Source organism: Sulfitobacter sp., assembly GCF_036960155.1.
Classification (GTDB): Bacteria; Pseudomonadota; Alphaproteobacteria; order Rhodobacterales; family Rhodobacteraceae; genus Sulfitobacter.
Genome location: NZ_JBALWB010000002.1, coordinates 344,024 through 455,592, shown reverse-complemented (window position 1 = coordinate 455,592; position 111,569 = coordinate 344,024). Strand labels below are relative to the sequence as shown.

130 protein-coding genes (1 of these 130 cut by a window edge) are annotated in these 111,569 nt (G+C 52.9%); 41 read left to right on the top strand and 89 right to left on the bottom strand.

Annotated elements, in window-relative coordinates; genetic code table 11:
• The first annotated feature begins 254 nt into the window (after positions 1-254).
• The 4 genes from V7775_RS08760 to V7775_RS08745 all read left to right on the top strand — a co-directional run bounded on the left by V7775_RS08760 (position 255) and on the right by V7775_RS08745 (position 3,670).
• Positions 255-593, top strand: coding sequence for a P-II family nitrogen regulator (locus tag V7775_RS08760; RefSeq protein WP_335751507.1), 339 nt, complete (start codon positions 255-257; stop codon positions 591-593).
• A gap of 42 nt (positions 594-635) precedes the next feature.
• Positions 636-2,045 (top strand): type I glutamate--ammonia ligase, encoded by a 1,410-nt coding sequence (gene glnA, locus V7775_RS08755; RefSeq protein ID WP_335751506.1) that lies wholly within the window; start codon positions 636-638, stop codon positions 2,043-2,045.
• A 179-nt stretch (positions 2,046-2,224) separates the two neighbouring features.
• A complete protein-coding gene (locus V7775_RS08750) occupies positions 2,225-3,022 on the top strand; it encodes a lytic murein transglycosylase (RefSeq protein ID WP_443070106.1) in 798 nt (265 codons plus the stop codon).
• 222 nt (positions 3,023-3,244) lie between these two features.
• Positions 3,245-3,670 carry a glyoxalase superfamily protein gene (locus tag V7775_RS08745; protein WP_335751504.1) on the top strand — a complete coding sequence of 142 codons (426 nt, stop codon included), beginning with the start codon at positions 3,245-3,247 and terminating at the stop codon, positions 3,668-3,670.
• A 38-nt stretch (positions 3,671-3,708) separates the two neighbouring features.
• Here the strand turns inward: V7775_RS08745 and V7775_RS08740 are convergent, their stop codons facing one another.
• Positions 3,709-4,437 (bottom strand): heme-dependent oxidative N-demethylase family protein, encoded by a 729-nt coding sequence (locus tag V7775_RS08740; protein WP_335751503.1) that lies wholly within the window; start codon positions 4,435-4,437, stop codon positions 3,709-3,711.
• A 116-nt stretch (positions 4,438-4,553) separates the two neighbouring features.
• Between V7775_RS08740 and dddP the strand changes: the two genes are divergently transcribed.
• Entirely contained in the window at positions 4,554-5,894 is a 1,341-nt protein-coding gene (dddP, locus tag V7775_RS08735; protein ID WP_335751502.1) for a dimethylsulfonioproprionate lyase DddP, read from the top strand.
• Between the two features lie 58 nt (positions 5,895-5,952).
• Here the strand turns inward: dddP and V7775_RS08730 are convergent, their stop codons facing one another.
• From V7775_RS08730 to V7775_RS08720, 3 genes are all read right to left on the bottom strand, one after another.
• Positions 5,953-6,333: a VOC family protein gene (locus V7775_RS08730; protein WP_335751501.1), complete on the bottom strand. Its 381-nt coding sequence runs from the start codon at positions 6,331-6,333 to the stop codon at positions 5,953-5,955.
• Positions 6,334-6,402: 69 nt separating this feature from the next.
• The gene (locus V7775_RS08725; protein WP_335751500.1) at positions 6,403-7,143 is read right to left on the bottom strand and encodes a helix-turn-helix domain-containing protein; all 741 of its coding nucleotides are present in this window, start codon (positions 7,141-7,143) and stop codon (positions 6,403-6,405) included.
• Between the two features lie 30 nt (positions 7,144-7,173).
• Positions 7,174-8,328, bottom strand: a complete 1,155-nt coding sequence (locus tag V7775_RS08720) for a trans-sulfuration enzyme family protein (RefSeq protein ID WP_335751499.1) — start codon at positions 8,326-8,328, stop codon at positions 7,174-7,176.
• A gap of 163 nt (positions 8,329-8,491) precedes the next feature.
• On the opposite strand from V7775_RS08720, the gene V7775_RS08715 reads away from it, so the two are divergent.
• The gene (locus tag V7775_RS08715; RefSeq protein WP_335751498.1) at positions 8,492-9,709 is read left to right on the top strand and encodes a bifunctional alpha/beta hydrolase/OsmC family protein; all 1,218 of its coding nucleotides are present in this window, start codon (positions 8,492-8,494) and stop codon (positions 9,707-9,709) included.
• On the opposite strand, the gene V7775_RS08710 is transcribed toward V7775_RS08715, so the two are convergent.
• Both V7775_RS08710 and V7775_RS08705 read right to left on the bottom strand, forming a co-directional pair.
• Positions 9,698-10,117 carry a DUF6314 family protein gene (locus V7775_RS08710; RefSeq protein WP_335751497.1) on the bottom strand — a complete coding sequence of 140 codons (420 nt, stop codon included), beginning with the start codon at positions 10,115-10,117 and terminating at the stop codon, positions 9,698-9,700. The genes V7775_RS08715 and V7775_RS08710 overlap by 12 nt on opposite strands.
• A gap of 9 nt (positions 10,118-10,126) precedes the next feature.
• The gene (locus tag V7775_RS08705; protein ID WP_335751496.1) at positions 10,127-10,489 is read right to left on the bottom strand and encodes a hypothetical protein; all 363 of its coding nucleotides are present in this window, start codon (positions 10,487-10,489) and stop codon (positions 10,127-10,129) included.
• A 97-nt stretch (positions 10,490-10,586) separates the two neighbouring features.
• On the opposite strand from V7775_RS08705, the gene purB reads away from it, so the two are divergent.
• The 5 genes from purB (at position 10,587) to V7775_RS08680 (ending at position 15,501) form a co-directional block, all read left to right on the top strand.
• The gene (gene purB, locus V7775_RS08700; RefSeq protein WP_335751495.1) at positions 10,587-11,891 is read left to right on the top strand and encodes an adenylosuccinate lyase; all 1,305 of its coding nucleotides are present in this window, start codon (positions 10,587-10,589) and stop codon (positions 11,889-11,891) included.
• A 290-nt stretch (positions 11,892-12,181) separates the two neighbouring features.
• A complete protein-coding gene (locus tag V7775_RS08695) occupies positions 12,182-12,700 on the top strand; it encodes a tetratricopeptide repeat protein (RefSeq protein WP_335751494.1) in 519 nt (172 codons plus the stop codon).
• Between the two features lie 178 nt (positions 12,701-12,878).
• Positions 12,879-13,304 carry a hypothetical protein gene (locus V7775_RS08690; protein ID WP_335751493.1) on the top strand — a complete coding sequence of 142 codons (426 nt, stop codon included), beginning with the start codon at positions 12,879-12,881 and terminating at the stop codon, positions 13,302-13,304.
• Between the two features lie 152 nt (positions 13,305-13,456).
• Positions 13,457-14,533 carry a flagellar motor switch protein FliG gene (locus tag V7775_RS08685; protein WP_335751492.1) on the top strand — a complete coding sequence of 359 codons (1,077 nt, stop codon included), beginning with the start codon at positions 13,457-13,459 and terminating at the stop codon, positions 14,531-14,533.
• Positions 14,534-14,601: 68 nt separating this feature from the next.
• Positions 14,602-15,501, top strand: a complete 900-nt coding sequence (locus V7775_RS08680; protein ID WP_335751758.1) for a lysophospholipid acyltransferase family protein — start codon at positions 14,602-14,604, stop codon at positions 15,499-15,501.
• Here V7775_RS08680 and V7775_RS08675 read toward each other — a convergent pair.
• Positions 15,498-16,208 carry a DUF1223 domain-containing protein gene (locus V7775_RS08675; protein ID WP_335751491.1) on the bottom strand — a complete coding sequence of 237 codons (711 nt, stop codon included), beginning with the start codon at positions 16,206-16,208 and terminating at the stop codon, positions 15,498-15,500. The genes V7775_RS08680 and V7775_RS08675 overlap by 4 nt on opposite strands.
• A 227-nt stretch (positions 16,209-16,435) precedes the next feature.
• Between V7775_RS08675 and acnA the strand changes: the two genes are divergently transcribed.
• Entirely contained in the window at positions 16,436-19,135 is a 2,700-nt protein-coding gene (gene acnA / locus V7775_RS08670; protein WP_335751490.1) for an aconitate hydratase AcnA, read from the top strand.
• Between the two features lie 93 nt (positions 19,136-19,228).
• On the opposite strand, the gene V7775_RS08665 is transcribed toward acnA, so the two are convergent.
• The 12 genes from V7775_RS08665 to yajC all read right to left on the bottom strand — a co-directional run bounded on the left by V7775_RS08665 (position 19,229) and on the right by yajC (position 27,166).
• Positions 19,229-19,930, bottom strand: a complete 702-nt coding sequence (locus tag V7775_RS08665; protein ID WP_335751489.1) for a helix-turn-helix transcriptional regulator — start codon at positions 19,928-19,930, stop codon at positions 19,229-19,231.
• A gap of 8 nt (positions 19,931-19,938) precedes the next feature.
• Positions 19,939-20,244, bottom strand: a complete 306-nt coding sequence (locus V7775_RS08660; RefSeq protein ID WP_335751488.1) for an antibiotic biosynthesis monooxygenase family protein — start codon at positions 20,242-20,244, stop codon at positions 19,939-19,941.
• Between the two features lie 139 nt (positions 20,245-20,383).
• Positions 20,384-20,923: a DsbE family thiol:disulfide interchange protein gene (locus V7775_RS08655; RefSeq protein WP_335751487.1), complete on the bottom strand. Its 540-nt coding sequence runs from the start codon at positions 20,921-20,923 to the stop codon at positions 20,384-20,386.
• Entirely contained in the window at positions 20,910-21,071 is a 162-nt protein-coding gene (gene ccmD, locus V7775_RS08650; RefSeq protein WP_335751486.1) for a heme exporter protein CcmD, read from the bottom strand. Before ccmD ends, V7775_RS08655 begins: the two co-directional genes overlap by 14 nt.
• Positions 21,071-21,802: a heme ABC transporter permease gene (locus tag V7775_RS08645; protein ID WP_335751485.1), complete on the bottom strand. Its 732-nt coding sequence runs from the start codon at positions 21,800-21,802 to the stop codon at positions 21,071-21,073. Before V7775_RS08645 ends, ccmD begins: the two co-directional genes overlap by 1 nt.
• 50 nt (positions 21,803-21,852) lie before the next feature.
• A complete protein-coding gene (gene ccmB / locus V7775_RS08640) occupies positions 21,853-22,509 on the bottom strand; it encodes a heme exporter protein CcmB (RefSeq protein ID WP_335751484.1) in 657 nt (218 codons plus the stop codon).
• Positions 22,506-23,123 carry a heme ABC exporter ATP-binding protein CcmA gene (gene ccmA / locus V7775_RS08635; protein WP_335751483.1) on the bottom strand — a complete coding sequence of 206 codons (618 nt, stop codon included), beginning with the start codon at positions 23,121-23,123 and terminating at the stop codon, positions 22,506-22,508. Before ccmA ends, ccmB begins: the two co-directional genes overlap by 4 nt.
• A gap of 3 nt (positions 23,124-23,126) precedes the next feature.
• Complete coding sequence (locus V7775_RS08630; RefSeq protein ID WP_335751482.1) at positions 23,127-23,480, bottom strand: Mth938-like domain-containing protein; 354 nt, start codon at positions 23,478-23,480, stop codon at positions 23,127-23,129.
• 3 nt (positions 23,481-23,483) lie between these two features.
• Complete coding sequence (locus V7775_RS08625; RefSeq protein WP_335751481.1) at positions 23,484-24,239, bottom strand: sulfite exporter TauE/SafE family protein; 756 nt, start codon at positions 24,237-24,239, stop codon at positions 23,484-23,486.
• Positions 24,232-25,200, bottom strand: a complete 969-nt coding sequence (secF, locus tag V7775_RS08620; RefSeq protein ID WP_335751480.1) for a protein translocase subunit SecF — start codon at positions 25,198-25,200, stop codon at positions 24,232-24,234. Before secF ends, V7775_RS08625 begins: the two co-directional genes overlap by 8 nt.
• 1 nt (position 25,201) lies before the next feature.
• Positions 25,202-26,851 (bottom strand): protein translocase subunit SecD, encoded by a 1,650-nt coding sequence (gene secD / locus V7775_RS08615; RefSeq protein ID WP_335751479.1) that lies wholly within the window; start codon positions 26,849-26,851, stop codon positions 25,202-25,204.
• A gap of 36 nt (positions 26,852-26,887) precedes the next feature.
• Positions 26,888-27,166 (bottom strand): preprotein translocase subunit YajC, encoded by a 279-nt coding sequence (gene yajC / locus V7775_RS08610; RefSeq protein ID WP_335751478.1) that lies wholly within the window; start codon positions 27,164-27,166, stop codon positions 26,888-26,890.
• 216 nt (positions 27,167-27,382) lie between these two features.
• Between yajC and serS the strand changes: the two genes are divergently transcribed.
• Positions 27,383-28,675, top strand: a complete 1,293-nt coding sequence (gene serS, locus V7775_RS08605; RefSeq protein WP_335751477.1) for a serine--tRNA ligase — start codon at positions 27,383-27,385, stop codon at positions 28,673-28,675.
• A gap of 13 nt (positions 28,676-28,688) precedes the next feature.
• Here serS and V7775_RS08600 read toward each other — a convergent pair whose 3' ends face one another.
• Positions 28,689-29,885 carry a DUF2235 domain-containing protein gene (locus V7775_RS08600; RefSeq protein ID WP_335751476.1) on the bottom strand — a complete coding sequence of 399 codons (1,197 nt, stop codon included), beginning with the start codon at positions 29,883-29,885 and terminating at the stop codon, positions 28,689-28,691.
• A 63-nt stretch (positions 29,886-29,948) separates the two neighbouring features.
• Between V7775_RS08600 and V7775_RS08595 the strand changes: the two genes are divergently transcribed.
• Positions 29,949-30,659, top strand: a complete 711-nt coding sequence (locus tag V7775_RS08595; RefSeq protein ID WP_335751475.1) for a hypothetical protein — start codon at positions 29,949-29,951, stop codon at positions 30,657-30,659.
• 14 nt (positions 30,660-30,673) lie between these two features.
• Here the strand turns inward: V7775_RS08595 and der are convergent, their stop codons facing one another.
• The 3 genes from der to V7775_RS08580 all read right to left on the bottom strand — a co-directional run bounded on the left by der (position 30,674) and on the right by V7775_RS08580 (position 34,358).
• Complete coding sequence (gene der, locus V7775_RS08590) at positions 30,674-32,155, bottom strand: ribosome biogenesis GTPase Der (protein WP_335751474.1); 1,482 nt, start codon at positions 32,153-32,155, stop codon at positions 30,674-30,676.
• A 79-nt stretch (positions 32,156-32,234) separates the two neighbouring features.
• Positions 32,235-33,608, bottom strand: a complete 1,374-nt coding sequence (locus V7775_RS08585; RefSeq protein ID WP_335751473.1) for a PQQ-like beta-propeller repeat protein — start codon at positions 33,606-33,608, stop codon at positions 32,235-32,237.
• A 66-nt stretch (positions 33,609-33,674) separates the two neighbouring features.
• On the bottom strand, positions 33,675-34,358 hold the full coding sequence (locus V7775_RS08580) for a hypothetical protein (protein ID WP_335751472.1): 684 nt from the start codon (positions 34,356-34,358) through the stop codon (positions 33,675-33,677).
• A 247-nt stretch (positions 34,359-34,605) separates the two neighbouring features.
• Between V7775_RS08580 and V7775_RS08575 the strand changes: the two genes are divergently transcribed.
• The 3 genes from V7775_RS08575 (at position 34,606) to V7775_RS08565 (ending at position 40,244) form a co-directional block, all read left to right on the top strand.
• Positions 34,606-35,847: an efflux RND transporter periplasmic adaptor subunit gene (locus V7775_RS08575; RefSeq protein ID WP_335751471.1), complete on the top strand. Its 1,242-nt coding sequence runs from the start codon at positions 34,606-34,608 to the stop codon at positions 35,845-35,847.
• Positions 35,844-39,686, top strand: a complete 3,843-nt coding sequence (locus V7775_RS08570; protein ID WP_335751470.1) for an efflux RND transporter permease subunit — start codon at positions 35,844-35,846, stop codon at positions 39,684-39,686. Before V7775_RS08575 ends, V7775_RS08570 begins: the two co-directional genes overlap by 4 nt.
• Before the next feature lie 93 nt (positions 39,687-39,779).
• Positions 39,780-40,244 carry a DUF302 domain-containing protein gene (locus V7775_RS08565; RefSeq protein WP_335751469.1) on the top strand — a complete coding sequence of 155 codons (465 nt, stop codon included), beginning with the start codon at positions 39,780-39,782 and terminating at the stop codon, positions 40,242-40,244.
• A 117-nt stretch (positions 40,245-40,361) separates the two neighbouring features.
• On the opposite strand, the gene V7775_RS08560 is transcribed toward V7775_RS08565, so the two are convergent.
• Positions 40,362-42,224 (bottom strand): ABCB family ABC transporter ATP-binding protein/permease, encoded by a 1,863-nt coding sequence (locus V7775_RS08560; RefSeq protein WP_335751468.1) that lies wholly within the window; start codon positions 42,222-42,224, stop codon positions 40,362-40,364.
• 56 nt (positions 42,225-42,280) lie between these two features.
• Complete coding sequence (locus V7775_RS08555) at positions 42,281-43,555, bottom strand: LysM peptidoglycan-binding domain-containing protein (RefSeq protein ID WP_335751467.1); 1,275 nt, start codon at positions 43,553-43,555, stop codon at positions 42,281-42,283.
• 124 nt (positions 43,556-43,679) lie between these two features.
• Between V7775_RS08555 and V7775_RS08550 the strand changes: the two genes are divergently transcribed.
• The gene (locus tag V7775_RS08550) at positions 43,680-44,231 is read left to right on the top strand and encodes a TIGR00730 family Rossman fold protein (RefSeq protein WP_335751466.1); all 552 of its coding nucleotides are present in this window, start codon (positions 43,680-43,682) and stop codon (positions 44,229-44,231) included.
• An 85-nt stretch (positions 44,232-44,316) separates the two neighbouring features.
• Here V7775_RS08550 and V7775_RS08545 read toward each other — a convergent pair whose 3' ends face one another.
• The 8 genes from V7775_RS08545 to V7775_RS08510 form a co-directional block, all read right to left on the bottom strand.
• Positions 44,317-44,916 carry a superoxide dismutase gene (locus V7775_RS08545; RefSeq protein ID WP_335751465.1) on the bottom strand — a complete coding sequence of 200 codons (600 nt, stop codon included), beginning with the start codon at positions 44,914-44,916 and terminating at the stop codon, positions 44,317-44,319.
• Positions 44,917-45,159: 243 nt separating this feature from the next.
• Positions 45,160-45,615 carry a hypothetical protein gene (locus tag V7775_RS08540; RefSeq protein ID WP_335751464.1) on the bottom strand — a complete coding sequence of 152 codons (456 nt, stop codon included), beginning with the start codon at positions 45,613-45,615 and terminating at the stop codon, positions 45,160-45,162.
• Positions 45,615-46,013 (bottom strand): hypothetical protein, encoded by a 399-nt coding sequence (locus tag V7775_RS08535; RefSeq protein WP_335751463.1) that lies wholly within the window; start codon positions 46,011-46,013, stop codon positions 45,615-45,617. Before V7775_RS08535 ends, V7775_RS08540 begins: the two co-directional genes overlap by 1 nt.
• Before the next feature lie 73 nt (positions 46,014-46,086).
• Positions 46,087-46,677 (bottom strand): sarcosine oxidase subunit gamma, encoded by a 591-nt coding sequence (locus V7775_RS08530; protein ID WP_335751462.1) that lies wholly within the window; start codon positions 46,675-46,677, stop codon positions 46,087-46,089.
• Positions 46,670-49,687: a sarcosine oxidase subunit alpha family protein gene (locus V7775_RS08525; RefSeq protein WP_335751461.1), complete on the bottom strand. Its 3,018-nt coding sequence runs from the start codon at positions 49,685-49,687 to the stop codon at positions 46,670-46,672. The genes V7775_RS08530 and V7775_RS08525 overlap by 8 nt, the downstream gene beginning before the upstream one ends.
• 58 nt (positions 49,688-49,745) lie before the next feature.
• Positions 49,746-50,069 (bottom strand): sarcosine oxidase subunit delta, encoded by a 324-nt coding sequence (locus V7775_RS08520; protein ID WP_335751460.1) that lies wholly within the window; start codon positions 50,067-50,069, stop codon positions 49,746-49,748.
• Positions 50,063-50,455, bottom strand: coding sequence for a VOC family protein (locus V7775_RS08515; protein WP_335751459.1), 393 nt, complete (start codon positions 50,453-50,455; stop codon positions 50,063-50,065). The genes V7775_RS08520 and V7775_RS08515 overlap by 7 nt, the downstream gene beginning before the upstream one ends.
• The gene (locus V7775_RS08510) at positions 50,452-51,696 is read right to left on the bottom strand and encodes a sarcosine oxidase subunit beta family protein (protein WP_335751458.1); all 1,245 of its coding nucleotides are present in this window, start codon (positions 51,694-51,696) and stop codon (positions 50,452-50,454) included. The genes V7775_RS08515 and V7775_RS08510 overlap by 4 nt, the downstream gene beginning before the upstream one ends.
• A 237-nt stretch (positions 51,697-51,933) precedes the next feature.
• Between V7775_RS08510 and ccmI the strand changes: the two genes are divergently transcribed.
• From ccmI to V7775_RS08495, 3 genes are read left to right on the top strand one after another with little or no spacing between them, the layout of a single operon-like run.
• Positions 51,934-53,163 carry a c-type cytochrome biogenesis protein CcmI gene (gene ccmI, locus V7775_RS08505; protein WP_335751457.1) on the top strand — a complete coding sequence of 410 codons (1,230 nt, stop codon included), beginning with the start codon at positions 51,934-51,936 and terminating at the stop codon, positions 53,161-53,163.
• A complete protein-coding gene (gene ruvX, locus V7775_RS08500) occupies positions 53,160-53,645 on the top strand; it encodes a Holliday junction resolvase RuvX (RefSeq protein ID WP_335751456.1) in 486 nt (161 codons plus the stop codon). Before ccmI ends, ruvX begins: the two co-directional genes overlap by 4 nt.
• A 3-nt stretch (positions 53,646-53,648) precedes the next feature.
• Positions 53,649-53,885, top strand: coding sequence for a DUF1289 domain-containing protein (locus V7775_RS08495; RefSeq protein WP_335751455.1), 237 nt, complete (start codon positions 53,649-53,651; stop codon positions 53,883-53,885).
• Between the two features lie 4 nt (positions 53,886-53,889).
• Here V7775_RS08495 and V7775_RS08490 read toward each other — a convergent pair whose 3' ends face one another.
• The 4 genes from V7775_RS08490 to dusA form a co-directional block, all read right to left on the bottom strand.
• Positions 53,890-54,120: a hypothetical protein gene (locus V7775_RS08490; protein ID WP_335751454.1), complete on the bottom strand. Its 231-nt coding sequence runs from the start codon at positions 54,118-54,120 to the stop codon at positions 53,890-53,892.
• A 151-nt stretch (positions 54,121-54,271) separates the two neighbouring features.
• Positions 54,272-55,024 (bottom strand): hypothetical protein, encoded by a 753-nt coding sequence (locus V7775_RS08485; protein WP_335751453.1) that lies wholly within the window; start codon positions 55,022-55,024, stop codon positions 54,272-54,274.
• Positions 55,021-55,845 (bottom strand): sulfite exporter TauE/SafE family protein, encoded by an 825-nt coding sequence (locus V7775_RS08480; protein ID WP_335751452.1) that lies wholly within the window; start codon positions 55,843-55,845, stop codon positions 55,021-55,023. Before V7775_RS08480 ends, V7775_RS08485 begins: the two co-directional genes overlap by 4 nt.
• 28 nt (positions 55,846-55,873) lie before the next feature.
• Positions 55,874-56,845 (bottom strand): tRNA dihydrouridine(20/20a) synthase DusA, encoded by a 972-nt coding sequence (dusA, locus tag V7775_RS08475; protein WP_443070101.1) that lies wholly within the window; start codon positions 56,843-56,845, stop codon positions 55,874-55,876.
• Positions 56,846-57,016: 171 nt separating this feature from the next.
• Here dusA and V7775_RS08470 point away from each other — a divergent pair, with 171 nt between their 5' ends.
• The gene (locus V7775_RS08470) at positions 57,017-58,114 is read left to right on the top strand and encodes a tyrosine-type recombinase/integrase (RefSeq protein WP_335751450.1); all 1,098 of its coding nucleotides are present in this window, start codon (positions 57,017-57,019) and stop codon (positions 58,112-58,114) included.
• Complete coding sequence (locus tag V7775_RS08465) at positions 58,107-59,045, top strand: hypothetical protein (protein ID WP_335751449.1); 939 nt, start codon at positions 58,107-58,109, stop codon at positions 59,043-59,045. The genes V7775_RS08470 and V7775_RS08465 overlap by 8 nt, the downstream gene beginning before the upstream one ends.
• A gap of 190 nt (positions 59,046-59,235) precedes the next feature.
• On the opposite strand, the gene V7775_RS08460 is transcribed toward V7775_RS08465, so the two are convergent.
• The 43 genes from V7775_RS08460 to V7775_RS08250 form a co-directional block, all read right to left on the bottom strand.
• Entirely contained in the window at positions 59,236-59,649 is a 414-nt protein-coding gene (locus tag V7775_RS08460) for a hypothetical protein (protein WP_335751448.1), read from the bottom strand.
• Positions 59,646-59,927 carry a hypothetical protein gene (locus V7775_RS08455; RefSeq protein ID WP_335751447.1) on the bottom strand — a complete coding sequence of 94 codons (282 nt, stop codon included), beginning with the start codon at positions 59,925-59,927 and terminating at the stop codon, positions 59,646-59,648. The genes V7775_RS08460 and V7775_RS08455 overlap by 4 nt, the downstream gene beginning before the upstream one ends.
• Complete coding sequence (locus tag V7775_RS08450) at positions 59,893-60,255, bottom strand: hypothetical protein (RefSeq protein ID WP_335751446.1); 363 nt, start codon at positions 60,253-60,255, stop codon at positions 59,893-59,895. Before V7775_RS08450 ends, V7775_RS08455 begins: the two co-directional genes overlap by 35 nt.
• Positions 60,252-60,497 carry a hypothetical protein gene (locus V7775_RS08445; protein ID WP_335751445.1) on the bottom strand — a complete coding sequence of 82 codons (246 nt, stop codon included), beginning with the start codon at positions 60,495-60,497 and terminating at the stop codon, positions 60,252-60,254. Before V7775_RS08445 ends, V7775_RS08450 begins: the two co-directional genes overlap by 4 nt.
• Position 60,498: 1 nt before the next feature.
• Complete coding sequence (locus tag V7775_RS08440) at positions 60,499-61,239, bottom strand: NlpC/P60 family protein (RefSeq protein WP_335751444.1); 741 nt, start codon at positions 61,237-61,239, stop codon at positions 60,499-60,501.
• 73 nt (positions 61,240-61,312) lie between these two features.
• Positions 61,313-61,699 carry a hypothetical protein gene (locus V7775_RS08435; RefSeq protein ID WP_335751443.1) on the bottom strand — a complete coding sequence of 129 codons (387 nt, stop codon included), beginning with the start codon at positions 61,697-61,699 and terminating at the stop codon, positions 61,313-61,315.
• Between the two features lie 19 nt (positions 61,700-61,718).
• Entirely contained in the window at positions 61,719-62,180 is a 462-nt protein-coding gene (locus V7775_RS08430) for a hypothetical protein (protein ID WP_335751442.1), read from the bottom strand.
• Positions 62,177-62,491 carry a hypothetical protein gene (locus V7775_RS08425; protein ID WP_335751441.1) on the bottom strand — a complete coding sequence of 105 codons (315 nt, stop codon included), beginning with the start codon at positions 62,489-62,491 and terminating at the stop codon, positions 62,177-62,179. Before V7775_RS08425 ends, V7775_RS08430 begins: the two co-directional genes overlap by 4 nt.
• Positions 62,492-62,552: 61 nt before the next feature.
• Positions 62,553-63,545, bottom strand: a complete 993-nt coding sequence (locus V7775_RS08420) for a phage late control D family protein (protein WP_335751440.1) — start codon at positions 63,543-63,545, stop codon at positions 62,553-62,555.
• Complete coding sequence (locus tag V7775_RS08415) at positions 63,545-63,757, bottom strand: tail protein X (protein ID WP_335751439.1); 213 nt, start codon at positions 63,755-63,757, stop codon at positions 63,545-63,547. The genes V7775_RS08420 and V7775_RS08415 overlap by 1 nt, the downstream gene beginning before the upstream one ends.
• Positions 63,757-64,179 carry a phage tail protein gene (locus V7775_RS08410; protein ID WP_335751438.1) on the bottom strand — a complete coding sequence of 141 codons (423 nt, stop codon included), beginning with the start codon at positions 64,177-64,179 and terminating at the stop codon, positions 63,757-63,759. The genes V7775_RS08415 and V7775_RS08410 overlap by 1 nt, the downstream gene beginning before the upstream one ends.
• A gap of 11 nt (positions 64,180-64,190) precedes the next feature.
• The gene (locus V7775_RS08405; RefSeq protein WP_335751437.1) at positions 64,191-67,181 is read right to left on the bottom strand and encodes a phage tail tape measure protein; all 2,991 of its coding nucleotides are present in this window, start codon (positions 67,179-67,181) and stop codon (positions 64,191-64,193) included.
• A 416-nt stretch (positions 67,182-67,597) separates the two neighbouring features.
• Entirely contained in the window at positions 67,598-67,972 is a 375-nt protein-coding gene (locus V7775_RS08400) for a hypothetical protein (protein WP_335751436.1), read from the bottom strand.
• 12 nt (positions 67,973-67,984) lie between these two features.
• Positions 67,985-68,494, bottom strand: a complete 510-nt coding sequence (locus V7775_RS08395; protein ID WP_335751435.1) for a phage major tail tube protein — start codon at positions 68,492-68,494, stop codon at positions 67,985-67,987.
• A gap of 90 nt (positions 68,495-68,584) precedes the next feature.
• A complete protein-coding gene (locus tag V7775_RS08390) occupies positions 68,585-69,769 on the bottom strand; it encodes a phage tail sheath subtilisin-like domain-containing protein (protein WP_335751434.1) in 1,185 nt (394 codons plus the stop codon).
• Between the two features lie 168 nt (positions 69,770-69,937).
• Positions 69,938-70,420 carry a hypothetical protein gene (locus V7775_RS08385; RefSeq protein ID WP_335751433.1) on the bottom strand — a complete coding sequence of 161 codons (483 nt, stop codon included), beginning with the start codon at positions 70,418-70,420 and terminating at the stop codon, positions 69,938-69,940.
• Positions 70,421-70,432: 12 nt separating this feature from the next.
• Complete coding sequence (locus V7775_RS08380) at positions 70,433-71,155, bottom strand: hypothetical protein (RefSeq protein WP_335751432.1); 723 nt, start codon at positions 71,153-71,155, stop codon at positions 70,433-70,435.
• Between the two features lie 12 nt (positions 71,156-71,167).
• Positions 71,168-71,680, bottom strand: coding sequence for a phage tail-collar fiber domain-containing protein (locus tag V7775_RS08375; RefSeq protein WP_335751431.1), 513 nt, complete (start codon positions 71,678-71,680; stop codon positions 71,168-71,170).
• Positions 71,680-72,441, bottom strand: coding sequence for a phage tail protein I (locus tag V7775_RS08370; protein ID WP_335751430.1), 762 nt, complete (start codon positions 72,439-72,441; stop codon positions 71,680-71,682). The genes V7775_RS08375 and V7775_RS08370 overlap by 1 nt, the downstream gene beginning before the upstream one ends.
• On the bottom strand, positions 72,434-73,390 hold the full coding sequence (locus V7775_RS08365) for a baseplate assembly protein (RefSeq protein ID WP_335751429.1): 957 nt from the start codon (positions 73,388-73,390) through the stop codon (positions 72,434-72,436). The genes V7775_RS08370 and V7775_RS08365 overlap by 8 nt, the downstream gene beginning before the upstream one ends.
• On the bottom strand, positions 73,387-73,776 hold the full coding sequence (locus V7775_RS08360) for a GPW/gp25 family protein (protein ID WP_335751428.1): 390 nt from the start codon (positions 73,774-73,776) through the stop codon (positions 73,387-73,389). The genes V7775_RS08365 and V7775_RS08360 overlap by 4 nt, the downstream gene beginning before the upstream one ends.
• Positions 73,777-73,783: 7 nt before the next feature.
• The gene (locus V7775_RS08355; protein ID WP_335751427.1) at positions 73,784-74,011 is read right to left on the bottom strand and encodes a hypothetical protein; all 228 of its coding nucleotides are present in this window, start codon (positions 74,009-74,011) and stop codon (positions 73,784-73,786) included.
• Between the two features lie 11 nt (positions 74,012-74,022).
• Positions 74,023-74,565 (bottom strand): phage baseplate assembly protein V, encoded by a 543-nt coding sequence (locus V7775_RS08350; protein WP_335751426.1) that lies wholly within the window; start codon positions 74,563-74,565, stop codon positions 74,023-74,025.
• Positions 74,565-75,338 carry a hypothetical protein gene (locus V7775_RS08345; RefSeq protein WP_335751425.1) on the bottom strand — a complete coding sequence of 258 codons (774 nt, stop codon included), beginning with the start codon at positions 75,336-75,338 and terminating at the stop codon, positions 74,565-74,567. Before V7775_RS08345 ends, V7775_RS08350 begins: the two co-directional genes overlap by 1 nt.
• The gene (locus V7775_RS08340; RefSeq protein ID WP_335751424.1) at positions 75,338-75,694 is read right to left on the bottom strand and encodes a hypothetical protein; all 357 of its coding nucleotides are present in this window, start codon (positions 75,692-75,694) and stop codon (positions 75,338-75,340) included. The genes V7775_RS08345 and V7775_RS08340 overlap by 1 nt, the downstream gene beginning before the upstream one ends.
• 11 nt (positions 75,695-75,705) lie before the next feature.
• Positions 75,706-76,323 (bottom strand): hypothetical protein, encoded by a 618-nt coding sequence (locus V7775_RS08335; protein WP_335751423.1) that lies wholly within the window; start codon positions 76,321-76,323, stop codon positions 75,706-75,708.
• Between the two features lie 35 nt (positions 76,324-76,358).
• Positions 76,359-77,366 (bottom strand): major capsid protein, encoded by a 1,008-nt coding sequence (locus V7775_RS08330; protein ID WP_335751422.1) that lies wholly within the window; start codon positions 77,364-77,366, stop codon positions 76,359-76,361.
• Positions 77,367-77,380: 14 nt separating this feature from the next.
• On the bottom strand, positions 77,381-77,767 hold the full coding sequence (locus V7775_RS08325; protein WP_335751421.1) for a head decoration protein: 387 nt from the start codon (positions 77,765-77,767) through the stop codon (positions 77,381-77,383).
• Between the two features lie 3 nt (positions 77,768-77,770).
• Positions 77,771-78,826, bottom strand: a complete 1,056-nt coding sequence (locus tag V7775_RS08320) for a head maturation protease, ClpP-related (protein WP_335751420.1) — start codon at positions 78,824-78,826, stop codon at positions 77,771-77,773.
• Positions 78,827-78,841: 15 nt separating this feature from the next.
• Entirely contained in the window at positions 78,842-79,111 is a 270-nt protein-coding gene (locus tag V7775_RS08315; RefSeq protein ID WP_335751419.1) for a hypothetical protein, read from the bottom strand.
• Complete coding sequence (locus V7775_RS08310; RefSeq protein ID WP_335751418.1) at positions 79,108-80,688, bottom strand: phage portal protein; 1,581 nt, start codon at positions 80,686-80,688, stop codon at positions 79,108-79,110. The genes V7775_RS08315 and V7775_RS08310 overlap by 4 nt, the downstream gene beginning before the upstream one ends.
• A gap of 2 nt (positions 80,689-80,690) precedes the next feature.
• Positions 80,691-82,613 carry a phage terminase large subunit family protein gene (locus V7775_RS08305; protein ID WP_335751757.1) on the bottom strand — a complete coding sequence of 641 codons (1,923 nt, stop codon included), beginning with the start codon at positions 82,611-82,613 and terminating at the stop codon, positions 80,691-80,693.
• 35 nt (positions 82,614-82,648) lie between these two features.
• Positions 82,649-83,332, bottom strand: a complete 684-nt coding sequence (locus tag V7775_RS08300) for a hypothetical protein (protein ID WP_335751417.1) — start codon at positions 83,330-83,332, stop codon at positions 82,649-82,651.
• Positions 83,333-83,476: 144 nt separating this feature from the next.
• On the bottom strand, positions 83,477-84,043 hold the full coding sequence (locus V7775_RS08295) for a phage tail protein (RefSeq protein ID WP_335751416.1): 567 nt from the start codon (positions 84,041-84,043) through the stop codon (positions 83,477-83,479).
• Positions 84,044-84,295: 252 nt separating this feature from the next.
• A complete protein-coding gene (locus V7775_RS08290; RefSeq protein ID WP_335751415.1) occupies positions 84,296-84,664 on the bottom strand; it encodes a hypothetical protein in 369 nt (122 codons plus the stop codon).
• Positions 84,665-85,087: 423 nt separating this feature from the next.
• A complete protein-coding gene (gene nusG / locus V7775_RS08285; RefSeq protein ID WP_335751414.1) occupies positions 85,088-85,777 on the bottom strand; it encodes a transcription termination/antitermination protein NusG in 690 nt (229 codons plus the stop codon).
• A complete protein-coding gene (locus V7775_RS08280) occupies positions 85,774-86,355 on the bottom strand; it encodes a hypothetical protein (RefSeq protein WP_335751413.1) in 582 nt (193 codons plus the stop codon). Before V7775_RS08280 ends, nusG begins: the two co-directional genes overlap by 4 nt.
• 238 nt (positions 86,356-86,593) lie before the next feature.
• A complete protein-coding gene (locus tag V7775_RS08275; protein ID WP_335751412.1) occupies positions 86,594-87,232 on the bottom strand; it encodes a hypothetical protein in 639 nt (212 codons plus the stop codon).
• Entirely contained in the window at positions 87,229-87,618 is a 390-nt protein-coding gene (locus V7775_RS08270) for a hypothetical protein (protein ID WP_335751411.1), read from the bottom strand. The genes V7775_RS08275 and V7775_RS08270 overlap by 4 nt, the downstream gene beginning before the upstream one ends.
• Positions 87,615-87,899: a hypothetical protein gene (locus V7775_RS08265; protein WP_335751410.1), complete on the bottom strand. Its 285-nt coding sequence runs from the start codon at positions 87,897-87,899 to the stop codon at positions 87,615-87,617. The genes V7775_RS08270 and V7775_RS08265 overlap by 4 nt, the downstream gene beginning before the upstream one ends.
• Positions 87,896-88,648 carry a DNA-methyltransferase gene (locus V7775_RS08260; RefSeq protein ID WP_335751409.1) on the bottom strand — a complete coding sequence of 251 codons (753 nt, stop codon included), beginning with the start codon at positions 88,646-88,648 and terminating at the stop codon, positions 87,896-87,898. The genes V7775_RS08265 and V7775_RS08260 overlap by 4 nt, the downstream gene beginning before the upstream one ends.
• Positions 88,645-88,908, bottom strand: a complete 264-nt coding sequence (locus V7775_RS08255; protein ID WP_335751408.1) for a hypothetical protein — start codon at positions 88,906-88,908, stop codon at positions 88,645-88,647. Before V7775_RS08255 ends, V7775_RS08260 begins: the two co-directional genes overlap by 4 nt.
• Positions 88,905-89,384 (bottom strand): hypothetical protein, encoded by a 480-nt coding sequence (locus V7775_RS08250; RefSeq protein WP_335751407.1) that lies wholly within the window; start codon positions 89,382-89,384, stop codon positions 88,905-88,907. Before V7775_RS08250 ends, V7775_RS08255 begins: the two co-directional genes overlap by 4 nt.
• A gap of 69 nt (positions 89,385-89,453) precedes the next feature.
• Between V7775_RS08250 and V7775_RS08245 the strand changes: the two genes are divergently transcribed.
• The 3 genes from V7775_RS08245 (at position 89,454) to V7775_RS08235 (ending at position 91,347) form a co-directional block, all read left to right on the top strand.
• Positions 89,454-89,714 carry a hypothetical protein gene (locus V7775_RS08245; RefSeq protein WP_335751406.1) on the top strand — a complete coding sequence of 87 codons (261 nt, stop codon included), beginning with the start codon at positions 89,454-89,456 and terminating at the stop codon, positions 89,712-89,714.
• 452 nt (positions 89,715-90,166) lie between these two features.
• Entirely contained in the window at positions 90,167-90,451 is a 285-nt protein-coding gene (locus tag V7775_RS08240; protein WP_335751405.1) for a hypothetical protein, read from the top strand.
• Positions 90,452-90,573: 122 nt separating this feature from the next.
• Entirely contained in the window at positions 90,574-91,347 is a 774-nt protein-coding gene (locus V7775_RS08235; RefSeq protein WP_335751404.1) for a hypothetical protein, read from the top strand.
• On the opposite strand, the gene V7775_RS08230 is transcribed toward V7775_RS08235, so the two are convergent.
• On the bottom strand, positions 91,328-92,008 hold the full coding sequence (locus V7775_RS08230; protein ID WP_335751403.1) for a hypothetical protein: 681 nt from the start codon (positions 92,006-92,008) through the stop codon (positions 91,328-91,330). The genes V7775_RS08235 and V7775_RS08230 overlap by 20 nt on opposite strands.
• Positions 92,009-92,291: 283 nt before the next feature.
• On the opposite strand from V7775_RS08230, the gene V7775_RS08225 reads away from it, so the two are divergent.
• The 9 genes from V7775_RS08225 to V7775_RS08185 all read left to right on the top strand — a co-directional run bounded on the left by V7775_RS08225 (position 92,292) and on the right by V7775_RS08185 (position 98,182).
• Positions 92,292-92,636 carry a hypothetical protein gene (locus V7775_RS08225; protein ID WP_335751402.1) on the top strand — a complete coding sequence of 115 codons (345 nt, stop codon included), beginning with the start codon at positions 92,292-92,294 and terminating at the stop codon, positions 92,634-92,636.
• Positions 92,633-93,052, top strand: a complete 420-nt coding sequence (locus tag V7775_RS08220; protein ID WP_335751401.1) for a hypothetical protein — start codon at positions 92,633-92,635, stop codon at positions 93,050-93,052. The genes V7775_RS08225 and V7775_RS08220 overlap by 4 nt, the downstream gene beginning before the upstream one ends.
• On the top strand, positions 93,052-93,345 hold the full coding sequence (locus V7775_RS08215) for a hypothetical protein (RefSeq protein ID WP_335751400.1): 294 nt from the start codon (positions 93,052-93,054) through the stop codon (positions 93,343-93,345). Before V7775_RS08220 ends, V7775_RS08215 begins: the two co-directional genes overlap by 1 nt.
• An 11-nt stretch (positions 93,346-93,356) precedes the next feature.
• Positions 93,357-93,902 (top strand): LabA-like NYN domain-containing protein, encoded by a 546-nt coding sequence (locus V7775_RS08210; RefSeq protein WP_335751399.1) that lies wholly within the window; start codon positions 93,357-93,359, stop codon positions 93,900-93,902.
• Positions 93,903-93,933: 31 nt separating this feature from the next.
• On the top strand, positions 93,934-94,356 hold the full coding sequence (locus tag V7775_RS08205; protein ID WP_335751398.1) for a hypothetical protein: 423 nt from the start codon (positions 93,934-93,936) through the stop codon (positions 94,354-94,356).
• Between the two features lie 38 nt (positions 94,357-94,394).
• Positions 94,395-95,414, top strand: a complete 1,020-nt coding sequence (locus V7775_RS08200) for a DUF2303 family protein (protein ID WP_335751397.1) — start codon at positions 94,395-94,397, stop codon at positions 95,412-95,414.
• A 57-nt stretch (positions 95,415-95,471) separates the two neighbouring features.
• A complete protein-coding gene (locus V7775_RS08195; RefSeq protein WP_335751396.1) occupies positions 95,472-95,732 on the top strand; it encodes a pyocin activator PrtN family protein in 261 nt (86 codons plus the stop codon).
• 209 nt (positions 95,733-95,941) lie between these two features.
• Positions 95,942-97,078: a helix-turn-helix transcriptional regulator gene (locus V7775_RS08190; protein ID WP_335751395.1), complete on the top strand. Its 1,137-nt coding sequence runs from the start codon at positions 95,942-95,944 to the stop codon at positions 97,076-97,078.
• Positions 97,079-97,198: 120 nt separating this feature from the next.
• Positions 97,199-98,182 (top strand): MBL fold metallo-hydrolase, encoded by a 984-nt coding sequence (locus tag V7775_RS08185; RefSeq protein ID WP_335751394.1) that lies wholly within the window; start codon positions 97,199-97,201, stop codon positions 98,180-98,182.
• Positions 98,183-98,653: 471 nt separating this feature from the next.
• On the opposite strand, the gene V7775_RS08180 is transcribed toward V7775_RS08185, so the two are convergent.
• From V7775_RS08180 to V7775_RS08165, 4 genes are all read right to left on the bottom strand, one after another.
• Positions 98,654-100,132 (bottom strand): reverse transcriptase domain-containing protein, encoded by a 1,479-nt coding sequence (locus V7775_RS08180; RefSeq protein WP_335751393.1) that lies wholly within the window; start codon positions 100,130-100,132, stop codon positions 98,654-98,656.
• Positions 100,133-100,694: 562 nt separating this feature from the next.
• Positions 100,695-101,480, bottom strand: a complete 786-nt coding sequence (locus tag V7775_RS08175; RefSeq protein ID WP_335751392.1) for a hypothetical protein — start codon at positions 101,478-101,480, stop codon at positions 100,695-100,697.
• A gap of 433 nt (positions 101,481-101,913) precedes the next feature.
• Positions 101,914-103,413, bottom strand: a complete 1,500-nt coding sequence (locus tag V7775_RS08170; protein WP_335751391.1) for a hypothetical protein — start codon at positions 103,411-103,413, stop codon at positions 101,914-101,916.
• A gap of 147 nt (positions 103,414-103,560) precedes the next feature.
• A complete protein-coding gene (locus V7775_RS08165; RefSeq protein ID WP_335751390.1) occupies positions 103,561-104,256 on the bottom strand; it encodes an HNH endonuclease in 696 nt (231 codons plus the stop codon).
• Positions 104,257-104,897: 641 nt separating this feature from the next.
• Between V7775_RS08165 and V7775_RS08160 the strand changes: the two genes are divergently transcribed.
• The 3 genes from V7775_RS08160 to V7775_RS08150 all read left to right on the top strand — a co-directional run bounded on the left by V7775_RS08160 (position 104,898) and on the right by V7775_RS08150 (position 107,037).
• A complete protein-coding gene (locus V7775_RS08160) occupies positions 104,898-105,230 on the top strand; it encodes a hypothetical protein (protein ID WP_335751389.1) in 333 nt (110 codons plus the stop codon).
• Positions 105,231-105,435: 205 nt separating this feature from the next.
• Positions 105,436-106,005 carry a tyrosine-type recombinase/integrase gene (locus V7775_RS08155; protein WP_335751388.1) on the top strand — a complete coding sequence of 190 codons (570 nt, stop codon included), beginning with the start codon at positions 105,436-105,438 and terminating at the stop codon, positions 106,003-106,005.
• Positions 106,006-106,233: 228 nt separating this feature from the next.
• Entirely contained in the window at positions 106,234-107,037 is an 804-nt protein-coding gene (locus V7775_RS08150; protein ID WP_335751387.1) for an AAA family ATPase, read from the top strand.
• 876 nt (positions 107,038-107,913) lie between these two features.
• Here V7775_RS08150 and V7775_RS08145 read toward each other — a convergent pair.
• From V7775_RS08145 to V7775_RS08130, 4 genes are all read right to left on the bottom strand, one after another.
• Positions 107,914-108,528 carry a transmembrane anchor protein gene (locus V7775_RS08145; protein ID WP_335751386.1) on the bottom strand — a complete coding sequence of 205 codons (615 nt, stop codon included), beginning with the start codon at positions 108,526-108,528 and terminating at the stop codon, positions 107,914-107,916.
• 15 nt (positions 108,529-108,543) lie between these two features.
• Positions 108,544-109,236, bottom strand: a complete 693-nt coding sequence (locus V7775_RS08140; protein ID WP_335751756.1) for a HupE/UreJ family protein — start codon at positions 109,234-109,236, stop codon at positions 108,544-108,546.
• A gap of 101 nt (positions 109,237-109,337) precedes the next feature.
• Positions 109,338-109,697, bottom strand: a complete 360-nt coding sequence (locus V7775_RS08135; protein ID WP_335751385.1) for a hypothetical protein — start codon at positions 109,695-109,697, stop codon at positions 109,338-109,340.
• 155 nt (positions 109,698-109,852) lie between these two features.
• A complete protein-coding gene (locus V7775_RS08130; protein WP_335751384.1) occupies positions 109,853-110,263 on the bottom strand; it encodes a MerR family transcriptional regulator in 411 nt (136 codons plus the stop codon).
• A 72-nt stretch (positions 110,264-110,335) separates the two neighbouring features.
• Between V7775_RS08130 and V7775_RS08125 the strand changes: the two genes are divergently transcribed.
• The 3 genes in view from V7775_RS08125 to V7775_RS08115 are tightly spaced (each overlapping or abutting the next) and all read left to right on the top strand, a layout consistent with a single transcriptional unit that may run on beyond the window.
• Positions 110,336-110,809: a methyltransferase family protein gene (locus V7775_RS08125; protein WP_335751383.1), complete on the top strand. Its 474-nt coding sequence runs from the start codon at positions 110,336-110,338 to the stop codon at positions 110,807-110,809.
• A complete protein-coding gene (locus tag V7775_RS08120; RefSeq protein WP_335751382.1) occupies positions 110,802-111,485 on the top strand; it encodes a cation transporter in 684 nt (227 codons plus the stop codon). The genes V7775_RS08125 and V7775_RS08120 overlap by 8 nt, the downstream gene beginning before the upstream one ends.
• Positions 111,475-111,569, top strand: the start of a protein-coding gene (locus tag V7775_RS08115) for a methyltransferase family protein (RefSeq protein ID WP_335751381.1). 466 nt of this gene lie beyond the right edge of the window; only the first 95 of its 561 coding nucleotides appear in the window; the start codon lies at positions 111,475-111,477; its stop codon lies off the right edge, out of view. The genes V7775_RS08120 and V7775_RS08115 overlap by 11 nt, the downstream gene beginning before the upstream one ends.

Here is a 111,569-nt window from a genome sequence, read left to right as displayed (position 1 = left end):
GACGCGTTTATAGACGACAAAACATGCAATTTGACGCACAACTACACCCATAAGCATTAGCATCCAGTAATGAGCCGATTCACTTCACTTTTCTGAGATTCACTTTCGATGCTTTTTTGTGCAATGTGATTAATATCTAATCACCCATCCAGCAATCTCCTCCACAAACGTACCCCTAGTGCCGCAGTGTCTGGATTCCCTCCGGTCTCAATGAAATGAGTTCTTTCGAAACCAGCCATTAGGGAGGCCCAGCGGTGAAAAAGATCGAAGCGATCATCAAACCATTCAAGCTCGACGAGGTGAAGGAAGCCCTTCAAGAAGTCGGTGTTCAGGGTCTCTCTGTTATCGAGGTAAAGGGCTTTGGCCGTCAAAAGGGCCACACCGAGCTTTACCGCGGCGCTGAATACGTCGTCGACTTTCTGCCAAAGGTGAAAGTCGAGATCGTCTTGGACGACGATCAAGTTGACGAAGCCATCGAAGCGATCGTGAACGCAGCCAAAACCGAGAAAATCGGCGACGGCAAAATCTTCGTTTCGCCTGTCGAACAAACAATTCGCATCCGTACCGGAGAAACCGGTTCAGACGCGCTGTAAAACATCACACGTGACAACACGAAAAACTAAAAGGACTTTGCCATGAGCGCGAATGCAGACCTGATCAAACGGATCAAAGACGAAGAAATCGACTATGTCGACATCCGCTTTACCGACCCACGCGGTAAATTGCAGCACGTAACCATCGTAAACGATCTGGTAGATGAAGACTTCCTCGAAGAAGGTTTCATGTTTGACGGCTCCTCCATCGCGGGCTGGAAATCAATTGAATCCTCCGACATGAAGCTGATGCCCGATGTATCTACTGCATACGTCGACCCCTTCTATGCTGAAAAAACGATCTGCATCCACTGCTCGGTTGTTGAGCCCGATACAAACGAAGCCTATGATCGCGACCCGCGCGGCACAGCGCAGAAAGCCGAAGCTTACCTCAAGTCTTCCGGCATCGGCGATGTGGCCTACATGGGCCCCGAAGCTGAGTTCTTCCTGTTTGACAACGTCAAGTTCTCCAACAGCATCAACAAAGTGTCCTACGAAGTAGATGCGTCTGACGCGTCATGGAATACCGACACTGACTACGAAATGGGCAACATGGGCCACCGCCCGGGCCTTAAGGGGGGCTACTTCCCGGTCAACCCAACTGACGAAGCGCACGATCTGCGTGCCGAAATGCTTTCCACGATGAAGCGTTTGGGTATGAAAGTGGACAAGCACCACCACGAAGTTGCGTCCTGCCAGCACGAATTGGGCCTGATCTTTGGTTCCTTGACCGAGCAAGCAGACGAGCTGCAGAAGTACAAATACGTGGTTCACAACGTTGCACACGCCTACGGCAAATCCGCAACCTTCATGCCAAAGCCAATCTACGGCGACAACGGTTCCGGTATGCACGTGAACATGTCCATCTGGAAAGATGGCAAGCCATTGTTTGCAGGCGACAAATACGCGGATCTTTCACAAGAAGCGCTGTATTTCATCGGCGGCATCTTGTCCCACGCAAAAGCACTCAACGCGTTCACCAACCCGACCACAAACAGCTACAAGCGTTTGATCCCTGGTTTTGAAGCACCTGTTCTGCGCGCCTACTCTGCACGTAACCGTTCGGGCTGTGTACGGATCCCGTGGACAGAATCTCCAAAAGCCAAACGCGTAGAGGCGCGCTTCCCTGATCCGGCAGCAAACCCTTACCTGTGCTTTGCAGCACTGTTGATGGCCGGCCTTGATGGCATCAAAAACAAAATCGATCCGGGCGAAGCCATGGACAAAAACCTGTATGATCTGCCCGCAGAAGAGCTGGCTGGCATCCCAACGGTTTGTGGTTCCCTGCGCGAAGCACTGGACGAACTTGGCAAAGACATGGACTTCCTGCTGGCCGGTGACGTGTTCACCAAAGGTCAGATTGAAGGCTACGTTGAGCTGAAGATGGAAGAAGTGCACACATATGAGCACACTCCCCACCCTGTTGAATTCGGCATGTACTACAGCTGCTAATTCGACCTACGGGTTTCTAGATCAGGGCGTCCCATCACGGGGCGCCCTTTTTTGTTGTCCTGCCAGCGCAGCGGAACTTTGCCGATCACAATTGCGTCGCCTTATCTGCATCGCTTGCATGTTCGGCCTTCAAAGCTAAAATAGGTCAAATTTTGCCCACAAAGGTTCCTGTTATGCGTATGATTAAAACTATTGTTGTTTCACTTGCACTTTCTGCCACGCTTGTCGCACCTGCGATTGCCGCCCAATGCGGAAACAACGTTGGCGGATTTGGCGCGTGGAAAACGGCATTTGCCGCTGAGGCCAAAAAGGCTGGCGTCCAGCAACGGGGCCTTGAGGCGCTTGCAAGCGCTACTTATGCAACGGGAACCATCAAGGCAGACCGAAACCAAAAATCCTTCAAATACACGCTTGATAAATTCATGCAGGTGCGCGGTGCTAATACAATTGTAAGCCAAGGCCGCAAACGCAGAGGTCAGAACGCCGGCCTGTACAACTCACTTGAGCAAACATACGGCGTGCCGGCTGGTGTACTTTTGGCGATCCACGGCATGGAAACAGGATTTGGCGGGTTCATGGGCAGCTCAAAAGTTGTCTCCGCGATCACCACACTGGCCTATGATTGCCGCCGCTCTGATTTCTTTGTGCCACACGCCATTGGCGCTCTGATCTTGGTCGACCGCGGTTCGATCACCAGCAACACTAAGGGTGCCAAACACGGCGAACTGGGTCACACACAGTTCCTTCCGGGAAATGCGCTGCGGTACGGCGTTGATGGCAACGGTGATGGCCGTGTTGATCTTTATAACCACACCGACGCCATGGCCTCTACTGCCAACTTCCTGCGCAAAAAGGGCTGGAAGCCGGGCCAAGGCTTTCAAGAAGGTCAGCCAAATTTCAAAGTAATCAAACAGTGGAATGCCGCGACTGTGTATCAGCAGGCCATCGCGATCATGGGCGCCAAGATCGACGGTTAAACCTACACACCAAAATTCCAAAAAATGTCACAGCCCCCGGCCCTTTGCGGTCGGGGGTCTTGCGTTGTGGGGGCGCCCCCCCTATCTGGGGATCAAGGGTCAGGCCCCTGCCGTTCGCAATTTGGTGAAGCCCTGTTAAAAACTCTGAAGTCCTCAACCACACCGATACGTGGTCCTTAGGCAACGCGAACACCTCTGACGCACGCAATTGGAATGATGGACATGACACAAATACCTTCCCGCGATGTGCTTAAGGCACAGGCAAAACGTCTGCGCGCGGATATGAAAACCAACGGCACTGAAATGACCCATGCGGCTGCACTGGAGACAGTGGCCCATCAATGGGGCATGCGCGATTGGAACACTTTAGTTGCCAAGGCTGGTGCGAATGAAATCCACTGGCACCCCGGGCAACGGGCTACAGGCCGCTATCTGGGGCATCCGTTTACCGGTGTCATCAAAGCTGCGCGGCTGGCCTCATCGGGATTTTGGTCACTGACAGTTCGCCTTGACGAAGCGGTTGATGTGGTCGAATCTGAGCTGTTCACCTCGCTTCGCCAGCAAATCAACACCACCGTGAATGCGGATGGTAGGTCTCCGCAAAAGACATCAAACGGGCAACCGCATATGATGATCGCCCCTGCATAGGGGCAACGCGTCCGACGGCACATGCTGTTGGGCGCGTATTATGTCCGCACCACATAGGTGTGAATTGAAAACACCACGATATCGGTCTTTGGCATCCGCACAACGCACTGTCGTTCCGACCGGATATAGGGTGCTGCCTGTTGATCTGGCGATATCCTGCGCGGCTCACGGGCCGAGCGGGGCTGGTGCAATTCAGGGTCATCATACCAGAGGCGATTGAACCGCCAAAGCGGCCGCCCCGCCCGCACCCCATCAAACAAGCGCTGTACGCGTTTGGCGAGCTGGCCATCATATTCGAGAACAGGTTCATGTATGCCTATCAATGGCTTACCCGTCTTTTCTGCTAACCGCCAACTGGCAGGAAAACACAGAACTGCGCCGACCAACACGTGTTCCTCCCCTTCCTTGCGCAGCAGACAAATGTCTTCTTGCACTAGCTGGCCCAATGTAAGCAGTGGCGCATCGCGCATGATCTGAACGACCCGCCCGTCGGGGCACGTCACCTGCTCGTGTTCAGACAAAAACCCGAGGCTTGGAAGAATCTCAAGCACGGCGTCCAAAATTTCTTGTGCGGCCTCCAGCGCTGAGGGGTCCATCCAAAGCACATCATCGCTCTGATGCGCCAACAGCTCCAAACGCCGCTTCATCTGCGCGCCGTACGCCTCATCCACGCGTAGCCATCCATCTGGTTCCGCGGGGGCCATGCCCGGCAGCTTCGTCTCTGCTTGCATTTCAGACGGGAGAGTATTTTGTAAAATTTCGCTCATATGATTTTGATACCCCGCTGCGAACCCACAAGCAAAAGCGACATTCAAACCTGTCGCATATTGCCAAGCAGGGGGGCATTTTTGCGTCACGCTAGAGCGATAGAGAGGATGCAACAATGAACAGCCACTACCGCGAAACCCGCAAGATTGACCCGACCAAAGGCGCATATCTGCCCGATGGCTCCCCCAATGACGCCGACCGCGTTGAGATCGGACCAACACAACTGGCGTTTCGTGAATGGGAGGCCGCTGGGCTGATCTTACCCAATCTATTGAATATGCGCCGTTACCGGTGGGAACGCCTAACCCAACACATCGTTGATCGTGGCTATGGTGGCTTACTGATGTTTGATCCGCTCAACATCCGCTACGCGACCGACAGCACAAATATGCAGCTGTGGAACACCCACAATCCCTTCCGCGCCGTTTTGCTGTGTGCCGATGGGTATATGGTCATGTGGGATTACAAAAACTCACCCTTCCTTAGCGAATTCAATCCATTGGTACGTGAACAACGCTCGGGTGCGGATTTGTTTTACTTTGATCGCGGGGACAAAGTAGGCGATGCCGCTGACGTGTTGGCTGGTGAAATTAGTACATTGATAGATGAACACGGAGGTGGTGAAAAACGACTGGCCGTGGATAAGATCATGCTGCATGGCCTGCGTTCACTTGAGCGTGCAGGGTTTGAAGTGATGGACGGCGAAGAGGTCACCGAAAAATCGCGCAGCATCAAAGGGCCTGATGAAATCCTTGCGATGCGCTGTGCCAGCCATGCTTGCGAAACCTCGGTACGGGTGATGGAGGATTTCGCGCGGAAAAATGTGCCGCTTGGGCAAACATCCGAAGATGACATCTGGGCCGTGATGCACGCCGAAAACATCCGCCGCGGTGGCGAGTGGATCGAGACGCGGCTGCTCACGTCGGGTCCACGGACCAATCCATGGTTTCAAGAATGTGGCCCCCGCATCACGCAGAACAACGAGATCATCAGCTTTGATACGGATCTGGTCGGCAGTTACGGTATTTGTGTTGATATTTCACGCAGTTGGTGGATCGGTGACCAAGCGCCCCCGCCCGATATGGTCTATGCGATGCAACACGGCGTGGAGCATATTATGCAGAACATGCAGATGCTTAAGCCGGGTGTGATGATCCCCGAACTCTCTGCTGGCACCCATGTTTTAGATAGCCAGTTTCAAGCTCTCAAATACGGCTGCTTGATGCACGGTGTGGGTCTTTGTGATGAATGGCCATTGGTGGCCTATCCAGATCACGCTGTTGCGGGCGCATACGATTACCCGCTTGAAGCGGGAATGGTCCTGTGTGTCGAGGCGTTGGTTAGCCCTGAAGGTGGTGATTTTTCGATTAAACTGGAGGATCAAGTGCTGATCACTGAAGACGGATTTGAGAACTTGACGCAGTATCCGTTTGATCCGGCCTTGATGGGGCATTGATGGAGCGGGCACCTTGATCAAAGGTGCCCGCTGTGGGTACTCGAACCCTATGAGGGTTTTACTTCATTGAGTTGAAGCCAAACATGTTGCCCTCACTGTCTTGGCACAGGCAAATCCATCCAAATTCGCCGATGGAGAATTTTGGCCTGATCACCTGCCCGCCCGCTTTGGCGACACGTGCTTGCTCAATCGCGCAATCCTGAGCCGAGAAATACACAATTGTCCCGCCAACGCCCGGTCCTGCATGTGGTGACTTGGTCAAAGCACCCCCCGCACCATAGGCACCCATGTCAGCGGGAAAGCTCATCATTTGGGAGTCTCCGGTGGGGTCGCCCATCGCTTCCAGTTTGGTTGCCAGCACGGTTTCGTAAAATGCTACTGCGCGGTCCAGATCGTCTACGTAGATGTCAAACCAGCTTACTGCGTTCATCTTGGTCATTGTTTTAATCCCTTATTTTGTCGCTATGACAAACAATTACCAAGGGGGTATTCACCTGTATTGTAGATTTCAGACATCGTATTTTTTGGCATATTTTCCGGGGGTGTATCCTGTTGCGTTGCGAAACGAATGAATGAAATGTGACTGATCCGCATAAGACCACGTGTCCTTTCCGTTCAACCCCTGTTGCAACCTAAGCACCTTGAGGAAATCATGTGGTGTAAATCCGGTGGTGCGCTTTAAAATACGCTGAAGCTGGCGTGCGGACAGGTTTGCAGCCGATGCCATATCCGCAACCGATTGGATATCATCAAGGTTTTGGAAAATCGTGTCAGTGACCGGATTTGGCGCAACCAGTTCCTTTTCAATCAAAAGCTCAACCAATTCGCACAGCAACGCCTGCCCCGTCGCAAAATCACCTTTTGACAGCGTGTGATTCATGTCGATCAGCGGCAGCGCGCCTTCATAGGCTGTGTTCAACATTCCATAAGAAACTTGTTCGCTTTCACCCTGCCAAACACCCGGCAGAAACCGGATATTGATAAAGTGAAACTTGCGCCCAAGGTTGAATTCCTCGGCCTGCGCCCGCAGTTTTGAAACGCCAGTTATCTGCTTATCTAATTGATCAAAGACGATATAGGCGCAGGCATCTGGTAGCGCGTGAAAGCGGTAGTCCGCCTCTAATGTACCATCGGTTTCCAGCTCGAGAAAGCGGTGAACGATCCCGCGCAAATGACGAGGCGGTTCAACCTCGACAAACCGCACGGCATCTACGGCTTTTTCTTTGCTGTTTCCCTTTGGATCATACATGCGTGACAGATCTACCTAATCTTCAGTGCCTCATTGGCCCAGCGCTTGACCCAGATCATCTTTCAGATCCTCGACATTCTCAATCCCAACAGACACGCGCAGCAACCCCTCCGGGATACCTGTGTGCGGTTCAATTGTGTGGCGATGCTCAACAAGGCTCTCGACCCCGCCCAATGACGTGGCGCGGTGGAACAATTGTAGGCGCGCAACCGCGCCCAGCGCTGCTTCTGCTTCGCCTTTCACCACAAACGACAAAAGCGGGCCAAAGCCTCCTTTCATCTGGGTGCAAGCAAGGGCGTGACCCACATGCGAGGGCAAACCGGGGTATAGAACGCTCTCAACCTTGGGATGGTCGCTGAGGTATTCGGCCAGTTTCATTGCGTTGGATGACATCCGTTCAACACGCAGGGGCAATGTGCGCATACCGCGCAGCAGCAGCCACGCTTCAAACGGCCCCAACACAGCACCCGCCATGTTGCGATCATCGCGGATCGCCTGCCAGATCCCGCTATCCGCATCGCTACAGCTGAGCGCGCCCGCCAGCACATCTGAGTGACCATTGAGCGCCTTGGTGGCCGAATGCATCACAATGTCTACACCAAAGGACAGCGCCTGCGTCAAAATAGGAGTGGCGGCTGTAGTGTCCGCAATCAACAGGCCACCTGCTGCATGTACCGCATCTGCGCAGGCTGTCAGATCAACAATCCGCAGCCACGGGTTTGAGGGGGTCTCGACCCATGCAAGGTGCGGTTTGTGTTCGGCGCAGGCCTCGGCAAAAGCATCCGTATCAGCGGCTTCGACTTCGATCAGGGTAATTGCGCGTCGGGTGCAGAACTCACGAATCCACGCTGTTGTTCCCCAGTAAATTTGGGACTGAACCAAAACAGTTGCGCCAGATGGTACTGTACGAAACACCGCTGCAACCGCAGCCATACCCGAGGGGAACACCATCGATTCAGCTCCGCCCTCAAGTTGGGCCAGTACCTTTTCGACCATCCGGCCATTGGGCGCATGCGAGCGCGAATAGACATTGCCATCAACCGATGGAGTATAGGTTTCATCGCGCACAAATGTTGTCGCGGGGTGAATGGGTGGCACTACGCCCCCCGTGCCCGTATCCAATAGCCCGCCCGCCTGTGCTGCAATGGTGGCGGGGTGCAAATTATCTTGGTTTTTAGTGGACATGGTATGAGCTCTACTATATTTTCAGGACGTTCCTTTATCCAGAAGGTGTACGACCAGACGGCAGCGCACGCAAACGTTCCGTCACGCCCGCGTGAGCCCTGTGACAATCCCTTGAACCTACAGCCTCATTGCGCCACGTTAGGTTTCAACCAAGGAGCAGATCATGGTCGCCCAACAAATCACATTTCCCGGTCACGACGGATCGCAGCTGTCTGCACGCCTTGACCTTCCATCTGGTCCGCATGTGGCAACTGCAATATTTGCCCACTGCTTTACTTGCGGCAAAGACATTCCCGCAGCGCGCCGAATAGCTGCACGCCTTGCCGCAATGGGCATTGCGGTACTGCGTTTTGATTTCACCGGCCTGGGCCATTCAGAGGGGGAATTCGAAAACACCTCCTTTACCAGCAACGTCGACGACCTAGTCGCTGCAGCCACTTGGGCTGCACAAAAAGGAATGCCCCCTAGCCTGATGATTGGTCACTCCCTTGGCGGCGCAGCAGTGATCAAGGCAGCAGGCATGTTGGACGGAATCAAAGCTGTCGCCACCATCGGTGCGCCCTTTGACCCAACACATGTGAGGCACCACTTTGCTGATGCCTTGCCAGAGATCGAGCGCAACGGCGCAGCAGAAGTCTCACTAGGCGGGCGACCGTTTTCTATTGGGAAGTCATTTATAGAAGACACTGGTGCCGAAGTATTGACGGGCGTCTTGAAACACCTGAATGCAGCCCTGTTGGTCATGCACGCGCCCCGTGACAACATTGTCAGCATAGACAGCGCAGCGCAGATATTCACAGCTGCGAAACATCCAAAAAGCTTTATTTCTTTGGAAAACGCTGATCACCTGATCACCAGGCCCGAGGATGCCGAGTATGTGGCAGAGGTCATTGCTTCGTGGTCGACGCGCTACATCAACCGCCCGCTCCCTGCTCCGCCTATTGGCACGCCCGAAGGCATTGTGCGCGTTTCCGAGGCCGACCCCGACGGGTTTTTGCAAGACATCACATCAGGCAGCAATGTTCACCTGTTGGCCGACGAACCTTTGGCCTATGGCGGCACTAACATGGGCATGTCGCCCTACGGGTTCCTATCTGCCAGCCTCGGCGCGTGTACATCAATGACAATCCGCATGTACGCACGGCGCAAGGAATGGCCGCTGAAACATGTCCGCGTAGATGTGTGCCACGACAAGGTTCACGCACAGGATGCTGGAACTGGCGCGCAAGAAAAGATCGACAATTTTAATCGCGCTATCACGCTTACGGGTCCTGAACTAACCCAAGAGCAACGCACGCGTTTGTTTGAGATTGCAGATCGCTGTCCCGTGCACCGCACCCTTGAGCGCACATCAAACATCAAGACAACGCTACTCGCCTAAGGGCGTGTCCCACGTGTAATTAGTCGTCATCACATAGTCTTTGGCAGGTCCACGCACCTGCCAAATCGCCTGCCATTGTGGCCACTGTGCAAAATCATACACCACGTGGTAGTCATCGGGTGCGCACCAATGCGCCGCCTCGCCGCCTTGAGGTGGAACGCTATGGAAAAACCGCCCATCCTCAAAATAGACGCGCAAGCCTTTTTGCCAAAGGTAACGCCGCTCAGTGCTCACTGGAGGACCAGAGGGTAGCTGCATTTTGCCACGCTCCAAGTAATCCAAGGAATCACCCTGCCAGTCAAACTGAGCGGTCCCTGTGATCTGCATGGCGCTGCCATCCGCATGACGCACCTCGCGTTCAAAACGCCAGTGCCCTGCGAAGTCGCTCAACTCTTTGCCAATGTGCATTGTAGTTCTTTACTCAGTTGCCTGCTGGTCGACGACTCCAACCAACACTCCGTCGGCAACATCACCCGCAGCGCCAATAAAGCGCAGCCTGTCGCCTTGTTGCTGCAGGCCATAACAGGCCCAAAGATCTTGGGGTGGCCAAAGGCTGCAGTATTGTGATCCGCGCACGGCCCAATACCCCCAACTGTCACGGCCCGCATTGTATAGCGTTCGACCAGACACCCGAAAGTCTTGCGTTGCAGATGCGTATTGAACGATCCGCCCTGTCAGAGTGTCGCTAATCTCATCACCGCTCAGTGCCGTCCATTGTTCGCCATCGGCAAATGCTGCTGGTGCACAAAACGCCAGCCAGAACACAATTAATAAGCGCATATGTCCCCTCCCCACCTTGTTCTTCGACCCTTCACAGTCTATTGCGCCCCTGTCCCTTGTATAGACGCCCCACGCATAGTCACAAAAAGGTGTTCCAATGATCCCCCGTTATTCCCGCCCCGAGATGGTCTCAATCTGGTCCCCCGAGACCAAGTTCCGCATTTGGTATGAGATCGAGGCGCACGCCTGTGACGCAATGGCCGATATCGGTGTTATCCCGCGTGCAAACGCAGATGCCGTCTGGAAAGCCAAAGACGTCAAGTTTGACGTGGCCCGCATTGACGAAATCGAAGCCGTCACCAAACACGACGTTATTGCATTTCTGACCCACCTTGCCGAACATGTTGGCAGCGACGAGGCCCGCTTTGTGCACCAAGGCATGACATCCTCTGACGTTCTGGACACCTGCTTCAACGTTCAGCTGACCCGCGCCGCAGACATTCTGATCGCGGATATGGATTTGCTGCTGGCCGCGCTCAAGCGTCGCGCCATTGAGCACAAAGACACCGTTCGTGTGGGCCGCAGCCACGGCATCCACGCTGAACCAACAACAATGGGCCTGACATTCGCGCGTTTCTACGCCGAAATGGACCGCAACCTGACGCGCCTGAAAACCGCCCGCGCAGAAATCGCAACGGGCGCAATTTCCGGCGCAGTTGGCACATTCGCCAACATCGATCCTGCCGTCGAAGAGCATGTCTGTGCAAAGCTGGGCCTGACACCAGAACCGATCAGCACCCAAGTGATCCCGCGCGATCGCCATGCTGCGTTCTTTGCGTGCCTTGGCGTTATCGCCAGCTCGATTGAAAACGTCGCCACCGAAGTACGCCACATGCAACGTACCGAAGTGTTGGAAGGCGCCGAGTTCTTCTCAGCGGGTCAAAAAGGCTCCTCTGCGATGCCGCACAAAAAGAACCCTGTGTTGACTGAAAACCTCACGGGTCTTGCACGCACCATCCGTATGGCCGTGATCCCAGCCATGGAAAACGTCACCATGTGGCACGAGCGCGATATTTCGCACTCTTCTGTTGAGCGTGCGATTGGTCCAGATACAACCATCACCCTTGATTTTGCATTGCACCGCCTGACAGGTGTGATCGACAAAATGTTGGTATATCCTGACAACATGCTGGCCAACATGAACAAATTCAGCGGCCTTGTGATGTCGCAACGCGTATTACTGGCCCTAACCCAAGCAGGCGTTAGCCGCGAAGACAGCTATAAGATGGTCCAGCGCAACGCGATGAAAGTTTGGGATCACGGAATGGATTTCAAAACCGAACTGCTCGGTGATGACGAAGTTCTCGCCGCGCTCAGCAAGGAAGAAATCGAAGAGAAATTCGACATGGGCTACCACACCAAACATGTTGATACGATCTTCAAACGCGTGTTTGGCGACTAACTCAAACACCCGCGACCCAAACAAAGTTGGGCTCGCGAAAACCAGCAGATCAACACACGGCGTGATTTCTTTTGAAATTGCGCCGTTGTGCATTTCGCTATTTCTAAGTTGTCTGAAGAGAGTTCCCGCCTAAGACGCCCATCGCTGCGGAACAGCCAAGGTGGGAAAAGGTTCAATAATAGTTTAAAACTTAAAGTGATGGGGATCGGACGCAAATTGTCTTTACCGAACACGATCTGTCGTTAGATAGTGGGTCATCACGTAGATTTTACAATGTTGGAGTATCGATCATGCGCGTCCTTATTGCCGCCGCCCTTGCCTTTGCACTACCCTTAACTGCGTTTGCCGCTGGTGAGGAAACTGCTCCCCCGAAAAAGCCGAAATGCGAAAGTGGCTTTGTGTATGACAAAAAGACCAAGTCTTGCGTCAGCAGCAATGGCCATACGCTGGATACTGATACGCTCTATCAACATGTCCGCTCGCTCTCATACGATGGTCGCTACACGGATGCGCAGGTACTACTGGCACAAATGCCCGCAGATGATGACCGCACGCTGACCTACATGGGCTTTACCAGCCGGAAGATGGGCAACACCGAAGCAGCCATGACCTATTATGCGCGCGCGCTCGCCCGCAATCCGGGCAACGTGTTGGCGCGCTCCTACATGGGCCAAGGGCTGGTTGAAGAGGGTAACATCTCTGGGGCGATGGAACAGCTGCGCGAAATCCGCGCACATGGCGGCAAAGGCACATGGGCCGAAGCATCCCTGCGCACCGCAATTTCAACAGGCCGTACCTTTAACTGGTAACTGCTGCTGTGACATCTATCTGCGGCGTGGCCCCAAAGGCTGCGCCGTTTTTCGTTTGGCGCTCCGCAATTTTAGCGTCGTCTACTGAAACTCGCGAGAAAGTCGATGTCCGGTTTGAGCCCAAAGCGACCAAAGTCCGGCGTATAAATATCCCAGTAAAGATGCTAATGCTTTGGATATGATCAAAGTTTCAATTTATCAATTCGTCAAAGACAAACTCCTCACCCATGGTGTTGAAAAAACTGAAGATGGCCTGATGACCCTAAACGATCAGAAGTTGTTTTCTCTTTTCGTTGATCTTGAGCGGGCTGCACGAAAAAGCAATTTTGATGAGGTTCAAACGGCTACTATAGCAATAGAAGGTTATTTGATTTCAGTAGGAAAACGGCAATTGATGGCGTTTGCCTACATGTATTTACGGTTCTCTGATTTCACACCAAAGCGAACAATACCGGACGAATATCTTAGCGATGGCCGCGTCAGAAAATCCAAAGAGTTCCTGAGGCAAGTCTCCAATGAGGAGATGCTCATTGGGTTATGGGCAACTGTTAAGTACGAGACGGAGGGAGAGAGATTTCTCCGTCTCGTTTACTCCCAGCCCTGAAAACCGTCTAGAGTTGAACGGCAGCCCAAAGCCGCCATTCGGTGATCGCTACATTTTGTGGCTCCATTTTTCGGATATTCTCATATCGTTTCAGTCCTTTTTTACTTTTGCGCGCCATAACTTGAATATCCCTATTTCAAAGATTGGTGCCGATGAACGTTTTGACCACTTTGCCCGCTACCTCGCCCGCTGGAATGATGCCACGCATCGTGCCCCAGCCCCTCCTTAGTAAACGCGCCAAGGCCGCAATTGTGGTCCGCCTTTTGATCAATGAAGGGGCCGAAATCGCGCTAGAGGAACTGCCGCCAGAGCTACAATCGCTTTTGACCCAGCAAATGGGTTCGATGCGGGTTGTGGACCGTGTGACACTGGCCGCCGTAGTCGAGGAATTCACCGAAGCACTAGAATCAATTGGTCTTTCCTTTCCAGGTGGAATCGCAGGCGCGCTTGACGCGCTTGAGGGCAGCGTTAGTCGCGAGACCGCAGCACGTCTGCGCAAGGAAGCAGGTGTGCGCGCAGCCGGTGATCCATGGAAGCGCTTGTGCGCAATGCCCGCCGAAGACTTGGAAGAAATTATCAAACAAGAATCCACCGAAGTAGCTGCTGTGCTTTTATCCAAACTGGAGATCCCGATTGCGGCTGGTTTGTTGGGGCGCTTATCCGGCCCAGAGGCGCGGCGCATAACCTATGCTGTTTCACTAACCAGTGATGTAACACCTGATGCCATTGACCGTATTGGCCTGTCACTTGTTGCGCAAATGGATGCCAGGAAAATACCCGCGTTTGGGACAGGCGCTGCTGAGCGGTTGGGTGCAATCCTCAACTCTTCCTCAACGCCTACCCGTGACGACGTTCTATCAGGTCTGGAAGAAACCGATCTCGTCTTGGCGACTGCCGTGCGCAAGGCCATCTTTACCTTCGCCAACATTCCTGCACGTGTTACAGCGCGCGATATCCCACGCATTCTGCGTGAGGTAGAGGCAGATGCGCTGCTGATTGCAATGGCAGGAGCCGAAGCTGCTGGGTTTGCTGATGCGCGCGACTTTGTCCTTGAAAACATGTCCAGCCGCATGGCCGATCAGCTGCGCGAAGACATGGAAGAGGCAGGAAAAATCAAACCTGCTGATGCCGATGAAGCAATGGCGGCCTTTGTGGCAGTCATCCGTGACATGGAGGGGCGTGGTGATCTGGTATTGATTGTCGAAGAAGAGGATGACGAAGACGGTTAATCCTGCCCTTGTTGGATAGGGTAGCAGCCTCTATGTCTGTCACCTCATGTTCCTTGCTTTTGGTCGTTATGTCCGCACCTCTTGTTTCAAAAAAGTCCAATCTGCCTCGGCAAACTGGCCATTTCCTAAGCAATCTGGCCATCGTTGGCCTGATCCGGACCGCATTGCTACTGCCCTATGAAACAAGGGTTCGGATGATGGGCATAGTAGTGCAAAAGGTGATCGGCCCGCTGGCAGGATACCGGCGCCGCGCGCTCAACAATCTTGCCATGATCTGGCCCGATATGCCGCAAAGCCAGCGCTCCGAAATCGCCAACAAATGCCTCAACAACGTGGGCCGTACCTTTATCGAGAATTACTCGGCCAAGGATTTTCCCGAACGTATGGCTTCGAACGTTGTCACGGGTGACGGGGTTGCCGCGCTGGACATAGCCATCGCTGCGGGAAAACCGGTGGTCCTCGTGACAGGTCATTACGGAAATTACGAGGCCACGCGCGCGGCACTTGTTGCTCGGGGGCTCAATATAGGTGGCCTTTATCGCGATATGAAGAACCCGTATTTCAACGCCCATTACGTTAAAACGATGGAGGCCTTTGGTGGCCCCGTTTTCCCACAGGGGCGGCGCGGCACAGCAGGATTTGTGCGACATCTAAAGGCCGGTGGGCAGTTGGTCTTACTATTTGACCAGCATGTATTTCAGGCGCCTGCCTTTGATTTTCTGGGCAAACCAGCAAATACGGCACTCTCTGCGGCAGAACTTGCCCTACGTTATGACGCAGCGCTCATTCCTTTTTACGGCATCCGGAATGCAGACGGGTTGACGTTTGAAACGGTTCTCGAAGCGCCTATTGCGCCATCAGACGCTATGACAATGACACAGGCCATTACCGACAGCCTAGCTGAACGCGTGCGGCATGATCCCAGCCAGTGGTTCTGGGTTCACCGTCGTTGGCGACCGCAAGCCTAGTTAACGCGCGCCGCAGCAATGATGGGCCCTGCCCCTGCTTCTTGCACCAAAACAACAACAGGGTCATCTGTGATGGTGTCCACTGACATCTCCAGTGGGCTTTTCCCGTCCCATGTACCAGCAATACGCCAATTATGGGCGATGTTTGAGTATTTAATGGTTTTACCGCGATTTTCACCGCGTGAAATCTTGCTAATATGAACGGGTGTTACCTCTAGAACGTGGATTTCCATCGGCACGACCTTACCGCGCGGCACTGTGCCTTTTACGTTCAGCATTTTTCCGTCCCGAGCAACATCCAGTGTCATAGCAACAGGAGTTTCTTTGTGTTCAGCAATTGCATTAAACAGCTTCATAGGTTTTGCACCCACAATGTCTGTCTGCCCGTTTACAACCATTTCAGGAGTGTAAATCGAACGGCGACCAGCTGTGTTGGCATAAGCACGTTGGCGATCGGCATGGGCCGGATCCCCGAATTCGTCTTTCCAGCCGATATAGTCCCAGTAATCAACGTGTAAAGCGATAGCGATCACATCATCACGTTCTGCAAGTTCGTTAAAAATCACATCAGCTGGTGGGCAGCTGGAACACCCCTGAGAGGTATAAAGCTCGACCACAACAGCTCGTTGCTCAGCCGCGACAGGTAAGGCGACGCTGGCTGTTAGACCCAAGAAGGCCGCTGTCAGGATGTTCGAAATTCGTGTCATGTGATTCCAATCGTATCTTCTGTACTTTCAACAGTTAACGGCACTACCCTGAAATGACCAATCAAGGTTTCGAGAGACCTCCGAGAGGACGTGCATCGGAACGGTATCACAGTTAGATCGGTATACACTGGCATACAATCACGTTATTTTTAGTTGAAAATATCCCCAAAATCAGTCATTCAATCTGTGATTTAGACCTGTAGCCATTCCTATAGCCGGAGCCACATATGACAATCATCGTCGGTCAAGATACTGCAAAAACCCGCAAAACCATTACATCAGGCGATCAAAGCATCGCCTATTATTCGATTCCCGCCGCTCAGGCTGCTGGCCTCGGGGACTTCTCCAAGTTACCTGCCGCGCTGAAAGTGGTTCTCGAAAACATGCTCCGTTTTGAAGACGGCAAAACCGTCACTGTAGACGACATCAAAGCATTTGCGCAGTGGGGCGCCAATGGAGGCCAAAACCCGCGTGAAATAGCATACCGTCCTGCCCGCGTTTTAATGCAAGATTTCACTGGGGTTCCCGCGGTTGTTGATTTAGCGGCGATGCGCGACGGATTGGTGGCACTTGGTGGCGACGCCGATCAGATCAACCCGCTTAATCCCGTTGACCTGGTGATCGACCACTCTGTGATGATCGACGAATTTGGCAATCCGCGCGCGTTCCAGATGAACGTAGACCGCGAATATGAACGCAACATGGAGCGCTACACCTTCCTCAAGTGGGGCCAAAACGCCTTTAACAACTTCCGCGTCGTCCCCCCCGGCACAGGCATCTGCCATCAGGTGAACTTGGAATATCTTGCGCAGACCGTTTGGACCGACAAAGATCAGAATGGCGTCGAAGTTGCCTATCCTGACACATTGGTCGGGACAGACAGCCACACAACCATGGTCAACGGCATGGCCGTTTTGGGCTGGGGCGTTGGCGGGATCGAGGCCGAAGCCGCGATGCTGGGTCAACCGATCTCGATGTTGATCCCCGAAGTTGTCGGGTTTGAGCTGACTGGCGCCATGATGGAAGGCACCACAGGGACCGATCTGGTTCTGAAGGTTGTTGAATTGCTGCGCGCCAAAGGCGTTGTTGGCAAGTTCGTTGAATTCTTTGGTGCTGGCCTTGATAGCCTGCCACTGGCGGACCGTGCGACCATCGCAAACATGGCACCGGAATACGGCGCAACATGTGGCTTCTTCCCGATTGACGGCGAAACACTACGTTACATGCGCACCACTGGCCGAGACGAGGCACGCATCGCACTTGTCGAAGCATACGCCAAAGAGAACGGCCTTTGGCGTGATGCGGACTATTTGCCGATATACACCGACACGCTGTCACTGGACATGGGTACAATTGTACCCGCCATCTCCGGCCCCAAGCGCCCGCAGGATTACGTGGCATTAACAGACGCGAAATCCGCATTCGCTCATGAAATGGAGAACACCTTCAAACGTCCAATGGGTAAAGAAGTACCCGTGGACGGCGAAGATTACACTATGGAGTCGGGCAAGGTTGTGATCGCCTCAATCACGTCCTGCACCAACACCTCCAACCCCTACGTCATGATTGGCGCGGGTTTGGTGGCGCGCAAAGCGGCTGCTTTAGGCCTGAACCGCAAGCCATGGGTCAAGACATCCCTTGCACCGGGTTCACAAGTCGTGAGCGCGTACCTTGAAGCTGCTGAACTGCAGGAAGATTTGGATAAGATCGGTTTCAACCTTGTTGGCTATGGCTGCACCACCTGCATCGGTAACTCTGGCCCGCTTCAGCCCGAAATCAGCAAAGCCGTCAATGAAGGCGATCTGGTAGCCACATCCGTGCTGTCGGGGAATCGCAACTTTGAAGGCCGTATCAGCCCTGATGTGCGCGCAAACTATCTGGCGTCCCCGCCCCTTGTTGTCGCTTATGCGTTGGCTGGCACGATGGATATCAATCTGGCCACCGATCCAATTGCGCAAACGCCGGATGGCAAAGACGTCTATCTGCGTGACATCTGGCCAACCACCCAAGAAGTCGCTGAATTGGTTGAACAAACAGTCACACGCGAAGCGTTCATCAGCAAATATGCGGATGTCTTTAAAGGGGACGAAAAATGGCAAGGTGTGCAAACCACAGATGCCAAAACATATGACTGGCCGCCCGCCTCTACCTATGTTCAAAACCCGCCTTACTTCCAAGGGATGAGCAAAGACCCCGGTGTTATAACCAACATTGAGGGCGCAAAGGTTCTGGCCGTCTTGGGCGACATGATCACAACCGATCACATCAGCCCCGCCGGTTCGTTCAAGGATACGACACCAGCGGGTCAGTACCTGCTAGAGCACCAAGTTCCGCTGCGTGAATTCAACTCTTACGGCTCACGCCGTGGCAACCACGAAGTCATGATGCGCGGCACATTCGCCAACATCCGCATCAAGAACGAAATGCTGGATGGCGTTGAAGGCGGCTACACCAAGGGGGCTGACGGCGAACAGACATCCATCTTTGATGCCGCAATGACCTATCAGGAAACTGGCACTCCGCTTGTTATCTTTGGCGGTGTGCAATACGGCGCAGGGTCCAGCCGGGATTGGGCCGCAAAGGGCACTGCCCTGCTGGGTGTGAAGGCCGTGATCGCCGAAAGCTTTGAGCGCATTCACCGTTCCAACCTTGTTGGCATGGGCGTGATCCCGTTTGAGTTCACCAACGGGGACGGCCGTAAATCACTGGGCCTGACAGGTGAAGAGACCGTCAGCATTTCCGGTCTTGATACAATCAAGCCGCTCCAGGAAGTGCCTTGCGCCATCACCATGGCCGACGGTTCTGTGAAAAAAATTATGCTCAAGTGCCGGATCGATACCGCAATCGAGATCGAATACATCGAACACGGCGGCGTTCTGCACTACGTGTTGCGTGACCTCGCTAACAAGAGTGTTGCAGCGGAGTAAAATCTCCGTTCGGAAAATACGGAAATGCCCTCGCTGCTTGATTGTGGTTAGGGCATTTCTAATTCAGCAACGCAGCAGGCAAACCTCCCACCCTCAATTTCGTTCAATTCCCTGTTCCATTTCGGCGTCCACTTTTGCGAGGTAATCGTCCAAACGCCGTCCTTGTTGATCCTCAAAATAGTCACCTGTTCGCTTGCAAATTACTATGTGATCAATCCTGAACGATCTGAAGTCACCCCGTGTTTCGCACCAACATGTCATCGTCCATACCCGTCCCCAAAATTCGATTTGGAGAGGCCAGACAATGCGTGACGATATCCGGTTTTCAAGAGAACGATAGTCCAGCAGCAGTTTTTCTCTGTTGCGGATTGCCGTCCTAATACGGGGCATGTGCTGGAACCCCAATTTTGCCTGCGCAAAAGGATAAACACCAAACCCCCAATTCTTAGGCGCTGCTCCGTTTGCCGTAGCCACTTTTTCTATTTTTTTAGTCAGCGAGGCCGATGCTGTTTGTAGTTCCTCATCAGCGGCTTGTGCGACAATAGCCATCCCCAGATGAAGCGCTTCGAGCTCTAATAAAGAAAGGTTCATAGGGGGCAAAAACACAGGTTCCCGCAGCATATACCCAACGCCCCGTTCACCATCAATTGGTATGCCAGACGCCACCAAAGTGTCAAAGTCGCGGTAGATCGTACGAACCGAAACCTCTAAACGCTCGGCAATGTCACGGGCCAAATGTAAGCGACCGTCTTGAACAATCTCAATGATCTCTGAAAGACGGTCGCTCCGGCGCATTTTCTTCCCTAATTCACGGTGATTTCAAGTGTTGAATGGTGCAAGACTACAGTTGTGCTGTCGATGGCTTTCATACAGGCCTCAAGTGTCGGCTCATTCCCGATTTGGGCGGATGCCGCTTGGGCTGCTTCAAGCGTTTCCCACTCCACATGCTCGATCCAGAGGCCGTCGTCACTACATGACAGACGCCGTGACACAAAGCCTCCTTGCTTCTGGGCAAAGTCTGTTATGGCTTTTGCTGATTCAGCAAAAGCTTCGCGGTTCATGTCTTTGTTCAATTTGAAGGTGACTGTTTCAATTGTATGTTTGGTCATATCTCATGTCCTTGGTTTGATTAACAAGATCGACCTAACTCAGTCCAACTGCCAATAGTTGTCAGTTGGGATACGCTTTTGCGCCAATTAAACAGATCAGTCATCACAAGAACTAAAACATACCAGTGATGCTAAATCCCTAGTTGCCTTGTGCAGCCCTCAGCGCGGGTAAAAAGCGTTGCTCGTAGTCGCTGCCGATCAGGGGTCCGGCAAAGCGGAATAGAACGGTGCCGTCGCCGTCCAAAATGAACGTTTCTGGTGGGGCTGTGACGCCCCAGTCGATTGCCGTACGGCCCTGTGGATCAAAGGCGATACCTGCAAACGGATTGTCATCATCAATTAGGTATTTGGTGGCTGCACGTTCGGTGTCTTTGAAATTAATCCCGACAATGTTGATGCCATCTGCCCGCATTTTCAGCAGCATGGGGTGCTCTGCGCGGCATGGTGGACACCAGCTGGCCCAGAAGTTCACCAGCGTCACCTCACCAGAGGCGAGCATGTCCTGCGTCGCTATTGGGAAATCATTTAGCGCTTTTTCAGGAATAGGCGGTGCAACCTTCCCTACCAAAGTTGAGGGCAGCCCTTCGGGGTCTTCGCGGAACATGCCCACTGCTGCCAGTGCGACAAAGGCTGCGAAAATCAGCGGCGGGGCAACCATCAGGGGGTTAATCTTTGGCATTACGCGCGGTCTCCTGTTCAACTTGGCGTAGGGCAGCGCGGGCCGCTTTGCCGCGGCGCACTGTCAGCAGCAGCAAACCTGCGATCAGCAGCAATGACACGCCATAAGCGCCCAGTACTTCGGTGCTGTATTTTCCAAGATCGGGCATCATACGTTCCTATCCAGTCGAATGCTCAAAGCGCGGGCGCGGCGCAACGATATCTCTGTTCCTGTGCGGTACAGGACCAGCGCCAAGAACAGCAGTGTAAAGCCCCCCAGCGAAACCACTAGCGGCAGCCAAAACACATCCGAGATGTTCTCTTCTTTGTCCAAACTCAGAGACGCGCCCTGATGCAGGCCTTGGCTCCAGAACAGCACCGCATAGCGGGACAGCAGCGCAAAGACCGAGCCAACAAGGCACAGGATCGAGGTGAGATCAGCGGCGGTGTCAGGGTCCTCAACGGCCTCCCAAAGGGCAATGTAGCCGAGATAAAACAGAAACAGGATCAGGAACGAGGTCAGGCGTGGATCCCATGCCCACCACGTGCCCCACATGGGCTGGCCCCAGATCGCGCCAGTAATCAGGCCGATCACTGTCATCACCAACCCCACAGGCGCTGCGGCCTTGGCGGCGAGCGCGCTCACGTGGTGGCGCCGGACCAACCAGACCAGTGACGTAAGCAACATCATGATCCACGCGTTGATCGCAATCCACGCGGCAGGCACGTGGATATAGATGATTTTTACGGTAGCGCCTTGGCGAAAGTCATCAGGCGTTCCAAAGAACCCCCATGAGAGGCCCACAGTGATACCAATCGCTGCGGCGGCCCATGCAAAGGGCTGCACACGCGCGCTAAGTGCCAAAAACTTGACCGGATTTGCATATTCCCAAAGTGACATGTGAGGTACTTAATACTCCGTGTGAAAAGGCTCAATGGGCAAGCGTGTACTCACCTGATTGTCATCCGCAAGGCTGCGGCTGCAGCAAAGGGCAAAAGGGCGATACAGCCAAGGCTGATCCCCGCGAGTAGAAATAGCGGCGTTTCAGCGGCCATGCCAATTGCACCCCGCCGCGCGGCCTCAGCTCCGAAGATCAGTGTCGGCACATAAAGCGGCAAAACCAGAAGTGACATCAGCAGACCACCCCGTTTGATACCAACAGTCAGCGCTGCGCCAAAGGTGCCGATCATCGACAGCGCAGGCGTACCCAGCAGAAGCGAGACAACCAGCCATGAAAAGCCCTGCGCAGGTAGGTTCAGCAGCACGCCTAGGACAGGCGCGGCCAGCACCAGCGGCAAACCTGTGGTGATCCAATGCGCAAGAGCTTTGACGGCCAAGGCGGCCTCAAGCGGTAAAGGGGCCGTTGCCAGAACGTCGAGCGTGCCATCCTCAAAATCCAGCGCAAGAAGGCGATCAAGGGACAGCAAACACGCCAGCAGCGCACCCAGCCATAAGATGCCCGGCGCAATGGAGGACAACAGCGCGCTTTGTGGTCCAACACTGAACGGGACAAGCACAACAAGTATCAGGAAAAATGCCAACCCAAGGCCAAACCCGCCGCCCGCGCGAAACGCCAGCCGCAGGTCGCGGATCAACAGGGCAATCACAAGAACGCCTCGTCGCTGGCACCGTGCAACGCCTGAACGCGCGCGCGCAGGGGCGTGACATCCAAAACCTTTGCATCCAGCCCCAGTTCGATATGGGTGGCCAACAGGGCCATGCCCCCTGCCCGCAAATGCCCACGTACGGCATCGGCAAACAAGGCAACCGCGTCTACGTCCAATGAAACCGTTGGTTCATCCAACACCCAAATAGGACGGCCCGTGACCATCAAACGGGCCAAACCTGCGCGCCGTTTTTGGCCAGCAGACAACGTACCTGTCAGACGGTCGGCAAGCGGGGCCAATGCATAGGCCTCTAGCGCAGGAGTGATGTCACGTGTGCCATACACAGCAGCCCAGAACGTGAGGTTCTCAGACACGCTTAGCATCGCCTTCAATCCGTCGGCATGGCCCCCGTAGGCAACCGCATCGGTGGCACCATGGATTGTGCCCGAAAGTACCGGCTGCAAGCCGGCGATGGCGCGCAGTAATGTTGTTTTGCCCGAACCGTTTGGCCCGCGCAGGACCAAAGCCTCCCCAGTCGCCAACTCAAATGACACGTCACTCAGGACAGGCACGCCACCACGCGCCACGGCAACATTTGAGAGGCGCAAGGTCATGGACTAGATCGGGAGCATGGCAAGGGCGACACGGCGGCCCTCACTCAGCAATACGTTGTAAGTGCGCGCAGCTGCGGGGGATGCCATCGCCTCAACGCCGACGCCCGCCGCTTCGAGTTGATCGCGCAGGCCCGTAGGCAAATGTGCGACATCCGCCCCCGTCCCGATAAAGATCACATCGGCTTCGGGTATCAGCGCCTCAAGTGCGGCAATGTCATCGAACCCACTCCATGTGCGTGTACCCGATGCGGCCGTAATGACAGGTCCCTGCACAACCTGACCACCAATACGGAAAAAACCGGGGCCATAGCCTTCAACCGGTTTTGCATCGTTAAAGACAATCTCGTTCAGTCGCATGGGTTATCCTTTCCAAAGCGGCAGGCCGATAATAGCCGATGCAGCAATCACGAGATAGGCCACTATGCGAAAAACACGCTCAGCGGATGGGTCAAAAAGACGCGCACCCAGCATATTTGCAACCAGATTGGGAATACCGACCAACAATCCCAGAAACGCGATGGGCCAATTCATCAATCCAAGCGCCCAAAGCAACGGGAATAGCATCAAATCAAGTACCACAAGGTACAACAGAAAATTCGCGCGGATCACCGACACAGGCAATCTACTGGCCATATACAGCATGATCACTGGGGGACCGGGGATACCTGCAAAACCGGTCATAAAGCCGCCGATAGCACCAGCTGTCACTGTCAGGGGCTTGGTTAGTTCACCCTTTAGGCGCCAACCAGACACCGTAAGGATCAACAAAATGATAACCGCAATTGAAACGGCCCAACCAAACAGTGTCGCGTCCATTGAGCTGAGAGCCCATACTCCGAAAGGCAACGCCAATACCGCACCAAAGGCCAAACGGCCCACTTCGCGCGGCGTGCCCTCCCGCCATGCAGCTAACGCATTTGGCAAAGGGCCAATCAACTCGGCTGTAATCACAAACACAACTGCCTCAACAGGCGTAAGAACCGAGCTTGCGACAGGCATGATAATCATCGCCGAACCAAAGCCCGCAAAACCACGAACTAGTCCGGCAATAAAAACCGCTATAACCAACCAGATCAGCCCATCAGTAGCGAGGGCTGTGGTCAGAATATCAGGCATCAATATTGGCGTATTGGTTGCCTGCGTTCAGGTCCTGTTTGGACCAGTCGCGTTTAACACCAAAGTAAAGCAGTGCCGCGGTAGCGACGAAGATGGAAGAATACGTTCCCACGATCACGCCCCAGATCATCGCAAAGACAAACCCGCGGATCACATCGCCACCCAGAACAAACAGGGCAATCAGCGCAAGCAGCGTTGTCACGGATGTCATAAATGTCCGGCTCAACGTCTCGTTGATGGACATGTTGAGCAGTTCTTTCAGCGGGCGGTTCTTATATTTGCGCAGGTTCTCACGCACACGGTCAAACACCACCACCGTATCATTCAGCGAGTAGCCAACAATGGTCAGCAGTGCTGCAATGATCGCAAGATCGAACCGGATTTGCAGTTCTGAAAAGACGCCGATCGTCAGCACCACATCGTGGATCAATGCTAGTACGGCACCCGCTGCAAACTGCCACTCAAACCGCAACCAGATGTAGATGAGAACGGCACCAATCGCCAAAACAACCGCAATGATTGCTGTATTGATCAGCTCGCCTGAAACCTTGGGGCCAACAGATTCAACTGAAATGAACTTGATGTCAGGACGCACGGCTTTCATCGCGCCTTCAACTGCTTCGATCACTTCCGTGGTGACCGATTCTTGATCATCTTGCGCCTGAATACGGATCATTGCGACGTTTTGGTCATCGCGAAACTGCGGATCAAATACTTCGGTGATGGTGACATCACCCAGCTCAAGCACAGCAATTGCATCGCGGTATTCCGACACTACCACTGGTAACGGGCTTTCTGTACGGATTGTTGTTCCGCCGCGAAAATCGATGCCAAAATTCAATCCTTGATACAGGAAAGACGCGGCGCCGATCATCACCATCAATGCGGAGATGCCCAGCCATAGCTTCCAGCGGGTAAAGAAATCAAAGTTCGTGTTCCGTTTGACAAGTCTCAGGCGCATATCAAAGCTCAATCGTTTTGGGACGGCGGCGTTCATACCAGATGACCACCATCAGACGTGTTACAAAGATCGCCGTAAAGACCGACGTGAGAATACCAAGGCCCAGCGTAATCGCAAAGCCGCGCACAGGGCCAGAGCCCATTGCGAACAGAATAACTGCGGTAATGAATGTCGTGATGTTGGCATCCAAAATCGCGCTTAGTGCCTTTTCATAACCCAGTGCGATTGCACGGGCTGGCCCTTTGGCTGTTTCCAGTTCCTCGCGGATACGCTCAAAAATCAGCACATTGGCATCTACCGCCATACCCACGGTCAAAACGATCCCCGCAATACCCGGCAAGGTAAGCGTAGCACCGATAAGGCTAAGGAGGCCAAACAACAGGGCCACGTTGATGATTAGCGCTATATTCGCAAACAGACCAAACAGACCGTAGCTGGCCCACATAAAGAACAGAACCAATGCAAAGGCCACCATTGTCGCGATCTTACCTGCGTCAATGCTGTCTTGTCCCAGTTCTGGACCAACGGTGCGTTCTTCAAGGAAATCAAGCTTGGCCGGCAAAGCACCTGCGCGCAACAGCACGGCAAGGCGGGTAGATTCTTCGATGTTGAAGTTGCCCGTGATGATGCCTGAACCACCCGGAATGTGGCTTTGGATGGTTGGGGCGCTCACGACCTCATCATCCAGAACAATCGCAAAGGGCGAGCCAATGTTCTCGGCGGTGTAGGCACCAAACTTGCGGGCACCAGCCGTGTTAAAACGGAAGCTGACCGCAGGCGCGCCGTTTTGATCAAAGCTGGGCTGTGCGTCCACCAATTCTTCGCCGGTGACCACAGGCGCGGTTTCGATCACGTAAAACAGACCAGGCTCATCCAAGGATGGTATGGCCTTATTCCCAATTCCGGGGTTTGCAGCGCCATCTGAGGTGCGGCGCACAACAGGACTAAATGTCAGCTGTGCAGTCGTACCAATGATTTCTTTGAGCTCAGCAGCAGAGCCAATGCCCGGAACTTGGATCAAGATGCGATCTGTGCCTTGGCGCTGGATTGTCGGCTCACGTGTACCAACCTCGTCGATCCGACGGCGAATGATTTCCAGCGATTGCTGCATTGTCCGCTCATCTGTTGCGACTTTTTCAGCATCTGACAGAACAACTGTGATGATCCCACTATCGCCAGACACATCGATGTCATTGGCCCCTACGCCAGTTAGAGTTTGAACTGGGGTGGCAAGGCCGCGTACGATCTGCATCGCTTCGGCCATTTTCTCGCTATCGTTTAGGCGGACTTTTAATTCACCCTCTACAGCGTCTTGACGTCGCACTGGTGTAATGCCGCGCAAGGCATCACGCACCTCAGGCCACATCGCTTCTATGCGAGCCGCATACACGTCTTGAACCCGCACTTCAGCAAGCAGATGCGCACCGCCACGCAGGTCGAGACCAAGATTAACCAATCCACTGGGCAGGAAATCAGGCCAAAGCGCGCGCTGCGCCTCTAGCTCGGCAGTGGAGCCTGACAGCTCGATCTCTTTGATGGCATCATTGTGGCCTTCAACAGGGCCATAGAACCCGTTGGGCATAGCCAAAAGCAACCCAACTGCGCATGTCAGCCAAATGGCCACGCGTTTCCATACGGATATCTGGAGCATCAGCCGCCCGCTTTCTGTATTGTCGTGGTGAGAGAGTTACTTGGCAGGTTCGGTCTTGTTGATCACGTTTGCGATTGTGCTTTGGATCACACGCACCTTAACGCCGTCAGCGATCTCAATCTCAACTTCGCCATCTTCTTTAACCTTAACAACTTTACCAACGATGCCACCTTGGGTGACAACCTGATCACCGCGACGCAGTGCTTTTACCATCGCTTGGTGATCCTTCAGCTTTTTCTGCTGTGGGCGGATTAGCAGAAAATACATGATCCCGAATATGAGGATCAATGGAACGAATTGCTGAATGCTTGACATGGAGTAGTCCTTTTATGCGGCTAATTAGGGGACGCGCCCCTTGTGTTCGAAGTTGGCCAGAACCTATGCGCGGCACCGAGGGTTTGCAAGGTACAGGCCCCCTCAAAACAGGCGAATTGACGAAGTTTACACACCTCTCTTCTCCCCCCTCTATTCTACAGTGAAATAATGGGCCATAACGCGGCGCACACGATTCACTCAACGAAGGACAGACAGATGCATGACATTCGTGCGATACGCGAAAATCCCGATGCTTTTGACGCCGCTTTGGCGCGGCGCGGAGACGCAGCCCTGTCGTCCTCGATCCTTGAGCTCGACACGGCACGCCGTGCAAAGATTCAAGCAGCCGAGGTAGCACAAGCTGATCAGAACGCCGCCTCGAAACAGGTAGGTGCCGCAAAGGCCAAAGGCGACGACGCCGAGTTTGAACGCCTGCGCGCGTTGGTATCTGAAAAGAAAGCCGAAATTGCCGCAATGCAAACTGAGGCCAAAGAGCTGGACGCAAAGCTAACGGATGTTCTGGCCCGTATCCCCAACATCGTTGCCGATGATGTGCCCGAGGGCGCAGATGAGGCCGACAATGTCGAAGTAAAGCGCTGGGGCGATGTCCCAACTTTCGCGTTTACCCCGCGTGAGCACTTTGATCTGGATAGCGTTGCCGCCTCCATGGACTTTGAAACGGCCGCCAAAACATCTGGCGCGCGGTTTGTCATGCTCAAACGTGGCGTAGCACGGGTTCACCGTGCCTTGGCGCAGTTTATGCTCGACACACATGTCGATGAGAATGGCCTGACCGAGGTAAACTGTCCCGTACTGGTGCGTGATGAGGCCATGTATGGCACTGATAAGCTACCGAAATTTGGCGACGACAGCTATCAGACAACTGAGGGCATGTGGCTGGTTCCAACATCCGAAGTACCGCTGACCTACACGGTTGCGGGTGACACATTGGATGCGGCTGACCTGCCCCGCCGAATGACATCGCACACGCTTTGCTTTCGCTCAGAAGCAGGCAGCGCGGGCCGTGACACGTCAGGCATGTTGCGTCAGCACCAGTTTGAAAAGGTCGAGATGGTTTCCATCACCTTGCCCGAAAAATCAGACGCCGAGCAAAAGCGTATGTTGCGCTGCGCTGAGGGCATCCTTGAGGCGCTCGGCATCCCCTACCGCACGGTCCTGTTGTGCACCGGCGACATCGGGTTTGGCGCACGTCGTACATTTGACATCGAGGCATGGCTGCCCGGGCAAAATGCCTACCGCGAGATCAGCTCGGTTTCGACCACAGGTGATTTTCAGGCCCGCCGCATGAATGCGCGGTTCAAGCCCGAAGGCGGCGGCAAGCCGCAGTTTGTGCACACCCTCAACGGGTCTGGCCTTGCTGTTGGGCGCTGCCTGATTGCCGTGTTGGAAAATGGCCAGCAGGAAGACGGCACCGTCACACTGCCAGCTGTTCTTGCGCCCTATTTGGGCGGCAAGACCACGCTGACATTGGATGGCATGCTAAAATAACGAAAGTCGGGGCTTAACGCCCCGGCTCTTGCCTTTCGCGTGGTGGCTTTGCAATCGGGGCATCGCCAAACAATTCCGGTCTCAGATTTTTAAGCGAGCGCGGGCGATAATCCCGTCGGCCCGTAATTCGTTTTTCCGCACTTGGATGCAGATCAACGGGATGCCCCGGCCCTTTGCGCCATTTCAGCAAATTGCCCGCAACGGTGTATAGCCACGGCGGTTGGCTCAGCGAATGGCTGTCTGCCATTGGGTTGAGCGCGCGATCCAGCAGATTAGCCATATCGATTTCCAGCCCAGCGTCTTTTGCCCCCTGTGCAACCCATTGCAATGACTGTCCCGTCAGCGCGCGCGCCTTTTGGGCTGAGCCACCAACAATTGCGTGCGTTCCGGTAAACCAGACCTGTTGATAAGGCCGGTTATCAGTCCTGTTGCCACCGTTCAGCCCCTTGCTGTCGCGCGATGCCTCAAGATTGTCCCACAGCGCGGGGCGGTAAAACACGCGCCGCTCATCCAAGGCTACTGCATGACGGGCAGATTTCACCATCGAACTCAGCATCGTGTCGTGAAAACGGTATTTCTTGTTCCACAGATGCGCGACAGGTCCCAACAAAGATGTAGGAATGCCAAGCGACCCAACTGTATCCCAAATCCCTAGATAGGCGATATCAACCTTGTGCATTTGCGCAGGTTGCCCTCGCCACGGGGTCACGGCCCGCCACTCCAGATCAGCCTGTGAAGTCGCAAATCGCGGAGACAGCTTGCGCCGTGCCTTTAACACATGCAGCGCGTCTGGATGGTTTTCGGGTCCCGGTTTGCGGTACAGCTTAAAGGCGTCCGACAAGGCATCAGCTGTGGGGTTTTCAACAATCCCGCATTTGCGGATCATGCCAGCCAAGGAACGCGCGGTATAAGCACCCCTTGAAAAACCAAAGATAAAAATTTCATCTCCGGCCTCATATTGCTCACACAGCGCGGCGTAGGCCTGCTTGATGTTTTCATTCAAACCCCAGCCAAACGCCCCTCCTCCAATTTTCATCAACGTCTTGCTGAAAAAACCAGCCTCGTTGGCCCCAGTTCCTACACCCTCAAAATAGTGGGTGTGCTGGGCATTGGTGCTGCGCGTTTTGTTAAACAGGCGCACAACATGGGTTGGCTGCGTCATTGTGGGGCTATTCCACGTTCCGTCGCAAAAAATAGCGATCCGTGCCATTGGCAAAATTCCTTTGTGCTATAACTCTATTAGCGAACCGCAGCTTCAACCAGAAAGACCCCCATGTCACGTACCCTAACGGCCCTAGTTGTGTTTATTCTTGCAGTGCTTTTCGCACTGTCTCCCTTTCTGGTGAGTGATTTTGGTGGTTTTGACCCTGATCAATTTCCAATCCCCCAAATTGATCCCCCCGTTCAGCCCGCAGGTTATGCATTTGCGATTTGGGGTGTGATCTATCTTTGGCTCATCATCGGCACGGGTTTTGGCCTGTGGAAACGGCGCGACGATGCGCTGTGGCACCCGATGAGGATTGCACTGATCCCGTCACTTGCTGTGGGTACAATCTGGCTGGCTGTCGCGCTAAAAAGCCCTGTTTGGGCGGCAATCCTGATCTGGATCATGTTGATCAGTGCCCTGATCGCCCTATTTCGCAGCCCAACCCAAGATCGCTGGTTTGCTGCATTGCCACTGGGCCTATACGCCGGATGGCTTAGTGCAGCATCTTGCGTTTCACTGGGATTGTTGGCGGCGGGATACGGATACCTGGATGAAACAACGGCAGCATTGGCCGCACTGTTCCTTGCGCTGGTCATGGCCTCAGCCATTCAAAGCCAGCTTGGCCGCGCGCCTAGTTATGGGATCGGGGTGATTTGGGCGCTGGTGGCAGTGGTTGTGCAAAACCTTGGGGTAAACAGCACGGTTTCTGCCCTGGCAGCAGGTGGCGCATTGGCGTTGGTCATGCCCACATTCAAAGCATGGCGCGCCCAATCCTGAGCGCGCCATAAACGTTAGATATTTTTACCAGTTTTCTGATCTTTGCGCCGTCCGTCTGTGTGTTTACGCAGTTTGGACGGTGCGTTCTTTTTGCGCCCCTTGTAGGGGTTGGCATCAGACTGGCCACGCATCCACAAACGGATTGGCGTGCCGGGCATGTCAAAATCAACACGCAAGCCATTCACCAGATAGCGGCTATAGCTTTCCGGAACTTTTTCCGGGTGGCTACACATTACAACAAAACCGGGCGGGCGTGTTTTAGCCTGTGTCATATAGCGCATCTTGATGCGTTTGCCCTGCGGTGCGGGGGGCGGGTGCGCCTCCAACATGCCAGCAAGCCAACGGTTCAGCTGGGCTGTGGTGACGCGACGATTCCACATTTCATAGGCACGCATGATCGCTTCGTGCAGGCGGTCTAGCCCCCTGCCCGTTTTTGCCGACACAGTAATCAGCGGTGCGCCGCGCAACTGCGGCAACAGTCGCTCAAAACTCTCTTTGAGTTCCTTCAGCTTTTCCTGACGGTTTTCTTCGACGTCCCATTTGTTGACAGCAACAACCACTGCGCGGCCTTCGCGCTCGGCCAGATCAGCGATCCGCAAATCTTGTTGTTCAAAAGGGATTTCTGCATCCAGCAGAACAACAACAACTTCGGCGAACTTAACCGCACGCAGGCCGTCGCTGACGCTGAGTTTTTCAAGTTTTTCTTGAATCTTGGCCTTTTTGCGCATGCCAGCCGTATCAAAGATACGCATCGGCACGCCTTCCCACTCAGTAATGAGTGAGATCGCATCGCGGGTGATTCCCGCTTCAGGACCTGTCAGCAGGCGGTCTTCTTTTAGGATCTGGTTGATCAGCGTTGATTTACCCGCATTCGGGCGGCCAACAACTGCAACCTGCATCGGGTATTTACGCGTCGGGACGCGTACTGCGTTTTCCTCCTCGTCGTCGTCACTTACGTCAACGTCAACTTCGGGCGTATCGTCTTTTGCAGTTTCGGCAAACTGATCCGCCAGCGGCATCAGAATGGAATAGAGATCTGGAAAACCTTCACCATGTTCAGCGGAAAGACGCACAGGTTCGCCTAGGCCCAAAGAATAAGCTTCAAGAACGCCGGCCTCGGCAGCATTGCCTTCGGCCTTATTGGCCGCAAGAATCACATGCGCCGAACGTTTGCGCAGAATGTCCGCAAACACCAAATCAGTTGGGGTAACCCCAACACGCGCATCGATCATAAACAGACAGATATCTGCCATATCAACAGCGCGTTCCGTCAGGCGGCGCATGCGCCCCTGAAGGCTGTCATCAGTGACTTCTTCCAAACCGGCCGTATCAATCACGGTAAAACGCAGGTCAGCAAGCCGTGCCGCCCCTTCACGCAAATCGCGCGTGACGCCGGGCTGGTCATCAACCAACGCTAGGCGCTTGCCTACTAGACGGTTGAACAGCGTGGATTTGCCCACATTTGGGCGGCCCACAATAGCGAGGGTGAAAGACATTAGGATGCTCCGAAAGCAGTGTTAGACACGCGCCATAGCGCAAACAGCCGCCCTGCGAAAGCCCTGTCAGTGATACGCCTTAACGGTAGGCTAGCAATTGACCCGATGAAGACACAACATACAGTGTTTGCCCTGCCACCACAGGTGCCGTTGTAGCGCCACCAGGGATTTCGACAGAAGCAACAAGTGCACCATTTGTAGGATCGTAGCTGCGCAGCAAACCATCACCAGAGGCGACGATAACACGACCGCCAGCAACGATAGGCCCGTGATGCGGAACAACACGGCTTTGCTTTTTGGGTTTACGTTTTACAAAATTCGGCAGCTCAACGCTCCAGATTTTTGAGCCATCTGCCGCATCAAGACGCAAAAGCTCGTTTAGGTCGCTCAGCGCAAACACGCTGTCCCCTACGGGCCAAACCGGACCAATTGCGCCGTCACGCGCAGTCCAGATGCGCGCACCAGAGCTTACATCCAGCGCAGCAATACGACCAGATTGGTTGCCAATAAACACGCGATCACCAGACACCACGGGTGCTGCGGTCACGTCAGAAATATTGCTGAGCGCACGACCATTGCGTTTACCCAAAATAGACGCATCCCAACGGTTGAGACCGCCACGGCGGAAAACCGCCTGCACTTCGCCGGATCCAAAGGCAAAAATCGCCAAATCATCCGTAAGTGCAGGTGCTGGGGCACCTAATATGTTGCTCGTATCCGTAGAAGCGCCGATCTGCCATTCAACGGTGCCATCGCTGCGATTCACAGCCCAGCCTGTGTTATCCCCTGCTGTAACATACACCAGATCGCCAGAAACCGTTGGCGTACCAGAACCGCTTGCGTCTAATTGTTGTGTCCAGCGCACGGCTCCATTGCTGCTATCAACTGCGGCAAGAACGCCAAAACCAATAGAGATATAAACCGTGTCACCAGACACCACGAGACCGCCGCCTGTTGCGTCACCAGCCTGATCACGTGCTGGGCGTAGATCAATCTGCCATAATGGCGCGCCTGACGTGGCAGTTGCCGTCACAACAGATTGTGCATCCAGCGTAAAGATTCGGCCGTCCGCAACAACAGGTACGGCGGTAATACGGTGTTTCCGGCTGTCGCCTTCGCCAATCTTTGCAGCCCACTGCAGACTCAACGATCCGCCTAATGCAGCATTGCTTGTGCGGGTTGCCGTATGACCCGTGGTTTGTGGCCAGTCAGCGTTTACCCGCGCCGCAGGCAGCGATATAGCGCGTGTCTGATTGGCGACAAATGCCGCTGGGCCGTCGTTTGGTTCAGGTTGGTTCTGCAGAACTGAACGTATGTTTTCACGCTGTCCTTGAAGGATTGCGTCAGGTTCTGCGCAAGCTGTCAAAAAGGCCGCGGCCCCCAGTAGCCCAAGCATCATAGCACGTGGCGCAACTGTGCGCTTGCGGTGCAAAGGAAAACTCAAATCTGTCATTGCCTGCTCACTCTGGTCTGCGCCTTGCCCATTGGTCCATCTACGTGGAGCCGAGCGGCTGCATCCTTATCCGTTATTTTCGTCTATCGGGGCACCGCTCAATTCGGGTTCCCCACCCAAGGCTACAATCACCTGCAATGCACGCTGTTGCAAGTCTGGTGTGACCTGCGCATCGCTGAGGATGCCTTGATAGGTCGCAATTGCGCCCTCAACATCACCTTCTTGGATTGAAATCAGTGCCAATTGCTCCTGCGCCATCAAACGTAGGCTTCCGCCCGCTGCGCCCAACGCCTCAAAGCCCTGCTTGCGTGTATTCGCATCCATGGTTTCAGCCTGAAGCGTCAATGCCTTAAACTGTGCAATCTGGCGATAGATTTGCGGAATATCGCCATTGGTCGCCACCGCCTCTAGGTTGCTTACTGCACCCTCAAGGTCTTCGGCGGCTAATTGCTCAGATGCGGTGAGCATGGCCAACACAGCTGCGGCTTGTGGCTCTGATGTTTCTACAGCTTCCAGCGCGGCAACACGTTCCGCAGCCTCGTCGCTCTCGAGCGCGCCTAGCATCGCATCACCCAAGGCTTCCGCTTGCGCGCGCACCTGTGATTTGCGGTACTCTGAAAAAGCAGCACCGCCCACAATTAGCAGCACAGCCAGTACCGCAATCCAGCCATACCGTTTGAGTTTTGCCAACATCTGGTCGCGGCGTAACTCTTCGGTGACTTCTTCAATAAATCCGTCGCTATCGCTCATCTGGCTCTTGCCTTTGCCTAATCGGTTTTGCCCCTCATAACCGAGCGACAGGACCAAGCCAAGGGCCAAGCATACTACACATTTTTTACGCTCCCCCTTGAAGGTCGCCTTGCTTGACCCAAAGTTAAGAAAAATGTTCATTCTGAACTGGGCAGTTCACTTTAGATGCCCTACATAGACGAAAAGATCAGCTGGCGCTCCTATTTCCGGAGAGACGCGGCCGTCCCCACATTCGACGAGGCACTATATGCGCATCTTTCCTGTTCTGGCCGCAGCTCTCTTTGCTGTAATATTGTATATGGCGATTATTGAGCGCCCTACACTCCTTTCTTTCTTTGGCGTTGATGCGTCAGAAGCCGCCCCAGGACCCGATCCTGAGGAAGACGCAAATGCGGCCGAAGTTGTTGCTGACACGCGTGTTAAAGTTGTTACTCAGCTGCTGACGGCCCAAAACATCGATGGTGCAGTGTTGCTGCGCGGCCAAACCGCAGCAGCCCGTCAGGTAGATGTACGCGCTGAAACGACAGCGATTGTTGTCTCCGAACCATTGCGCAAAGGGACGCAGATCGAAAAAGGGCAAATCATGTGCCGCCTTGATGAGGGCACCCGGCAAGCGACGATGGCGCAGTACCGCGCTCAACTGTCCGAAGCAGAATCACGCGTTCCCGAATCTGAGGCCCGTGTCGAAGAAGCCCGCGCAAAGCTTGAAGAAGCCAAGATCAACCAGAACGCCTCTTCTCGTTTGAATGCTGACGGCTTTGCCTCCACAACCCGTCTGGCAAGTGCAGATGCTGCAGTTGCGGCGGCAGAGGCCTCCGTTAGCTCAGCACAGTCAGGTTTGCGTGCAGCCCGTTCTGGCATTGAAGCTGCCCAAGCGGAAGTCGCCATTTCAGAAACCGAACTGGATCGCCTGATCATCAAAGCCCCATTTAGTGGCCTGCTAGAAAGCGACACAGCCGAGCTTGGCTCTTTGCTTCAGGCGGGTGCTCTTTGCGGTACCATCATTCAGCTTGATCCGGTTAAACTGGTGGGCTTTGTCCCTGAAACGGATGTAAACCGCGTTCACGTTGGCGCGTTAGCTGGCGCGCGGTTGGCCGCCGGAAACGTTCAGGTTCAAGGTAATGTGACTTTCCTGTCCCGCTCGGCTGATCCTTCAACCCGTACATTCCTTGTGGAAATCGAAGTTCCAAACCCTGATCTTAAAATCCGCGACGGACAAACAGCCGAAATCTTGATCGCCTCGGATGGCGCAAATGCCCATCTGGCACCACAAAGCGCACTTACGTTGAATGACGAAGGTACATTGGGGCTGCGGCTGGTGGATGCCAACAATATCGTTGATTTCGTTGCTGTTGAACTGGTGCGTGACACTGCCGAGGGCGTTTGGGTAACCGGACTACCGGAAAAAGCGAACGTGATCGTTGTTGGGCAGGAATACGTGATTGAGGGTGTCGAAGTTGCACCCACGCAACGTGAGGTGTCACAATGACAGGTATTGTCGATTGGGCCGCTTCCCGCGCCCGCATGGTACTAGCGTTTATCCTGCTCAGCCTAATTGTTGGCGCTTATGCGTACACCACCCTTCCCAAAGAGGGTGAGCCGGACATTGAGATTCCGGCGCTGTTTGTTTCAGTCCCCTTCCCCGGCATTTCAGCAGCAGATGCAGAAACTCTGTTGCTTAAACCGATGGAAACCGAGCTGAGCGACATGGATGGTTTGAAAACCATGACAGGCACAGCGGCAGAAAACTATGCTGGCTTGGCGCTGGAATTTGAATTCGGCTGGGATAAGACATCGATCATTGCGGATGTCCGCGACGCCATGGGCACCGCCGAGGCGCTGTTCCCTGAAGGGGCTGAGACCTATACGATCAACGAAATCAACTTTTCCGAATTCCCGATCATTATTGTAAACATGACGGGCCCTGTCCCAGAGCGGACAATGGCGCGGTATGCCAAGCAACTGCAAGACGACCTTGAGGGGCTGGATGCTGTCCTAGAGGCAGGCATTGCAGGCAACCGCGACGAGATGCTCGAAGTGCTGATCGATCCGCTAAAGCTGGAAGCTTACGACGTCACCGCAAACGAATTGATCCAGACGGTTCAGAACAACAACCAGTTGATCGCGGCCGGCGAAGTCGAAACCCAGAATGGCACTTTCTCGGTGAAAATCCCTTCCAGTTTTGACGAACCAAAAGACGTTTATGACCTGCCCGTAAAGACCAATGGCAACCGCGTTGTTACCTTGGGCGATCTGGCGCAAATCCATCTAACGTTTGAGGACCGTTTAGGCACGTCCCGGTTTGACGGCGAAGCCTCTGTGGCGCTACAGGTCGTTAAACGCAAAGGCTTTAACCTGATTGAGACAGCCTCTGCCGTTAAAGAACTGGTTGCCATACGCAGTGAGCAGTGGCCTGAAGAACTCAAGACAGCTGTCGAAGTAGGCACTTCTAACGATCAAAGCCGCGTTGTGGACAGTATGGTGCAACAGCTGCTTGGTTCTGTTTTCACGGCGATTGCGCTGGTGATGATTGTTGTGCTTGCCGCACTTGGCATTCGTGCCGCCCTGTTGGTAGGTTTTGCGATCCCGACGTCCTTCTTGTTGTGTTTTGCCTTTCTCGCGCTGATGGGAATTTCGATTTCCAACATCGTTATGTTCGGCCTCATTTTGGCCGTTGGTATGTTGGTGGATAGCGCAATTGTTGTTGTCGAATACGCTGACCAACAACAACAAAAAGGCAGCGGCCCAATGCAGGCCTATGTAGAGGCCGCCAAGCGGATGTTCTGGCCTGTGATTTCGTCTACTGCCACCACGCTGTGCGCCTTCTTGCCCATGTTGTTTTGGCCCGGCGTACCGGGACAGTTTATGGGCATGTTGCCCGTTACCCTGATCTTTGTTCTTTCAGCATCTTTGGTTGTCGCCTTGGTGTACCTGCCTGTAATGGGTGGTGTAACGGGGCGTCTTGAGCAGTGGATGGCCGCGAACATGGAGCGCATCGCAACCCTGCCGTGGTACCTGCATATTTTGCTGTTCCCTGCAGCATTTGTGATGATCTTTCCTGCAATGTCCCTACTTGCGCCTCCAGCTACGGGTGCCAGCGCCCCACTGTTCGCATGGATTGGGATGCAATTTGACGCCATGGATGGGCTAGACCTGCTGACTTCGGTCATCCCAACCTTCGTCAAAGTATTCGGCCTTGTTTTAGTTGCCGTTGCAGTGCTGTTGGTCGCTCTTGGCGGCTTCATGCTGTTCCTGCTGACGCTGTTCGCAGTGCTGACACGCATGGGCAAAGTAGGCCGTTGGCTTGCGTCGCGTCTATTTCGCAAGCAACCCGATCGCATCTATGCAGGCTATCAGCGTTCTGCTTTTGGGCGCGTCATTGAGGCCATTGCAGGCAACCCTGTGATGCCGCTGGTCATGTGCGGCATTGTGTTTGTATTTGTCGGCACCACCCTCATCTTCTTTAGCAACAACTCCAAAGGGGTTGAGTTTTTTGTGGAATCAGAACCTGAACAGGCGATCGTTTATGTTCTGGCCCGTGGCAACCTATCGCTGAATGAAAAGGACGATCTGCTGCGTCAGGCAGAAAAGGTTGTTCTGGAACACCCCGGTATCGCAACGGCATTTGCATTTGCAGGCGAAGGTGGCTTGGACAGCAACACAGGCGGCTCACAAGCCCCCAAGGACCTCATCGGGCAGGTTCAACTGGAAACGATTCCATGGGAAGACCGCGCACTTCAACCTGAGTTGGACGGTGACATTGTCATCGCCGAATTAACCGAACAGCTTTCTGCCATCCCAGGCATCCGGATCGAGGTACTATCCCTTGATCGCGGCCCTGCCTCCGGTAAACCCGTACATTTGCGTTTCAAAACGGACAGTTTTGTCGACCTCGTCGCTGCAACAGCCATGGCCCGAGACCATTTCGAAACTGTTCCTGGCCTCACCTTAATCGAAGACACCCGCCCCCTGCCCGGCATTGATTGGCAAATCGACGTCGATGTCGAGAAGGCCGGCCAATACGGTGCTGACGTTGTCAGCGTGGGCGCAATGGTTCAACTGGTCACGCGCGGCCTGCTGCTGGACACAATGCGAGTAGATAGCTCGGATGAAGAGATTGAAATCCGCGTTCGCCTGCCCGAGCAAGACCGCCTGCTGTCCACGCTGGATACACTCAAGGTTCGGACAGCAGACGGGTTGATCCCATTGTCTAACTTTATCACACGTACCCCCGTACCTAAGTTGGCCGAAATCAGCCGCATCGACCAAAAACGTTACATGGATGTGAAAGCCGACGTGACGCCGGGTATGATGAAAATCGTTAACGCGACCAAGCCGGGCGAAGACGCTGCAAATGCGGTAACTTTCGCCACATTGCGCCCTGCTGGCCAAGATGCTGATTTCACATCAATTGACGGAACCATGTTCAAGTTGACCGATCGCACTGCCGCCGCGCAGGATATGGACCTTCAAGAAAGCTATAACCAACTGGATCTGCGTTTGGTTCCAGTCAATGCAAATGAACGGATCGCTGAGATTACCAAATGGGTTGAGGTCGCCGACCTACCCGACGGCGTCACCTATGAGTGGACTGGCGATCAGGAGGATCAGGCCGAAAGTGGCGCATTCCTACAGTCCGCGTTTACCGCAGCCTTGGGTCTGATGTTCATTATCCTGCTTGCTCAGTTCAACTCCTTCTATAACTCTATTCTGGTACTGATTGCTGTTGTGCTGTCCACAACTGGCGTTCTTATTGGGATGTTGGTGATGGATCAAACATTCTCGATCATCATGACTGGGACAGGCATCGTTGCCCTCGCGGGGATTGTTGTGAACAACAACATCATCTTGATCGATACATATCAGGAATTCAGCCAGTACATGCCAAGGATCGAGGCGATCATTCGCACCGCTCAGGCGCGTATCCGTCCTGTTCTGTTGACCACTATCACAACAATGGCAGGGCTTGCGCCTATGATGTTTGGCCTCTCCCTTAACTTTGCCGACGGTGGCTACACTATCGACAGCCCAACCGCGCTATGGTGGAAACAGCTGGCTACGGCAGTGGTGTTTGGCCTTGGAATCGCAACCGTTCTGACACTCATCGTAACACCGTCGCTTTTGGCCATTCGCGTCTGGGCCACAACCTATGTCGGATGGATTGCGCGGCTGCTGGCGCGGATGTCGATGGGACGTGCAAGCCGTGCTGCCCGTGACTGGGCGCTGAACCGAGATGCCCGCCGCTCTGGCACAGGTGAATTGATCTGGGGGGATGACATGCCAGATCACCCCCGCCGCCATGATCCCTCTACTACTCCGGCAGAATAACGCCGTTACACTCCTTTGTGACTTAAGGCCTCTCGCATAGATTGCGGGGGGCCTTATGCTATGTGGACCCAAACCACCAAAAAGGAACGATCAATGCTGCGCAAATTAATGAGCCTGACAACTGCTCTCTCTCTTGGGTTCGCCGCAACAAGCGCCCCTGCCCACGCCGAGATGATCGCAAAAACCAGCCCCCACTCTGTTGCCGAAACAATGGACCGCCTCGAAGCAGCAGTTACTGCAGCAGGCGCAACCGTTTTTGCCCGCATTGATCACGCAGCGGGCGCCCAAAAGGTCGAGCTGGAACTGCGCCCAACCCAGCTATTGATCTTTGGAAACCCAAAACTCGGCACGCCCGCAATGACAGACAATCAAACTGCGGGCCTTGATCTGCCCCTACGTGTACTGGCCTATGCAGATGGTGAAGGTGTGGTGCATGTCACCTATCACGCCCCTTCCACGCTAGCGCAAACACATGCGCTGCCCGAAGAGGCCAAGTACATCCAGATGATGACAGGCGCGCTGGATAAGCTAACAGGCAAAGCCATCGCGGCGGAGTGACGCTGCGCCGCGCTCTGCCTTATCCTCCAGCGTACTACAGGTAAGGCAGGCGCAACTCAAAACATCATGTCAGGTCCGCCTTTAGGCGGGCCTGTCTACGGGATCAACCCTGAGGCGTTATTCCTCGGCTTGCTGACGATGCCACAACTGTGCATAGCGCCCCTCTTGGGCCAACAGATCGTCATGGGTCCCCTGCTCTACCACTTCGCCTTTTTCCAGAACGATGATGCGGTCTGCTTCGGCAATTGTGCTTAGGCGGTGCGCGATGGTCAACACAGTGCGCCCACGGCCAGCTTGGCGCAATGCATCCTGAATCTCATGTTCGGTTTCACTGTCGAGTGCGCTGGTGGCCTCATCCAGCAACAGAATTGGCGGATCTTTCAACAAGGTGCGCGCAATGCCAACACGTTGCTTTTCACCACCCGATAGCTTCAACCCTCGTTCGCCAACGGAAGTATCATACCCTTCTGGCAATGCGGCGATAAAGTCGTGGATTTGCGCCGCCTTGGCCGCAGCCTCCACATCAGCTTGTGTTGCGCCATTTCGGCCATAGGCGATGTTATAGCCGATGGTGTCGTTGAACAGTACTGTATCTTGGGGGACGACCCCAATTTGGCGGTGCAGCGAATTTTGCGTCACATCCCGCACATCCTGCCCGTCAATTGTCAGGCTTCCCTCATTCACATCGTAAAAGCGGAACAGCAACCGTCCGACAGTTGATTTACCCGATCCGGTTGATCCAACAATCGCTACCATCTCACCCGGCTCCGCTGTTAGACTCACCCCTTTGAGAATTTCGCGATCCTCGCTATAGCCAAACCGCACATTTTCAAGCTTGATCTGCCCCCCACTCACCTGCAAATCGGGCGCGTCGGGTTTATCGTTGATCTCAGATGGCTGTTCGAGCAAATCAAACATCTGCCCCATATCCACAAGTGCTTGCCGGATTTCGCGGTAAACTGTCCCCAGAAAATTTAGCGGCACAGTGATCTGGATCATGTAGGCATTGATCATGACAAAATCGCCGACTGTCAGCGTGCCGTTCTGCACCCCGACTGCCGCCAAAACCATCACCCCAACCAGCCCAAAAGTAATGATCAGAGATTGACCAAAATTCAGGAACGCCAATGAGTAATTCGTCTTCACGGCCAGCTCTTCATAACTTGCCATAGCGACGTCATAGCGGCCTGCTTCGCGAGCTTCGGCACCAAAATACTTCACGGTCTCATAATTCAAAAGACTATCGATCGCCTTTTGGTTGGCATCCGTATCCTGATCATTCATCTGGCGGCGCAGTTTCACACGCCATTCGGTTACGGCAAACGTGAACCAAACATAAAAGCCAATCGTTACGGCCACCACAAACAGGTAGGTCACATCAAACAAGAATGTCAGGATCAGACCAACCATCAACAGCTCAAGGATCAACGGGCCGATGCTAAACAACAGGTAGCGCAGCAGGAATTCTACGCCCTTAACGCCCCGTTCGATGATACGACTTAACCCACCTGTTTTACGTGAGATGTGATACCGCATGGAGAGGCGGTGAATGTGATTAAACGTCTCAAGCGCCAGCATACGCAGCGCGCGTTGCGCTACACGGGTAAAGATAGCGTCCCGAAGTTGCTGAAACCCGACACCCATCAGGCGCGCCATCCCGTAAGCGACGGTCAAGCCGATCGCGCTCAGCGCAAATAGCGGCATGCCCTCCCCCGCAAGCGCATCAACTGCATCGCGGTAAAACAGCGGTGTAGCGACGGTAACCATCTTGGAAACGATCAGCGCAATCAAAGCCCAGACAACCCGTTTCCGCACCCAAGGCATGTCTTTGGGCCACAGATAGGGCGCAACCTTACGCAGCACCCGCAAGGACGACTGGCGCTCTTGTTCCGCAGCGACCTCTTCTTCGGTCACCGCAGATTTTACGGATGGGTTTTGTGATTTGATGTTCTTTGGGGGGGCAGTTCTATCGGCAGCCATGAGGTATCCTATGCAGTCAACTTACTACATAGGGTGTCCATCACCCAAGGACCACCTCAGTTTGGAAGATCAAACACTTGACCGGGATAAATCAGGTCCGGATCACGGATGCTATCCGCGTTCGCCTCAAACACCCGCAGATAAAGGTTTCCTTCGCCGTAGCGATCGCGCGCAATCGCCCAAAGAGTGGCACCCGTCTGGACCGTAATCGATTTTATTGGCCCATCTGACGCGGATGCTTCTGCGAGCACTTCAGCGGATTCGCGTTTGAACGGTGTTTCAACGCGGCTGCTAACATCCCCATCAACACTCACCTCATCAACACGCAGGGTATACACCCCCTCATCGACATTCGGCAAATCACCGCGCCAGCGGCCATCTGCATCAACAGGCAAGCTGATGACTGAACGGTTATCAAGATATACCCGTACCCTTGCTGTGTCAGGCTGTGCACGCCCTGCTAGTTGCACGTCACCCAGATCCGAGTACCCAATGGTATCCAATGCAATTGCTGTCATTGCTTCGGGCTGAACGGGGTTAAGCAGGCGCACACCCGTTTCATCGGATTTCAGAACCGCTATACGCGCGGGTTCAGGCTCGGGTTCGCTGTTCTCAATGGCTGAGGCCACAGTAACATCACCCTCAGTGTCTGGCGCATCAGCGGTAACAGTCTCAGTTACCGGCACATCGTTTATCGGCACATCGTTGGCAACGGTTTCATTGGCGGGCGCACTTGCCGAAACTTCGGGCTCTGCCTTGGCAAGCGGCGTGTCCTGTGGCGCAGCTTCGCTCGGTTCTGGAGCGGCCATTGCGGTCACAGTTGGGGCTTTGGTAGGCGCGAGGATGATCTCATCCAGAGACGCTGCTTCCTCATCTCCCTCGTCTGCCCCCTGAGAGGACAGGCTCACCACTTGTGCAGTGTCTTTAGGCGGTAGAACGGCAATCGCGGCAAAGCCACCCTGACTGTCGGCCTTGGCGGTGGCGACCTCGTCTCCGTCCACAATAATCTTTACGTCACTTAACGGCTCTGCCCGCCCTGCGATGACGGTTGTGCCATCTGTCTCTCTGCGCAGCTCGTCAAAGCTTGGCTTTTGGGGGACTAGTGTGGTTTCAGGAGATACAGCAATCGCCTCCTCATCCTTTGGCACAACTTCGGCTACCACGGTCTGTGGTGCTTGTGCAGGAGTGCTGGCCGCAACAACAGGATCAGCCTCTGGTGACAGGTCACTGCCGAAACCGATGTAAGCCCCAAGGGCAAGGACAACGACCATCCCGCCACCCGCGACAACAGCGCCCGCGGTGCCTCCAAGGCTTGCCAACATCTTGCTCATTAAGAACTTCCCTTTTTGCGCCACGTCTAGTGTGCGTTGAGCCTTTGTAGCGGACAGGGTATCACGGGTCAAAATACCAAATCGTGACCACGAATTATTCTTAAAAGTGATGCAGGAGTTCCCAATGTCCATGAAATCCGTCTGTGTGTTCTGTGGCTCGCGCCCAGGAGACGACCCCACCTTTACAACAGATGCCGAAACCATGGGTGCGGGCATTGCCGCAAACGGGTGGCGTTTGGTGTATGGCGCAGGCGATGTTGGACTGATGGGGAGTGTCGCGCGCGCGGCCCAACAGGCTGGTGGTGAAACCTTTGGCGTGATCCCTGCGCACCTTGTCGCGTGGGAAGTCGGCAAGACAGACCTGACCACCTATATCGTCACTGAAACCATGCACGAACGAAAGAAAGTCATGTTCATGAACAGTGATGCACTGGTTGTTTTGCCCGGCGGTGCCGGATCACTGGATGAGTTATTTGAGGTGCTTACGTGGCGCCAGCTGGGCTTACATGAGAAACCAATTTTTATCGTGAATACAAAAGGATATTGGAATCCATTAAAGCAATTGATGAACCATGTGAGCGACCGCGGCTTTGCAGATGAAAGCGTTTTGAATTACCTCACATGGGTGCCTGATGCTGATGCCGCTCTTGCGGCAATAAATACTGAGTTCGGTTAAAACCACCCTTTCCAAAGAACCAATAAAAAAGCCCCGCAAGCACGATGCTGCGGGGCTTTCTAATTTTAAATCTGGTCGTGACCGCTTACATGCGGGATGCGACGTTTTCCCAGTTCACAAGGTTATCAAGGAAGTTTGTGAGGTAGCCAGGACGCGCGTTGCGGAAGTCGATGTAGTAGGAGTGCTCCCAAACATCACAGCCCAGCAGAGTTGTCTGACCGAAGCAAACAGGGTTCACGCCGTTTTCAGTTTTGGTAACCTTCAGGCCACCATCTGTGTCTTTAACAAGCCATGCCCAGCCGGAACCGAACTGGCCCGCGCCTGCTGCTTTGAACTCGTCTTTGAATTTGTCGACGGAACCAAAGCTCTCGATGAGTGCTTTTTCCAGCTCACCCGGCATTGCGGATGCGTTAGGGCCCATCATTTCCCAGAACTGGTTGTGGTTCCAGAGCTGGCTGATGTTGTTGAAGATACCGTTCTGCGCAACCGAAGTTGCGTTGTAAGTGCCTTTGATGATTTCTTCGAGGGATTTGCCAGCCCACTCGGTGCCTTCAATCGCTTTGTTGCCGTTCACGACATAGGCGTTGTGGTGCTTGTCATGGTGGAACTCCAGCGTCTCGGCGCTCATGCCTTTTGATGCTAGGGCGTCGTGGGCGTAGGGAAGATCGGGAAGTTCAAAAGCCATTTGGGCCTCCATTAAAGTCAATTCAATTACACCTAAATGAAGTGCGCATAGGACCTTCGTCAAGGTCAACTCGTGAAAGAACTCGGTTTCTCTTTAGCAAAGAGGTAAACTTTAGCTCTCTGGACAATATAGCGCAGGCCGTTGTGCAGCAACACCGCGCCGTCAACGCCCGCACTGCAACCTGAGGCTCGGGGGCAGAAAATAACCGTGAGTTTTGCGACAACCTTGAGGGGCCTATATTGTTCACCTCAGGCTTTTGGGAAAGCCCTTAGCATTATTGCGCTTTACACAACTGCCTTTGCCCGTAAAACGTTGTGGGTAGCCTACAGGCTTTGCCAAGACGGACAAACCTAGCGTCTTCAGATTCAATTTTGCTGTGTAGCTGAATGTAGGGACCCGCTGGCCCACACTATCGGTCGCTCCCGCGATATTCCAAGTCAATCGCGAGACATCCCCCGATGTGCGCGCACGCGCGTTCATAGGTCCGATTTCGAAATTAAGCAAAACACTGTCTATAACCTTAACAGCTCCACTGTCCTCAAAGACAAAGGCCATTTTTTGAGATACCCACCCGTTAGCCCGTTTACTATTCAGATCGCACTCATACAAAACGCCAGCTCCCATCGCAGGCGTACTTATTAGTGCTGCAAGGGCAAGCGCACAAAACTTCAATTTCAAGCCCTTTTTTTCGATATTCATCACTTGATCATCTCGCAGGTGCCTGAACCACTGATCACATTATCAGAACCATGAAGTCGCCCACTCAGCGTGAATTTTCCGCTATTCGGACGCAATGTAACCTTGTAGCTGATAATTGAGCTGCCGCTGTTGCTCGTCTGAATGCCCTTCACGGTCCAATTGAACTGAAACCTGTTATCGGACCATTTCTTGAACTTTACAGGAATTGGCGCCTTGTGGACTTCTTGAATAGCGAAATCAAATGCAGATCCAACGTTTTTCTCTCGGTCAACACCTAGAATCATCACATTTGAAACCCAGCCGCCGCTTCCGTAACTCTCAGTTGTACATTCATAGGACTCAGCCGCAGCTGCGATTGGGGATAGCGCCAAAATTGCGCTCAGGAACAATGACTTCACGATAATACTTCCATGTTGAGATATCTCAACATGGCAAACCAACCCAGAACTCACAACCCCTACGCGAAGATAATTATCCGCGTTTCGCGACGTCCCAATTCAGGTCTACTTCTGATCCGGACTGTGCCGCACCGCTAAGGACGTCAAAGACGTATTGCGCGACCGAGCGGAAGCAAACCACATGGAATACTCCCTCTTGTGGCATCCAGAACGCTGCCGCGACCTGCGCGATGCGCGTCCGGCGGAACATACCTGGCGTGAACTGGGCAGGCGCCAGATCAACAGGTGCCAGTTTTGCCATCACTTCGCGTGCGTTGGGTCCGCGCACCTCAAACACAGCGCGCGCATCAGACACGTTCACCGCCAGCGCGTGCTCTTTAGCTAACTTGCCCTGCAGCTCTGTCAGCTTACTAGCTGCATCCGTGTAGTCGCACATGATCAACAGCTCATCGGAGGACATCCAAGCCATCCCACCCGCGTCCTGTGTCACGCATGTGCGTTGATCGGGCATGCTCACCCCTGCGACGGCCACTACGGCTTTTTGCAAGGATTTTGCAGACAGATCACCACGCAAGGTGATCATGCCAACCGCGCCCAATTCTGTGACCGTGGCGATGCCACTGTCAAAATTGGCGTTATTCAAAGCGGATACTGGATCAGACATTCTGCTTCGCCCCTTCTTTATCGTAGAACACCGGATCAACGATCCGCGCGTTATAGGTTTTTCCGTCCGTTCCCGGGAACTCAAGCACGTCGCCCATGCGGTCGGGTCCGTTATGGACCAGCCCCATCGCGATACCTTTGCCCAAAGTCGGCGAATGATAGCTAGAGGTCACGCGCCCAATCATGTTGCGCTGACCGTTTTCATTTTTGCCCTCGCCCACAGCATACGCACCGTCCGGCAGCACGGAACCATCAGTGGTTTCCAAGCCAACCAGCTTCCAACGGTTAGGATCAGCCATATGCGAGCGCTGTTGCGAGCGCTTGCCCAGATAGTCCTCTTTCTTCTTGGACAGAGCCCAATGCAAATTAAGGTCTTGCGGGATTACGGTGCCATCACTTTCGTCGCCGATCATGATAAAGCCCTTTTCAGCGCGCAGAATGTGCAAACACTCCGTGCCATAAGGCATCACACCCAGATCAGCGCCAGCTTCCATCAGCGCGTCCCAGAACGCCTGCCCGTGGTTCGCATCAACTGCAATTTCGTAAGATAGCTCCCCCGAGAAGGAAATCCGGTAGACGCGCACCTTAAAGCCGCCAATCTCGCCGTCCGCCCACTCCATAAAGGCAAGCGCCTCTTTGGAGACATCCATGCCACCTAGCTTTTCCAGCGCCTTGCGGGCGTTGGGGCCAACAACGGCGATTTGCGCGTATTGTTCGGTGACGTTGGCGACATAAACCTTCATGTCCCACCATTCGGTCTGCAGCCATTCTTCCATGTGGGCGTGAATGGTTTCAGCGCCGCCTGTGGTTGTGTGGCACAGCCAAGTGTCTTCATCGATGCGCGCAACAACACCGTCATCAATCAGGAATCCGTTGTCGTTACACATCAGGCCGTAACGGCATTTACCCTGCTTTAGGGTGCTCATCATGTTGGTGTAGAGCATATCAAGGAACTTGCCCGCGTCCGGCCCTTTGACGATCAGCTTGCCGAGTGTTGAGGCATCCAGCAGGCCCATCTTTTCGCGGGTATTGGTAACCTCACGCATAACGGCGTCATGGGTGCTTTCCTCGCCCTGGCGGTACGCATAAGGGCGACGCCACTGGCCAACAGGTTCCCACTCAGCACCGTTGTTATCATGCCAGTCATACATCGGTGTACGGCGGATGGGTTGGAACGCCGCATCCCGTGCTTCGCCACCAATCGAGGCCATTGAGATCGGGTGATATGGCGGGCGGAACGTGGTTGTACCAACCGCAGGAATGTCCTCACCCATCGCTTTAGCTAACGTCGCAAGACCGTTGATATTGCTCAACTTACCTTGATCAGTAGCCATGCCTAAAGTTGTATAGCGCTTGGCATGTTCTACCGACACAAAGCCCTCTTGTGCGGCAAGGCGTACGTCAGAAACCTTTACGTCGTTTTGATAGTCGAGCCATGCCTTTTCGCGCAGCTTTACGCTGGCACCTTGGGGCATCAACCAGACCGGAGCCATCGGCGCTTCTTCACGGCGCTCGCCCTTGGAGGCCGCTGTGCCTTTGGGCAGTTTTGTTCCGATACACCGCAACACGCCGTCGGCTGCCGCAAATGCGTCATTCAGCAAATCATCCAAAAGGAACGTGCCCGAGGCCGCCCCTGCTGTTGAGACAAATTGCCCGCCGTCTGCGCCTTTTGGAGCGTTATCAGGATCTGGAATGAAGCACGCGTTTGTTGTGTCCCATGTCAGCTTGCCACCGCAATGAGACCACAGGTGAACAACCGGAGACCAGCCGCCAGACATCGCAACTGCATCACAGTTGATCTCCTCAAGCACAGCACCCTCGCCCGCTTGTGCACAGATCTCTACGCTGGTGACGCGCTTGCCGCCTTTGACCGATGAAATACCGTGTCCCATCAAGACGCGGATGCCCAACGCTTTGGCCTGCACCATTACGTCACTGTCTTGTGACTGAACACGTGCATCCAGAATGGCTGGCACGTCTAGCCCTGCATGCTTTAGCGCAATCGCTGTCAGGTAGGCGTCATCGTTATTGGTGACTACAACCGTGCGGTCCCCGGCAGATACGCCAAAGTTCACAACATAGTCGCGCATCGACGCGGCTAGCATCACACCCGGAATGTCGTTCCCAGCAAAGCTGAGCGGGCGCTCGATTGCGCCTGTCGCTGTGATGATGTGTTTCGCGCGAATGCGCCACAAACGATGGCGTGGGCCCGCTTTTTCAGGGGCGTGATCTGTCAGTTGTTCGTAACCCAGCACATAGCCGTGGTCGTATACGCCTGCACCCATCATGCGGGTGCGCAGTGTCACGTTCTCCATGCCTTGCAGCTCGGCCAATGTGGCGTTGATCCAATCTTGGGCTGTTTTGCCATTGATCTCGCCGCCATCAACAGGCGTGCGGCCACCCCAATGGGCTGTTTGCTCAATCAGCATCACACGTGCGCCGGACAATGCAGCCGCGCGCGCAGCCTCTAGGCCAGCAACGCCGCCCCCCACAACCAGAACATCGCAGAAGGAATAGAAATGCTCATAGCTGTCATCGTCACGCGTCTTGGGTGCGCGCCCCAAACCAGCCGAGTGGCGGATGATCGGCTCATACACGTGCTTCCACAGGGGACGCGGGTGGATGAACATTTTGTAGTAAAAACCAGCAGGCAAAAAGCGGCCAAGGTGCTTGTTAATCGCGCCTACGTCGAACTCAAGGCTGGGCCAATGGTTCTGGCTTTGCGCGGTGAGGCCGTCAAACAGCTCGGTTGTGGTCACACGGGCGTTCGGCTCAAACTTACCCTCTTCACCTAGGTTCACAAGGCCGTTTGGCTCTTCTGGGCCAGCTGCAACAATGCCGCGCGGACGGTGATATTTGAACGAGCGGCCCACCAACATCTGGTCATTCGCCAGAAGTGCGGAGGCCAGCGTGTCGCCCTCATAGCCGTCCATGTGTTTGCCGTTAAAGCGAAACTTTACAGCTTTGGATTTGTTCAACAGGCGGCCGCCTGTGGCGAGACGGGTGCTCATGATTGTGGCTCCATCGCGAAAGTTGAGTGCGGGAAAAGGTCAGATACAGGAAACAACATCACGCGTTACCCCGCCATCCAGGACGCTTTACGTCGATTTGAACCAGCAGTTCCTCTGGGGGATCATAGGTTTGCGCACTATAAGTGCCGAACACCTCAAGGGTCATCGTACAGCGCGCCATATGGAACCACTTGCCGCAGCCATTCTGGTGACGCCACCGTTCAAAGTGCACACCTTTGGGGTTTTTGCGCATAAACAGATAGGTTTCCATCTGGTCATCGCTGCTGCCAACCGTGTGGCGCGTGATATGCGCCTCCCCGTGGGCGTGGAATTCGGTTTCTTCTGCGGTCACACCGCAGCAAGGGCACGATACAATTAGCATAGAGCCAGTTCCTTTTTCATAGCGTCAAGACGCGTCGTCAGGGAGCCTACATGAAGCTCAAGCCGGTTTCCGTCGGGATCGCAAAAATACAACGACGCACCCTCAGATCGGTTCTCTTTCCAAATCTGCACGCCGCTATTTCTCACGTGTTGGGACAATATGTCAAAATCACTTGGATCCACATCAAACGCAAAGTGAGTATAACTATCAGAAGGTTGCGCCCGCTCATCCAGAGACAAACAGAACCACAGATCACCAGCTGTGAAATACGCGCCCTGCGGCCATTCATGCGCAAGCACTAGACCAAGTGTATCGCGGTAAAACGGGATCGCGCGCTGCAAATCACGGGTAGCGAGTGTGATGTGGTTCAGGCCGCGGACCTTCAATGTGCCACTCCTGCGGCAACGCTTTCATCAATAAAGCGGCCTTCGGTAAAGCGTTCTAGGCCAAATGCGTCAGTCAACGGGGAGCGGCCCTTGGCCATCAGCTCGGCCATGGCCCAACCGGAGCCTGGGATCGCTTTGAACCCGCCCGTACCCCAACCACAGTTAATAAAGATACCATCAACAGGTGTTTTACTGAGGATCGGAGAACGGTCGCCTGTAACATCCACAATACCGCCCCATTGGCGCAGCATCTTGAGCCGGCTCACCATCGGGAAGGTCTCGACCAATGCGCGCACGGTTTCCTCGATGTGGTGAAAACTGCCGCGCTGGGTGTAATTGTTATAGCCGTCGGTGCCGCCGCCAATAACCATTTCACCCTTGTCAGACTGGCTCATGTAGCCGTGAACTGTGTTAGCCATTACAACCACATCCATGCAGGGTTTGATTGGTTCAGACACAAGCGCCTGAAGGGCCACAGATTCGATGGGAAGACGGAAGCCCGCCATTTCGGCGAGGTGACCGGAGTGGCCAGCAACAACCATACCCAGCTTGTCACATGAAATATCGCCGCGTGTGGTGTTCACGCCAGTGACTTTGCCACCCTCAGACTGAATGCCCGTCACTTCGCAGCGCTGGATCACGTCCATGCCCATATCAGAGCAGGCGCGCGCGTAACCCCATGCAACCGCATCGTGGCGCGCTGTGCCGCCGCGTGCCTGCCACAGGCCACCCAGTACAGGATAGCGCGGACCAGCCAGATTGATGATCGGAACCAGCTGTTTGACCTTCTCAGGGCTGATGAATTCAGTTGGGACCCCCTGCAACATGTTGGCATGTGCTGTTCTCTTGTATCCACGCACTTCATGTTCGGTTTGTGCAAGCATGATAACCCCACGTGGGGAAAACATCACATTATAGTTGAGATCTTGTGACATCGTTTCATACAAGGAACGCGATTTTTCGTAGATTGCAGCGGATGGATCTTGCAAATAGTTGGATCGAATGATGGTTGTGTTGCGGCCCGTGTTGCCGCCGCCCAGCCACCCTTTTTCCAAGATGGCGACATTGGTTATGCCGAAGTTCTTGCCCAAATAATACGCTGTCGCGAGGCCATGGCCGCCCGCCCCGACGATAATTGCGTCATAACGTTTCTTTGGGGCCGCATCGCGCCATGCGCGGGTCCAGCCAGTGTGGTGACGCATTGCTTCGCGTGCCACGGCAAATACGGAGTATTTTTTCATCGCTGAGGTCCCTGACGCAGATAAGGAATGGATTCGGGCTTAATGTAACCCGTTGTGGTCTTCATGGGGGAGTTTCCCGAAAAGAGGATACTCTGCGCGGCATTCTTTATCAATTTTGCGACATGTGCCACCAGGAGCGACACTTATGGCAGGTCTATTCGTCGCGGATGCCCCATTGCCCTCTTTTGCAGCGCGTCTGGCCGTACTACACCCATCATAACAAGGAGGATCGTCTTGATGCTGAGTTTCTGGTTTGTAGCTGTTGCGATCACGCTGATGGTTGGTGCTGTATTGGCTCGTGCTGTTGTGCGGGGGGGCCACCGCGATATAGGATCACGTGCGGCATCGGATGTCGAAGTATACCGCGCTCAATTGGGTGAGGTTGACCGTGATGTCGCGCGTGGTGTCATTGCAAAAGCGGATGCAGAGCGTGTGCATGCAGAAATCGCCCGCCGCCTAATCGCCGCAGACAAAGCGCAAGCAAATGAAACTGCCACTACCAATGCAGCGCCAACTAGCATTGCATTGATTATCATTGCTGTCGGCCTTCTGGGCAGCACAGCCGCCTATTGGTGGCTTGGTGCACCTGGATATGGTGATATGGGCCTCAAGGACCGCATCGCATTCGCTGAGGAAGTGCGCATTTCCCGTCCTGAACAATCCGTGGCCGAAGCATCCCTGCCCACGTTTGTTGATCCCGAAAATATAGATGGCCGGTACAAAGAACTATTGGGGCAATTGCGCAGTGCTGTGGCGAAACGGCCAGATGATGCCCAAGGTCACGCGCTTCTTGCGCAGCAGGAACGCCGTATCGGCAATTTCTTAGCCGCTAAGGACGCTCAGGTACGCTTGCTAAAGCTGAAAGGTGAAACTGCCACACCGCAGGAGTTAGCTGATTTGGGTGAGTTGCAGGTGCTGTCTGCAGGCGGCTACGTCTCCCCTGAGGCCGAAATGAGCCTACGCGCTGTACTCAACGGTGATCCATCAAATGGCGTTGCACGTTATTATGTTGGTCTGATGCTGGCCCAAACCGGACGCCCAGATCAGGCCTTTCGCATCTGGGATGCTTTGCTGCGCGCAGGCCCCGAAGACGCCCCGTGGATACCGCCAATCTTGGAGCAAATCGAAGAGTTGGCCGAACTGGCGGGCGTGCGCTATGCTATCCCAGAGATTGGCGATGCTTCCGGTCGTGGTCCAAATTCGGAAGACATTGAAAACGCGCAAGATATGACGCCAGCTGAGCGTATGGAAATGATCGGCGGCATGGTCAGCGGCCTATCACAACGGCTCGCCGATGAAGGTGGCCCTGCCCGCGATTGGGCACGCCTGATAGCATCCTTAGGCGTTTTGGGCGAATGGGAACGTGCGCAAGCGATCCACACCAATGCAATCGAGGTTTTCGCAGCCGACAAAGATGCGCTAGAACTGATCAACGCAGCAGGCCGCAAGGCAGGAATAATCGATTGATACATGAGAACATCGAAGACTACGCCGCCGCCTTGCCCGAAATGCGAGCGCTGATCGGGCTTGATCTGGGCGAAAAGACAATTGGCGTAGCGGTAACCGATAGCTTTCTGTCTGTAGCAAGTCCATTGGAGACTGTGCGGCGCAAAAAGTTTGGCGTTGATGCTGCGCGGCTGGCCGAAATCATGTCAAACCGAAACATTGGCGGATTGATCCTTGGCCTGCCCTACAATATGGACGGCTCTGAGGGGCCCCGGTGTCAATCGACACGGGCGTTTGCGCGCAACCTTAGCCGCTTGCACCCCGATCTGCCGATTGGGTATTGGGATGAACGTCTGTCCACTGTGGCTGCCGAGCGCGCGCTATTAGAGGCGGATACGTCTCGCAAACGTCGCGCAGAGGTGATCGATCACGTTGCAGCCAGCTATATTCTTCAAGGTGTGTTGGACCGATTGCGCGTATTGCGCGCGACACAGGGGGACTAAGCGATGAGTGACAAAGTCTGGAAACGTGCCGAAGTCGAAAGCCCCTGTATCAAGATATGTGTTGTGCATCCTGAAAGCCGGCTGTGTACGGGCTGCTTGCGCACAATCGATGAAATTGGGGCATGGTCACGCATGAGCGCGGAGGAACGCAGCGAGGTGATGGCAGATATCCCATCCCGCGCAGGTGCATTCACCAAGCGGCGCGGCGGACGGGCCGCACGGCTGGCGCGCAAACCTTAAGGCGTTATTGTTCGCGTTTTGTCGGGCTGCCAAACATCGCCATAGCAGCGTTGCGACGGTATTGACGGGGCAACGGAATCACATTCGGGGCATGTGAAACATTTGCTGCCTGAAAAACATCTCCGCGCGCGAACTCACAACTTGGTGGGTTAAACGCAGGAAATTGCGTATCTATTACTGCTTCGGGATCGTAAAATGCTAACCGTCCGAATGGTCCTGTGATGATCTGTTGCATATCCTGCCTCGCGCTCAAAACTGCCCCTCTTGCGGGTGCGTGTAGGTAGTTTATGCAAAAAGCCTGCGGCAACAATAAGGCAAGTGTAAGATAATTGTATGCCGAGGCGAAACAGCTACAGCCTTTAGGTGACCCAATAGTCGGGCACCTTTTACGGCGTTGCCAGCCATTCGGCACATCCACCAGCACATTCGGGTCGCAAAAATGCGATCATTCGACCTTCATGTGTGGGGTCTGGTGCATGTCCCCACGGCTGGGTGCCATGCAGGACAAACGAGTGCAGTAATGCTGACTCGCCCGGTTTTAAAACCAACGAAACTTGCTCACACTCTTCAAACACCTGCCTGCGTGCGGCCTGATAAACATCTGTGATGTCTATGTTTTCAGGATCATGCCCTTCAAGAACACCCCGCAACGCGGCTTGCATAATGCGCTGGCTCCCCCGCCAGACAACAGTGGGCGAATGAGGCACATCATTCAGTGGCAATGAAAGGATATACGCATGGAACTCTTGCGCAAACCGCCGCTTGTTTGGCCCAACCGGAAGCAGCCCATCCACATGCGCTGCAGCGCGGTTTAGGCGGTAGCGGTGGTTTGCATCGCTCTCGTTGGTATCCTGCTTTGGATACCCTTCATAGACAATCGACAATTGCGCAGGATGAAGCGGTAGATCAGGGATATGACGTTTCCACGGCCCTAAAAGCGGCACACCATTTATGCTGCCGTCCTCCGCATTGGGGAGCGCATCAACCCCGACAAACCACGTTTTGTTGTGGCGCAAATTGTCTGCCGCCCGCATGTCGGGGTCAGCAGCGACCATGCGGGCAACATTTAAAGCGGCCTCAGCCCATACGGCCGTGCGCGGATCAAAGTCGAATACTTCAAATCCGTCAGGCCCGGTCAACCCAACAACGCCTTGCGCAGCATATTCACGGCGACCAAAACCAAAAAGACAGCAAATACACGTTTGAGCGGCTTTGGATCCATCGCATGCGCCAAACGCGCGCCAATGGGGGCTGTGATCAAGGTCATTGCAATGACCAACACAAACGCCACCAAATTTACCGCCCCAATGGTCAGCGGTGGCCGCGTAGCAGGATCAAGCGTAACAAACAAAAAGCCGATGACAGACGGCACGGCAATCACAACACCAAAACCCGCCGCAGTGGCAACCGCGCGGTGAATGGGCGTGTTATAAAGGCTCATCAGTGGCACGCCAAAGCTGCCACCGCCAATGCCCATCAGAACCGATAGAAATCCAACAGCAGGCGACAACGCCCCGCGTGTTATGCCGCGCGGCATTGCCTGTCCCAGACGCCATTCAGCACGGCCAAATCCCATATAAAGCCCGACAATCAAGGCAAGCACACCAAAGATGGCCTGCAGCGTCGACGAGCGTAGCCCTGAGACCACAAACATCCCAACAATCGCTCCAATAACGATCCCCGGAGCCCATGATTTGAGGATATCCCAATCGACCGCGCCCTTTTTGTTGTGTGACATGACGGACCGCACTGACGTGACAATGATTGTAGCCAAAGAAGTGGCCAAACACATCTGCATCAATTGGTCACCGCCGTATCCGAGCGTCTGGAATGCATAGAAAAACGCAGGCACAAGAACGATACCACCGCCCACGCCCAACAATCCGGCAAGAACACCCGCAAAGGCCCCAATTACCAGCAACAGCACGGCCATTTGGATCAACAAAAGAGTTTCTGGCATCGCATCGCTCCTGAAGGTTTGGTCTTTGCTACACTGCGCGTGCTTGGCTTGCCAGTGCGCTTTGGGTCATTGCCTGTTCTAACGCCTCATGGACTAGGGCGGTTCCTGCTTCAGCTCTGTGTCCTCCTTCCGAGAGAACACGCCGCCAAATACGGGCACCAGGGCGTCCGGCAAAGAGGCCCAGCATGTGGCGCGTCACCGACGCAAGCTTACCGCCCGTTTCCAGATGCGCCTCGATATAGGGCATCATCGCGAGGATTATTTCCTCAGGCGTTGTGTCGGTGCCTTTGCCAAAAATCCGGCGGTCGGCCTGGCAGAGAATTTCGCTTGGCTGGTGATAGGCAGCGCGGCCGATCATCACTCCATCTAGCCCACCGTCTAGCGCCGCCTCAGCGGCCTCTAGCGTGGTTACGCCACCGTTCAACGAGATATGCAGATTGGGGAACAGTTCTTTCATGCGATGAACCAATGGGTAATCCAATGGCGGGATGTCGCGGTTTTCTTTCGGACTTAACCCGTCCAGCCATGCCTTGCGGGCATGAACCGACACACGCTCAACCCCTGCCCCCACCATGCGGCTTAGGAATTCAGGAAGAACCTCTTCGGGGTTTTGATCATCCACCCCGATCCGGCATTTTACAGTCACCTCAATATCAACAGCGCGCCGCATAGCAGTGACGCAGCGCGCCACAAGGGCTGCGTCCTTCATCAGTACGGCCCCAAACGCACCCGACTGCACCCGATCAGAAGGGCACCCGACATTCAGGTTAATTTCGTCATATCCGGCCTGCGTGCCCATCCGTGCCGCCTCTGCCAGTTCAGCAGGGTCAGATCCCCCCAACTGCAATGCCACGGGATTTTCGGAAGGGTCATGATCCAACAAATGCAACGCACGCCCACGCACCAATGCAGGCGACGTCACCATCTCGGTATATAGCAACGTATGTGCGCTCATCTGGCGGTGCAGATACCGACAGTGACGATCCGTCCAGTCCATCATAGGTGCAACGGATAGCCTTGCAGACCTGTAAATATCTGATTTAATTAACTTAATACTCAAGACTGCTTCCGCTTCACTTCTGACATTATTGCACATTTTAGCTTGTTTTTGCTCTTTATATGTTATCTGAACAACACGAGTTGTCCATTTTAACAAATTAAGTTGTCCAGCATGGCCCAAATTGAAAAGCGCACTCGTAAAGACGGATCAATATCATACGTGGCCAAAATTGCCATTCGGAAAAACGGACAATGGGCGCATCGGGAAGCGCGCACCTTCGATAGACTCCCTGCTGCCAAGCACTGGCACGCTAAAAGGATGAAGGAAATCACTGCTGCAGGTTCTGACCTGACCGCCGTCAAGAGCAAGGGCAAAACACTATCTGCCGCAATTGACCTCTACATTACCGAAAGTGTCAAAGAAATAGGCAGAACCAAAGCTCAAGTTTTGCGGTCAATTAGAGAATACGACATCGCAAACAAATACTGCGCAGACATCGAAAGCCATGACATTGTACAGTTCGCAAGGGAACTTGGCGCGACGCGAACACCAGCCACCGTTGGAAACTATATGTCTCACCTTGCGGCAATCTTTGCCATTGCCAGACCCGCATGGGGCATCCCGCTTGATCAACAAGCCATGAAAGATGCGTTCGTGGTTTGCAATCGACTTGGGATAACTGGCAAAGCAAAGAAGCGTGACCGCCGCCCAACCCTAGACGAACTGGATGCGCTGCTGACCATCTTCGAAGACAAGCACCACCGCCGCCCTAATTCACTGCCGATGCATCGCGTGGTCGGGTTCGCACTATTTTCAACACGACGGCAGGAAGAAATCACAAGGGTTGCGTGGAAGGGATTGGACCAGACGCACAGCAGGGTGTTCATCAAAGATATGAAACACCCCGGCGACAAGGTTGGCAATGACGTGTGGTGCGACCTGCCGCCCCCCGCCATGAACATCGCGCTAGCGATGCCAAAGAAGAAACTGATGGTGTTCCCGTATCACAGCGACACCATCAGCGCTGCATTTACACGGGCATGTAAAGTTCTGGAAATTAAAGACCTGCGCTTCCACGACCTTCGACATGAAGGTGTCACGCGCCTGTTCGAAATCGGTGAAACGATTCCGCAGGTTGCAGCCGTGTCCGGGCATCGCTCGTGGTCTTCACTGCAGCGATACACCCACATCAAACAGACAGGCGACAAATATGATGGTTGGAAGTGGTTGGATAAATTAACAAACAAGAAGGACAAAGAGCATGGCTAAAATCAAGATACCAGACTCAATCGGAAGCGGCCTTATCCAAGAACAAAAATATGAAGGAATTGGGGAGTGCATATACTGCAGAGCCAATGACGTACAGCTGACCGATGAACATATCCTGCCGCGCGGAATGAATGGTTATATAGTGATGAAAAAAGCAAGCTGTATACCGTGCGCCCGCGAAATTCAAAAATTTGAAGGGCCGGTGATGCAGAAACAGTTTGGGATGGTTCGGCAGCATCTAAAATACCGCTCAAAAAAGAAGAGCACTTATACGGCGCCCATTGAGCTGACATACCGAAACGGGATGAAGCGACGTGTCCAAGTCGGACTCGAAGATTATCCACTTTCGATAGCATTTCAGTCCCACAAAAGAGGCCCAACATATCTCGAAGGCGCTGATTATCAAACCGTGGTTAAACAGGGATTGGTGACCCTACTTAGCGAGAAAGACATGCGAAAAATCTTGGACCGAGTTGCGAAGAAATATGGAGCAGTGAAAGTAGGAACTCCGATGGAATTTAACTTGGAAATGCTCTCAAAACTGACCTGCAAAATAGGCCATGGGATGGCCGTAGCCACCTATGGCTTAGACAATTTTCAGCCCATAACTGTTGATTACATTTTAGGAAAAGAGATTGTTTTTCCCGGATATTACGTTGGCGGCTCCGGCGGCAAGAATAGCTCAAGCAAAAAGTTCGATAACTTTATTATGCTGCAGATTGGAAAACATAACGGTAAGCATGCAGTCTTCGCACATATTGGTCTATTCTCAACACTCGGTTTCCCAATTTACACCGCGATTGTTGGAAACTTAAAAATCTGGAATGACGAGATAGCAAGACAGACGGGCGCTTCGCATACATTGTCTACGGATCCTGAAAACGAAGATGCGATGACATTGGAAAAATATGTTGCAACCGACAAAAGCTGATCGACCGAAACACTCCTAAACTGATGGACAGTCACATGACAACGGACAACGCCAAAAAAGGGTCGGATTAGAATACGGAAATGGCCTAAACCGCACCAATAAAATCAATAGTTTGTCAGATATGTGGACCACGCTTTCCTCCGATCACACGCATATCCCTGTTTACCCAAGTCACCACGTCAAACAAGAATTACGGTGACACGCGCTGCGGATTTGGAAGACCCAATGCAGCAGCACAGATTTCTGAGCAAAACCATTTGTCAGGATTGTGCCGACCAAGCGCCAACACCTGCGAAAGTATCAGGCCAGCATAGTCATAGCGCGCACCCAAATGTTCCCTGATGAATTGACAGGGTGCTTCAGCATCCATGCGCATCGAAACTAGATCCCAACTTTCCGGTTTCAGCAGAATGCACTTTTCACGCACCCCACCATCACGACCAGACGCAGAAAGACAGACAGCAAAATGGTCATGCAGCGCATCCCCTGAAATCATTTCAACATGCGAATAGATGCCGCGCGTCACGCTCCGGATTAAACCTTCCTGAAGGCGTTGAGGGACAGAAACGCCCTGCCCCTTGTAAAACGCAATCGTGACGGTCATTCCACCCCTTCAGACGGCAATGACTGCAGCCCCGCACGTAGCTGGTCAAACCATTCAGCGCACCGCGTGGTGCGCATATTTTGCCGGGTCAGTGCGCGGTCAATTTTCAACAATGCAACATCCAACCGATCACCCTCTTGAACACCAGCGCGCGACAGGGCACGGCAGTCTTCAGGCAAAGGCGGCAAGATGCGTTCGGCAGCGCGCGCGCCGCGTTCAGCACCCACGGCATCCAGTCGCGCTTCAGTTTGATCGCAAGCGGCGCAGAAGGTCACCATCGACAACACCTTCAGGGTTGATGTCAGTTTCATTTTCAAAAGCCTCCAATTCGGCAGCAAATCGAAGGACTTCCCCGGTCGACGCCTGCACCTTTTCCTGCAACACGCGGTTCGCATCATCTGCCACCACTGCGCGCCGTCGTAATTCAGCCAATTCAGCCTGCACAGCTGCCATTTCGACCTGCAGAACATAGCCATTCCGCGCGTCCGTGATGGCTTGTGACTTATCAATGACGTGCCAGCCCCAAAGGGCCACGCACAGAATGATGCATAGGCCCATGCGGCTGGACAGAAGCCGCCAACCATATCCCAAAGCAATCGTCATCACTCGCCCGCTCCCCATCTTGATTGAGTATTGAACGCCTCAATCCCATGGGCCGTGGCCAAGTTTGCGATTGCAGCCCAAACGGTTGCCGCAAGGATGCCCTGCGTGCCATCCACGGGAACGCCGGATGCTTCCTTGAACGCTGACCATCCAAACGCGACACACCACAGCAGGAAGACCGCCCACGCCTGTTCACGCTTACCCGAGCGGCCACCTATGATAAATTTGCCAAACAGTTTCAGCATGTCACGCCTCGTTTGTCAGCTTGGCACCACCGGACGTGATAACTGGCAGAGACATCAAACCTGTCACAGAAGGCGGCGACGAGCCTTCTGGCCAATGGTATTGAGCATCGCGCGCAGTCGGACTGTAGGGGTTGATTGAAACCATATTGCCCTGATTTCCACCAAGGCCCATGATGTTGCCGTTTTTGTCGCGACCAGCAACAAACGTCATGTGACCGCTGCCGGGGTTGCCCGGACGTTTCATCGACATGATGGCCCCAAGCGCAGGACCATCAAGGCGGGTGCCATACCCATTCCAACGCCAACCCAAAGCCGCCGCACGGTTCTTACCCACGATAGGCAGACCAGCTACCTGCACCATTGCGTTCACAAAGCCCGCGCACCATGGCGTTTCATCATCTTTGAATGGCAGCGAAAGACGCTCCCACCACCCAAGTATTTCCGCGTTGTGATGACGCCCCCGAATTTCGCGCAACCCAAGATGGCTATACGCCAACCGCAACCATGTCGGCATTGTGATTGACGCACCATCAGACATAAGATTTTGCGCCGCTGGCTGGATGCCCTTACGAAGTGCCAAGGCTGTGACAGGTCCAACATAGTCGCGCGGACGCAATCCCCTGGACTCCTTAAATCGGATGGTTGCGGCAATGGTCTTTGGCCCCTTTATGCCGTCGATGCCGCCATGATAAAATCCGTGTCGTTTCAATAGCTTTTGGCGTTCTTTGATTGTCATTTTCATGATGGTTCTCCATAAAAAAACCCGCCTAAAAGGCGGGTGGGTCTGCGTGACTTATTGAAAATTTCTGGCGGCGTTAGAGCCGGCTAAGTAAGGGCCGCAAAAGGAACTTGAGCGCGACCAACGGGAACAAATGGGGGAACCGAAGGCGGTATTCATCAGGCAGTTTGGTAAGCATTTTGCGCTGGATATTGTCAGTCCAGCCGCTACCCCGACACCAGACAACCAAATGACCAACACCGCGCGGTGAAAGGCAGTGCCAGAACACATATTTGAAGCTCACCAAGGCCCACCAGAAACGCAACATAGATTGCCCCTCCAACAGCCAAACGAGCGTCAGTGCGTAATCCTCACAATCGCCGGAAACAGGTCCATTAGCAGCAAGGACGCGCCAGTGATCGCCTTCTTCACCTGCATAGGTGAACCGTCCGTTCAACGATTTTTGAACAGCTTCATCCGTCATGTCAGTCTCCATCAGTGTTTTAGGATTGATTTGAAATCAAAAAGGAAACAGGCGGATATGCTTCTTCAATGGCATACCCAAACCAAGCTTGAATGCGATTGCAGTGGCTGACTTGCGTGACATGATACGTGGCAAGACCGTTAGACAAACGTCCCTCGAAGTCGCCTAACCCCACGGCCACAACAAAATTCTGCCTCACCTCTCCGGACCACCGCCCTGAAGGTATCCAAGTGAAAGTTCTGTCAGGTAAATAGAAGGTTTCACCACCCTGCCGGACCTCTCGCCTAAGCGCGCCCGTGCAATTTCGTAAAACCACCCCATCCCAACGATAAAGCAACGCGCGCCGCCCATCCGAAAACGGTTCCTGAAGAACAGTCGCCTCAAGGTCTTTATAGGTTGGCCGCACATCAAAGTTTGCGGCAACACCGATAACAAGGATAGAAAACGCAATGCCCACTTCCCAAAAAAATGAACGCCTCATTTGCCCAATCCCTTCTTCACATCCACAAGCGTTCCTGATCTTGAAAACTGCACAACCCTGCGAACAAGGTGTTCACCAGTCAGGGCCAAGACAGCGACAATTGCATATTCGAAATGTTCACCATCCAACTTCAAAAAGTCCAAGATCGGCTTGGAAAAGAATACCGCACAGAACACACCAGAACAAACGGTCATAATCACCTGACGGGTGGTTAGTTTTTCGCTGAACATCAGCTTGACCAACACCCCGCCGCCAAGCGCCAGCCAGAACAACCCGTCAATTGTTGCCCATAAATCGTCAAATCTTTGCACTTCACACCTCTTAGTTTTTTGGCCGCGTTCGCGGCTGGTCACATTGTCGAAACTTGCCGGTTCATTCCGCCTTCAGCTGGCCTTCAAATGAAGTCCGCAGACCGCCTGACTTTGTGTAGGTGTGTTTGACCATCCCAATGATGAATTCGCGGGCATCGATGTCCGGATGCACCCCAGAATACTTGACTGGCTGGCCAGCCATCAACGCAGGACGCCCAACGATGGCGCATGATGTCTTCACCAATCCGCGCAACATTTCACGCGCAAAAGCTTCAGCTGCAACTTGGGCTTCTGCCTTTGATCCAAATGGTGTGCGAATGACGTGTTCGCCATCCGCTTCAGGGTCACCATTGACGGCGATTTCTTGGCGCTTGGCGCGGCCTCGATCCTGATAATACGCTTTAACCCTTCCAAAACGATCCACATCGCTTTCCGGATTCTGGCATGTGCCCAGCAGGATTTCTGGCAAGGTTATCACTGCGGACGGGATTGAAGTGCCATCTGCGGTCTTACCCGCACCACGCGCCAACCAAAGCAACGCACCGTTTTTAATGGTGAACAAAGCACCGTGGCGTTTGGCTACCCGTTCCAGAAAATTTAGGTCCGACTCGTCTTGCTGCCCTATCCATGGATACACGTGGCCCGAAACAGCATCTGCAATTTTAGGCAGCAAGCCATATTCACCAGCTATTTCGGTGACAATATCCCTCACTGACACATCATCCCAATGACGTGACTTGCTCGTCTTCATCTCTGAACGCAAGTCAGCTGAATGGCCCTTTACGGTGATCGTGTAAGGCAGACACTTGCGGACAACTCGGTCGATAACAAATGCGCCAACAAACCCGCCACCATCGCCAGACGGAATAGTGACACTTGCGACAGCACCGCGTCGCGGGCTGGCAAAATGCGGCGCATCATCATTGAACACCAGTTCCAAGGTGTCTGACTGGATACCTTCACGGTCGATAATATTAAGACTAATCAAGCGCTCAAAGAACAGCCCGGATACAGGGGCACCGTCAATGTCCACCAAAACCTTTGGATGCGTCATCAGTCCCACAACTTCACCAATTGCTGACCTTGCCCATTGGCCGTGATGTCAGGCAGCACAATTGACAATCCCACTGGCAGACGATGCGCCACAGCCGCGATGTCGGGGTTGGCATCCAAGACCTGTTCGACCGCGCCAGCTTGGCGACCGTAATGACGCGCACAAATTAGGTCCAAGGCATCATTCGTGGATGTAACATGAGTGGTTGGCATCAAATCACTCCTAATAATGAAAGCAGCGAAAAGCCCGACCCAATGCGCCTGACTTCTATGGAGTAAGCATTGCGGCCGGGCGCACCAAATCGGTCATGATAGGCGCGGTCTTCGTCAATTTTCTGAATTGCGTGACTTCCGAATACCTTGCCCCCCAAAGAAACAAGCATCAGCGGGATGCCATTCTTTGCCGCCAAGCGTACCCCTTCCAAAGTGCCCGCTCCGCCCCATTCAGCCGGGAATAAAACGCCGTTAATTGTGACAACTTCAGAACGCGGACCCGTCCACTGCAGGGCATTCAAACGCCCTGCAGTTTCGATTTCGGCCCATGTGGTGTCCAGTTTGCGGCTGACATCGGTATACCCAAAGCCATGCGAACGAAACATGAAAGGCCCTAAAGCCATTGTGACTGGTCCAGACATTAGATGCCCCCTTAATCAGATAAACTGGCGTCAAATATTGCCTCAACTCTTTGACCCAAAAGGTCAGCAGCAAGTTCGGCAATCATTTCCGGATTGGTAACGTCTGAAGGTACTGGAATGGTGATTGGACCAGTGATCTGTACCGTCACATTGCCCCGCTTACCGCCAGATTTGGCGTCAGCAGAAGATGCCGTGGTCGCTGCAGACGCAGACAGAACTGACGCCCCCAGCACTGGCGACGCAAACATGGCTGCGCGACCAGCTGACCGCACCCGTTGCGTGCTTCCTGCCAATCGCCCGCCTTTCCCCGGTTGAGGTTTTAGGTGCGACCGAAACACCGATTGAGCCTGACTGACATTCAGAATGCCACCAGACACAGATGGCACGAACCATTCGGATCTAGGCGTGTCTTCGTTCACCTCATAAGGTAATCCCGCCTGAACCGGACCTCCGGTCCTGCGCGCACCAGCAGGTTTTGGCGCTGTTGCATTTACAGTTGCTGACGGCATCCCGCGAAGCTGCTCTGAAAGCTGAAACACCTTTCGAAGCGCCACATCGACAGACGTTGTGTCGATGTCAGGTGCAACGCTTGTATCATTCACCACCATCAATGCGCCTTGAAGCTCCAAGGAAGCCTGCTTGGCGTTCGCTAACTGATCTTCAGTCCCACGAAGACTAGCTTGAGCAGCAGTTAAATCCGCCTGTGCCAAAACACGGTTCGGGTTTGTGATACCACTGGAAAACTCAGGACTTTCGGCCAATGCCGCCTGCGCCGCCTCGATCTCCAAACGGTATGCAGCCGCGTCTTCTCGCAGCTTGGCGATATGTGCTTTTGTAGGTAATTCCGCACCCTGAAAATTACGCAAAGTGGCGGCAGCTGCGGACAAGCGAACATCCGTTTTCTGCATGCTATCAATTGCGCCCTGCCCGTAATCTGCAGTATTTGCGGCATCTTTGGTGATAGTTCCGTTTTCGACAGGCTTGATGCCAAGGCCAAGATAAAGGCCAGTACCGATGGCCCCACCGCGCAACGCAAATCGTCCAACACCTTTCGCTGCTGCAAGACGCGCCGCACGACGCTTACGGGCCATCCGGTCCAAAGTAAGATTGTGGCGGCGCTCCAAATCAAGCATTTCGGCCATTGCAGATGTTCCGAACTTTCGGAAATCGCCAACATGTGGCCGAAAGTTTGGACGGCGCAGCTGCAACCTTGTTCCACTAAGGCCTCGGACACGGCGCGTCAGACCAAGCAAGTCACCCCCAGCAAATGCCGCACGCGCTCCAAATCCAGTCAATCCAAACCGCATCACAGCCATTGTTCCGATAAGGCCAGCCCCCGCAATCATCAAGGCACCTGCCCCAACGGCCATAGCAGCCAGTGCGGTCGCCCCTAGAAATAGGCCTTTAGCGAATTCAGGGTTTTCAGCCTTCCAAACAATTAGTTTTTCAACGAAAGCGTCCGCACGCTCCATCATCTTTGTCAAAGTATCGAGTGTGTCCGGTGACAAGGTGAACAAATCACCCAAGGATTCCTTAAGCTGCCCTTTCTGGACGTTGAAGTCTCGCATCCGGCGGTCAAGGTCTGCATCCACAACACCTTCAGCGCCGAAAGCCGCATCTCGAATACGGCCATACTCTTCCATGTTTGGGATCATCGCACGAAGGAAGTCGAGAACCTGCTTGTCGCCAAACAATTCACCCATCTTCAATGCATCGCCTCCCGTAAGGTCGGAGATAATGCCCATCATATGCTCCATCGGAGACACGCCATTCGCTAATGCGTTTTCTAACTCTTTCTCTATACTTACTCCCGCCTTGGCGAACCGTCGCACAGTTTCAGGCGACGTTAGCTTACCAAGGAAGTTGGAGAGGTTCGTGGCAGCTTGATCTTCAGAACCCGCCGATTTCATTGCAATCTGAAGCGCAGCTGTCAATTCCGCGACAGCATCCAAACCTTCCATTTTAAGGGCACGCGCGCCAGCTGTGATTTCAGGAAACTTACGGGCCATCGCATCCAGCTCAAATCCGCCTTCTTTGCCCCCTTTTGCCATTATATCGTAAGCTTTTTCCAATTGACCCGGTGCAACATTCAAGTTGTCGTAGAGCGCAAAACCAGCTGCGCCCATTTCATCGGAACCCGTATCCGTCGCAAATGCAGCACGGGCAGTTGAAGGCAACGCGCCAAGCGCATCCTCAAGGTCCATCCCCTTCCCGACCAGCACACCAAGCGCCTCAAGCATTTCATCAACGCTTTGTTTTGTGACATCACGCAAGCCACTCAATTCACTGCGAAGTCGGGAAATACGGTCATCATCAGCACCAGTCAGGTTTTGGAATTCTGTAAACGCCTCCTGCTGGTTTCCTGACTTGTTGGAAATTTCCGTACTGGAATGGAGTATGCGGCGACCCACTCCTGCTGTTGCATTGCCTGCAAAACTAAGGTTCGCAGCTGTCGCCAACGATCGGTCTAATCGTTCACGCCCAGCCGCCAGACGGTTCTGCATGGTTTGCAGACGCTCCATGCGACGGGCTTGCTGTGCAAATGCCGCATTTGCGGTCCCCAATGCGGTTGTCAGCCGAAGTTGCTCACCAGCTAGATCACCAGTATTTACGCCTGCCAACCGCAACTTTGATCTTAGCCCCGTCAGGGCGGTGCCGTTTTTGTCATGAACCAGCCGCAAACGTTCAGCAGCGCGCTGCGCGCGCTCGAAGCCCCGCACCATCCCCTTCGTTGGGTTTTCCGTAGCACGCATTTCACGCCGAAGTTCAGCGACTCTTTCACGGGCACGCCTCAAAGGCACTTCAGATTTGCCGAAAGTAGATTGAAGCGCCTTATAATCTTGAATGAGGCGCAGCGGACCACGTAGCTTCTGTAGCCCTGCCATGTCGGAACGCACTTTATCTGCGAACCGTCCCGTTACACCGGACATCGCGCGGATTTTTGTCGAATACTGGTCACTCGCCTTAACGACCAGTTCTGTTGTTATCCGCCTATTTGCCATTGGGCACACACCTTGAAATTTGGGGAGAAATGCCTACTTTATAGGCATGGGTATATTTTCGATGTTGTTCGCCATTTTGATGATCGCAGCCGCTATAGCTACGACGGTCATTTTGGGTATTTATGCTGGCGTGCTTTGGGGCGCAGGCGCATTCGCGCTCTTGGCCTTTACCCTTCATCGAGCATGCACACGTCAAAGCGCTCCCGCCCAGATTACCGACCGGAAGACGCTAAATGCTTTTCAGCAACCATTAGCCAAAGACTGAAGCTATTCAAATTTCAGACGGGTGGCTTCCCATACCTGAAATGCAGCTTCATGCCATTTCTTAAAATCCGACATCTTCATTGTAAGAACTTGAGATAGCGGTGTGGAAAGTGCTGATGCAACAAATCCCCCGGCAAAGCGCAAGTCTTCCGCTACTTTGCCGGGGGTACGTTTCCCGACGAACCACCGACGCCATCGCCCGCGTCAGAATTGAACTTCAATACTACTTCAACTGCCTTGTTCACCGCATCAAGGTCTGAGTCCTTGATCTTGCCTGCCACGTCCTCCGAAACACCCGAAAGTCGCGCTATCCAGAAGCGGTTTACTTTTGCTGCAGTAACGGGCGAATGAACGGCCAATTCAGAACCATCCGGCTGCTCAACCTTCTTGGGTTCTGGAAATGACGCTTCCAGTTCTGCATATGCTATTTGCGTATCAAGGTCAGGTTCGTCAAAAGACAAGCTCTTGTAGGCAATCCCTTCGCGCTCAACAGGCCGCGTCAGCTGAACTTCAATTGGTAAATTCATCTGTACAGCCCCTTAGTTCAACAGCAGAGCTGAACGGATGTCACTGGTCTGTGACTGTCCACCCACACTGACACTGAAGTCATCAGCTTCGAGCATTTCAGAACCACCGATTTCCAGCTTCAAATACTCCCACACAAATGTGTAGTCAGTCTCAGCCTTGTCGCCAGCTTTCCAGCTGCCAAAATCCACATCCTTCAGGAAGCCGCGCAGGTAGCAGGTCGCATTGGTGACAGTGCCATCTTCATCGACCAACGCGCCAGTAATCATCAGCGTGTCAGTGGTTCCCTGCGTGCCGTTGATAGCACCGACGGTCGCAGGGTCCAAAGCGGTCATCTTGAACTTGGCATTTTCGCGCTCCCAGCCCATGCCCATTTCTCGTTCCATCACCATGCCCGCATTGCGGGTCTTTTCTGTCTTCACCTTAAATGGCGGGATGGTCATTTCGGACACTTGCCCTACTTTCACATCTTCGTTCAGCCACATCGCACAGTTGCGAAGGATATATGCCGGGGTCGATTTCATGCCTTATCTCCTGAATGGGCCATCTGCGATGGCATCAGTGCAGATGCACTGGCGGCGCATCTGCATCATGGGTTTGTGGATTAGCCGGACTTAGGCAGCTGCCTGAAGCACCGCTTTAGTCAGTTCCAGATAATATTCGATGTTGCGGTGCCCAATGAAGCGGATGTCTTCCATCGGTGCAGGCGGTTCGAAATCAAGCGACAACGTGATGCGGCCAGAAGCGAGCGCAATCGCTTCGTTCAGGTCTTGATCCAGCCAGACTTTGCCACCGATGATTGCACCTTCAGCAATGAACGTCCGCATCGCAGCATTACCTGCTTCAATCATCAGCTTGACGTTCGCTGCCGAAAACGGCTTGTCCACAAATTCCAGATAGGCCTTTTTGATTGCCTCATTGATGAAATCTGCTGTGCGACGCACCGCCAAGAACGCCCACAAATCTTCATCCGTCGAACTTCGGTTACCCCAGGTTATGAAACCGGAACCAACGTTGATGATCGTGTTGACATGGTTTTCATTCAGATAGTTCGAATGCGTGCCGTAAGTCACAGGCCGGGACACGCCAACGATCCCATTGATTGGCTTGTTTGATAAGGAATGCCAAAAACCTAATGTCTTATCGACACGTGCCTGAACACCAGCAAAGCGCGCCGATGATGGCCGGGTCTCATTGGCCTGAACATCGGGATGCACGTTGAACACAAGAACTTTTGGGTCAACAACATAGACGCGCTGCGAATTGATAAGCCCGCGATAGGCGACAGCAGCTGCATCTGTTGTGTCGGGACCATCAACAAACGCAACTGCTTCCAATTCATCCAGCACACCAACAAGTTCTGCGACAACAGGGTTCGCCGTCACGCCATCACCAGACGTAAAGCCGGGCGCAGCAATTAGACGTGGTTTGATGCCAAGCATTGGCTCGGATTTCAGCAAGGCATGCACGCCAGTGCGTTCCGTAGCATCGCCAATTAAATTAGCCATTGTTGCCGCAAGGTCTGCGCCCTCTTCAACGCGAATAATGATTGTATATGCGCCAACTTGGTCGAACACGTCATCAATCGCGTCCTTCAGCGTGCCAGTGTCACCGATACCTACAGCATCGGTTGGCGTGCCCTTCAGCAGCACAGGCGTGTTCAGCGGAAACTTGTCAGCATCAGCGTCAGGTGCAGTGCCCAACAAGCCCACGACAGCCGACTGCGCCACTTGCACCAGAACAGGGGTTTCATTAGATTCCGACAATCGCGTGCCGTGATGATAGCTAAGATCAGCCATTAGTATCTCCTACAGTCAAAAAAAAGCCCGGCACGCTGGCCGGGGTGAAAGGCCTTAAAGCCATTCGGGTTGTGCGCATTTGCGCTTCAGTATTCTGCCAGAACCGCCAAACCGTCCGTCACAAGCTGTTGATTGACGATCACAGCTTCACGTTACGGAAACTGGATTTCAAGCGTCCTCAACACCAGACGGGTTGATTGCCTCTGCAACCGCATTGCCGCGTGCTGTCACTTCGGCAAGCACCGGAACGATGCCTTTTTCCAAAGCAGGCAAGCGAATTCCACCAGATGCCACCTTAGAAAGAAACTCCTGCGCGATTTCGGTGGGATCATGCTCACCAGAAAGCCCCTGCATATACGCATTGGCTTTTGTGCGAAATGCGCCGTAGCTGGTAGTTTCATCCAACGAAGCCATAAAGCAAGCACCCATCAGAACCGCAATTGTGGCTGCATCAGACGTGGTGCCCAAAAGCGAAAGCGGGTCACCCGCATCGCTTTCAATCTTTGAACGGATAGCATCACGGCCCTTCAACGCGTTGATCGCAGACTGCGCGCCCGCGATAAATTCGTCAGGAACACCTGAAGCTTTGGCAGTTTCCGCACTGTTGTAGACCGTGCCCTGATATTCAAGGCCAAGCAAAATAGTATCCATTTTCATCTCTCCTTAAAGGCTTGTGATGTTGGTGTTGTACCGGGTCAAATTGGACTGCGTGCCGGAGGGGATACCCGCGAACCAAAACCCGTTCATGGAAGAACTGAAGGTCACGCTTGTGGCGACGTTGAGGGTCGCGGTTCCTGATGACGCCGAGATGAGGAAGGCCGCGGCCCCTCCATCGCGGGTAATTGCGCAGTTAAAAAGGCCACAAAACAACGGCGGCGTGATCGAATTGGTCATGAAAACGCCAATCTCAAAATCATCCCCAACCGTTCCAGCCAGTTTTTCTTCAAAGTGCATCCCTACACCGTTGAAGGCTACACTGCCGTAACTACCTGCAAAGTTGATCTGGCCGGGGTACAGGAAGGTGTCATCACCAACTCGCCAATCCGAACGGAGCGCAGGCGTGACACCGGGGTAAGCTTCGAAAAGAAGGCCAGATGCGCGTGTGTCAATTTTTTCAGACATCGTAACAGATGTTTTGAAAATGATTCGACCAAAGCCACGAACAGGCACACGAGACACAGCTTCCCGCATTGTTCGCACCGGCGTTTCCTCACCGCCCGCAGCTTCATCACTTCCGACATTCCCGTTGATGTAGACGGTTACGGAAAGCGAAGCGGTAAGCGCTTCGACTTTCACGTTGATGCCATCCCGCACACTCTCAAAATAGCTTTTGAGGTCGGTGTAACCTTCGATCAGCGTGTTAATACTTTCGGTGCTGGTTGCCATTTGGCTTCTCCTTTATGCGCCGTATGCCTTGCTGATTTCATCAGCTTGGCGAAGTTGTTGTAGTTGAAGATTTGCAATTGCCGTGCCAGTGGTTACGGCAAGGTCGAAGACAAAATCATCCGGTGCGTTCACGATGACCAAGCCACCTTCGACCCGTGTAAAACTCAACACATGGTCCACCAAATATGTTATGGCACCGGTCTGGCGCGGCACGACGTCATTGCCAGCCCAAACAGCAATCAAGTCGCCATCCGCATCGAAGAAACCCATTTCCCGAACGCCAAAAGCAACCGTGTCAGGGTCGAATTCAGCCTTCACTCGCCAAGCATTACTGCCAAGCATTTGACGCACTTGAATGGCCTGACGCGCAAGTTCGCGTTGCAGGCTCGTTTGGGAATAACTGGGGGCGTAGTTGGCCCCGTTTCCGTCACCAAGCGCGATGTGCGTAATTGCAACCTGTGTCCCAGACCCTGAAGCAGCAGTAATTTTTGCCTCTGCAATGTCAGTCAGAAGTGTTGTCGGCATTATATTATTGTCCTCCGTTGAACATCGTGTGTTTCATTGCTCACTGCCAAAACACGCACCGCGACCCTGACAGATACTGCGAGCTGCAAGCCGTTCGTGCGGGGCGTTACTTCATGGGTGTAATTTGACACACGCGAAGCGCGGTGCCCGCTGCGGACTGCCAGACCACCGCGCACCTCATTCGGGCGCGGACCGGGGTCCAATTCAGCTTTGTTCAGATAAGCGGGCCGCACGCCCGTACGTAAAAAAACATCAGACCTGAAACGCTCCCCCAGCCTGAAAATCAGTTTGCGCGACACGGGTGCCACGCGCTGGACGACCGCGTTCATTGCATAAAGCATCCGGTTGTCGATGGTGTTTTCAGTATCGCCATAGAGCGCGCGGCCAGCGTAGGCGGTGACGCGAAAGCTGCCTGCTTCCATGCCAGAAGTCACACCTTCAGCACCCCACCATTCCAACAATTCAGTGTCCACATCAAACGCCGCAAGCGCAGCCTTGATTGCGAATGGAGTGCCCTTAAACCGATGAACTTCAGAACTGGCTGCAATGGCACGACGCTTCACATCATCAGGCCAATCCAAATCCCAAACATCCACCGAATGTTCCCATGCAAGATGGTCCAGAAGCGCCACATTGACCGTCCAAGGGTCTTTGGTAATCATCTTAACTGGCAGGTCAAACAGCCGTTCTTCCAGAATATCCAACGCCTGTGCCAGCGATGTTGCCGTTGGCGGCAGCTGCGTGTTTTTCACATCAAACATCACGCCACCCACCAGTGATGGACTCCAGAGACAGAGTGATACCTGTGCAATGCGCCGCTTCGAATGGGCCAATCTCAATGTCAGCCGCTGGTGAAATCAGTTCAACATCGACAACACCTTGAACATTCAACGATGCAGCAATGGAAGTTCGATACTTTTTACGGCCGATGCGAATGCGGCCATCCACAAACGCCTGTGCTGACACCTGCGCAGACGCCAGAACTGCAGATGCAGCTTCCGGAGAGGTGACATGCAGAACCGCTTCAATCGCATAGGGAATTGACTGTGCAGAAACCACTGACAGTTTGTCAGCCACCGGACGCCGCTTGTCTGAAATGCAATTGTCAAAAACAGCATCAATCAAAGCTTGATCTGCCGTGCCGTTACCCTCACTGGAAAGAATGACCATATGGGCTTCAGCGTTCGGCACAGGCGGGTCCAGCCCGTGGTTTGGCCCATAAACGGCAACATCAACCACGCGGTCATCAGCATCCAGCGCCCAATAGACATATGAACCTTCGGTGCCATGCGGTGACCATGCCTCGATGACCAGCTGAATGCGCGCACGAAAGGCTTCATCAGCTTCCATGATAGGACTGCCAGCACCCTCTTCAGACAGAACCTTGCGGACAACGCCACGGTTTGCACCGATCTGGTCAAGGTCACCACCGCGTGCCGTTGACAAAAACACAGACCGGATTGCCGCGTTGATCTGATTTGAAAGGTACAGTTCGCGCGCAGCTGCCGCTTCATTCAAGTAACGCATCGGACTGGCCGCAATGTTGCGCGCCAACGCCATGACTTCCGCCGCCTTTGGAACATCAAAGACTTCTGACAGCTGAGCTTCCAGTTCCTGAAGTCGCGCTTCCAAAATGGCATCGAAATCCAACTCCACCACTGAAGACATTTCAGGCAACGCTGTAAGGTCAAGGGCTGCAAAACGGCTCATGCGGCGACACTCCAATTGTCCACGCGGGTGGCTTGCACCCGAATGACCTGCGTTTCATCATTCACAACCGTGACATCACCCAAGTGGGCATTGGGCAAATGATTGCCCTTCAGCTGCAAAGTCATGACCCCATCCGCGCCTGCAGAAAAGGTCACATCCGTCATTTCAAATCGCGGTTCCCAACGGTCAATCGCTTCAGCAACCGACACATAAAGCGCCATGATGTTTGCGTCATTCATGGGCATGTCCACCATCGCAGGGACACCCGAACCGAACTGACGCATGAACACGCGCGTGTTCAGCCGGGTCACCAAAATGGTTTCGATGGACTGAACAACATGCGCCCAACCATCGACCGATGCCCCCGTGTGGTGATCCAAATCCATGGTAAGATCAGCCGTTGGCGTTAGCTGCAGGTTCTGTTTTTGCAGCAGGCTTTTCGGTAGGCTTGTCATCCACGGGCGCAACAACAAGATTGGGCAACTTCAGGCCAGTGCCATGAGGCTCCATGTAATATTTTGCGGCACGCTCGGTCATCTTGACCGGATCACCGACAGCGCGATGCTGCCCACCGATGAAGCGCGCAACAGTCACTTCATAGTCTTTCAAATCATTCATCATGATATTTCCCTTTAGTTTGGTGGTTCAGTGCTATCCGGCCCGTTCAGCACATTTGGATGCGTGTGAGACTTGCCGATATTTTTTCCGTCGTGAGATAGCGCGCCCCCTGCATTGACAGCGCCAGCAGCGGATAAAGTCAGGGAATATCCCCCTACGGCGATGACAATTGCAGAACCCCCATCAGTGGCCTTGATTGATGCAGAGCCAACCGACAGCAACACGAATTCATCACTCGCACCTGATGGTCTGCCATTTGACGCAGAATTCAGACTGCCTTGAATGGTTGCGTCGTGCAGGTCACCGCTTTCAGATTTGATTTCAACTTGCTGGCCAACAGATGGCGGGTTGTGTGTTTTGTTCGCTCCAGCGGCAGGTTCAACCCAAGGAATCCAGCCAGTCAGCATCGGCGCATCGCCTTCAGTCAGCTGCACACGGGCAAACCCATTTACGGCGTCAACTTCAGTGACAACACCAGTGCGACCCTGCGAACCGATGCGCCTTTCCAACGCAGCCAACCTGCGCCGCATATCATCTAATTGTTCCGGCAGACCCATCAGCTACGGTCCACAACTGACGAAGGTTTTTCAATCCTGGACTCCGCAGGAACGCCTTCAAAGGAATACAAACGCAATGAAGCCGCATCGCGCGTAGTCATGCCTGTCAGCGCTTCGAAATCTGGGTATTCTGCGGTTACTGGTTGACCCAACATCAACTGAAATAGACCAAGCTGTTCCACCTGATGCAGTTCCATCAATGCCAGAAACCTTGGCCAGTGACTGTCTTGTGCAAATACCTGACCAAGCGGCGGGTCAGCATAAGCATCAACGGTCAATTTAAGCTGACCGCATGCCAAACGCACATTTGCAGCAGCGCTGCTGGACCGAACCTGCGCCTTAGAAACAAACTCGCAAAGATCACCAAAGACCTGCGCCCATGGATTTGACGCGTCAGTCAGTACCCGACCAATCTGACAGCCAACAACATCAAGAATGGCTTCGAATTGTGCATCAGTCGATGGCAACCCTTCGATGATTTCCGTGACGCCCGTTTCCTTGTTCGATTCACCCATCGTCAGCGAGACACCACAATTGAACGTCAGTTCGATCCGACCGTTCGCACGCAGACCCGTGGCACCTAAATCGTCCGCTTTGCTGTTGTCTGAATAGACGGCGATGAATGGCCGCTGCTGGTCCGTCTTCAGGGCACCGTCCACAGTCTGGTCGATTGCTGAAATCTGGCTGTCCAGAACATTAGTGCCCACCATCGTGCCACCAGCTTTTAGGGCTTCAACAGCAGCAATCCGCAAGGCCATCATAGTCAATGACATCAGGCATCCCCCAATTCACAAATCAAACGCAGGTGTGAGCGGTCATCGACCGTATGCACTTCAAAGGCAGGTTCGCCCGTGCGCTGTAACGCCACGAACTTGTCACCCTTCCTCACCTCAATGTCCGGATAAGCCGAACGGTCGATGCGCAGGTGACCACCTGCAGTTGCAATCCCAGACCGTGCATTGTTGCCACGGCCAAAGTTCATCTTTTCCACTTCACGGTCACCAGTTCTGACAACCGCAGTGAATTCGACCTTTTCGCGCGTCAGGTCTTCCTGACCAGAAGACATAGGAAGATGTCTGAGCGTTTCCGCCCAAACATCGTCCACCGCTTCCATCAGTTCTTCGCGCATTGCGCTGTCCATTAGCCCTGCAGCGCAGACAAGGCTTCCTGTGCGGCCTGCAGCGCCGCACGGGCACCATCTGCGCCGTCAGTACCTTCAGCAGCAACCAGCGCCGCCTGTGCGTCTGTCACTGCAGTTTGGGCGGTGGAAATCCCCAATTCATTCGACAGGCCATCCGACGATCCCAGAGCATTTTTCATTTCGGAAAGTTCAAGCTTCAGATTGTCCGCTTCATCCGTGACGGTTTGAAGTTTGCCCTTCAATTCGGCCACTTCAGCTGCCGATTGCGCCAGTTCACCCTTTGCAGCGTTAAGTTCATTTTGGAGTTGCTGGATTTCAACCTTGCCCGGCGCATCATTGTTGGTACGCTTTTTGGAACCGCCCTTTGCAGGCGCGTCTGTATAGTCAGCAAAACCGTCAGCAACTACATGTTTGGCATAAGCCACGGTTACGAGAACTGCCTCACCCGCCTGCACCTTCAAATCTTCTTCTTCCCCGACAACATCAGCCGGGATCGTCGAGTTACCTTTGAACGCAACCCACTTCTTTTTCACACTTGCCATGATCTTTTCCTTTGCTGGCTGAATGCCAATGCGGTCAATCGCATGGGGATACAGCCAAAGGCCCGGTGCTTTCACACCGGACTTCTAATGGTTCACCGTTGGTTTTGAATTTAGTCGATGGTCAACTTCCGCAGACCAGCCGGGCGGGTACACAGGTTGATGACATCCATTGTCGCGTCAAGATGCCGCCCCTTGCCATTTGGCATTGCGTATTGGCGCGAATAGCGTGGCAGGCCGATGGTATTAACCGTCTCTTCGTAGTCGGCAGGGCCAAACCGCGTCAGGTACATTTCCGGCACCCCGATAGGGAACAGACGCGCTTCCGTATCCCCGATGTATGCCGCATCACCATTTGCCTTTGTAGCTTTCCGCCCAGTCTTATAGCGCTCAAAGACCATGTCCGAAAACTCGAACACTTTAGGAACACCACGACGCAGGACCTCTGCTTTGTCTGTGTTCAAGAAAGTCTCACGCACAACTTTTTGCATCCACATTTTGGTGTGGAAAGTTCGACCAGTCAGGACGTGAAGATGATCATAGGCAACATCCAAATCATCTTCGACAGAATGGGTTACCCCATCCAGAATTTCGCCCAAGTTAGCGACGTCACCAGCGCCAATCCCTAGATCGACAGCAGCCGGAATCGGAATGCCAAAGCGGTCATAGAGATTGTGAAGAATTTTGCCCGATTTCGAAACGATCAAACCTTTGATCGCTCCAACGCGGTAATGTTCAAGGGTGTTGTCCATGCCCCGCGCATGGCGAACGTGTTTTATGTCGATCCGCCCTTGGATTGTTTCAAGAGCGTCGGTGCTGCCTAATTCACGAACCCCTTGAACTTCATCAGCATAGACAGCGTCGTTGATTTCGAAATGGTCCATACTGAAGGCAATTTTGGTGCGGTCATTGTCACCAATTGTGTTGCCCGGGCCGCCGCGTGCACTAGGTTCAATCAGGTCAAGAACACCGTTCTCTTCTTCAACCTCGATAGTGGTGACGTTAACCCCTTCTTCCTCAAAGATGCCAAGGTCACCCAACTGGCTTGGTACCATAGGACGGCTATTCAGCGCAGCCGTAAGGGCAATGACGCTGAATTGCGGATCATCAAATTGTTCCATGTTATTCTTCTCCCTTAGCGCGCGCGAATGCCGACAGTGTTCAACTGCGCGACTTTGGCGGAAATTTTGGTTTCATCATCAACCGACGCTTCGAATATGAGCATTGGTAGTTTGGCTTCGGTTGGACCCCGGTCAACGATGGTCACAACCACATCAACGGTTGTGGCATCCACCCCATATCCAAGGATTGCGGCTGCGACTTCGGCACCTTCAATTCCAACAACTTCAGCGTTCGGTGACGGGACAAAATGTCCCTTCGTGGCCGAGAGTTCACCAATGACGGTTCCAGCCGCCACTTTACCAGTGCCCGCTGGAATAGTGGCTTCGGCGCGCGAGCTATGACCCGGACCTTCAGAAAGAAGGAACGCCAGATTGCGTGGTTGCATTGTTGCAGTTTCCATTTGTTACGTCCCTTTCTGCGCGCGACGGCCAGCGAAGATGGCGCCAGTGTCGATGGTTGCTGAAGTTTTCTTTGGCGTGGGGATATTGCCACCGGGGTTCGCCAAAGCTGCAGCTGCTGAACGGCCAGCTTGGTATCCCTTTGGGTCAACAGGATCGACAACCACTGCGTTTGTCGCGTCTGATGCTGCAGCTTTCAGAGTCGCGATAGCTTCTTCAGTGGGCATTTCAGTGTCGAACGCCAAATGACTTGCAAGACTGCCAAGGCCCTGCGCTGCATCATCACCTGTGATGGCCTTAATGCGGGCCTTCACATCTTCAGCGGAAACCGCTTCTGCTGTTATCGGTGCAGCGTTCGGGTCCGCTGTTGCGGGTTTCTTTGCCATGGTAAGTTTTTCCTTTTCCTTGGGCTTGGTTGGGGCAGCGGACGCCGCCTTCAACGCCGTGGCATCGAAGGTCCAGTCCTTCTTTCTTGCCATGGCAACGAGTCGTTTGGGTGCGTTTGCGTATTGTCGGAAATCAAAGGCGGTGACGTTCGAAGACTTGGCCTTCACTGCGTCAGTCGCAAAACCGCGCTCAATAGCTTCATCGGGTGACAGCCAGATTTCACCTTCCATTTCTTTCAGAAGGTCTTCGACATCCTCACCGGATTGTTCTGCATAGATTTCAGCCATGCCACGGCCAACCTTCCGGGTGATTTCAGCGTAGCTTTCAAGGTCTTTCGCTTTGCCAGAGGCAAAACCGGAAGGTCCATGAATCATCATTTGAGAACCAGCACGCATCGTGATGGTGTCGCCAGCCATGGCAATCAAAGACGCGCTAGATGCGGCCATCGCATCCACAATGACAGTCACTTCACCTTGATGCGCTTTAAGCGCATTGTAGATGGCGATGCCGTCATCAGTGTATCCACCGCCAGAATTGATGCGGACAGTGATGTCAGAACTGCGACCAACTTCAGCCAATGCATAAACAACATCAGTGGCGGTGAAGCCTTGATCCCAATAGTTATCACCGACGAACCCGTAAAGAACGAGTTCACCGTCAACCAAAATGGTCATTCCTGTCTCCTTTGTTCAGGTGTATCGAAAGCGTTTTGCGTAGCGGGTTCGCTTTTTACCGCCGCCCAATCGGGCACATTCGCTTTCATAGAGCGCAATCAGTGAAGCCAATCGGCTGTCATTGCCCCGCATGAATGTGACCTCTTCACCGTCAATGCGGACGGTTTCCCGAACCCCGCCCACAGCCAGCTTCAGCTGCATTTTCTTCAGTGCGGTGACAACATCACAAGGCTTCGCAATGTCGACTAGGTCAGTGCCAATCTTAACGGTACTTGTGACGTTCATTTGGTCACCTGTGGCGCTACTGCTGGCGCATCCTTGGCCGCATATGGTGACTGCATGCCAGCGTCCAAATGGCGTTTGTGATCACGCAACCGCTCCTCGAACAAAGCGTCATTATCAACACCAAGGTCACCCGTTTCGATTGAAATGGAGCTGGTTCCATTGCGCATGCGTTCGGTCGATGCCTTTGCCGACTTCAAATCATCAGCTGTTGGCTTTGGTGGCCCCTGCCAACCAGCAATGCACACACGCGAACGGTTCGCCCTAAATGCGCTATAGCCACCCTTGAAAGGAATGCGGCCTTCACCAACTTCTTCATCCAACCAATTTTCATAAACCATCTGGCACATCGGTGCGGCGGAACGTTCACGACGACGCGTAACCACCGGCCAGATTGAAGAGTTTTCCATCCGGACACTGGCATAGGTCGCCTTTTCGTAATTTCCTGTAAATCCACCAAACGTGACACCAATGGTCCGAGCCATTTCACGGTCTAAACTATCTGAAAAAGGAAGATAATCGCTGCCGGGGATATTTGCAGTTTCAAAGCCCAACTTCTGCCCCGGACCCAAATGCGAAACCTGTGGATCTGCACCAACGGAAATCCGACTTTCTGCAGCAGCGTCCAAACTGCCTGCCAAATATCCAAGATATTCTTTGCCATATTCGACGCCTTCTCCGCCCTGATCCTTCAGGACTTCAAGCGCCTCATAGGCGTCAGCGCTCGGTGTTTCACTGGTCAAGGTTATGGCGAAGACAGTTTGTAGCAAAGCCATCTGCAATGTAGCGTCACCGAGCATTTCAGCTTGAATATGCTTTCGAAATGCGGGTGCCAACTTCGAAATCCCGCGAACATCGGTAGCGTCCATTGGGTCGTAGATGTGCATGGTTATCGGACGCCCATCTGCGTCAAATGCCGCATAATCACGCTTTGCACTTATACCGTCTAGGCTGGTGTCGAACCGATATTGAATTGGGCGTCCATTATCATCATGACGTACCCCCTGAAACAATCCCTCGAAAGAACTGGTATCCTGCACCAACTTTTGAGGAGGCACTAAACACAGTTTTGTTCCCGTCGAAATTCCGTAGCGACGGCGGGTAGCATCATCAAAGAAATCGAAAACGCCCGTAACTTCTCCAAATGCGATGTCCCAACGCAAACCAATATCTATCATTTGCGGGCCACTTAATTTCCCCCGCATATCGCATTCTTTTTTGTCATGCCAAAACGGTTTCCAACGGCGCTTTACCAATCGAATAAACTCAGCCTTTTCTTCTTCGGAATAACTCAAACCAGTCAAATCAGGGGCTGGTGTTAAAGTCAGACCAACACCAACCGTGTCAGCAATTACTTGATCACAAGCCCCCTTAATTCGACCTGAGTTCTGAATAAGGTCCATCGCCAAGCCAGCGCTGCGCGACCATGCGCGTCGAATGTCATCGCGGCTGTTTGTCAGCGGCGCAACCCGCGACGCAATTGCCCCACTTTTTGTATCGCGCAGATAACGTGCCGTGGTGCGGTTCACGGCTGGCGATGCAACAAGCGGTGTTCCATTGGTGTTTATCAGACCAGTCACAGCTATTTCTTGCTCCATTTATTTCGGGCGCGTTCTTTCACGCTTTCCGATTTGACCTGATCTTCAGGTTCGACCGCTGCGGCGGCCTGCACTGGCATCAACAGGTCTTCGAAGTCACCTTGGACATCTTCCGGTGGACACTCCCGTGCCCCCATCAGTTCGTCCCACTGCTTATCCATTAAGTCGCGTTGTGGGCCTGCGTACCGCGCCCAAGCCGCTTCAGCCTGCAAATGAGTGTCCAACCCTTCATTCGCTTGACTGGGGTCTTTAACCCAAAGGTAGCGGGTGAAGCCCGTTTTTTTGTTCTTTGAGGCCTGACGAGATTCTGCAGTTAGTTGCCGGAAATATTCATCTTCCAACCCTCTAGGCAGCGCTACAAAGCCGCGCTCTTCCGCGTCATCTTTCTTCAGATTACGGTAGAGTGCCATCTTCAAAACAGACGATGCAAAGTTATAAAAGCGCTTAGAATACCGGACAAGTTTACCGCGACGGTTTCGTTCTTTTTTGACAACGGCCAACACGGCGGCATTTTCAGGATGCACGCCACGAACCATGATGACGCGGCTAGCTGGATGCTTGCGCGACCACTCCCAAACATCTTCTGTATAAGCGTTGCCGTCTATCGCCAGCAGGTCGATTTCAACCTTCCGACCGTAGGCATTCCGGAACCCCTGCTTCAGTAAACCATTCAGGTCTGACTGACATTTCTCATCCGAAATGTGCCCATTGAAAACACCATATTCAACGACAGCGCGGCGCTTGTTCCTGCCCCATGCAACCACCTGCCATTCAACTCGATCACCCTGACAGTCAACACCGCAGGTCAACACCGGATAACCTGCAGGAATATTCCCATGCACATAATCCGATTCTGATGCACGGTCGCGCAAGTCTTCCCATGGTGGAGATTCCCCAAGCACACGATAGGGTTTGCCCACAACATCATTCCAAAATGTCTGCTCTTTTGGCGGGTCACCTTTTGCGGCCAACCATGACCGCGCAATGCGCTCAAAAGACTGCAATGGTGAATAGGCAGACCACAAATCAAATGACCGATGGTATCGCTTCAATTTTGGATTATCTGCACGCCATTCGATACGCGGTATCATTTCCGAGCGATGGTGATCTTCAATTGGAAATCCACAATCCGGACAAGTGAAATGCGCGCTTTCGGGATGTTCTTCATCCAAGCCCTGCAGCATATTTTCCCACTCTAGAACGTGCATGAATTCGCATTGTGGACATGGAATGAATGGTTGCTCTTGGCTCCCTGATTCAAAGTTTGAACTAATGCGACAGCCAGGAATAACCATGGGTGTCGAAAGCTTGAAGATTTTGGCGAACTCTCGTCCGTTGCTGCGGCTATCCGCTTGTGTTTCCGGATCGCCAGCGCTGTTCATGTCCCACTTTGCTAGGTCATCTTGAACTTGTCGGTTCATTGACACCTGCGAAAGCGATGCGGGCGAATTCGCGCCAGAAATCAGCAATGCACCGCGACCGTCGCGGCGCTCCTTGTAGGTTACCGAGTCCTGCCCATCACGGGCCTTCATCGGGAATATCTTACGAAGCGCCGTCGTCCCCTTCAGCATAGGGGACAACTTCATCTTCGACCAACGCACCGCATTGTCATGTGTGGGATGCACATAGAGAAAGTCGCCGGGGTCCATATCCATGGAACCGCCAGTGAAAATATTTGCCAGAACCGTTCCACCCAACTGGGCTGATTTTCTAAGCGTGACAATCCGGCATGGATCGTCAGGCCCAAGTGCCGTTAGGATTTCTTCGAAAAACTTGAAACGTTCACTGTTGTATGGCCCCTTGAACTGACTTTCACGTTCCGAAAATTCAATATTATCAATCGCCCATTGAAGGTAATCGACATTTTTTGGAGGTTCTAGGACGGCAGACAAAACGTCATGTACCATCCATTCAGCACTGGTGACCGCCACATCCAACATGATTACTCCAATTCGACGGCTGCTATGCTCTCCCTATCTAGGGCATCTGACCGCGCCTTTTCCTTTGTGGCAGCAGTCGACCTCACTTTGTTGAACTCTGCTCGTAGCAAGTGCACAACATCACGTTGCGGTATTTCGAACTGCGCAGAAATCGCGGCTCCCAAATCAGGCAAGGCTCCTTCAAAAACTTGCAACATCATGTTTGCGACACGGGTCATCTGTTCGCGCGCATCATCAGCCGCGACCAACTTGCTTTGGCGAACAGCTTCTTCAGTCGCGTGCATGCGGTTGGTGCGAAGCTGCTGTTCCAACTTCGCGCGCTTGATTTGACCTTCAATGGAATTGTCTTCCGCGAGAATAGCCTTCGCGGGTGCTGATGTGATCGTCTGAGCGTCAGCCTTTGCCAAGTCTAGCTGGACTTCTTCTGCAAGCGGTTCAGCAGCCGGCGCTTCACCAGTGGAAGTCCGCGTTTCGATTCCGTTCCCAAGGGCTTGGCCAATATCGCGATTGCTCCGCACCTGTTCGACCGCGACAGACACAATCAACTTCCCCTTTTTTCCGGGTTGGGTGAATGCGTCATCACGCAGGATGTCACGAGATTTCCACTGACTTACAGCCGCACGGCTGACACCCACATGACGCGCAAAGTCCGCCTGCGTCATATTGATTTCTGCTTGTTGCATCATTTCCAATTGCACGACCGCTGAATGTTAAGCAGCTCCCCTTCCCTGTTAAGGCTTTACAAAACCCGTCTGACTAGCGAACCCTCGGGCAGCTTACGCCCCGCGTGCATTCAGAAAGGCCCTACGGTCCCTACTTTTTCTGATGCCTCAAAGACCCAATGATCTACCGATTTCGTGATCAAGTCGGCGCGGCAACACGTCAGCAACCAGACCTTCGAACGCTGCAGCGGTTGCGCCTTCAACCATTTCGATTGGGATGAACACACCCGACTTCAACTTCTCCAACTCAGTTCGACCACCGATGCGTTGGAAGACATGGCCATTCAAACCCTTGGCCACAACTCGACCACGCGCAAAGCTGCCGCCCTTGATGAATGCACCTTCGAACAGTTCACGTTCGCCCCGTACAAAGGCCGTCACACCCTTCAGTGTCTCCCGTGCCTTGAAGTACTTCAACGACACATCACCGCCCGATGCTGACAAGCGGTATTCCAAGTCCTGCCACGATGACCGCTTGATCTTCACAGCCTTGCGGATCGTCTTTTGCGGCAGTCCTGTCTGCTTGGCCAGTTCGCGCACAACACGGGTCCGTGCCATGTCTCCTGTGCGGTTCAAGGCACGGTTGACCGCTTTCGGTCCATCCTGACCCAAAGCGCCAATCATGTTGCCGAACCGTTCAAGGTCACGCACATCGACTTCACCGACCTTGAACATAGCTACCTCCGCGCTAGATGACTTTTCCGCGTGAGTGTGGGGTCTAGGCGTCCAGTTATTCCCCAGCTAGGGACGCTCCACGCAATCCATTCGGATTTCATACCATCGCAGATAATCATCAGGCGTTTAATGCCGGGCTAGATGTGTCCGTTGTCACCCCCACAGGGACACCCACGCGGAAAAGTCACCACTCATAAAAAAAGCCAGACGCAGCACCCTGCATCCGGCTCAATATCAATCGACAGCATAGACCTAAATCAGCAGGTCAGGCGAAACAGTGAAAGCATCAACGGTGCGTGCGCGCCAAAGGCGCATGGCATCATCGACCATCGTGCTGGATGCAGTTCCACGCATCGCCATCGATTCAGTCAAGGATACCCATTGAACTGCAACAATATCGGCATGTGCCAGATTGTCAGGGACAACATCCACTTTTGCCAGAACATTCACCGCCATCAACAGGTCAGCAACATCAGGCACATTCCAAAGCTCATAGATGCCAATATCTGGCTGCAAGTCCATCTTCAGCACATCGACATCAACCTGATGTGCCATGGCAGCGCATCCCATCGTCATCAGTCCAACAATTGCGGCCAACCCGCACATGAATGTACGTTTCATCTTCATCTCCTCATTTTTTGGTGAAACTCAGTTTTCAAAAGCGCCCAAAGCCAAAAGCAGACGCCACACAAAAAAATAGCCCGGACTTTGCAGCCGGGCTTTGCCAATCAGGCATATCTCTCAATTTTAACGACGCGACCAGCATATTGCCTTTTCGCGAACATCAGGGCCTCGGTATGTCACTTCCAGCTTTCGCCGTGATTACTTGGTTTGACAGGGACTTGGGGTCATCCTGATTCCCTGTTAACGGACCAACCGCACATCTGTCAACAGCCCTTAACAAATCTCGCCCGACGCTTAACATTCGGCAATCGGACGCGAAGGTGTTGATGATACGCCATCAACGAAGTGCGATATTAATTAGCTAATTCAACAAATTGACTCCACACAACACCGGACGGCTATGCCCCCGCCTCACCCCTGTCAGTCAGTCTCTCTTCCTTTCTGAGCAAGTTGTGCAAGTTCCAGCACCAACGATGTTTCACGACCAAACAAGTTGACCAGACCTTTGGCCAACGCCCCATTGATTTCATCAATCTTGAAATCAAAATCTTCAAATGGTCCGTTCAAAACCTTAGCCAATTGGCCCACGTTGAAATTGTATCGGGCAAGAATTCGTTCGGTTATCGCAGTAGATACGTTGCGACCACTGTAACGGCGCATCATCCCCATGACGGTCGCATCCGACAACTGGATTGGCTTGCCACCAGTGCCCATGACGCCAGCAACCACATCCAATTCCATCAACTTCTTCCAACTCGGCACACCGCGACCATATTCACCCCCACCAATCGGCAAGCCAACAAACATCCAATCTGCCAACAATGGTACAGCAACCAAGTGTTTTTCTTTGGTAAATCGGTTCTTGATGCGCAGAACCTTCTTCACTGGCAAGAACACTTCGAAGCCTGCGCGCTTCATCAGATGTTCAGGTAAAAACACGCGGTTGCCCGTGCCCTTGATCTTGCGCCATGCCTTCTGCCCGGCGCGGTTGGTGTATTGCTCTTTTTCAACATCCACGATGGCTGTGCGAGGTCCGCCGCTGGCGTTGGGCTTCATCCGCACTGCGAACCATTGGATTTTCCGCGCGGTCACTTCTGTCATCGCATTCATGCCTCAACCTTTTCAGATTTGTCATTGATGATGGCCAAGCATTCATCCAAATCGCTGTGATATTGCGCTAACCATGCGCGGTCATGAGGGCTTTCCGATCCTGACTTGATGTATTCGGCCACACGCCCCCGCCGCCGCCGATTGTCATCCGCCTCTTCTTTCAACTTACTGATGATGTACCTGTTCGGCGGTGGTCCAATCTTCTTGGCAATCTGAAACAATTCGACAACCCAACCTTCATCATTGGCACGTTGACCCATGGCAGATCGAACCAAACTTTGGGCATAGTCACTTTTGCGCGGCGGTGGCGTTTGCAGGTCGTATGCGGCCCGCTCGATACTTTGCTCAGATGGCCAGACATTCCCTGCCTTACCACTGGCCAGTCGAACAACATATTGACGCAATCCACGCAACTTTTCAGGCGACATATAGGCCAGCTTGTCAGCCAGTGCCGTCATTGTCTTTTTGTGCTTCTCCACAGTGTCCGTCCGCTTTCGAACCATCCCTGCCTCGTTTAGAGGGTTCAAAAAGTACGCTCTCACCTTTTTCCGCCCTGTCTCTTCTTTGTCATTGTCCATGCTGCTTTGCCCATCATTCTAAGCCTCTTCGTCACTTCCAAATGTGATGGCCAACCAAACTGCGGTGCGGCCCGTAATTGTTTTTTCTTATTCTTTCCTTGTCCTTGTCAGTCCGGAACAAACCGGACCGCAAACGGACTAAAACGTGCAAATATCGTGCCGAAACCTTCCGTTTTCCTTCCGGTTCATTCCGTTTTCCTTCCAACTTCGTTCCGGCGGAACAAACGCGGCAGGAAAATTAGATTGGCAAATTGGTGGATTTTCCACTCTGCAAAGACCATTCTTCCAGCGCCTTACGAATAAGTAAGGGACGCCGTTGCTGGCCCGGATAATTGTCTTCAAGGAACTGGTCGAACTGCAGAATGAATGCAGCATCTTCAGCCATGCGTGTTGATCCCCCTGCCCTGACAATGCGCTCAGGTAGGGCCTTGAGCCGCTTGCGCTCACGTTCCGCTTCCAGCTTGTCCAGATGGTCTTCACGCATTCCAAGCTTCTCTTTGGTAACTTCGAGAATGGTCTTGTGATAAAGACGGGCCTGCCCGTTGTCGCATTGGCACATCGCCCAACCGTAAAGCGGCCCAATGGGCTTTCCCGTTAGTCGGTTCCATTCCTCCAACGTCAGCCCAGCCAATTTGGCCAGCAATCTTTCATCAGTGGGCAACGTACCCACTGGCGCTTCATCCTGCGCCTGACAGAATAAATCTATGGCAGCTGAACGCACATCTGGGTCAGCAAGATTGCGAAATTCGGACTTCAACCAACGGCGAAAATGCATTGGAAACCATGAGTGGCTTTCCAGACGCTCAGTCGATGGTATCGGGTATTCAAAAACATCCGGGTCATTAACTAAACGGATGCTTGATGCTGCCTCACTCATAGCGTTCCCCTTTCTGCCATCCGGCGCAGACGGTCATTCCACCAATCGGAAGACAGCCGCGACACATAATTGCGACCGACGCGGGACAGTGCCCGCAATTCATCATTGGTCTTTTCATATTTACCCGCGCGCCACGCCAACAACGCGGGCGCTGCCTTGTGACCTATCCGGCGCATGTCCAATTCATCCATCTTGCGGCACGTAGTGCTGCAATAACGCTGCCAAGACCGCGTCTGCACAAAATGTTGAGAACACAGCGGGTTCATGCAGATGCCGGGTTCTACCAACGGGCACGCAGCGAGTTCAGCAAATGCCACATCCGCAAATGGTTCGATTTCAAAACGCGCCGCCAGTGCATTTGCGGGCTTCAATGCCGATAGGGTCATGGTGCTGCCCCCCCGCTGCCATGCGTCAAATCAGGGGATGCTTCCACAGGATATTCTGCGGAGTCAGCACCGAACCTGCGAAGCCGTTCACGAACGCCGGGCACCACGCGCAGTCGGTGCCAACGCTGTTCGACAGCTTTTGGTTGGCGCATCAAAGAGACGGCAATGCGGTGCAATGGAACACCTTGATCACGCAAGGCCAGCAATTGGCTGTCGACCGATGGCGTCCAGTGAGGGTGGAATATTGAGTGCAGCGCATGCTGGCGACCATTTGTAGTCATTGTGTAACCTCCTGACGGTCACCCAAGGCAGAACCGGATGCAGCAACCGCTGCAGTCACGCGCTGAACAGCAACATCAAACCATTTGCGGTTCTTTTCGATCCCGATTGCCCGACGCCCCAATTCGACCGCCCCAACCATCGCGGAACCGCTGCCCATCATGGGGTCAAGAATGACATCGCCTTGATTGGATGAATTGAAGATGTATTGGCGCGCCAAGGCCACGGGTTTTTCAGTCGGGTGCGCAGTCTCTTTCTTCGCATTCAATGTGAAGGATTGCTTGGAACCGCAATCATTGATGCCCTTTGGATCAGACTTGCCTTTCCAAAGATAAATGGTGAATTCCAGATTCTTCATATACCAACGGTTGCGCGTAGCGCGCACCTTGTCCCAAACCAACAGGTTGTGAAAACGCCACCCTGCACCTTCAAACGCCAGACCAGCACGGAACAGGTTCTTGTCATTGGCCATGATGTAGGCATCCGCATTGGGCTTGCATGCTCGGAAGAATGGCCCGCCAAGTTCTTCCCAATCGGGCACATCCATCAGCAGACCATCATTTTTGTATTGGTCTTTTGCAAAAATGCCGCCCATTGACTGATGCGCATAGCCTCCTGAAGTCAGCTCATAGGCAACGTCACAAAATAGCATGTCAGCTGCACCCGTCAGGCTTGGCAGGACATCCAAGCAATCGCCCAAAATCAGGCGACAAGGGCCGATGGTGATGTCCTGAAGGATGCCAGCAGTCACAGCAGTACCCCGCCAAAAAAAGCGGACCACAGACGCACAAAGCAACCTGCGGTCCAGTTGAACAGGGAGGTGAAGGGGCACACTGTGCGGACACCCAAGCCCCCTCCGGTTTGGGCCTTACAGCACACCCTCGGATGCACGTCCGCGTGTTCGTCAGGGGCATGCACGGCAAGACCCGCCCCTGTTAGGTCATCAGACAACGCCACGCCAAATCCAAGGATGGCCAAAGGTGGGACCGTGGGAAGTGCCGCACAATTCATTCAACATCACCAGATGGCTTTGCAGGCATCGCAGCCATCATTTCGGCTGAAGGCTGTTCAAGATGGCTGCGCGCCTGACGTAGCGCCTGCATGGCTTCATCAATCTCGGTTATTGCCTGCGCTCTCTCATTTGCGCAGCTAGACTGTTCAGCTGAAAGAATGGCAGAAATGGCTTCACCGCTTTCCTTCGCGATGATGCCCGTTTGGATCATTAGGCAACTGTCAACGCCAACAACCCGACCTTCCAGCCGCCGCGCCATCAGGCGTGTCACAGGATAGCGGCCCGATGCATCTTCCAGCGCAATCACATCAGCCAAAGTCCAGTCCAGCGAACCAGACGCCTTCTTGCTGATGGTGCCCTTGCTGGCTCCCCCACCCCACCTTGCATTGATGGTTTCAGCAACAGCGTCAAAGCAACCAAACCAGTCCACAATGGACTTCATGTTGGCACGGGAAATCTTGCGTAAATCAGGCATTATCAGACTCTCCTTCTGAATGCGCTGGGATTAATCTTGCTGAAATTTGCAAAACTAAAGGATTCGCACATGACGGACATGAAACTTGAAAACCGCCTTCATGAACTAGAAGGTCAGATTGATGCTCTGAAGGCTTTAACCCTCTCGATGTCCGGCTTGCTGCAATCTGTTGAACCACGCGACCTACAACGCGCTCTCCTGTCCGGATTTCGCTTGGCCGCTGAAGCTGAAATGCCACTTCCGACTGAGATCCGCGAAACAGCTTTTCGGGACGCCCTGTTAGAATTTTCCAATTCTCTCGAAGAAAGTCTCGAACTCGGTCAAACATAGGAAACCTCGTTTCCTGTGCGCACGCGTGTTAGCGTGGCATGATGAGCACATGAATTTGAATTGGAAATCTGTAACGCCATTATGATGGAAACCCGCACATCAACCAGCCGCCCGGCATTGTTTAGGACCAGAACTTGCCTTGATGTACGTGACAAACCGTTCGGCTACATCAAGCGTGCAGCTATTTCCGGACTTGAGATTGCGAAGAAGTCTATTGTTACCCACGGCGAGACGACAAAGCGTTGTCGTAGCAATATCCCTACGCTTGGCTTCGCTTTCGATCAGGTTGATGAGTTCAATTTTTGTCATGTCAAGCATATGGGGATAAATATCCCCATAGGTCAAGGGACAATTATCGCCTTACACTTTTTGACCTCTAGCTGTAAATTTTACTCATTATGAAAACCTTCAGAGACGCACTTCTACAAGCTACGGGGCCAGAAGGTCCATCTTTGCGCAAAGTCGCAGAGGCCGCGAAGGTGTCTTACGAGCAGCTGAAGAAGTTAAAGCAAGGCAAAACGCAAAACACCAACGTTGAGGATGCGCGCAGAATTGCAACCTACTTCGGAAAGTCGCTAGAAGATTTCATTGAGTCTCCTGAAATGAAAGCTGACATTGAGATAGCCGACCTCCTAAATCAATTAGAAGGTGCAGAGCGGGACTTTTTGATAAATGCTGCAAAAGCACAAATCTCCGCTCGCGATCAGTCTCCAGAGAAATCTGACGAAGACCAGTAATCAAGTCGAAATCACTCACAGAAAACCTCTCAGACATACAACCATTTGTTCAGTTAAGTTGCCGCCGACGGTCAGAAACGTCAATGATTGACGATTTCAATCTACAATTGTAGATTTAACTCATGATTGAATCCATAGACGTAAAGCTGAAACATGTTTGCACAATGCTGGGCGTATCCCGTCCTGAACTCTGCGCAAAGGCTCAGGTGAATTATAAAACTCTTGCCCAAGCTATGTCCCGAAACAGCAAAGTGTCTTCGGAAACACTTGATGAAATTTGCGAGGCTTGGAATATACCCAGAGATTACTTCTCGAAGTATACCCCCATCCTACGAGTGGCTCCGGGACCAAATGACGATCCGCCAGCTCGCGCGGCTGCTTACTCTGAAGATCTAGCCGCACAAAGAGCGCATTTGGAGATCATCCGCAGTCGGGGCCGTGTTGGAACCATTGACTTCATCAATTGGGTCCAAAACGGTGGCAGTGAGATTGTGGACTTTGAGACCCTTAGAGGAACAGTCGATTTATTTTACCCAATGCGGGTCACTGATAGCACCCCTTTGCCTTACAGGATTGGCTTGAGAAGCCTATCAACTGAGTATTTTGAACTGAAATGCGAAGAGCATTATATTAAACGCGTCATGAGCTTCGACCGGAAACTTCTTGAAAACGTTAAGGAAGCTCACATTCAGGCATCATATCGCCCTTACCATGTATCTGATGTAACCATATCAGTTATGATAAACGGGAAAAGGGTCGAGGAAAACTATAGAAGAACGATAGCCAAGGTGCCGTCCAAAAATGGCCCACTTGTAACCGCCGTTCACGCTGAACTAATTCCAACCCCATGCCTCCGTATTGCAGGCATGCCAAACCTCAGCCCAACAGGTCAGTAGCTTTTCTTGCTGTCATGACAGAATGGGCGAATGAGTATCTATCCAGTAAGATGATAAAATGGGAATTTAATCGTCCTGCAGGAACCGGTTCATGCCAGGTAACTGCATTAGCCAGCTGGTAAGAAAACCCATACGCATAGATGAATCTAACATGCTCCTTGGGTATAAACGCATACATCCATTGAAAATCAGACCACTCCTGAGCGGCGAGAGCCTTTGCTAAACCAACCAAGGCGGTCAGGATAGAAATGCGACCCCTCTTATCTTCCCTAAATTCCAACTCCCCAATGTAAACCAGTCTTCCTGAAACTTGATCGAGAACTGGTCTGGCAATCGAATTGATAGGATCTACTAAGCGGTCATACTGGGCGCGGCTCGTCCTGCGCAGGTAGCTATCAAACGACTCGTCCACCAGATCGACGTACTTAACGCCGATACCACCTACGGTCTCATCCCCCTCAGTTAGAAACAACCAGAACGCATCCCTCTGTGTGAATTCATGCCGATTGACATCCATCATCGGAGATTGTTCTTTTCGCCCCGTTTGGGCCCACCTTCGCCTAACCTCATCAAAATCCTGCGTGGCATCCACGTCCATACCCCGATCCTGCAAGGCACGAACGTGGGGCGCTACGGATAGGGCTATATCCAATGATTTCATTGTAGAATCCATTCCTTACTCGCTTCAATCCACCGCCGAACCTTACCCCAGCACCCAGCCCAAAAATAGGCAAATCTGGAATCTCCAAAAACCTAGATTGGCCTGAGTCACATCAAGCTGAACCTACGGAATCGTGACGGAAGCGTACGCCACCTCAATGCCCGCCCTGCCAAATCTATGTGTTTGGGGAAATCCTATTGGGGACATTTATCCCTTAAATTGCTTGACGGGGATATTTATCCCCTATACGATTTTCTCACCCAACCCGGGCGCGGAGAAAAACATGGAACTCAACAAACCCACCATTACCAGTGAGCTACTGGCCAACCTAGCAAAACCCAATAGTCAAGAACTATTAGGCGAATGGGACAAAGCAACCCGCGCATTACTGGCCATAGCCATTCCGGAAATGGCAGCTGAACTCATTCAACGCCGATCAACGCTGGCACCCGTCATTCACCCTGACGCAGCGTTCCAAGCAATCGAACGCGCCCGCGCAATCATTCACGCACCAGACCCAATTGAACCCCACACTTTGAAAGTCGCGTGCCAAACCCTAGTCCATCATTCACGCAATGCCAGTGAACGCGAAGCAGCTGCGCAAATCATCAAAGAACTTGCAGCATGACAACTTCAAAACTGCCACCCGCTAATTGTGAAACGCACAAAACTGGCGGACAGATACTGCAAACGGTCACCGCTTTTTTGGGGTTTCTCAACCGCAAGAAAAAATCAGAACCCGCCCGGACATATCCGGCAATACAACAAAGCGAATGCGCCATTGCACCCTCCCCTTGGATGGTCACTTGGCAGCACCCCAGCGGCGAAATCCAAACATCCGAAATATTACTGTCGGGATATTGGACCCTCGCGCAGATCACTGCGCATTCCCGCGATGCCCTACGCGCGCAACACATTATCGAAAACGTCAAAATCCTACGCATTTCCCATGACGTGGATATGACGCCAGCAAGCAGGGAAACGCTTGCCTCGGTCCTCACCAAATACCAGCGACAAGTTCGCTTTGAAGGCGAGTGCGGCTAATGGCCCCTCCCTCAACAAAAGGTAACGCCACACCGCGCCGTTTTGATGACCTGCCGAATGCTCAACAGGCTGGCATGCTGTGCAATGACAAACAGTTTCAGAAATTTGCAGACACGCAAACCGCCCAATGGGGCACAGGACTTTCTCCAACCGCAACCGCAGAATTCATCCGCAGTTTTTGCGGCGTGGATAGCCGTCGCGACCTGAACGCAAACCCCGTTGCCGCCACCAAATTTCAGACCCTGCGCACAGAATTCGACGCATGGGCTGGCCACATTCAATCACCACGATAGGAACTAAGCCCATGATTCATCAATACGAACGCATTGCCCTCTTTGTCGACGGCCCCAACTTTTACGCCACCGCCAAAAAATTGGAAATCGAAGTGGATTACAAGGCCCTGCTGTCTCACTTCGCAGATGCTGGCCGCTTGGTTCGCGCCAATTACTTCACTGCTGTCAACGAAACTGAAGAGTTCCAACCCCTGCGTCCGCTGCTGGATTACATCCAGTTCAACGGCTGGAATGTCAGAACCAAACCCGCGCTCGAATTCACCGGGCAAGACGGTCATCGCAAAATCAAAGGCAGCATGGCAGTCGAACTGACCGTGGATGCCATCGCACTTTCGCCTCACATAGATCACGCAATTCTGTTCAGCGGTGACCGTGATTTCTGCCCGCTGGTGACGCACCTGCAAGCACAAGGTGTCCGCGTCAGTGCTGTTTCCAGCATCAAGACCACGCCTGCTTTCATTGCAGATGGACTACGTCGCCAAGCGGATTCCTTCATCGAATTGGACGATCTACGCCATGCCATTGCGCGCGAACCACGCAACGCAGCAGCTGCATAATCTAAACCCACGAAAAAGGACAATTCCCTTGATGGCAAAACGTAAGGACACCAGCGCGACAATCGCTGCGGACCCGAATGACCCCTACAAATTGCGCACACTTGAACAGATTTTGATGGTGTTCGATGGCGGTGATTTCATGGCTGAAATCATCGCAGGCCACCAAAATCTGATGCAAGACCTGCTGGACCACAACGCCGAACATGGCGCGAAGGGTTGCGCAGGCACTATGACCCTGCAGCTGAACTACGCGGTCGGCAATCAAGGCGATGTCGGCATGGGCGCGACCGTCGCTTTCAAAGCGCCCAAGAAACCAGCCTCCAGCGCAGGCGCTTACATCAACGATGCGGGCGAACTGACGCTTTACAGCCCGATGATGAAACGCATGCACCAACCCGTGCGCGACATCAGCGACCACGACCCAATCACGGGTGAAGTTCGCGACATCGACTGACCACCCACTACTACCCCTGCCACAAAAGGAACAAACCCATGACAGGCATTATTGACGAAACCACAACACACTCGATGGCAAACACCGCTGAAACCATGCGCGATGTCATGCTGGAATTCGGGCGCACCGAAGACATCACCAAACCGGAAGACTTTGATTTTAACCAATCCCATCTGGTCGCAACACCAAGTCATCGGACCATTCAAGACCTGACAGAACAACAACGCAAGGCCGCTGAATACCTGAAGCCCGCGCGCCGCAAGGGCATCGCCCGCCTTGACGACCTGCTTAGTATTATCGCATGGGCGAAACGCTTCAAAGGCGAAACATCTGTGCTATTTGCAAAGCCAGATATGACTGCACCATCGCTGACATGCATTGCAGACTACCATGCAGAAGGCCCAGTGGACCACGCGAGTGCCACAGGTGATTCAACAGCCCGACACTGCCACCACCGCGCAATTTACAACTTCCCATTGTCGGAGGAATGGATGGCGTGGATGGCGGTTTCCTGCGGGAAAGATGGCAAACCCCTGCTGCTAGAAAAAGACGACTTAGGTGAATTCATAGAAGCCCAAGCCAAGGATATCATGGACCCGACACCCGCCGTTCTGGCAGGCAAGGAAGATGAAAAAAACCATAAATGGGAAAATCGCCTAATCCTGACAGCGCAGAAGATTGAAGGTCGCTATGGCCAACTGACGCAGCTGCTAGCGATGTCAAAGCAATTCCAAGTCTTCGAAACCAGTGACCTGAAGGTCAACACCAACCGCGATACTGGTGAATCTGAAATTCAATTCCTGAACGAACACAAAGGCGTGGATGGCAAACCGTTGAACATCCCGAACCTAATTATCATTGCAATTCCAGTATTCATGGGCGGCGCTCCATACCGCATGCCAGTGCGCTTCCGGTATCGCAAAATGGGTGGCAGCGTTCGGTTCATTATGTCGATTTACAACCCTGAAAAAGCCTTTGAAGCGGCATTCAAGGAAGCCGTGGTTCAAGCCACTGAAGCGACAGAACTGCCCACATTCATGGGCGCACCTGAAGCCTGATTTCTCTTTCTGGCCCTTGGAAACTGGGGCCAGCGACGGAAACCAGAAAGGCACATCATGAACACAGCATTCCTCCTGATGGCCCAATACAGCGGCCAAGCGGTGATACCGGCGGACAAGGTGCGCGCAGACTACTTTTCGCACCTGACGCTGCCCAAATTCTTGCGCAAGATAAATGAAGGCCAGCTGGCGCTTCCCCTCGTCCGAATAGAAGCCAGCCAGAAATCCGCGAAGGGTGTTCACCTGCAGGACTTGGCAGATTACTTAGATGCGCGTCGGGCTGAAGGTCAGCGTGAATTTAAACAGATGTATGGTTGAATTCGCAGGCCTTTGGTAAAAAATCTTGTCCGCGTAACGAGGGCGGAATCCAGACATTCGCCGCAGGCTGTACCGATGGCAGCTATGCGCAGAAAGTGTACTTTGCAAAGTTTCACATATTTCCCGACAGCGGCCTTTCGTGGGGCGTGCGGCGAAAGTTGGCAGTGAGCCCACATTGACCAATGCTGCACCCGGTTCGAAGGGCAAATATGTGCACGATGCTCATGTTTGTTTCTTCATGTAGCGCTTTACACGCCTATAATTTTCAAGGGGCCCACAAAGCTGAATCGCTGGACAAGATATCGCCCTTCATTTTAGGATTAATCTCAAACACAAAAAGGTGGCGACCGTACTCTCAAACTCCATATTTGATCGAATTGGACATCATGCAAAGTAGACCAGTAATTACGCCTGAAACGCTCGGGAAATGGCAATATGTTGTCGATCAGATCTCTGAGATTGCAGACGTTCCTGCCACGCTGATCATGCACACACGCGATCAGCAGCACAATGTCTGTGTAAAAAGCACCGGCAACGCGAACCCCTATCTTGAGGGGCAATCCTTCCAGCTTCATGACAAGTTGTATTGCTTCGGTGTGCTCGAAAATAACGCAGAGCTTTGCGTCGAGGACGCCACCTGCGACCCGCATTGGCGCGATAATCCTGACATGGAATATGGGATGAGCTTTTACGTTGGCCTTCCCCTGAAATGGCCGGACGGTGCGATTTTTGGGACAATCTGCATGTTGGATCGGTTTCGAAACAAGCGCGCTCTGTCGTTTCGCAATGGGTTACGTCAGTTCTGCCGAATTGTAGAAGACGACCTAGCCATGCTGGAGGAAATCGAACAACGGAAAAAGGCAGAAACTCGTTTACAACAAGAGTTGGATAACCGTGAAGCGATTATCAAAAAACGGACTCAGGATCTGGAAGATGCCAATACCGCGCTGCGGGTTTTACTGAAGGGTGTAGAAATCTCGAAAAACGAAGTTGAAGAACGCATAGAACAGCAGGTCAGGGGCCTCGTGTTGCCTCATATCGGTCGACTGCAACAACTGATCTCAGAAGACAATCGTGCGCTATCGCATCTCGACATTGTTGAAACTAATCTCAAGAATATCACATCTGCTTTCACGGGTAGGTTGGCCCGGGCGTTGGAAGGGTTGACGCCAACAGAGTCCGAAATCGTCCAACTGATCGTCCAAGGGCGCAGTACAAAAGAAATTGCCAAGACGTTGTCGCGCGGAACCAGCACTGTCGATTTTCATCGCAACAACATTCGCCAGAAGCTGGGCCTTACCCATCGTGGCAAAAATTTGCGGCAGCATTTGAATTCCCTAAATTAATATGGGGATTGTCCCCATATAATCCCCATAAAAAACTAGCGATACGGCCCATCCTTGGAGCCCTACGCTTATGTTATTCCGCTTGTCATTTTGACGGCGGAAACAGGGAGAATAAAAAAGATGGAAAAGAAAGACCTCAAACCAATCAAACTGAACGGGCAAAAGGATGCGTTGGCTCCTGGCCTCTCGCGTCGTTCGTTCTTTATGGCGGCAGGCGCGGCAGGCGTTGGAAGTGCAGCCAGCTTGCTTACTTCTAGCTCTGCTCAGGCCCAATCCACGGACTGGACGCAGCCGGGCAACAACAACCACGTTATTGAATTGCAAAATTCATCCAGTTTTTCAGAAGGCGCGGTCAACATTGAGTACTTTGGCCACTGTTCATTTAAGATTACATCACCTGGTGGCGCATCCGTCGTGGTTGATCCTTGGCGCGACGATCCTTCAGGTGCCTGGGGCTTATGGTACAAATATAAATACCCTGAAACTGTAACGGACATCACGCTTTCAACGCATACACATTTTGATCACGATGCCATCGACAGACCTGTTTCAACAATGGTGTTGGACCGTATGGTCGGCACGTTCGAGTTCGCAGATCTGAAAATAACTGGTTTCGCCGATAAGCACGTTTGCATGGCCCCTGGCTATTACAATTGGACAAATGCGCTTGCCGAATTTGGCGTTGAAGCCTGCGCGCCAAACAATGTCGGCCACATGGATATGGTAGTTTATTTGATTGAGACGGGTGGCATTCGCACGCTGATCTGGGGTGACAACCGTGCCGATCCCGGCCCCGGTTTTTGGGAGGCGATAGGCCAAGTAGATGTCTTAACACTGCCTGTGGACGGATCCGAACATATCCTGTCTTACGAGCAGGGAAATGCAATCGTTGACAGGCTGAAACCAAAAGTTGTCATCCCAACCCATTACCTCAACGAAACAACCACCTACACTTTATCAACATTAAGAAGCGCAGATGAGTGGGTCAAAGGCCAAAAGAGCTTCAAAATGCTGGACAGTGCCAATCTTTCGCTAAATGCGGCAGACGTTGGTGGCATGGATCGTGAGTTTATGTATTTTGGCAGCAATGTCGTGACCGCATAAGCTTTTGCACAAAACGGCAGAGAGCCGATTATGGCTCTTTGCCTTCTACTAGGTACCAATTTTCTAAGAAAGTTTGCGTTACGTATTTTCCGACTCCACCGTTGCCCTTTCGGCTAAGCGGCCCTTCGTGCAAACGCAGCGAATTCACACTTTGTCCGCATTGTGTTAGTTCGCTACCTGCGCAGCGAAGGTCGGTTGTCGCAAATTAGCATCGAAGACCGTGGGTCCGCTTTGGGCTGGGAGCTGCCGTTAGACGCCATTTGCACCAATGGCAGCTTTGCGCAGTTAGTGTACTTTGCAAAGTCGCACGAACGGCCTTAAACTGCCGTTCGTCGCAGGTTTAGTCGCTGCGATGGAGCTTCCTCAAAGCGTACCTTAATACTTCCCACAGCATTTCTATGCGTCTCTCTCAGCACAATACAATCTTCGTTCAGTCAGTTTAAAAGGTAAGAGCACAGTATGACCCTCGTCTCACTTCACTTTGTCGCGGCGAGCGACCGCTTTGACCATTGCTTCCGCCATCCGCGCCTTCATTATTTTATTAAAATTGCGAGCTTGCGGTATGATAAAACGCCCTCGGCTCCCAAAAGTCTGTGATGATCGTTTAAGGTAGCTGTAAAAGGTCCAAGTTCCGTAATCATCCGCTAGGAGTTTTTCCGGTAATACGCGGCTGAATCTTTGACTGAAATTTGAAAAGTTGAAAGTGCTCATTATCTTTTCCGCGCTTTTTTCCTTGTTTACTGGAGCCAGTGCGTGGCTTCTTGCTATGCCTTTCGCTGATGAGGAAACTTTCCGATACAATCTTGAGAGAGTGCTATCACGCAGATAAACGTTTACTCCATCAAACCGAAACCCGAGATACTCAAACCCGTTCTTTCCTTGTGGGCCCCTTAGGTGTGAAAACTGGAGCTCATTATTTTTCCTAACGAATCCAACGATACACGTCTTTTCTGCTTTAATCTGCAGTTGTGGCCCACACTTTGAAATCACACTAGTCGCAAGCTTTTCCGCTTCGCCAGCTTCGGCCAGAGCTCCTGGGATAATGAGTAGAATATCGTCCGAATATCGCATGTACCTGCCGCCCTTGGCCGTTGCGTAGGCGTTCATCTGTACATCAAAATCCATCAAGTAGAAGTTTGCGATAAGATCAGAGATCGGCGCACCTTGCGGGATGCCATGATCTAATTTCTTGCCGTGCTCATCTACGTTACCGCGCACCAAGCTAGGGAGCGCGGGGTCGCCCCCACAAATTTTCTGGCGAAAAACTTCTGGACTACAAAGTTGAACGGGCATCTTTTTGAAAGGAAGAGAATATTTTTCCCGTTCGTGGCCATCGACAACAATCGTTTTTAGAAAGCCAAGACGGCGGTAAACATCTTTCTGATCGACCACGTGATAATCGGTTACATTTTTAAATACAGTAAAGTGATCGTCAGGTAAGCGTGAAACGCCGAGCAGGTCACACCATATTTTCTTAATAATTTTATGATCTAAATTCTCGAAGTAACCCTTAATATCCAGAGCGATCGCTACGCAGCGTCCTTGCCTTTCAATTTCATCAAACGCGTCTTTTGCGAAGTCAATGTTGCATTTCCCTCCGCCATTCGCCTTAGGAATTTTTCGATAGGCAATTGGGCAATCAAAGATTCCCAGATCTTCTAGGCGTGACTCATACCGTTCTGACAAAATTCTGCGGTAGTGCGTAAGAATATAAGCATCCCGTCTCGCAGCATATCGGATCGGGCGAGACTTTGGCTTAGGTTTTGGCTGCCCCTTTACCGGAGTCCGATAAGGCTGCCATTCTTCGTGGTAAAGAAAAAACGGGTAGAATTTATTCTCGGATACAGTTTTGGGATCGCTTACGATCTCTTCAGCTTGCTTGACTGTAAGGCGACGGTCAAAATGAGGATAGTTCTTCAAATCGCTTTGGGAAAACTCGGGTTTTTTCATATCACTCCGCGATTGGGACCGAAGCATTAGGCAGAACACTTACCCTTAACATCTTCGGCCCCGCTGTTCAGCGTAGTGCCCGTAGTTTCGACGAAGTCGTGTATACTGTGATACATATAGCAATATTGGTATTACATATTGCCGCCTGTACACCAGATTACCGTAAAGGAGCACATATAGTGGAACTCACCTTAGGCGCACTGCTCAAGTTTGCACTTGACAGTTCAAACGATTGACTGCGACGCCCTATAGACGCCGATACTTTATAAATGGGGGGCGGCAACTATCATTGCAAGAGGTTGCAGTGTTTTTTCCTCCCTTGAAAACAAAAAAATCTTCTCGGTGGGTATGTCCGCTTTTATTCATTTCATTAAGGTTTTGTGATGTGCAGCAAAAGTCCGGTTTCCGCCCAGGGTCTCGTTTGGCCATGTCCGCTTTGGGCTGGGAGCTGCCGTTAGACGGCATTTGCGTCAATGGCAGCTTTGCGCAGAAAGTGTACTTTGCAAAGTCGCGTGAACGGCTCACCGCTGCAGCCCGCAAAGCGGACATTCGTCGGGAGCTTTTAGGAAACTCCTTTCAAAAAAGCCTCACCAACTTTATCCACTTCAATTTCAATCAAGCCCTCGTCGTGTAGAATCTTTGTTGCGACTACAAGGAGGGATTTTTCCTCTTCAAGAAGATTTCCAATTCCGAGTGCGCCGTGAACTTCGTCTGTTATAAAAGTCATCTGGCAAATATAAGACACATGCAGAGCATATAGGTTCCGTGCAAGTTCACGATGGAATAGTGGGACTACAGACGGCCCTTTTCGGTCACCTATCTCCGTCGCGATTATGTCGTGCATGAGGTGGGATTGAGAAACATGCGCTGCCCCACTCAGTTCACCGTAGACCTTTCCCATATTTTTTAGCCGCCCGAAGGTTGCATGTGGCGTCTTGCCGTCTTTTCGTTTCGAAACCCCAAGTTCCTGCACCGCTGAGATCAACTCATGCTCCTGTCTCAGAAGGGTAGCAGCCTGGGTGTAGAGACCCTCAACAATCGCTATTTCACAAAGATTTATGCCGTGTATAAAGTGTGTTATCAGATCAAGCTGTTGCGCCGGATCACCAATCACCTCATCAAATTGTTTTCCACAACAACGTGAGATGAAGTTTAGAAATGCACTGCAAGCCGACGCGTGCGCTTGGGTCAGAACAATATCATTTTCTTTGAATTGCTTTCGATTCTTAGCGCATCGCTCCGCGTGTTGCCCCATAAGAATTGACACTGGCGCCAGCGTCTTCTCACCCCAATTCTCCATTGAGGAAATAATGTCATCCCCGTAGCCAAGGTCTTTTTTCGCGCCCACTTCTCAAACTCCACCTGCAAGAAAGGTTATTTCCACTAGAATTTATTTATTTCGCTGATTGTTGACAACGGTTCTGAACTTCAGGACATAGCGTATCGATCTTAATGTTGCCTTTGGATATTTACTCCGTGCGCGTGCATCTGAAAACCCGCTCATTTGGTCCAACGAAGCAAAGCGGTGGGCATCTGCACACTGCTATTGCACCTAACCAAATTCGCAGGAAGGCCGGTCGTGCCTACCAAGGGTGCCAATCTGGGTTCTATTAGGAATGTCTGCTTGCAGCAGCGGATAAGGTTGCTCTTGCGGCCGTTGCGAAAGATCGCTTTCCGACCATGGGTCGAATGGCCTCGGGAAACGCGCTACTAGCTTCACGTAGCTGTCGCTCTAGGAAATAGGAATGTAATATAACCTAGGTGACGCCCGCAAGTCAGCACTACTTACCCCACCAAGAAACAGCAGATTTCGCAAGAGCCCCATAATCGAACCTAGCCTTACTTCTTCCCTTTTCTGCGATGCTGCTGAGTATTCCCGACAATAGGTGTCCATGAAAATCATAGTCATTCGAACGACACACAGCTTTATGTATGTCTGGTACGCTGTACTCCCGCAAGCATGTCTCAAAGTCTGCAAGCCCCGCAAAAGTTACAGGTATTCGCTCACATTCTGGCACTGATAGATCGTCCGCTTCACGCCCCGCCCGCAAGAAGATCTCTTCTAGAAAAGAATTTCCCATCATCGTCCACGGATCATACAGCAGGACAACTCCTACAAGGCTTCTATCCGAAGTTGAGAATAGCTCGCTATTCGTTCGCCAAATTTGTACTACACCCTTGATAAGATCGTCAAAATCGGCTTCGCAGTCCCGCCAAGGATCGGGAGAGGTGAGGATTCTCTGTGGAATGCGCCTAATCTTGCATTCAACGACAATTCCTAAGTCAGAGGCTTTGTCCATAACGAATAGATCGGCGCTTTTTCCGTATGAGGTGTCCTTTTCTCGGTCCACGTCGCTCGAAGTCCCGTAGTAGTGTTTAATAAGTTGAAAGCACAAGTCTTCGAAGTAGTCGCCAGAAACTCGCCGCGCATTGCTGTCTTGGACGATATCATAATAAAGACCGTCAGTTATCCTGAGCAGCAATTGCTCACGGGACGGAACCAAGAAAATCCGACCTTGCCGATCGTCTATTTCAAATAATGGCCGCTCCTTTACAACGCTCCTCTTAAAGTCCCTTGGGATATTCGAGTTTCTTATTGATTGAGCAAAGGTTACATGCCCATTGACGGTTTCTCCAATTATCTTTCGAATCTGAAAAACCTCTGCTTTTGTAGCTTCGACAGCTTCAAGACTTGATGCTCTAGCAGCGGGATTTTTTTCGGTTAAAGCATAAATCGCAAACGTAACTTTTAAGAAGAGCTCCAGATCAATCGAGTGTTTCTTCGCAAAAGCTTTCTTACCCGCTGGAGTCACGTAGACATGCCACGCCCGACCAATCCTAAACGAGTTTTCGAACCCCAGTTGCCAGTCATACTGTGGCCAGAAGAGACGCGGCATTGCAGCTATAATCTCGTTGCCATCGAAGTCTTTGACACTTTCGACATTCGCTAGCCCACTATATGTATTTAGAAGTTTGGTGATTGCCCCCCACGACTTTAGGTTAAGGTGTCGGCCTCCGGGATTAGGTGCAATCCCAAGAACGAGCCGTTCATTGATAACCGCATCAATATTCCAAGGTGGGATGAAATATCTCCCCCCAATCTTATGATCCTCCAACTCTCCCGGTATCGAAGCATGGGTGAGCGCAAGCGCCTCTCTTCCATTTCGAAAGGCTTCAATTGCCCAGCTCATTACCAGCAGGTCATTAATGGGAATGGGAGAAAGCACCGCCCCCAGCCTGCCTTCCCAGTACCGTTGCTTTTCGTTCAATGTTTTTACCACCAATTAGATACTCACCGCTTGCGCAAAGAAAGCTAGCAAGGTGTGAATTAAACCACGCCAATAAAGATTGTAGATTACTCGAATTTGCTATTAGCGAAAATATCGTTACGATCACCTTTGTGCCGCATTTTCCAATACTTGCCTTTCTCAATCGTCACTCATCATACCGCACTGAATACACATAGTTCCAGACCAACCTGTGACACCACAATTGGGGCAGTGCCAGCTCCAATGACTACCCTTACCGATTGGAGCTGTATGACCCGTTCTCCCTGACGGGTGTTGAACAATCGTTCTATACTGGTCTTGGTGGATAATTTGCAGCTGGGGTGTCAGCATCAACGGCTGAGTAGCTCGCTCGGGTTCACGATACGGCGCGTTAACCTCCCGCAGGCTTAGCTCGGCCTCTTGCAAAAGCTTAATGTCTTTTTGACTAATTTCTCCTGCTTCAATCAGAATAAGCGCATCTGCAAAGACCTTGTCCTTCTTACGTGTTTGCTCTGTTTTCACGATCAGTTGTTCGACTAAACTCTTCTTTTCTATAGCTCGTTCGATTTCGTGTTGGACAATGGGTGAAGGCCTGAAAGCACGACCGGACTTTCGTTGATTGCAGGCACTATGAGACGGGAGGAGATTTTCGTAAGAGAATAGATCAAAAGCATTATCAAGGCCGAGCCCTTCCAAAATCGTCGGCAAATCATTTGATCCCACAAGACGTTCCGGTATTACGTGGTCAATCTCAGTATCAGAGAATACACAGAGTTGTTGGCAGAGGTAACACCGCTCGCCATGAACGGTCCAGATCGCTCGCCGTTGCGAAGTGTTCAGATTTTGTTTACTCATAGACGATTTATTAGGGGATATATTTGTTTTTCGAAAGGCTATTCCTGAATATCTGAGGTAAAAATACCATATGATACATGCACAAATACTTCACGGTAATGTCGGTTCTTAGAATGCCGCATCGTAGCAAGTCCGGTTCGATCGAACGGCAGCTTTTTTGGCCAATAGCTGACGTTCAAACAATGTGCTGCAAATAACCAGTTTCCGCCCAAAGTGTTGGAAAGCAATGGCTGCTTCGGGCTGGGAGCTGCCGTTAGACATCAAAGCCACCAGGGTCAGCTTTCAGCCGAAATCCCTTGTATTGTTCAAGAATGCGGGGCCAAAAACAGCATATTGTCCTTCATCGGCCTGATATTGAACAACATTTTGAACAACACGAAAAATAAGAGCCCGCAAGCCACTGATAGATAAAGAACTTTATGGTTAGTCCATCCAGTCCATCATCGGCGCAACGCTCAGACGCGCCGCCTTTGAAACTAAGGCTTTTCCCATATTTTGCTGGGAAGTTCTTTGCCCTAAAGGTTGTCTTATATCAGACATTTACAGCACATTCTCGCTCTTTTGATTGTTGTGTCCCCCACGTGGCGGACAGTATTCTGACGTGTGGGACAGATTAGCACTGACCACTTAGAGGACTGAATATGGCATCTATCGAAAAACGTAAACGCGCGGATGGCACGACCGCATACAAGGTCGAGGATATCGTGCGCGTCGATGGCAAGCGGCACAAGAAAACTGCCACATTTGAACGGCTTACTACAGAAAATGCCTGGGCAAAGAAAATGGAGCAGCAGATCAAGAGCGACGGTCCCACAGCGTTTACGCAAAAACTTGAGCTGTCCCCGACCGTAGCTGATGCTGATGCCGTGACAAAATATATCGAGAGCAATAAGGTCTCATTGAAAAGCACCAAAAAAACAGGTGATCAAGTTTGTCGCCGATGGCAGGTGCGGGTTTTCCGAAATCAAACTTAAAAACGTTTCCTCCCACGATGCGAGTGACTTTGCGGAAGAATTGTCGCGTGGAAATCGCGCACCCGCTACCGTTTCGAGCTATCTAACCCATGTTTGTCACATCCTCGCTGAGGATGATTTTGGTCCTGCGTACCATGTGTGCTTAGACGCGCTCGATCGAGGGAAAAGAGCTGCTCGTCGGCATGGCCTGGCAGGTAAATCCAAAGTGCGAGAGCTGCGACTTACTGATGAAGAGCTCGAAAAGCTAATGCAGTATTTCTCAAGTCTATATGAGGGAAATAAGCGGTGCATTCCGGTGCATTACATCCTTGCGTTTGCAATTTTTGGATGTAGACGCCAGTCCGAAATCACGAGTATCAAATGGGATGATTTTGAAGAAGACGACATCCTTGTACGCGGCATGAAACATCCTCGGCGCCCAGAGGGCATCGACACCATCGCAACTCTGACCGACGAAGCAAAACGTATCATTGCACTCCATGGCGCACGAGGCACAGTTCGGATTTTCCCATATAATCCAGGCACGATCAGTCGCCAGTTTACAGATGCATGCAAACTCCTTGGCATCAAGGATCTCCACTTTCATGACCTGTGGCACGAAGGCATTTCCTGGGTCCGAGAAAAAGGCTGGTCCGTATCCCACACGATGATGGTATCTGGCCACTCGTCAACTCAGACACTTGATCGATACTCAAAGCTGCGCATTCGTAATGATAGATATGAAAACTGGCAGTGGTTTGATCGCTTGGAAAAACTTTCTGAAGGTCGCGCTTAACGATATACGATACTTGTTTTATTTCAGACAAACGATGAATAATAGATTGCACATACCCGCGACCTGCTGACCCGCCCTTACTGCGTGTTTTCAAGAAAGTTGTGCTGTGTTCTCTCTCCGCACCCTCCATCTTTATGCCCTGTCCGTCGCGAATTTTTTAGTTCTTGTCTCTGCTTCACTCGAAGTGCTGGCCGATATGGTCACCGCCCTCGCAGGATTTTGAGATGGATGATCTTTTTTAAAGTTTTACTGATCGACGACTTCGATGCAGATCATCTCGCAATTGGTGAGCGCCTCAAACACCATCCGAAATCTCTTAAATTCAGCCGTCGCAAGGCGTTGGACACCGACGATTTCGGACGCTTTAACGATAGAGTCGACCCTTACTCTGTCGAAGACATCCAATTGAATTTTAATGAGACAAAAAAATGCGAGAAGCGCGCTGCGGCCCTGGTCAAAAGGCGCCTATCAAGCTCTGTTCTCCCTCATCTCAAAGAGGACGATTTCGAACGATTGAAGGCCGTCATCAATGTTGTGCGCATGTCCGGTACGATCCGACAAGATCGAGCGGATGAGATCGCAGCGGAAGTGCATGCAGAGTTTCCCTGGATGGGTCGTTCAAACGAAGTGCTTTGGCACACGATGCGCCGTGCTGAGGATCGTGGTGAGCATGTACATCTCGGCCCTCTCCTGCTCAATGGGCCTGCTGGTCTCGGAAAAACTGCGTGGTCATCTTATGTTTCACGAAAGCTCAAACTCCCTTTTACGAGCGTCGATGTATCGAGTGGTGCCGGCCAGTTTTCACTGACAGGTCTGGAGCGCGGATGGTCAGGTGCCGAAGATCGCCGCGTAATCCGATCCATCCTCCAGCATCGTCTTGGGAAGACTGTGATTTTTGTGGATGAACTTGATAAATCAGTAGATATGACGAGCCGAAAGGGTCGGCATCTCAGTATCGAGAAAGCACTTTTGCCGATGCTTGAACAGAAGTCAGCGCCAGTGGACATGTCCATACTTTGCAGTTCCATTTGATCTGTCGCGGGTGTCATGTATTCTAGTATCGAACGACCTCACAAACATTCTGCGACCACTCAGATCACGCATGCAGGTCGTAGAGCTGTCTGTACCGAGTATCGACGATCTGGTCTGGTTTGCAGATCGCGAGGCTGGCAGGCTGCATCTATCAAGCGCGGCGACAGGTGCCGTGATCGATGCCTTGACGCAGAGCGTCGGTCTTCTCAGGCGAGAGTTGAGTCTGCGGGATGTAAAAAGGCTCTTGCAGCGTGCTGAAACGCTCGAAAATCGAGCAATTTTCATTGATGACCTACAAAAGCTCAGACGAAGGCCGAAACCAATAATTTGTTTGGACTATTTATGACTCCACATTTGGGGGCTCTGCCTATGCATAACACATATCAGGGAATATTATAACGCAGCTTAAAATTTCGCTTTGCCAGATCAATCTGTAGGGACAGCAGGCGGCCGATAACCTAATGAATTATCCTACCAATTGATACCCTATCGCACGCCACGTCCTGCGAGCCAGTAGGTTGCCCGCCTATATCTTGTTGCATATTGCTGCTGTGCGGATCAGTGCCTGATGCCAAAAATAACCAGCGTCAGCGAGACTCCACACTGCCGCGATTGGGCTTCATAAATTACTGCGTGATGCATGCATGGCCTGTAGGTTCGGTGATGGTATGATAGTTCTTTTTATCCACAATACCGTCCTACATCTACTGCGCGAAGTTTACATTGCCTCGCATTACAGAATGCTGCGCTGCATCCGAGGCCTGCATCTACCGCAAATTAACATTTGGCTGTGATGCGGGGAATGTCCGTTCAGCGTCAGTCCATTGGGGAGGTATGGTCACCCACAGTATTTCGTGTGGATGACTTAATTGTTGCTTACTCGCTCCGGACGATCTCGCTGTAACTGCCGTTTAACTGCAGTGTCACAGTAACATCCGTTTTGTCCCGGTTCCTCCAGAACCAGCCATGTTCACCGGCGAAGGGGGTCTCGAAGCTCCCTTCCGCTGATGTCTGACCGCGGCCCGTTTCGTACGTCACACCCTCCTCACCTGCATGGGCATGAAGATCGAAATTGATACGGCCACCGGTGGCGACCCAAGCATAGGCCAGCGTGGCCCCCTGCTCCATCGTGGCCTTTATCTCGGTGGATGCGCCGGGTGCGAGAGTGAATGTAATCTCGTCTTGCCACCCTTGTTGTGCGGCGGCTGATGAGACGAACAGACCGAAGATGTCATTCATCAAAGACGAGGATTCATCGCCACCGTGTAACGCTTCGTCCGCCGCTGCCTCTGCCGCGAGTTGCTGTTTGATCTCGCCCATTTCGGACAGGCCGAGGATGCTTCCCACGCCCGTGGGATCTGTTCCGTATTCAGCGGGCAGATAGACCATAACACCGATGGCCACAGCCCCTATGGCAGCGATTATCGTGGAGCGGCGCAATTGCGCAGTGGTCGGGAGGTCTTCGATATTGGGTTTTGGTGCGTTATTCATTGTTCTCTCCAATTATTATGTGCTGGCGACGTAGCCTGCGACCTGCTGGTAGGTCAGAAGGCCGCCAAGGAATGCCATGATGATGTTTGCGACTGTAGCCTGACGCATAAAATTCGGGCTGCGGCGCCAATATCCCATGACGATCAGGATCACAAAAAGCGCCAGAAGCTGCCCCACTTCGACGCCTACGTTGAAGGCCAGCAGGTTCGCCAGAAGCCCGTCTTCGGCAATTCTGTATTCGAGAATTTTCGAGGCAAGACCGGTGCCATGGAACAGACCGAAGATCAGCGTTGCAGCCTTTGTGTTTGGCTGGACGCCGAGCCACTTCTGATAAAAGCCCAAATTATCGAGCGCCTTATAGATGACCGAGAGCCCGATAATTGCGTCGATCATATAGGCGTTGATGCCCCAGCCATTCCAGACACCCAGCATCATCGTGACCGAGTGACCGACTGCAAAAATGCTGACGTAAATCGCCACGTCTTTCATGTGATAGAGAAAGAAGACGACGCCGAGCAGGAACAGGATGTGATCATATCCGGTGATCATATGCTTTGCGCCAAGATAGATGAACGAGATGACATGCACCCCGAAAATCTCCTGAATGTAACCCGCATCACCCGGTGTGACGGCATGGGCATAGGCCGCGGTCGCAAAGGCGGTGAGCGCCGCTGTGATTGCAAGAAATAGGATCGAAGCGTGCCGCATGATATGCGAAAGCCGCCCCGACCTGCAGGATCGGTTAAGTATCATTTTGAATTTTCCGTTTATTTGAGTGTGATTGATGAGCCACCTGTTAAGGCGCGTGATCACACTCTTGGCGGTCGATCCAAGCCATAGTCTTGCCGCCCCCGCATGCTATTGTCGGACAGGGTCGCGATTATACTGGTAGCTACCATTTCGCTCGCCGCATCATGCGGCGGCATAAACACGACATTATGATCGTGATCGGCAATCTCATGGCTATGCGCCAGATAGGCGTGCATGACATCTACGATGTCCTCATGCGCGTGCCCATGCTCTTTAGCCTCGTTGTGGTGATCAGCTACAATCTTCGCCAATTCCGAAAGGTCGTGCGCGACTAGGCGTGAATTCGCAGACAACACGAGACCAACCGCCAAAGCGATCACCAGAAATCTTCTCAGGTATCTTGCGATTTGTTGCATCATACTTTGCGCCCTAATGGGTCTTGGCTCAATCTAACGGTTCTTGGATACGGTAGAAGTGAAAATATGACAACGATGGCTATAGCACGAAGTGGATAATGGGCAGAAAACAGCAGGTAGCAGCGATTGGTCGCTTTGCCGGTCAGCGGGTCTCCTTATCAGTGTTCGGTTTCACAGAGCCCATGATCTGCAAGCGTTTCAATGACAGCGCAGGTGGCCACATTGCCAGCGTCACATTTTGTGATGCGTTTCAACTCACGCTCCAGGCGTCGCAGTTTCGCTATCCTGCTCTGAACATCTTGGAGGTGTTGAGCCGCAATGCTGTGAGCATCAAGGCATGGTTTTTCAGGATGCTGGCTCAACTCTAAAAGCCCTCTGATATCTTCGACTGAAAACCCCAGATCACGAGAGTGACGGATAAAGGACAAGCGACTCAGACCTTCTTTTGTGTATCGGCGCTGGTTACCTTCTGAACGCTCAGGCTCATCAATCAAACCCAATTGTTCGTAGTAACGAATTGTCGGAATTTTGACGCCCGTGCGCTTGGAAAGCTGGCCGATTGAGAACATCGAATTTTCCTCTTGAAGCTCTAGTTGCTAGAGGAATTATACTTGTGAAGAATCAAATATGGAAGCTTCTTCATGGACATATCCCCACTCGCGCAACTGGCCCTTTGCATGGTGACTGCAGGCTTGCTTGCCGCTTTCGTCCCGTTGACACTTTTCGACGTATCTCTGTGGCTGGTTGCCGCTACTGTATTGGCGGGGATGCTATTTCTGCTGCACGCGGTAATGAGCTTTATTCGCCACAAGACAACCGTGAACCCACAGTCGCCCGACATGGCAACAACACTGGTGACCAGCGGCATCTACAGCATAACGCGCAACCCGATGTATGTTGGAATGTTGATAGTTTTGATGGCCCTTGTCCTGTGGCTTGGCGCGGTCAGTGCAGTCTCGGCAGTGCTCGCATTCTATCTGATGATTGATCGGGTCCAGATCAGAAGTGAGGAAGCCGCCCTTACCCAGACATTCGGAAAACACTTTGAGGACTATGCCGTGCGCGTCCCGCGCTGGCTTTTCATTTCCACAACACGAGGAACGACACATGACTGAACCAATAAGTAAAACGGGCGTTGCTTGCGGGTGTTCTGGCGACCCAAGGTTTGATGGCGTTGATCCTACCTACAAGCGGGTCCTGTGGGTCGTTATTTTGATCAACGCCTCCATGTTCTTTGTGGAAATGTCCGCAGGCAAACTTGCTGGCTCCCAGGCCCTGCAAGCAGACGCACTCGACTTTCTGGGGGATGCCTTAACCTACGGCCTCAGCCTTGCGGTGATTGGCATGAGCCTCAAAGTCCGCTCAACCGCGGCACTGATCAAAGGCTTCAGCCTCCTGCTTATGGGCCTCTGGGTTTTCGGCTCTACGTTGTATCAAATTTTTATTCTGGGCGTTCCCAGCGCGCAGATCATGGGGCTGATCGGGCTGCTGGCACTCGCCGCAAACTTGGCAAGTGTGATGCTCTTGATGCGCTACAAGGACGGCGATGCAAACGTGCGCTCGGTCTGGCTGTGTTCGCGCAATGATGCCATCGGCAATGTCGCGGTCATGATCGCAAGCGTCGCTGTGTTTCTGATCGCCTCCGCATGGCCCGACCTTATCGTCGCAATCATCATGGCGGGGCTGTTCTTGAGGTCTGCACAGCTTATTCTTGTTCAGGCATGGCAGGAACTCCGTTCAGGCGAAGACACGGGGGCGTTGGATAACCATGGACATGACCATGCTCAGTAACATCGAAGTCCTTGCCATATCGGTCGGCGGGATTGCCGGCTGCTATCTGCTTTTGGCTTTCGGGTGGTCGATCGCATTCCCTGA

Excerpts from the sequence above, each read along its gene's own strand:
- V7775_RS08715 (WP_335751498.1), top strand. The coding sequence starts at position 8,492 with ATGGTCGCCCAACAAATCACATTTCCCGGTCACGACGGATCGCAGCTG.
- V7775_RS08440 (WP_335751444.1), bottom strand. The coding sequence starts at position 61,239 with ATGAAAATGACAATCAAAGAACGCCAAAAGCTATTGAAACGACACGGA.
- V7775_RS08665 (WP_335751489.1), bottom strand. The coding sequence starts at position 19,930 with ATGCGCCGGAGCGACCGTCTTTCAGAGATCATTGAGATTGTTCAAGAC.
- V7775_RS08295 (WP_335751416.1), bottom strand. The coding sequence starts at position 84,043 with ATGTTCAAGGTCGGTGAAGTCGATGTGCGTGACCTTGAACGGTTCGGC.
- V7775_RS08545 (WP_335751465.1), bottom strand. The coding sequence starts at position 44,916 with ATGGCTTTTGAACTTCCCGATCTTCCCTACGCCCACGACGCCCTAGCA.
- V7775_RS08215 (WP_335751400.1), top strand. The coding sequence starts at position 93,052 with ATGGCCCCTCCCTCAACAAAAGGTAACGCCACACCGCGCCGTTTTGAT.
- V7775_RS08380 (WP_335751432.1), bottom strand. The coding sequence starts at position 71,155 with ATGGCAACCAGCACCGAAAGTATTAACACGCTGATCGAAGGTTACACC.
- V7775_RS08645 (WP_335751485.1), bottom strand. The coding sequence starts at position 21,802 with ATGTCACTTTGGGAATATGCAAATCCGGTCAAGTTTTTGGCACTTAGC.
- yajC (WP_335751478.1), bottom strand. The coding sequence starts at position 27,166 with ATGTCAAGCATTCAGCAATTCGTTCCATTGATCCTCATATTCGGGATC.
- V7775_RS08230 (WP_335751403.1), bottom strand. The coding sequence starts at position 92,008 with ATGAAATCATTGGATATAGCCCTATCCGTAGCGCCCCACGTTCGTGCC.
- serS (WP_335751477.1), top strand. The coding sequence starts at position 27,383 with ATGCATGACATTCGTGCGATACGCGAAAATCCCGATGCTTTTGACGCC.
- V7775_RS08465 (WP_335751449.1), top strand. The coding sequence starts at position 58,107 with ATGGCTAAAATCAAGATACCAGACTCAATCGGAAGCGGCCTTATCCAA.
- V7775_RS08350 (WP_335751426.1), bottom strand. The coding sequence starts at position 74,565 with ATGGGTCTGCCGGAACAATTAGATGATATGCGGCGCAGGTTGGCTGCG.
- ccmD (WP_335751486.1), bottom strand. The coding sequence starts at position 21,071 with ATGCCCGATCTTGGAAAATACAGCACCGAAGTACTGGGCGCTTATGGC.
- V7775_RS08740 (WP_335751503.1), bottom strand. The coding sequence starts at position 4,437 with ATGAGCGAAATTTTACAAAATACTCTCCCGTCTGAAATGCAAGCAGAG.
- V7775_RS08710 (WP_335751497.1), bottom strand. The coding sequence starts at position 10,117 with ATGCACATTGGCAAAGAGTTGAGCGACTTCGCAGGGCACTGGCGTTTT.
- V7775_RS08685 (WP_335751492.1), top strand. The coding sequence starts at position 13,457 with ATGAACGTTTTGACCACTTTGCCCGCTACCTCGCCCGCTGGAATGATG.
- V7775_RS08400 (WP_335751436.1), bottom strand. The coding sequence starts at position 67,972 with ATGAATTTACCAATTGAAGTTCAGCTGACGCGGCCTGTTGAGCGCGAA.
- V7775_RS08355 (WP_335751427.1), bottom strand. The coding sequence starts at position 74,011 with ATGATGAATGATTTGAAAGACTATGAAGTGACTGTTGCGCGCTTCATC.
- dusA (WP_443070101.1), bottom strand. The coding sequence starts at position 56,845 with ATGATGGACTGGACGGATCGTCACTGTCGGTATCTGCACCGCCAGATG.
- V7775_RS08745 (WP_335751504.1), top strand. The coding sequence starts at position 3,245 with ATGACACAAATACCTTCCCGCGATGTGCTTAAGGCACAGGCAAAACGT.
- V7775_RS08655 (WP_335751487.1), bottom strand. The coding sequence starts at position 20,923 with ATGCCAAAGATTAACCCCCTGATGGTTGCCCCGCCGCTGATTTTCGCA.
- V7775_RS08180 (WP_335751393.1), bottom strand. The coding sequence starts at position 100,132 with ATGAAAAAACCCGAGTTTTCCCAAAGCGATTTGAAGAACTATCCTCAT.
- V7775_RS08165 (WP_335751390.1), bottom strand. The coding sequence starts at position 104,256 with ATGAGTAAACAAAATCTGAACACTTCGCAACGGCGAGCGATCTGGACC.
- V7775_RS08390 (WP_335751434.1), bottom strand. The coding sequence starts at position 69,769 with ATGGCTGATCTTAGCTATCATCACGGCACGCGATTGTCGGAATCTAAT.
- V7775_RS08530 (WP_335751462.1), bottom strand. The coding sequence starts at position 46,677 with ATGTCTGATCCAGTATCCGCTTTGAATAACGCCAATTTTGACAGTGGC.
- V7775_RS08565 (WP_335751469.1), top strand. The coding sequence starts at position 39,780 with ATGCTGCGCAAATTAATGAGCCTGACAACTGCTCTCTCTCTTGGGTTC.
- V7775_RS08140 (WP_335751756.1), bottom strand. The coding sequence starts at position 109,236 with ATGCGGCACGCTTCGATCCTATTTCTTGCAATCACAGCGGCGCTCACC.
- V7775_RS08135 (WP_335751385.1), bottom strand. The coding sequence starts at position 109,697 with ATGATGCAACAAATCGCAAGATACCTGAGAAGATTTCTGGTGATCGCT.
- acnA (WP_335751490.1), top strand. The coding sequence starts at position 16,436 with ATGACAATCATCGTCGGTCAAGATACTGCAAAAACCCGCAAAACCATT.
- V7775_RS08150 (WP_335751387.1), top strand. The coding sequence starts at position 106,234 with ATGATCTTTTTTAAAGTTTTACTGATCGACGACTTCGATGCAGATCAT.
- V7775_RS08345 (WP_335751425.1), bottom strand. The coding sequence starts at position 75,338 with ATGTCATTGACTATGATGGCCTTGCGGATTGCTGCTGTTGAAGCCCTA.
- glnA (WP_335751506.1), top strand. The coding sequence starts at position 636 with ATGAGCGCGAATGCAGACCTGATCAAACGGATCAAAGACGAAGAAATC.
- V7775_RS08420 (WP_335751440.1), bottom strand. The coding sequence starts at position 63,545 with ATGACGCATCCAAAGGTTTTGGTGGACATTGACGGTGCCCCTGTATCC.
- V7775_RS08490 (WP_335751454.1), bottom strand. The coding sequence starts at position 54,120 with ATGCAACAGATCATCACAGGACCATTCGGACGGTTAGCATTTTACGAT.
- V7775_RS08480 (WP_335751452.1), bottom strand. The coding sequence starts at position 55,845 with ATGCCAGAAACTCTTTTGTTGATCCAAATGGCCGTGCTGTTGCTGGTA.
- V7775_RS08435 (WP_335751443.1), bottom strand. The coding sequence starts at position 61,699 with ATGACGGATGAAGCTGTTCAAAAATCGTTGAACGGACGGTTCACCTAT.
- V7775_RS08265 (WP_335751410.1), bottom strand. The coding sequence starts at position 87,899 with ATGACTACAAATGGTCGCCAGCATGCGCTGCACTCAATATTCCACCCT.
- V7775_RS08160 (WP_335751389.1), top strand. The coding sequence starts at position 104,898 with ATGGCATCTATCGAAAAACGTAAACGCGCGGATGGCACGACCGCATAC.
- V7775_RS08750 (WP_443070106.1), top strand. The coding sequence starts at position 2,225 with ATGATTAAAACTATTGTTGTTTCACTTGCACTTTCTGCCACGCTTGTC.
- V7775_RS08630 (WP_335751482.1), bottom strand. The coding sequence starts at position 23,480 with ATGCGACTGAACGAGATTGTCTTTAACGATGCAAAACCGGTTGAAGGC.
- V7775_RS08625 (WP_335751481.1), bottom strand. The coding sequence starts at position 24,239 with ATGCCTGATATTCTGACCACAGCCCTCGCTACTGATGGGCTGATCTGG.
- secD (WP_335751479.1), bottom strand. The coding sequence starts at position 26,851 with ATGCTCCAGATATCCGTATGGAAACGCGTGGCCATTTGGCTGACATGC.
- V7775_RS08385 (WP_335751433.1), bottom strand. The coding sequence starts at position 70,420 with ATGGATACTATTTTGCTTGGCCTTGAATATCAGGGCACGGTCTACAAC.
- V7775_RS08695 (WP_335751494.1), top strand. The coding sequence starts at position 12,182 with ATGCGCGTCCTTATTGCCGCCGCCCTTGCCTTTGCACTACCCTTAACT.
- V7775_RS08680 (WP_335751758.1), top strand. The coding sequence starts at position 14,602 with ATGTCCGCACCTCTTGTTTCAAAAAAGTCCAATCTGCCTCGGCAAACT.
- V7775_RS08730 (WP_335751501.1), bottom strand. The coding sequence starts at position 6,333 with ATGACCAAGATGAACGCAGTAAGCTGGTTTGACATCTACGTAGACGAT.
- dddP (WP_335751502.1), top strand. The coding sequence starts at position 4,554 with ATGAACAGCCACTACCGCGAAACCCGCAAGATTGACCCGACCAAAGGC.
- purB (WP_335751495.1), top strand. The coding sequence starts at position 10,587 with ATGATCCCCCGTTATTCCCGCCCCGAGATGGTCTCAATCTGGTCCCCC.
- V7775_RS08250 (WP_335751407.1), bottom strand. The coding sequence starts at position 89,384 with ATGCCTGATTTACGCAAGATTTCCCGTGCCAACATGAAGTCCATTGTG.
- V7775_RS08405 (WP_335751437.1), bottom strand. The coding sequence starts at position 67,181 with ATGGCAAATAGGCGGATAACAACAGAACTGGTCGTTAAGGCGAGTGAC.
- V7775_RS08600 (WP_335751476.1), bottom strand. The coding sequence starts at position 29,885 with ATGGCACGGATCGCTATTTTTTGCGACGGAACGTGGAATAGCCCCACA.
- V7775_RS08580 (WP_335751472.1), bottom strand. The coding sequence starts at position 34,358 with ATGAGCGATAGCGACGGATTTATTGAAGAAGTCACCGAAGAGTTACGC.
- V7775_RS08720 (WP_335751499.1), bottom strand. The coding sequence starts at position 8,328 with ATGTCCACTAAAAACCAAGATAATTTGCACCCCGCCACCATTGCAGCA.
- V7775_RS08520 (WP_335751460.1), bottom strand. The coding sequence starts at position 50,069 with ATGCTAATTGTATCGTGCCCTTGCTGCGGTGTGACCGCAGAAGAAACC.
- V7775_RS08130 (WP_335751384.1), bottom strand. The coding sequence starts at position 110,263 with ATGTTCTCAATCGGCCAGCTTTCCAAGCGCACGGGCGTCAAAATTCCG.
- V7775_RS08200 (WP_335751397.1), top strand. The coding sequence starts at position 94,395 with ATGACAGGCATTATTGACGAAACCACAACACACTCGATGGCAAACACC.
- V7775_RS08185 (WP_335751394.1), top strand. The coding sequence starts at position 97,199 with ATGGAAAAGAAAGACCTCAAACCAATCAAACTGAACGGGCAAAAGGAT.
- V7775_RS08455 (WP_335751447.1), bottom strand. The coding sequence starts at position 59,927 with ATGGTGACCTTCTGCGCCGCTTGCGATCAAACTGAAGCGCGACTGGAT.
- V7775_RS08725 (WP_335751500.1), bottom strand. The coding sequence starts at position 7,143 with ATGTATGATCCAAAGGGAAACAGCAAAGAAAAAGCCGTAGATGCCGTG.
- der (WP_335751474.1), bottom strand. The coding sequence starts at position 32,155 with ATGTCTTTCACCCTCGCTATTGTGGGCCGCCCAAATGTGGGCAAATCC.
- V7775_RS08470 (WP_335751450.1), top strand. The coding sequence starts at position 57,017 with ATGGCCCAAATTGAAAAGCGCACTCGTAAAGACGGATCAATATCATAC.
- V7775_RS08585 (WP_335751473.1), bottom strand. The coding sequence starts at position 33,608 with ATGACAGATTTGAGTTTTCCTTTGCACCGCAAGCGCACAGTTGCGCCA.
- V7775_RS08360 (WP_335751428.1), bottom strand. The coding sequence starts at position 73,776 with ATGGATTTGGATCACCACACGGGGGCATCGGTCGATGGTTGGGCGCAT.
- V7775_RS08145 (WP_335751386.1), bottom strand. The coding sequence starts at position 108,528 with ATGAATAACGCACCAAAACCCAATATCGAAGACCTCCCGACCACTGCG.
- V7775_RS08315 (WP_335751419.1), bottom strand. The coding sequence starts at position 79,111 with ATGAACGTCACAAGTACCGTTAAGATTGGCACTGACCTAGTCGACATT.
- V7775_RS08125 (WP_335751383.1), top strand. The coding sequence starts at position 110,336 with ATGGACATATCCCCACTCGCGCAACTGGCCCTTTGCATGGTGACTGCA.
- V7775_RS08300 (WP_335751417.1), bottom strand. The coding sequence starts at position 83,332 with ATGATGCAACAAGCAGAAATCAATATGACGCAGGCGGACTTTGCGCGT.
- V7775_RS08555 (WP_335751467.1), bottom strand. The coding sequence starts at position 43,555 with ATGAGCAAGATGTTGGCAAGCCTTGGAGGCACCGCGGGCGCTGTTGTC.
- V7775_RS08560 (WP_335751468.1), bottom strand. The coding sequence starts at position 42,224 with ATGGCTGCCGATAGAACTGCCCCCCCAAAGAACATCAAATCACAAAAC.
- V7775_RS08375 (WP_335751431.1), bottom strand. The coding sequence starts at position 71,680 with ATGCCGACAACACTTCTGACTGACATTGCAGAGGCAAAAATTACTGCT.
- V7775_RS08225 (WP_335751402.1), top strand. The coding sequence starts at position 92,292 with ATGGAACTCAACAAACCCACCATTACCAGTGAGCTACTGGCCAACCTA.
- V7775_RS08575 (WP_335751471.1), top strand. The coding sequence starts at position 34,606 with ATGCGCATCTTTCCTGTTCTGGCCGCAGCTCTCTTTGCTGTAATATTG.
- V7775_RS08205 (WP_335751398.1), top strand. The coding sequence starts at position 93,934 with ATGGCAAAACGTAAGGACACCAGCGCGACAATCGCTGCGGACCCGAAT.
- V7775_RS08190 (WP_335751395.1), top strand. The coding sequence starts at position 95,942 with ATGTGCACGATGCTCATGTTTGTTTCTTCATGTAGCGCTTTACACGCC.
- V7775_RS08290 (WP_335751415.1), bottom strand. The coding sequence starts at position 84,664 with ATGAAACGTACATTCATGTGCGGGTTGGCCGCAATTGTTGGACTGATG.
- V7775_RS08460 (WP_335751448.1), bottom strand. The coding sequence starts at position 59,649 with ATGACCGTCACGATTGCGTTTTACAAGGGGCAGGGCGTTTCTGTCCCT.
- V7775_RS08660 (WP_335751488.1), bottom strand. The coding sequence starts at position 20,244 with ATGACCAAACATACAATTGAAACAGTCACCTTCAAATTGAACAAAGAC.
- ccmA (WP_335751483.1), bottom strand. The coding sequence starts at position 23,123 with ATGACCTTGCGCCTCTCAAATGTTGCCGTGGCGCGTGGTGGCGTGCCT.
- V7775_RS08525 (WP_335751461.1), bottom strand. The coding sequence starts at position 49,687 with ATGAGCACCCGTCTCGCCACAGGCGGCCGCCTGTTGAACAAATCCAAA.
- V7775_RS08570 (WP_335751470.1), top strand. The coding sequence starts at position 35,844 with ATGACAGGTATTGTCGATTGGGCCGCTTCCCGCGCCCGCATGGTACTA.
- V7775_RS08220 (WP_335751401.1), top strand. The coding sequence starts at position 92,633 with ATGACAACTTCAAAACTGCCACCCGCTAATTGTGAAACGCACAAAACT.
- V7775_RS08195 (WP_335751396.1), top strand. The coding sequence starts at position 95,472 with ATGAACACAGCATTCCTCCTGATGGCCCAATACAGCGGCCAAGCGGTG.
- V7775_RS08410 (WP_335751438.1), bottom strand. The coding sequence starts at position 64,179 with ATGTCTGGACCAGTCACAATGGCTTTAGGGCCTTTCATGTTTCGTTCG.
- V7775_RS08445 (WP_335751445.1), bottom strand. The coding sequence starts at position 60,497 with ATGCTGAAACTGTTTGGCAAATTTATCATAGGTGGCCGCTCGGGTAAG.
- V7775_RS08305 (WP_335751757.1), bottom strand. The coding sequence starts at position 82,613 with ATGGTACATGACGTTTTGTCTGCCGTCCTAGAACCTCCAAAAAATGTC.
- V7775_RS08595 (WP_335751475.1), top strand. The coding sequence starts at position 29,949 with ATGTCACGTACCCTAACGGCCCTAGTTGTGTTTATTCTTGCAGTGCTT.
- V7775_RS08330 (WP_335751422.1), bottom strand. The coding sequence starts at position 77,366 with ATGGAACAATTTGATGATCCGCAATTCAGCGTCATTGCCCTTACGGCT.
- V7775_RS08340 (WP_335751424.1), bottom strand. The coding sequence starts at position 75,694 with ATGCGCGAAGAACTGATGGAAGCGGTGGACGATGTTTGGGCGGAAACG.
- V7775_RS08255 (WP_335751408.1), bottom strand. The coding sequence starts at position 88,908 with ATGAATTGTGCGGCACTTCCCACGGTCCCACCTTTGGCCATCCTTGGA.
- V7775_RS08365 (WP_335751429.1), bottom strand. The coding sequence starts at position 73,390 with ATGAGCCGTTTTGCAGCCCTTGACCTTACAGCGTTGCCTGAAATGTCT.
- V7775_RS08705 (WP_335751496.1), bottom strand. The coding sequence starts at position 10,489 with ATGCGCTTATTAATTGTGTTCTGGCTGGCGTTTTGTGCACCAGCAGCA.
- V7775_RS08245 (WP_335751406.1), top strand. The coding sequence starts at position 89,454 with ATGACGGACATGAAACTTGAAAACCGCCTTCATGAACTAGAAGGTCAG.
- V7775_RS08430 (WP_335751442.1), bottom strand. The coding sequence starts at position 62,180 with ATGAGGCGTTCATTTTTTTGGGAAGTGGGCATTGCGTTTTCTATCCTT.
- V7775_RS08325 (WP_335751421.1), bottom strand. The coding sequence starts at position 77,767 with ATGGAAACTGCAACAATGCAACCACGCAATCTGGCGTTCCTTCTTTCT.
- V7775_RS08320 (WP_335751420.1), bottom strand. The coding sequence starts at position 78,826 with ATGACCATTTTGGTTGACGGTGAACTCGTTCTTTACGGGTTCGTCGGT.
- nusG (WP_335751414.1), bottom strand. The coding sequence starts at position 85,777 with ATGAATGCGATGACAGAAGTGACCGCGCGGAAAATCCAATGGTTCGCA.
- ccmI (WP_335751457.1), top strand. The coding sequence starts at position 51,934 with ATGCTGAGTTTCTGGTTTGTAGCTGTTGCGATCACGCTGATGGTTGGT.
- V7775_RS08415 (WP_335751439.1), bottom strand. The coding sequence starts at position 63,757 with ATGCCAACCACTCATGTTACATCCACGAATGATGCCTTGGACCTAATT.
- V7775_RS08235 (WP_335751404.1), top strand. The coding sequence starts at position 90,574 with ATGATTGAATCCATAGACGTAAAGCTGAAACATGTTTGCACAATGCTG.
- V7775_RS08495 (WP_335751455.1), top strand. The coding sequence starts at position 53,649 with ATGAGTGACAAAGTCTGGAAACGTGCCGAAGTCGAAAGCCCCTGTATC.
- V7775_RS08370 (WP_335751430.1), bottom strand. The coding sequence starts at position 72,441 with ATGTTTGATGTGAAAAACACGCAGCTGCCGCCAACGGCAACATCGCTG.
- V7775_RS08675 (WP_335751491.1), bottom strand. The coding sequence starts at position 16,208 with ATGACACGAATTTCGAACATCCTGACAGCGGCCTTCTTGGGTCTAACA.
- V7775_RS08395 (WP_335751435.1), bottom strand. The coding sequence starts at position 68,494 with ATGAAATCGACCCCGGCATATATCCTTCGCAACTGTGCGATGTGGCTG.
- V7775_RS08540 (WP_335751464.1), bottom strand. The coding sequence starts at position 45,615 with ATGAATATCGAAAAAAAGGGCTTGAAATTGAAGTTTTGTGCGCTTGCC.
- secF (WP_335751480.1), bottom strand. The coding sequence starts at position 25,200 with ATGCGCCTGAGACTTGTCAAACGGAACACGAACTTTGATTTCTTTACC.
- V7775_RS08510 (WP_335751458.1), bottom strand. The coding sequence starts at position 51,696 with ATGAAAAAATACTCCGTATTTGCCGTGGCACGCGAAGCAATGCGTCAC.
- V7775_RS08280 (WP_335751413.1), bottom strand. The coding sequence starts at position 86,355 with ATGGACAATGACAAAGAAGAGACAGGGCGGAAAAAGGTGAGAGCGTAC.
- V7775_RS08270 (WP_335751411.1), bottom strand. The coding sequence starts at position 87,618 with ATGACCCTATCGGCATTGAAGCCCGCAAATGCACTGGCGGCGCGTTTT.
- V7775_RS08275 (WP_335751412.1), bottom strand. The coding sequence starts at position 87,232 with ATGAGTGAGGCAGCATCAAGCATCCGTTTAGTTAATGACCCGGATGTT.
- V7775_RS08210 (WP_335751399.1), top strand. The coding sequence starts at position 93,357 with ATGATTCATCAATACGAACGCATTGCCCTCTTTGTCGACGGCCCCAAC.
- V7775_RS08550 (WP_335751466.1), top strand. The coding sequence starts at position 43,680 with ATGTCCATGAAATCCGTCTGTGTGTTCTGTGGCTCGCGCCCAGGAGAC.
- V7775_RS08120 (WP_335751382.1), top strand. The coding sequence starts at position 110,802 with ATGACTGAACCAATAAGTAAAACGGGCGTTGCTTGCGGGTGTTCTGGC.
- V7775_RS08690 (WP_335751493.1), top strand. The coding sequence starts at position 12,879 with ATGATCAAAGTTTCAATTTATCAATTCGTCAAAGACAAACTCCTCACC.